This is a genomic window from Microbispora amethystogenes (genome assembly GCF_016863015.1).
Lineage (GTDB): Bacteria > Actinomycetota > Actinomycetes > Streptosporangiales > Streptosporangiaceae > Microbispora > Microbispora amethystogenes.
The window spans coordinates 1-98,790 of sequence record NZ_BOOB01000054.1; the positions used below are offsets into that span (position 1 = coordinate 1).

Annotated in this window: 87 protein-coding genes, 2 tRNA genes and 2 pseudogenes; 44 read left to right on the forward strand and 47 right to left on the reverse strand. The window is 71.9% G+C overall.

The genetic code is table 11. The annotated features are described in order from the left end of the window. Together Mam01_RS30870 and Mam01_RS30875 are read right to left on the reverse strand one after the other, a co-directional pair. Positions 1–1,445 (reverse strand): ABC-F family ATP-binding cassette domain-containing protein (locus Mam01_RS30870; RefSeq protein WP_204288716.1); only part of this gene is annotated, 1,445 nt, incomplete at its 3' end. A gap of 58 nt (positions 1,446–1,503) precedes the next feature. Further along, positions 1,504–2,430, reverse strand: a complete 927-nt coding sequence (locus tag Mam01_RS30875; RefSeq protein WP_204288717.1) for a 4-(cytidine 5'-diphospho)-2-C-methyl-D-erythritol kinase — start codon at positions 2,428–2,430, stop codon at positions 1,504–1,506. A gap of 301 nt (positions 2,431–2,731) precedes the next feature. Here Mam01_RS30875 and Mam01_RS30880 point away from each other — a divergent pair, with 301 nt between their 5' ends. Beyond that, positions 2,732–5,875: a serine/threonine-protein kinase gene (locus tag Mam01_RS30880; protein WP_204288718.1), complete on the forward strand. Its 3,144-nt coding sequence runs from the start codon at positions 2,732–2,734 to the stop codon at positions 5,873–5,875. A 35-nt stretch (positions 5,876–5,910) separates the two neighbouring features. Here the strand turns inward: Mam01_RS30880 and rsmA are convergent, their stop codons facing one another. The 4 genes from rsmA to Mam01_RS30900 form a co-directional block, all read right to left on the reverse strand. After that, positions 5,911–6,783 carry a 16S rRNA (adenine(1518)-N(6)/adenine(1519)-N(6))-dimethyltransferase RsmA gene (rsmA, locus tag Mam01_RS30885; protein WP_204288719.1) on the reverse strand — a complete coding sequence of 291 codons (873 nt, stop codon included), beginning with the start codon at positions 6,781–6,783 and terminating at the stop codon, positions 5,911–5,913. A gap of 77 nt (positions 6,784–6,860) precedes the next feature. Then, positions 6,861–7,718, reverse strand: coding sequence for a TatD family hydrolase (locus tag Mam01_RS30890; protein WP_204288720.1), 858 nt, complete (start codon positions 7,716–7,718; stop codon positions 6,861–6,863). Between the two features lie 2 nt (positions 7,719–7,720). Further along, positions 7,721–9,307, reverse strand: coding sequence for a methionine--tRNA ligase (metG, locus tag Mam01_RS30895; protein WP_204288721.1), 1,587 nt, complete (start codon positions 9,305–9,307; stop codon positions 7,721–7,723). A gap of 77 nt (positions 9,308–9,384) precedes the next feature. Next, positions 9,385–10,614 (reverse strand): glycosyltransferase family 2 protein, encoded by a 1,230-nt coding sequence (locus Mam01_RS30900; protein WP_204288722.1) that lies wholly within the window; start codon positions 10,612–10,614, stop codon positions 9,385–9,387. A 293-nt stretch (positions 10,615–10,907) separates the two neighbouring features. On the opposite strand from Mam01_RS30900, the gene Mam01_RS30905 reads away from it, so the two are divergent. After that, a complete protein-coding gene (locus Mam01_RS30905) occupies positions 10,908–12,416 on the forward strand; it encodes a hypothetical protein (protein ID WP_204288723.1) in 1,509 nt (502 codons plus the stop codon). On the opposite strand, the gene rsmI is transcribed toward Mam01_RS30905, so the two are convergent. Further along, on the reverse strand, positions 12,383–13,213 hold the full coding sequence (gene rsmI, locus Mam01_RS30910; protein ID WP_204288724.1) for a 16S rRNA (cytidine(1402)-2'-O)-methyltransferase: 831 nt from the start codon (positions 13,211–13,213) through the stop codon (positions 12,383–12,385). The two genes, Mam01_RS30905 and rsmI, sit on opposite strands and share 34 nt — an antisense overlap. Before the next feature lie 144 nt (positions 13,214–13,357). Between rsmI and Mam01_RS30915 the strand changes: the two genes are divergently transcribed. Together Mam01_RS30915 and Mam01_RS37030 are read left to right on the forward strand one after the other, a co-directional pair. Beyond that, positions 13,358–14,965 carry a dolichyl-phosphate-mannose--protein mannosyltransferase gene (locus tag Mam01_RS30915; RefSeq protein ID WP_307820168.1) on the forward strand — a complete coding sequence of 536 codons (1,608 nt, stop codon included), beginning with the start codon at positions 13,358–13,360 and terminating at the stop codon, positions 14,963–14,965. Positions 14,966–15,067: 102 nt separating this feature from the next. Then, positions 15,068–16,510: a hypothetical protein gene (locus Mam01_RS37030; protein ID WP_239101756.1), complete on the forward strand. Its 1,443-nt coding sequence runs from the start codon at positions 15,068–15,070 to the stop codon at positions 16,508–16,510. Between the two features lie 69 nt (positions 16,511–16,579). Here the strand turns inward: Mam01_RS37030 and Mam01_RS30925 are convergent, their stop codons facing one another. From Mam01_RS30925 to Mam01_RS30940, 4 genes are all read right to left on the reverse strand, one after another. Next, entirely contained in the window at positions 16,580–17,404 is an 825-nt protein-coding gene (locus Mam01_RS30925) for a cellulose binding domain-containing protein (RefSeq protein WP_204288725.1), read from the reverse strand. Positions 17,405–17,746: 342 nt separating this feature from the next. Then, positions 17,747–17,914, reverse strand: a complete 168-nt coding sequence (locus tag Mam01_RS30930; protein WP_204288726.1) for a hypothetical protein — start codon at positions 17,912–17,914, stop codon at positions 17,747–17,749. 220 nt (positions 17,915–18,134) lie between these two features. Further along, positions 18,135–18,788 (reverse strand): ATP-binding cassette domain-containing protein, encoded by a 654-nt coding sequence (locus Mam01_RS30935; protein WP_204288727.1) that lies wholly within the window; start codon positions 18,786–18,788, stop codon positions 18,135–18,137. A gap of 120 nt (positions 18,789–18,908) precedes the next feature. Further along, a complete protein-coding gene (locus Mam01_RS30940; RefSeq protein ID WP_204288728.1) occupies positions 18,909–19,760 on the reverse strand; it encodes a cellulose-binding domain-containing protein in 852 nt (283 codons plus the stop codon). 195 nt (positions 19,761–19,955) lie between these two features. Between Mam01_RS30940 and Mam01_RS30945 the strand changes: the two genes are divergently transcribed. Beyond that, a complete protein-coding gene (locus tag Mam01_RS30945) occupies positions 19,956–20,690 on the forward strand; it encodes a class I SAM-dependent methyltransferase (protein WP_239101757.1) in 735 nt (244 codons plus the stop codon). Here Mam01_RS30945 and Mam01_RS30950 read toward each other — a convergent pair. Together Mam01_RS30950 and Mam01_RS30955 are read right to left on the reverse strand one after the other, a co-directional pair. Next, the gene (locus Mam01_RS30950; protein ID WP_204288729.1) at positions 20,674–21,048 is read right to left on the reverse strand and encodes a VOC family protein; all 375 of its coding nucleotides are present in this window, start codon (positions 21,046–21,048) and stop codon (positions 20,674–20,676) included. The genes Mam01_RS30945 and Mam01_RS30950 overlap by 17 nt on opposite strands. Further along, positions 21,045–21,644: a TetR/AcrR family transcriptional regulator gene (locus tag Mam01_RS30955; RefSeq protein WP_204288730.1), complete on the reverse strand. Its 600-nt coding sequence runs from the start codon at positions 21,642–21,644 to the stop codon at positions 21,045–21,047. Before Mam01_RS30955 ends, Mam01_RS30950 begins: the two co-directional genes overlap by 4 nt. 49 nt (positions 21,645–21,693) lie before the next feature. Here Mam01_RS30955 and Mam01_RS30960 point away from each other — a divergent pair, with 49 nt between their 5' ends. The 4 genes from Mam01_RS30960 to Mam01_RS30975 all read left to right on the forward strand — a co-directional run bounded on the left by Mam01_RS30960 (position 21,694) and on the right by Mam01_RS30975 (position 24,661). Further along, positions 21,694–22,308, forward strand: coding sequence for a hypothetical protein (locus Mam01_RS30960; protein WP_204288731.1), 615 nt, complete (start codon positions 21,694–21,696; stop codon positions 22,306–22,308). Positions 22,309–22,464: 156 nt separating this feature from the next. Next, entirely contained in the window at positions 22,465–23,007 is a 543-nt protein-coding gene (locus Mam01_RS30965; protein WP_204288732.1) for a hypothetical protein, read from the forward strand. Between the two features lie 415 nt (positions 23,008–23,422). After that, the gene (locus Mam01_RS30970; protein ID WP_204288733.1) at positions 23,423–24,076 is read left to right on the forward strand and encodes an MIP/aquaporin family protein; all 654 of its coding nucleotides are present in this window, start codon (positions 23,423–23,425) and stop codon (positions 24,074–24,076) included. Positions 24,077–24,091: 15 nt separating this feature from the next. Then, on the forward strand, positions 24,092–24,661 hold the full coding sequence (locus tag Mam01_RS30975) for a ferritin-like domain-containing protein (protein ID WP_204288734.1): 570 nt from the start codon (positions 24,092–24,094) through the stop codon (positions 24,659–24,661). Positions 24,662–24,714: 53 nt separating this feature from the next. On the opposite strand, the gene Mam01_RS30980 is transcribed toward Mam01_RS30975, so the two are convergent. The 11 genes and pseudogenes from Mam01_RS30980 to galU form a co-directional block, all read right to left on the reverse strand. Next, positions 24,715–26,163, reverse strand: coding sequence for an alpha/beta hydrolase family protein (locus Mam01_RS30980; RefSeq protein WP_204288735.1), 1,449 nt, complete (start codon positions 26,161–26,163; stop codon positions 24,715–24,717). A 147-nt stretch (positions 26,164–26,310) separates the two neighbouring features. Continuing rightward, positions 26,311–26,515, reverse strand: a pseudogene (locus Mam01_RS37565) (IS630 family transposase); the annotation flags it as partial. Positions 26,516–26,643: 128 nt separating this feature from the next. Continuing rightward, positions 26,644–26,717 (reverse strand) — tRNA-Ala (locus Mam01_RS30985). 50 nt (positions 26,718–26,767) lie between these two features. After that, entirely contained in the window at positions 26,768–27,478 is a 711-nt protein-coding gene (sepX, locus tag Mam01_RS30990) for a divisome protein SepX/GlpR (protein WP_204288736.1), read from the reverse strand. 349 nt (positions 27,479–27,827) lie between these two features. After that, positions 27,828–28,394, reverse strand: a complete 567-nt coding sequence (locus Mam01_RS30995) for a hypothetical protein (RefSeq protein WP_204288737.1) — start codon at positions 28,392–28,394, stop codon at positions 27,828–27,830. 20 nt (positions 28,395–28,414) lie between these two features. Further along, complete coding sequence (locus tag Mam01_RS31000; RefSeq protein ID WP_204288738.1) at positions 28,415–28,984, reverse strand: hypothetical protein; 570 nt, start codon at positions 28,982–28,984, stop codon at positions 28,415–28,417. 111 nt (positions 28,985–29,095) lie between these two features. After that, the gene (locus tag Mam01_RS31005) at positions 29,096–29,737 is read right to left on the reverse strand and encodes a GNAT family N-acetyltransferase (RefSeq protein WP_111701422.1); all 642 of its coding nucleotides are present in this window, start codon (positions 29,735–29,737) and stop codon (positions 29,096–29,098) included. 61 nt (positions 29,738–29,798) lie between these two features. Continuing rightward, positions 29,799–30,275, reverse strand: a complete 477-nt coding sequence (locus Mam01_RS31010) for a MogA/MoaB family molybdenum cofactor biosynthesis protein (RefSeq protein WP_204288739.1) — start codon at positions 30,273–30,275, stop codon at positions 29,799–29,801. Positions 30,276–30,282: 7 nt separating this feature from the next. Beyond that, the gene (gene moaC, locus Mam01_RS31015) at positions 30,283–30,810 is read right to left on the reverse strand and encodes a cyclic pyranopterin monophosphate synthase MoaC (RefSeq protein WP_204288740.1); all 528 of its coding nucleotides are present in this window, start codon (positions 30,808–30,810) and stop codon (positions 30,283–30,285) included. Continuing rightward, entirely contained in the window at positions 30,807–31,991 is a 1,185-nt protein-coding gene (gene glp, locus Mam01_RS31020) for a molybdotransferase-like divisome protein Glp (RefSeq protein WP_204288741.1), read from the reverse strand. The genes moaC and glp overlap by 4 nt, the downstream gene beginning before the upstream one ends. Before the next feature lie 5 nt (positions 31,992–31,996). Next, positions 31,997–32,902 (reverse strand): UTP--glucose-1-phosphate uridylyltransferase GalU, encoded by a 906-nt coding sequence (gene galU / locus Mam01_RS31025; RefSeq protein WP_204288742.1) that lies wholly within the window; start codon positions 32,900–32,902, stop codon positions 31,997–31,999. A gap of 24 nt (positions 32,903–32,926) precedes the next feature. Here galU and Mam01_RS31030 point away from each other — a divergent pair, with 24 nt between their 5' ends. The 6 genes from Mam01_RS31030 to Mam01_RS31055 all read left to right on the forward strand — a co-directional run bounded on the left by Mam01_RS31030 (position 32,927) and on the right by Mam01_RS31055 (position 37,397). Beyond that, complete coding sequence (locus Mam01_RS31030; RefSeq protein ID WP_204288743.1) at positions 32,927–33,502, forward strand: 5-formyltetrahydrofolate cyclo-ligase; 576 nt, start codon at positions 32,927–32,929, stop codon at positions 33,500–33,502. 31 nt (positions 33,503–33,533) lie between these two features. Beyond that, the gene (locus tag Mam01_RS31035) at positions 33,534–35,039 is read left to right on the forward strand and encodes a potassium/proton antiporter (RefSeq protein ID WP_204288744.1); all 1,506 of its coding nucleotides are present in this window, start codon (positions 33,534–33,536) and stop codon (positions 35,037–35,039) included. A gap of 127 nt (positions 35,040–35,166) precedes the next feature. Continuing rightward, positions 35,167–35,511: an FmdB family zinc ribbon protein gene (locus Mam01_RS31040; protein ID WP_204288745.1), complete on the forward strand. Its 345-nt coding sequence runs from the start codon at positions 35,167–35,169 to the stop codon at positions 35,509–35,511. A gap of 71 nt (positions 35,512–35,582) precedes the next feature. After that, the gene (locus Mam01_RS31045; RefSeq protein WP_204288746.1) at positions 35,583–36,389 is read left to right on the forward strand and encodes an S-methyl-5'-thioadenosine phosphorylase; all 807 of its coding nucleotides are present in this window, start codon (positions 35,583–35,585) and stop codon (positions 36,387–36,389) included. Between the two features lie 13 nt (positions 36,390–36,402). After that, complete coding sequence (locus Mam01_RS31050; protein ID WP_204288747.1) at positions 36,403–36,996, forward strand: SAF domain-containing protein; 594 nt, start codon at positions 36,403–36,405, stop codon at positions 36,994–36,996. 50 nt (positions 36,997–37,046) lie between these two features. Next, positions 37,047–37,397, forward strand: a complete 351-nt coding sequence (locus Mam01_RS31055; RefSeq protein WP_204288748.1) for a DUF1801 domain-containing protein — start codon at positions 37,047–37,049, stop codon at positions 37,395–37,397. Here the strand turns inward: Mam01_RS31055 and Mam01_RS31060 are convergent. Both Mam01_RS31060 and Mam01_RS31065 read right to left on the reverse strand, forming a co-directional pair. Further along, positions 37,394–38,512 (reverse strand): D-alanyl-D-alanine carboxypeptidase family protein, encoded by a 1,119-nt coding sequence (locus tag Mam01_RS31060; RefSeq protein ID WP_239101758.1) that lies wholly within the window; start codon positions 38,510–38,512, stop codon positions 37,394–37,396. The genes Mam01_RS31055 and Mam01_RS31060 overlap by 4 nt on opposite strands. A 138-nt stretch (positions 38,513–38,650) precedes the next feature. Continuing rightward, complete coding sequence (locus Mam01_RS31065) at positions 38,651–39,127, reverse strand: hypothetical protein (protein WP_204288749.1); 477 nt, start codon at positions 39,125–39,127, stop codon at positions 38,651–38,653. A 195-nt stretch (positions 39,128–39,322) separates the two neighbouring features. Here Mam01_RS31065 and Mam01_RS31070 point away from each other — a divergent pair. Beyond that, positions 39,323–39,395: transfer RNA gene (locus tag Mam01_RS31070), tRNA-Arg, on the forward strand. A 273-nt stretch (positions 39,396–39,668) separates the two neighbouring features. Here the strand turns inward: Mam01_RS31070 and Mam01_RS31075 are convergent. The 3 genes from Mam01_RS31075 to Mam01_RS31085 form a co-directional block, all read right to left on the reverse strand. Then, positions 39,669–40,409: a DeoR/GlpR family DNA-binding transcription regulator gene (locus Mam01_RS31075; RefSeq protein WP_204288750.1), complete on the reverse strand. Its 741-nt coding sequence runs from the start codon at positions 40,407–40,409 to the stop codon at positions 39,669–39,671. A 180-nt stretch (positions 40,410–40,589) separates the two neighbouring features. Continuing rightward, positions 40,590–41,189 carry a sugar O-acetyltransferase gene (locus Mam01_RS31080; protein WP_204288751.1) on the reverse strand — a complete coding sequence of 200 codons (600 nt, stop codon included), beginning with the start codon at positions 41,187–41,189 and terminating at the stop codon, positions 40,590–40,592. 120 nt (positions 41,190–41,309) lie between these two features. After that, complete coding sequence (locus tag Mam01_RS31085) at positions 41,310–42,872, reverse strand: APC family permease (protein ID WP_204288752.1); 1,563 nt, start codon at positions 42,870–42,872, stop codon at positions 41,310–41,312. A 320-nt stretch (positions 42,873–43,192) separates the two neighbouring features. Here Mam01_RS31085 and Mam01_RS31090 point away from each other — a divergent pair, with 320 nt between their 5' ends. The 12 genes from Mam01_RS31090 to Mam01_RS31145 all read left to right on the forward strand — a co-directional run bounded on the left by Mam01_RS31090 (position 43,193) and on the right by Mam01_RS31145 (position 54,093). Continuing rightward, a complete protein-coding gene (locus Mam01_RS31090; RefSeq protein ID WP_204288753.1) occupies positions 43,193–44,605 on the forward strand; it encodes an NAD(P)/FAD-dependent oxidoreductase in 1,413 nt (470 codons plus the stop codon). Further along, complete coding sequence (locus Mam01_RS31095) at positions 44,602–45,393, forward strand: FAD-dependent oxidoreductase (RefSeq protein ID WP_204288754.1); 792 nt, start codon at positions 44,602–44,604, stop codon at positions 45,391–45,393. The genes Mam01_RS31090 and Mam01_RS31095 overlap by 4 nt, the downstream gene beginning before the upstream one ends. Continuing rightward, positions 45,390–45,620, forward strand: coding sequence for a hypothetical protein (locus tag Mam01_RS31100; RefSeq protein WP_150938263.1), 231 nt, complete (start codon positions 45,390–45,392; stop codon positions 45,618–45,620). The genes Mam01_RS31095 and Mam01_RS31100 overlap by 4 nt, the downstream gene beginning before the upstream one ends. Positions 45,621–45,728: 108 nt before the next feature. Continuing rightward, on the forward strand, positions 45,729–46,439 hold the full coding sequence (locus Mam01_RS31105) for a class II aldolase/adducin family protein (RefSeq protein WP_150938261.1): 711 nt from the start codon (positions 45,729–45,731) through the stop codon (positions 46,437–46,439). Next, positions 46,436–47,926, forward strand: coding sequence for a xylulokinase (locus tag Mam01_RS31110; protein WP_204288755.1), 1,491 nt, complete (start codon positions 46,436–46,438; stop codon positions 47,924–47,926). Before Mam01_RS31105 ends, Mam01_RS31110 begins: the two co-directional genes overlap by 4 nt. Positions 47,927–48,032: 106 nt before the next feature. Further along, on the forward strand, positions 48,033–49,508 hold the full coding sequence (locus Mam01_RS31115) for an aldehyde dehydrogenase (RefSeq protein ID WP_204288756.1): 1,476 nt from the start codon (positions 48,033–48,035) through the stop codon (positions 49,506–49,508). 20 nt (positions 49,509–49,528) lie between these two features. Beyond that, entirely contained in the window at positions 49,529–49,906 is a 378-nt protein-coding gene (locus Mam01_RS31120; RefSeq protein WP_204288757.1) for an endonuclease/exonuclease/phosphatase family protein, read from the forward strand. Positions 49,907–49,950: 44 nt separating this feature from the next. Then, entirely contained in the window at positions 49,951–50,877 is a 927-nt protein-coding gene (locus Mam01_RS31125) for an ABC transporter ATP-binding protein (protein WP_204288758.1), read from the forward strand. After that, positions 50,861–51,622, forward strand: a complete 762-nt coding sequence (locus Mam01_RS31130; RefSeq protein ID WP_204288759.1) for an ABC transporter permease — start codon at positions 50,861–50,863, stop codon at positions 51,620–51,622. Before Mam01_RS31125 ends, Mam01_RS31130 begins: the two co-directional genes overlap by 17 nt. After that, on the forward strand, positions 51,619–52,377 hold the full coding sequence (locus tag Mam01_RS31135; protein WP_204288760.1) for an ABC transporter permease: 759 nt from the start codon (positions 51,619–51,621) through the stop codon (positions 52,375–52,377). Before Mam01_RS31130 ends, Mam01_RS31135 begins: the two co-directional genes overlap by 4 nt. Before the next feature lie 10 nt (positions 52,378–52,387). After that, entirely contained in the window at positions 52,388–53,491 is a 1,104-nt protein-coding gene (locus Mam01_RS31140; RefSeq protein WP_204288761.1) for a sensor histidine kinase, read from the forward strand. Next, a complete protein-coding gene (locus Mam01_RS31145) occupies positions 53,488–54,093 on the forward strand; it encodes a response regulator transcription factor (protein WP_204288762.1) in 606 nt (201 codons plus the stop codon). The genes Mam01_RS31140 and Mam01_RS31145 overlap by 4 nt, the downstream gene beginning before the upstream one ends. Positions 54,094–54,168: 75 nt before the next feature. Here the strand turns inward: Mam01_RS31145 and Mam01_RS31150 are convergent, their stop codons facing one another. Further along, on the reverse strand, positions 54,169–54,990 hold the full coding sequence (locus Mam01_RS31150; RefSeq protein WP_204288763.1) for a hypothetical protein: 822 nt from the start codon (positions 54,988–54,990) through the stop codon (positions 54,169–54,171). A 263-nt stretch (positions 54,991–55,253) separates the two neighbouring features. On the opposite strand from Mam01_RS31150, the gene Mam01_RS31155 reads away from it, so the two are divergent. Further along, positions 55,254–58,097: a helix-turn-helix transcriptional regulator gene (locus Mam01_RS31155; RefSeq protein ID WP_204288764.1), complete on the forward strand. Its 2,844-nt coding sequence runs from the start codon at positions 55,254–55,256 to the stop codon at positions 58,095–58,097. A 1,326-nt stretch (positions 58,098–59,423) separates the two neighbouring features. Here Mam01_RS31155 and Mam01_RS37570 read toward each other — a convergent pair. Next, positions 59,424–59,744 (reverse strand): annotated as a pseudogene (locus Mam01_RS37570) (GntR family transcriptional regulator); the annotation flags it as partial. A 178-nt stretch (positions 59,745–59,922) separates the two neighbouring features. Here Mam01_RS37570 and Mam01_RS31160 point away from each other — a divergent pair. After that, positions 59,923–62,736, forward strand: a complete 2,814-nt coding sequence (locus tag Mam01_RS31160) for a helix-turn-helix transcriptional regulator (protein WP_204288765.1) — start codon at positions 59,923–59,925, stop codon at positions 62,734–62,736. Positions 62,737–62,760: 24 nt separating this feature from the next. On the opposite strand, the gene Mam01_RS31165 is transcribed toward Mam01_RS31160, so the two are convergent. Beyond that, positions 62,761–63,774 (reverse strand): aldo/keto reductase, encoded by a 1,014-nt coding sequence (locus tag Mam01_RS31165; RefSeq protein ID WP_150938238.1) that lies wholly within the window; start codon positions 63,772–63,774, stop codon positions 62,761–62,763. Between the two features lie 36 nt (positions 63,775–63,810). After that, entirely contained in the window at positions 63,811–64,461 is a 651-nt protein-coding gene (locus Mam01_RS31170; protein WP_191910373.1) for a ScbR family autoregulator-binding transcription factor, read from the reverse strand. Positions 64,462–64,664: 203 nt separating this feature from the next. On the opposite strand from Mam01_RS31170, the gene Mam01_RS31175 reads away from it, so the two are divergent. Next, the gene (locus tag Mam01_RS31175; RefSeq protein WP_204288766.1) at positions 64,665–65,714 is read left to right on the forward strand and encodes a ScbA/BarX family gamma-butyrolactone biosynthesis protein; all 1,050 of its coding nucleotides are present in this window, start codon (positions 64,665–64,667) and stop codon (positions 65,712–65,714) included. A gap of 35 nt (positions 65,715–65,749) precedes the next feature. Next, positions 65,750–66,823: an acyl-CoA dehydrogenase family protein gene (locus Mam01_RS31180; protein WP_204288767.1), complete on the forward strand. Its 1,074-nt coding sequence runs from the start codon at positions 65,750–65,752 to the stop codon at positions 66,821–66,823. A 16-nt stretch (positions 66,824–66,839) separates the two neighbouring features. Here the strand turns inward: Mam01_RS31180 and Mam01_RS31185 are convergent, their stop codons facing one another. Beyond that, on the reverse strand, positions 66,840–67,427 hold the full coding sequence (locus Mam01_RS31185) for a TetR family transcriptional regulator (protein ID WP_204288768.1): 588 nt from the start codon (positions 67,425–67,427) through the stop codon (positions 66,840–66,842). 65 nt (positions 67,428–67,492) lie between these two features. On the opposite strand from Mam01_RS31185, the gene Mam01_RS31190 reads away from it, so the two are divergent. Further along, positions 67,493–68,155 (forward strand): HAD family hydrolase, encoded by a 663-nt coding sequence (locus Mam01_RS31190; protein ID WP_204288769.1) that lies wholly within the window; start codon positions 67,493–67,495, stop codon positions 68,153–68,155. Between the two features lie 47 nt (positions 68,156–68,202). Here the strand turns inward: Mam01_RS31190 and car are convergent, their stop codons facing one another. Next, positions 68,203–71,712: a carboxylic acid reductase gene (gene car / locus Mam01_RS31195; RefSeq protein WP_204288770.1), complete on the reverse strand. Its 3,510-nt coding sequence runs from the start codon at positions 71,710–71,712 to the stop codon at positions 68,203–68,205. A gap of 259 nt (positions 71,713–71,971) precedes the next feature. Here car and Mam01_RS31200 point away from each other — a divergent pair, with 259 nt between their 5' ends. The 10 genes from Mam01_RS31200 (at position 71,972) to Mam01_RS31245 (ending at position 84,443) form a co-directional block, all read left to right on the forward strand. Continuing rightward, a complete protein-coding gene (locus Mam01_RS31200; RefSeq protein WP_204288771.1) occupies positions 71,972–73,066 on the forward strand; it encodes a ParB/RepB/Spo0J family partition protein in 1,095 nt (364 codons plus the stop codon). 29 nt (positions 73,067–73,095) lie between these two features. Next, the gene (locus tag Mam01_RS31205) at positions 73,096–73,932 is read left to right on the forward strand and encodes a 2-amino-3,7-dideoxy-D-threo-hept-6-ulosonate synthase (protein WP_150938226.1); all 837 of its coding nucleotides are present in this window, start codon (positions 73,096–73,098) and stop codon (positions 73,930–73,932) included. Positions 73,933–73,965: 33 nt separating this feature from the next. Next, a complete protein-coding gene (locus tag Mam01_RS31210; RefSeq protein WP_150938224.1) occupies positions 73,966–75,078 on the forward strand; it encodes a 3-dehydroquinate synthase II family protein in 1,113 nt (370 codons plus the stop codon). A gap of 41 nt (positions 75,079–75,119) precedes the next feature. Beyond that, on the forward strand, positions 75,120–76,469 hold the full coding sequence (locus Mam01_RS31215) for an aspartate kinase (protein WP_204288772.1): 1,350 nt from the start codon (positions 75,120–75,122) through the stop codon (positions 76,467–76,469). A gap of 122 nt (positions 76,470–76,591) precedes the next feature. Continuing rightward, positions 76,592–77,830: a cytochrome P450 gene (locus Mam01_RS31220; RefSeq protein WP_204288773.1), complete on the forward strand. Its 1,239-nt coding sequence runs from the start codon at positions 76,592–76,594 to the stop codon at positions 77,828–77,830. Between the two features lie 26 nt (positions 77,831–77,856). Next, positions 77,857–79,035, forward strand: coding sequence for an MFS transporter (locus tag Mam01_RS31225; RefSeq protein ID WP_150938218.1), 1,179 nt, complete (start codon positions 77,857–77,859; stop codon positions 79,033–79,035). A 24-nt stretch (positions 79,036–79,059) separates the two neighbouring features. Then, the gene (locus Mam01_RS31230; RefSeq protein WP_204288774.1) at positions 79,060–80,592 is read left to right on the forward strand and encodes a GMC family oxidoreductase; all 1,533 of its coding nucleotides are present in this window, start codon (positions 79,060–79,062) and stop codon (positions 80,590–80,592) included. Next, on the forward strand, positions 80,589–82,079 hold the full coding sequence (locus Mam01_RS31235; RefSeq protein ID WP_204288775.1) for an aldehyde dehydrogenase family protein: 1,491 nt from the start codon (positions 80,589–80,591) through the stop codon (positions 82,077–82,079). Before Mam01_RS31230 ends, Mam01_RS31235 begins: the two co-directional genes overlap by 4 nt. A gap of 6 nt (positions 82,080–82,085) precedes the next feature. After that, positions 82,086–83,087, forward strand: a complete 1,002-nt coding sequence (locus Mam01_RS31240; RefSeq protein WP_204288776.1) for a zinc-binding dehydrogenase — start codon at positions 82,086–82,088, stop codon at positions 83,085–83,087. A 39-nt stretch (positions 83,088–83,126) separates the two neighbouring features. After that, positions 83,127–84,443, forward strand: coding sequence for a flavin-containing monooxygenase (locus Mam01_RS31245; RefSeq protein WP_204288777.1), 1,317 nt, complete (start codon positions 83,127–83,129; stop codon positions 84,441–84,443). 684 nt (positions 84,444–85,127) lie between these two features. Here the strand turns inward: Mam01_RS31245 and Mam01_RS31250 are convergent. The 11 genes from Mam01_RS31250 to Mam01_RS31300 all read right to left on the reverse strand — a co-directional run bounded on the left by Mam01_RS31250 (position 85,128) and on the right by Mam01_RS31300 (position 96,633). Further along, the gene (locus Mam01_RS31250) at positions 85,128–86,360 is read right to left on the reverse strand and encodes a cytochrome P450 family protein (protein ID WP_204288778.1); all 1,233 of its coding nucleotides are present in this window, start codon (positions 86,358–86,360) and stop codon (positions 85,128–85,130) included. A gap of 81 nt (positions 86,361–86,441) precedes the next feature. Continuing rightward, positions 86,442–87,737: an MFS transporter gene (locus Mam01_RS31255; RefSeq protein ID WP_204288779.1), complete on the reverse strand. Its 1,296-nt coding sequence runs from the start codon at positions 87,735–87,737 to the stop codon at positions 86,442–86,444. Positions 87,738–87,931: 194 nt separating this feature from the next. Further along, positions 87,932–89,635, reverse strand: coding sequence for an AMP-binding protein (locus Mam01_RS31260; RefSeq protein WP_204288780.1), 1,704 nt, complete (start codon positions 89,633–89,635; stop codon positions 87,932–87,934). A gap of 5 nt (positions 89,636–89,640) precedes the next feature. Next, positions 89,641–90,441, reverse strand: a complete 801-nt coding sequence (locus tag Mam01_RS31265) for an enoyl-CoA hydratase/isomerase family protein (protein WP_204288781.1) — start codon at positions 90,439–90,441, stop codon at positions 89,641–89,643. Beyond that, positions 90,438–91,178 (reverse strand): SDR family NAD(P)-dependent oxidoreductase, encoded by a 741-nt coding sequence (locus tag Mam01_RS31270; RefSeq protein WP_204288782.1) that lies wholly within the window; start codon positions 91,176–91,178, stop codon positions 90,438–90,440. Before Mam01_RS31270 ends, Mam01_RS31265 begins: the two co-directional genes overlap by 4 nt. Further along, positions 91,175–91,714: an iron-sulfur cluster assembly protein gene (locus Mam01_RS31275; RefSeq protein ID WP_204288783.1), complete on the reverse strand. Its 540-nt coding sequence runs from the start codon at positions 91,712–91,714 to the stop codon at positions 91,175–91,177. Before Mam01_RS31275 ends, Mam01_RS31270 begins: the two co-directional genes overlap by 4 nt. Next, the gene (locus tag Mam01_RS31280) at positions 91,711–92,850 is read right to left on the reverse strand and encodes a Phenylacetic acid catabolic protein (RefSeq protein WP_204288784.1); all 1,140 of its coding nucleotides are present in this window, start codon (positions 92,848–92,850) and stop codon (positions 91,711–91,713) included. The genes Mam01_RS31275 and Mam01_RS31280 overlap by 4 nt, the downstream gene beginning before the upstream one ends. Next, positions 92,851–93,738 (reverse strand): Phenylacetic acid catabolic protein, encoded by an 888-nt coding sequence (locus Mam01_RS31285; RefSeq protein WP_204288785.1) that lies wholly within the window; start codon positions 93,736–93,738, stop codon positions 92,851–92,853. A 53-nt stretch (positions 93,739–93,791) separates the two neighbouring features. Further along, entirely contained in the window at positions 93,792–94,784 is a 993-nt protein-coding gene (locus Mam01_RS31290) for a 3-oxoacyl-ACP synthase III family protein (protein WP_204288786.1), read from the reverse strand. Continuing rightward, positions 94,784–95,851 (reverse strand): ketoacyl-ACP synthase III family protein, encoded by a 1,068-nt coding sequence (locus tag Mam01_RS31295; RefSeq protein ID WP_204288787.1) that lies wholly within the window; start codon positions 95,849–95,851, stop codon positions 94,784–94,786. The genes Mam01_RS31290 and Mam01_RS31295 overlap by 1 nt, the downstream gene beginning before the upstream one ends. Positions 95,852–96,258: 407 nt before the next feature. Continuing rightward, complete coding sequence (locus Mam01_RS31300; RefSeq protein ID WP_204288788.1) at positions 96,259–96,633, reverse strand: DUF488 domain-containing protein; 375 nt, start codon at positions 96,631–96,633, stop codon at positions 96,259–96,261. A gap of 162 nt (positions 96,634–96,795) precedes the next feature. On the opposite strand from Mam01_RS31300, the gene Mam01_RS31305 reads away from it, so the two are divergent. Continuing rightward, positions 96,796–98,550, forward strand: a complete 1,755-nt coding sequence (locus tag Mam01_RS31305) for a glycoside hydrolase family 15 protein (protein WP_204288789.1) — start codon at positions 96,796–96,798, stop codon at positions 98,548–98,550. Between the two features lie 127 nt (positions 98,551–98,677). Here the strand turns inward: Mam01_RS31305 and Mam01_RS37925 are convergent. Next, positions 98,678–98,790, reverse strand: a 113-nt coding sequence (locus Mam01_RS37925) for a non-reducing end alpha-L-arabinofuranosidase family hydrolase (RefSeq protein ID WP_507762937.1), incomplete at its 5' end; no start/stop codon positions are given.

Here is a 98,790-nt window from a genome sequence, read left to right on the forward strand (position 1 = left end):
AGCCTGCCGTCCCCGAGCAGGGCCACGCAGCGGTCGGCCACCCGTTCCAGGAAGTAGCGGTCGTGGCTCACCACGACCAGCGTGCCGGCCCAGCCGTCGAGCAGGTCCTCCAGCTCGGTGAGGGTCTCGATGTCGAGGTCGTTGGTCGGCTCGTCGAGCAGGAGCACGTTCGGCTCGTCCATGATCAGCCGAAGGAGCTGGAGCCGCCGCCGCTCACCGCCGGACAGGTCGCCGACGACCTTCCACTGCGCCTCGCCCCGGAAGCCGAGACGTTCGAGCAGCTGGGACGCCGACCATTCCTTCTTGCCGACCTGGACGTACTTGCGCACCTCCTCGACCGTCTCCAGCACCCGCCGCGACGGATCGAGATCGTGCAGCTCCTGCGACAGATGCGCGAGCCGTACGGTCCGGCCCCGCACGACCCGGCCGGCGTCCTGCGTGACCGTGCCCGACAGCAGGCGCAGCACCGACGACTTGCCCGAGCCGTTGACCCCGATGAGCCCGATCCGGTCACCCGGGCCGAACTGGTAGGTGCTGTGGTCGAGCACGAGCGGCCCGGCGCCGGGACCTCCCGCGTGGAGCGTCACGTCCTCCAGGTCGAAGACCGTCTTGCCCAGCCGCGCCGAGGCGAAGCCGAGCAGCTCGACCGTCTCCCGCGGCGGCGGCTCGTTCGCGATCAGCGCCTCGGCGGCGTTGATCCGGAACTTCGGCTTCGACGTACGCGCCGGCGGGCCGCGCCGCAGCCAGGCGATCTCCTTGCGCATGAGGTTCTGCCTGCGCTCCTCGGCCGCCTGGGCGAGGCGGGCGCGCTCGGCCTTGGCCAGGACGTAGGCGGCGTAGCCGCCCTCGTACCGCTCGACCGTGCCGTCCACGACCTCCCAGGTCCGGGTGGCCACCGCGTCGAGGAACCACCGGTCGTGCGTGACCACCAGCAGCGCCGACCTGCGCCGGGACAGGTGGCCGGCCAGCCAGGCGATGGCCTCGATGTCGAGGTGGTTCGTCGGCTCGTCGAGGACGATCAAGTCGTGCTCGCCGATCAGCAGCCTGGCCAGCGCCGTACGGCGGCGCTCACCGCCGGACAGGGCCCCGGCCGGGGACGCCAGGTCGACGTCACCGAGCAGCCGGGCGAGGATCTCCCTGATCGCCGCGTCGCCGGCCCACTCGTGCTCGGCCCGCCCGGCCAGGACGATGTCCTTCACCGGCATGTCCGGGTCGAACTCGTCGCGCTGGGAGAGCATGCCCACCCGCAGGTTGCGCGTGTGCGTCACGCGCCCGCTGTCGGGCCGCAGGGTGCCGGAGATGATCGAGATGAGCGTGGTCTTGCCGCCGCCGTTGCGGCCCACGACGCCGATCCGGTCGCCCTGCTCGATGCCGAGAGAGACATCGGCCAGCAGGGGCTTGAGGCCGAAGGCGTGGGAGACCGACTCCAGATTGACCAGGTTCATCGTCCGCCAAGCCTATCCGCCCTCGGTCCCCTGAGCGTATTCGGCGAGCACGCGGGTCTCAGCCGACGACCTCGGCTCCGGGGACCGGGCCGGTGGCCGTGACGGCGGCCCGGCAACCCTCGGCGTTCTTGAGCCCGGCGGCGATCTCCGCGGCGTGCGTCTCCGACGCGGCGAGGAACGCGCAGGTCGGGCCCGACCCGGAGACGAGCGAGCCCAGGGCGCCCAGCTCGTCGCCGGCGTGCAGCGTGTGCGCGAGCGACGGCCGCAGGGACAGCGCCGCGGGCTGCAGGTCGTTGGTCAGTGCCCGCCCGAGGGCGACGGCGTCCCCCTCGCGCAGCGCGGCCAGCAGGGGTTCGCTCGCCACCGGACGGCCGGGGTCCGTCCCGGCCTCCTCGCGTAGGCGGTCGCACTCGCCGTACACGCGGGGAGTGGACAGGCCGCCGTCGGCGAGCGCGAAGACCCAGTGGAAGGAGCCCGACGTCTCCAGACGCGACAGCCGCTCACCCCGGCCGGTGCCCACGGCCGTGCCGCCGAACAGGGCGAACGGCACGTCGCTGCCGACGTCGGCGGCGATCTCCATGAGGTCCTCCGGCGGCAGGCCGAGGCCCCACAGCTCGTTGCAGGCCACCAGGGCGGCGGCCGCGTCGGCGCTGCCCCCCGCCATGCCGCCCGCGACCGGGATCGACTTGCGGATCAGCAGGTCGGCCCGGTAGGAGCGACCGGCCCGGCCGGCCAGCGCACGGGCCGCCCGTACGGCCAGGTTGTCGTCGTTCGCGGGCACCTCGCCCGCCGACTCCCCCTCGATCCGCACGGTCAGCGGCGGCGTGGCCGCCGACACGTCGCCGGGCTCGGCGGCCGTGACCTCGTCGAAGATCGAGACGGCGTGGAAGACGTTCACGAGGTCGTGGTAACCGTCCTCGCGCAACGGCCCGACCGCGAGTTGCAGGTTGACCTTCGCGGGCACGCGTACGGTGATCGCGCTCATCGGGCCGCCGCCCGCGGGACGTCCTGGCGGCCGGCCCTGCGGGCGGCCTGCGGGTTCGCTCCAGACATGGGACCCGAGCCTAACGTGGTCCCGTTCCGCGCCCGGCCAAGAGAAGCCCATAAACAAGGGCGAAAGCCGTACACGTCCCGGTACGGTGACCTCAGATCCGCCCCCGTGCCGGCTTCCGTGACGTCTCCGTCATGACCGCCTCCGGCACCGCCCCCTGGGAGCCCTGATCGATTCCGACGCCACCACCCCCCTCGCCCCGAGCGACCCGGAGACGATCGGCGACTACCGGCTGGTGGGCCGGATCGGCTCGGGCGGCATGGGCACGGTCTACATGGGCGTCTCCCCGGAGGGGCGGCACGTCGCGGTCAAGGTGATCCGGGCCGGGCGCTCGGGCGACTCCGGCTTCACGGCGCGGTTCGCCTCGGAGGTCGAGCACGCCCGCGCCGTCGCGTCGTTCTGCACCGCCCAGGTGCTCGGTCACGGCGAGACGCCGGACGGACGGCCGTACATGGTCACCGAATACATTCCCGGCACACCGCTCGACCGGCACATCGCGACGGACGGACCGCTGGAGCCGGGCACCCTGCACGGCGTCGCGTTCGGCGTGGCGGCGGCACTGACCGCGATCCACGCCGCCGGGCTGGTCCACCGTGACCTCAAGCCGTCGAACGTGATCCTGTCGATGTCCGGCCCCCGCGTGATCGACTTCGGGATCTCGCGGGCCGTGGACGCCACCCACGGCCACACGGGGACCGACGAACTGGTCGGCACCCCCGGCTGGTGGGCGCCCGAACAGCTCCGGGGTCTCCCGGTCACCCCCGCCGCCGACGTCTTCACTTGGGGCTGCCTCGTGGCGTACGCCGCCACCGGGCGCCACCCCTTTGGGGAGGGCGACCCGATGGTCCTCGCCCACCGTCTGCTGGAGAGCGCACCCGATCTCGGTACGCTGCCCGCGCCGCTGGACCGCCTGGTCCGCCGGGCGCTCGACCGGGAGCCGCGCAACCGGCCCACGTCGCAGGAACTGCTGCTCGACCTCGTCGGCAGCCGGCCCGACCCGACCACCCAGGTGATCGAGGGCCCGTGGGACCCGCCCGTGCTTCCGTCCGGGCCGCGTCCGCCCGTGCCGCGCCCCCGGCGGCGGACCGGGAGGCTCCTCGCGCTGGTCGCCTCCGCCGTGGCTCTCGCCATCGTCGCGGGCCTCGTGGTCGGGCTGCTGACCTCCCGCTCCGGCGGCCCTCCGCCCGTCGGCCGGGCGAGCGACGTGGGCCGCCGCATCGAGATCGGTGACGTCCAGGTCGTCGTCCCGCCCCCCGCCTGCCACCCTCCGACCGGCGCCGCCCCGGCCGGCTCCGGCGCGGCAGACGGTGGCGCGGCAGACGGTGGCGCGGCGCGAGCCGCGGTGCTCAGCGCGAGCGCAGCAGACGGCGCCGAGGTCGAGGGTCGCGTGGTCGGCGCCGGCGAGGGTGACGGTCGCGTGGTCGGGCTGGGTGCCGCCGAGGATGGCGAAGCCGGCGACGGCCTGGTGTGCCGGATCGACTGGATCATGCTCAACATGGGCGGCGCCGACGCTGAGCCGGCCGGCCCGCCCGACCTTCTCGACGACCGGAGCGTGCCGCACCACCCCCGTGCCTCCCGCTCCGCGCCCGCCACGCTCGCGCCGGGGGCGATGGTCACGCTCAGCGCCGAGTACGCGCTGCCCTCCGGCCGTACGGCCGCCCGCCTCGACGGCTCGTTCGTCGCCCACGCGCCGGTCGTCCACGTGCGTCTCCCCCCGCCCGGGGACGCCTACGGGAAGGCGCCCGGGGAGGGGCCCCGGCGGGCCGCGCCGGAACCGGCCCCCGTGAGCCCTGCCGCTGGGACTGCTGCCTCTGTGAGTCCTGCCCAGGCGAGCCCGGCCCCCCGAAGCCCCGGCCGTGAAAGTCCCGGCCCCGTGAACCCTGCCTCCGTGAGTCCTGCCCCCGTGGGCCCTGTCTCCGGAGGGACGCCGGACGCCGCCCGGGAGGCGACCGGCGCGACGGCGGCGACGCCCGGAGCCGGAGCCGAGGGCGGCGACTGCGCACGGGCCGGCCCGGCCGACTTCGACGGAGACGGCTTCGACGACGCGGTGGTCACCGACCCGCTGGCCCCGAGCCCGGACAGCACGGCGGTGGGGTCGGGCCGTCTGTACCTCCTGCGCGGCGGGCCTCCATCGAGGTCGGCGCCCGTGGTCACCGCGTTCGACGCGGCGGCGCCCGGCTGGACGGCTCGCGCCGCGCACATCGACGGCGACCGGTGCCTGGATCTCGTGGTCTCGACCCCTTACGCGTACGGGGGCGCGGGTCAGGTGCAGGCGCACGGCGCGGGGGTGGCGTACGTCTACTGGGGCGGGCGCGACTTCGGCACGCCCGGCGCGCCCCGGACCGAGCTACGCGCCCCCGAGGCCAGGACCGACGCCCACTTCGGCTGGTCCCTCGCCGTGAGCGACCCGTCGCCCGATGTCGGCACCGGCGCCACCGGGAGCGGTGCGGGCGCGCAGGGGGTGGTCGTGGCCGGCGCGCCGCACGAGGACGCCGACGGCAAGGTCGACTCCGGAGCCGTCTACGTCTATCGGTTCACCGGCCGCGACCCCGGCACGCCTCAGCGCATCACCCAGGACTCGCCCGGCGTCCCGGGAGGGTCCCAGCCGGGCGACATGTTCGGCTGGTCGCTCGCCCTCGGGCGGCTCGGCGGCGCGGCCGGGCCGCTCGACCTCGCCGTGGGCGCGCCGTTCGAGGACCAGGAGGAGAACGGCCAGGCGGACACCGGAGCCGTCACGGTGATCTACGACGTGGCGACCCGGCCGTGGGCCTACCAGGGCGCCGGGTGGAGCATCTCCGGCCTCACCGGCGACCTGCCGTCCCATCCCGGCGACCGCCTCGGCTACTCCCTCGCGTACGGCGCGGGTCACCTGGCGGCAGGCGCCCCCGGAGCCGATCCGTACGACACCCGTGACGCGGGGGCCGTCCTGCTCTTCCAGGCGGCCGGTCCGGGGCCGCGGTTCGTCCGGCTGCTGGGCGCGCAGGCCGAGGCGGGCGAACGCGGCCGGTTCGGCTTCTCCCTCGCGATGGCCGGGTCGTCCCTGCTCGCCGGGGCTCCCGGACAGGCGCTGCCGGGCGTGCCCGAGGCGGGGGCGGTCCACGTGATCCCGCTCACCGGTCCGCCCGGCCGCGTCGTGCTCCGGGAGGACAGACCCGCGCCGTACGACCATCTGGGGTGGAGCGTCGGCGGCACGGCGGACGGCCGGGTGCTGGCCGGGGCTCCGGACGCCGGGGTGACGGGCGCGGCGATTTATACGAGGATCCCCCGCGCCGGGGCGTCTTCCGGCTCCGGACCTTCTCCCAGGCCCGGCGAGCGGACGGTGCTTCCCGGGCCGGACGGCGCGGACACCCTCGACTTCGGCGCCGCCGTCGCGGGCTGAACGCCGCGGGCGGCGCGAGGGTGGCGGTCAGGGGGTCAGGGAGTGGTCGCGGGGCGGGGGGTTCTGGCGGGGCGCTGCTCGGCGATGCGGGCGAAGTCCTCGATCCGCAGTTGCTCGCCCCGAGCCGAGGGGTCGACTCCAGCCCCGACCAGCGCCTCCTCGGCCGCGGCGGGCGTACCGGCCCAGGAGGCGAGCGCGGCGCGCAGCGTCTTGCGGCGCTGGGCGAAAGCCGCGTCGACGGCCGCGAAGACCTCCTCGCGGGTCGCCGTCGTCGACGGCGGCTCGCGCCGTACGAGGGAGACCAGGCCCGAGTCGACGTTCGGCGCGGGCCAGAAGACGTTGCGCCCGACCGGCCCGGCCCGGCGCACGTCGGCGTACCAGGCGGCCTTGACCGAGGGCACGCCGTAGACCCGCGAGCCCGGCGCGGCGGCCAGGCGGTCGGCGACCTCCGCCTGCACCATCACCAGCCCGCGCCGCAGCGACGGCAGCACCCGCAGCAGGTGCAGCACGACCGGCACCGACACGTTGTACGGCAGATTGGCCACGAGCACGGTCGGCTCGGCCGGGAGGTCGCCGGGGCCGACCTTGAGCGCGTCGGCGTGCACCACGGTCAGCCGGCCCGCCACCTCGGGAGCCCGCTGTTCGACCGTCAGCGGCAACTGACCGGCCAGCACCGGGTCGATCTCCACGGCGACGACCTCGGCGACCTGCGGCAGCAGCGCGAGGGTGAGCGAGCCGAGCCCGGGGCCGATCTCGATCGCCACGTCCTGCGGGGTGACCTCGGCGAGCCGGACGATCCGGCGGACCGTGCCGCCGTCGATCACGAAGTTCTGCCCCAGCTTCTTCGTCGGGCGGAGGTTCAGCTTCTCCGCCAGCACACGCACTTCGACCGGCCCGAGCAGACTCATGCCTCCAGTGTCGGGCATCCCCGCGCCGGTCCGGACCACGGCCAGGCGCAGCCTGCCTGAGCCACCGCGCGGGCGCCTCACCAGGCGCCGAACGCGGCCTCGCCGTTGACGGAGATCCGGGCCGCGAGATCGGCGACGTCCATGCCCTTGACCTCGGCGAGGCAGCGGAGCGTGAGCGGGACCAGGTAGGGCGCGTTCGGCTTGCCCCGGTGCGGCGTCGGCGGCAGGTAGGGCGCGTCGGTCTCGACCAGCACGAGCTCGGGCGGGGCCACCGCCGCCGCCTCACGGAGATATCCGGCGTTCTTGTACGTCACCGGGCCGGAGAACGACATGTAGTAGCCCGCGTCCACGCACCGCTTGGCCATCTCGGCGTCGCCGGAGAAGCTGTGGAAGACGACCACGTCCGGGGCGCCCTGGTCGGCGAGCACGGCGAGCACGTCGTCGTGCGCGTCCCGGTCGTGGATCACCAGGGCCTTCCCGGTCCGCTTCGCGATCTCGATGTGCGCGCGGAAGCTCGCGTGCTGGTCCTCCTTGGAGGCCCAGTCGCGGTAGTAGTCGAGCCCGGTCTCCCCGACCGCCCGCACGTCCGGCTGCCGCGCGAGGTCCTCGATCTCGGCGAGGACCTCGGGCGTGGACGCGTGGGCCTCGTTGGGGTGGATGGCCACCGCGGCGTACACGTCGCGGTGCCCGGCGGCCACGGCGGCGTTCCAGCGGGAGGACGGCAGGTCGTACCCGACGGTCACCAGGCGGGTCACGCCGACCGCCCTCGCCTCGGCCACGATCGACTCGACGCTCGCCCCGGCCGCCTGGGCGGCCAGCGCGACCGGGTCGCCGGACGACGCCTGCCGGTTGCCGACCATGATGTCGAGGTGGCAGTGGCTGTCGAACACCTCCGCGGGCAGCGCCTCGGGCGGCGCCGGACGCTCTCGCGACATGGTCAGGCGTTCTCCAGCCTCGGGAAGAGGATCTCTCCCTTGACGACCTGCGCCCCGGCGGGAAGCCGGCCCCAGGTGGCGACGTCGGCGATCCGCTGGTCCGCGAGCGCGCCGAGGTGCGGTTCCGCCCCGAGGGACGCCCAGAGCTTCTCAGCGGTGCCCGGCATCACCGGGTGCAGCAGCACCGCGATGGCGCGCAGCGACTCGGCCGCCGTGTAGAGGATCGTCGCGAGGCGCGCCTGCCCCTCGGGCGAGTCGTCCTTGGCGACCTTCCAGGGCGCCTGGTCGCTGAGGTAGCCGTTGACCTGCTTCACGAAATCGAAGATCGCGCCGATGCCGGCGGAGAAGTCCAGGTTGTCACCGATCAGGGTGTCCGCCTGGGCCGCCGCGGCGGCCAGGCCGTCCGCGATCGCCCGCTCGGCGGGACCGGCATCCGTCGCCTCGGGAAGCCTGCCGTCGAAGTACTTGCCGACCATCGCGGCCACCCGGGACGCCAGGTTGCCGAAGTCGTTGGCGAGTTCGGAGGTGTAGCGGGCGGAGAAGTCCTCCCACGAGAACGAGCCGTCCTGGCCGAAGGGGATCGCCCGCAGGAAGTAGTAGCGGTAGGCGTCCACGCCGAAGTGCTCGGTCAGCTCGCGCGGCGAGATGCCGGTCAGGTTCGACTTGCTCATCTTCTCGCCGCCGACCATCAGCCAGCCGTTGGCGAAGACCCCGCGCGGCAGCGGCAGGCCGTTCGCCATCAGCATGGCGGGCCAGATCACCGCGTGGAAGCGGAGGATGTCCTTGCCGACCAGGTGGATGTTCGCCGGCCAGGTGGCGTCGAACTTCTCCTGGTCCGAGCCGTATCCGACGGCCGTGGCGTAGTTGAGCAGGGCGTCGACCCACACGTAGATGACGTGCTTGGTGTCCCAGGGGATCGGGACGCCCCAGTCGAAGGTCGACCGCGAGATCGACAGGTCCTGCAGGCCCTGCTTCACGAACGACACGACCTCGTTGCGCGCCGAGGCGGGCCGGATGAAGTCGGGGTTGCTCTCGTAGAACTCCAGCAGCCGCTCGCCGTACGCGGAGGTCCGGAAGAAGTAGTTCTCCTCCTTCAGCCACTCCACCGGGCGCTTGTGGATCGGGCACAGGTCGCCCTCCAGCAGGTCGCCGGGCGACTTGTACTCCTCGCAGGCGACGCAGTAGGGCCCTTCGTAGCCGCCCTTGTAGATCTCGCCCTTCTCGTACAGGTCCTGCACGAACTCCTGCACGCGGTCGGTGTGGCGCGGCTCGGTCGTACGGATGAAGTCGTCGTTGGCGATCTGGAGGTGCTCCCAGAGCGGCTTCCAGGCGTCCTCGACGAGCTTGTCGCACCACTCCTGGGGCGTGACGCCGTTCGCCTCGGCCGTGCGCATGACCTTCTGACCGTGCTCGTCCGTGCCGGTGAGGTACCACACCTTCTCGCCGCGCTGGCGGTGCCAGCGGGTGAGCACGTCGCCCGCGACGGTCGTGTAGGCGTGGCCCAGGTGCGGGGCGTCGTTGACGTAGTAGATCGGCGTCGTCACGTAGTACGCCGACTCCCCGGATGCTGTCGTTCCTGTAGCCGCCATGTGCGAATCCTATCGGTCCGCGACCGGTGCCTCCCCTTGATAAAGGGGCGGCACACGGGGGCCCGGGGAACTCCGGATCAGGCCACGGACTCGCGGTTGACGTCCTGGTTGACGGCCTCGGCGGCCTCCTCGGCGGCGGACGCGGCGATGTCGGCCGGGGTCTCCCGCGAGCGGCGGATGCCGAGGATGCTGATGAACAGCGACGCGAAGATCGTCTGGAAGCTCATGACGAACGCGGTCGCCGACGGCACGACGAGACGCAGCGACTCGGCCGGGATCAGCTCGCCGAAGCCGCGGCCGCCCCAGTGGGACAGCGAGGCCACCAGGCCGGCGAGACCGGCCACCGCGAGCGCGCCGCCGGCCAGCAGGCCGCGCTCCAGCGTGACGATGTCGACCAGCTTCCTGACCCGCCGGTCCTCGGGGAGGAAGCCCTCCTCAGCCGCGTACACCTTGGTGAACAGCGCGAACAGCACGGCCTGGAAGCCGATCACCACCATCGCGGACGCGCCGACCAGCGTGTCGACGTCGAAGGCGAGCTTGCCGATGCGCACCTGGCCGAACGTGAGCGCGGCGCCGGCGACGAGACCGAGGGTCATCAGCACCAGGCCGGGGATGAAGAACAGCCAGCGCGGGCTGTAGAGCATCAGGAAGCGCAGGTGGCGCCAGCCGTCCCGCCAGGAGCGCAGGTGCGGCGGGCGGGAGCGGCCGTCGGGCGACAGGGTGGTCGGCACCTCGCGGACGTCGAGCCCCTGCAGGGTCGCCTTGACGACCATCTCGGAGGCGAACTCCATGCCGCCGGTCTGCAGCCCGAGCCGCAGGATCGATTCGCGGCGGAAGCCCCGCAGGCCGCAGTGGAAGTCGCCGATCTCGCTGGGGAAGAACAGCCGGCCGATGAAGGACAGGACCGGGTTGCCCAGGTAGCGGTGCAGCGGGGGCATGGCGCCCGGCGCGATCCCGCCGCGGAACCGGTTGCCCATGACCAGCTCGGCGCCGTCCCGGAGCTGCTCGACGAAGGGCATCAGGTTGGTGAAGTCGTAGGAGTCGTCGGCGTCGCCCATGATCACGTACCTGCCGCGGGCGGCGCGGATGCCGCCGATCAGGGCGTTGCCGTAGCCCTTCGCGTCGACGTGGACAACCCGGGCGCCCGCGTCGCGGGCCAGCTGTTGCGAGCCGTCCGTGCTGCCGTTGTCGGCGATGACCACCTCACCGTCGACTCCGTTCTCCCGCATGCAGTCAAGGGCCTTGCGGACACAGATCTCAACGGTCTCGGCCTCATTGAGGCATGGCATGACAACGGTAAGTTCCACGTCGCAACTCCTTGCATATGACGGCAGGACACCAATGATGCCTGCTTCCCGGTAGCGTCCGAGTCAAGTCGGCGAAACGGCTGGCATTCTGTAACCGTGACTCCACCCACCGCCGGAGCGGCGGGCGGCCCGCGTCACCGCCCGGACGGCGACGCAGAGGACGGGCCCGGCCCCGGGAATCGGAAGACATCACCGACGAGATCCGAGGGGAGGAAGCGCGGACCCGCCCGCCTGCCAAGGCAGCCGGTCGCCTCCGCGCGACGCTGATGGTCGCGGTCGCGGATCCACCCTCGGTGGACACGGCGCCGCTCGGCCGATGGGGCCGCGCGGTCGCCCTGGTGCGCCGGCACCGGATCTTCTCGGCCACCCTGGGCGTGGCCTTCGTGCTGCGGATCGTCACGATGCTCGGCTTCGGCCCGGCGATGTGGTTCAACGACTCCTACGACTACGTCTCCGTGGCGCTGCGCCCCCGGCCGCACCCGATCCGCCCCGACGGATACAGCTTCTGGCTGCTCCTGCTCAGGCCCTTCCACAGCTTCTCGCTCGTCATCCTGACCCAGCACCTGATGGGGCTGGCCGTGGCGGTCCTGATCTACGCGCTGCTGACCAGGAGGTTCGGGCTGCCGGGCTGGGGGGCCACGCTCGCGGCGGCCCCCGTGCTGTTCGACGCCTACCAGATCCAGCTCGAACAGCTGGTCATGTCGGACGCCATGTTCATCCTGCTCGTGGTGGGCGTGGTGACGCTCGTGCTGTGGCGGGAGAGGATGACCTGGCTCGGCGGGACCGCCGTCGGGCTGCTGCTCGCGGTGACGGCGCTGACCCGGAGCATCGGCCTGCCGATCCTCGCGCTCGTCGTCGCGTACCTGGTGATCAAGCGGGCCGGATGGCGGCCGATCGCCGCGATGGTCGTCGCCTGCGCGCTGCCCGTCCTGGCGTACATGGGCTGGTTCAAGGCGGTGAACGGGCAGTTCGCGATGACCAACAGCGACGGGGTCATCCTCTACATGCGGACGTCGCTGTTCGCCGACTGCCACAAGATGGACATCGACGAGCGGCGCGAGCTGGAGCTCGCCCTGCTGTGCATCAACACGCCGCCGGACGAGCGCGGCCTCTACTCCCAGGCGTACCTGTGGTGGGACGACCAGAACCAGCTCCACGTGTTCGGGTCGGGCATGAAGTTCACCCCGGAGATCAACGCGAACGCGAGCGCGTTCGCGAAGAAGGCGATCCTGTCGCAGCCCGGCGACTACCTCGCGGCGGTGGCCAAGGACTTCCTCCGCGCCTTCCACTGGGGCCGCCCGCGCTTCCCGGACGCCAAGACCTACATGCAGTACGAGTTCTCCAACGACTACACCCGCAAGCTGCCCAAGTGGAGCTCGTACCACAGCACCACCGACAAGGACGCCGAGGCGTACGAGAACGGGCCGGCCGCGACGCGGGTCGTCTCGCCCTGGTCGGACTTCATGATCGGTTACCAGAAGGTCGTCCGGCTGCCGGGCCTCGTGCTGGGCCTGCTGCTGCTGTTCGGCCTGTACGGCGTGGTGCGGCGCTGGCGCGAGCTCGGCGGGCCCGCGCTGCTGCCCTGGCTGGGGTCGGCCGGCCTGATCCTGGCGCCGGCGGCGACCGCCGAGTTCGACTACCGCTACCTGTTGCCGGCCGTCCCGCTCGCCTGCCTCGCCGCCGCGATCACCGCGCGCGACCTCGTACGGCGCCGGGCCGGAGCGCGGGCGGAGCAGCCAAGTGACCAGGCGGACCAGGGAAAGAGCGGTCAGGGGGAGACGGAGGTGTGGACGGCGTTGTAGAGGTCGCGCCTGGAGACGCCCGCGGCCTTGGCCACCTCGACGATGGCCTGCTTGCGGGGGACTCCCGCGGTCTCGCGCCGGGCCACCTCCTCGACCAGCTCGTCGATGCCGGGCGCGGCCTCCTCGGCCGTCCGGCCCGCCACGACGAGCGTGATCTCTCCCCTGACCTCGCCGGCCGCCCAGTCGGCCAGCTCGCCGAGGCCGCCGCGCCGCACCTCCTCGTACGTCTTGGTCAGCTCGCGGCAGACGGCGGCGGGCCGTCCGGGGCCGAAGGCCTCCGCCATCGCCTCCAGGGTCGCCCGCAGGCGGTGCGGCGCCTCGAAGAAGACCATCGTGCGCTCCTCGGCCGCCAGCGAGGCGAGCCGCCGGGCCCGCTCCCCCGGCTTGCGCGGCGGGAAGCCCTCGAAGCAGAACCGGTCGCTCGGCAGTCCCGACACGGCGAGCGCCGTCGTCACCGCCGACGGGCCGGGCAGCGCCGTCACCGGCAGGCCGGCCTCGACCGCGAGACGGGTGAGCCGGTAGCCGGGGTCGGACACCCCGGGCATGCCGGCGTCGGTGATCACCACGACGGTGCGCCCCTCGCGCAGCGCCTCCAGCAGTTCGGCGGCCCGCGCGCTCTCGTTCGCGTCGTAGTAGGACACCACCCGGCCCGTCGGGGTCACCTCCAGGTCGGCGGTGAGCCGTCGCAGCCGGCGGGTGTCCTCCGCCGCGATCACGTCGGCCGTCGCGAGCACCTCGCGAAGCCGGGGGGAGGCGTCTTTGGGCTGGCCGATGGGCGCCGCGGCGAGAACGAGCACCCGTCCACCCTATGACCGGCGCGCGGCCGCCCCGCGACGTTCCTCGTTCGCCCAAGGTGTGAAACATTCACGGTGAGAGGCGCGCAGAGCGCGATCACCGCGCGAATCGTGTCCTCCGAGGGGACTCACCAGTAATCTGTCCGGGTGGCCGTGACCGACTATTCCCACAAGGCGTTCGAGCAGCCGGAAGAGGAACCGGAGGGGGAAGCCCCCGCGGTGTCCCTTCGCGACCGGCTGGTGCCGCCCATGCCCGGCAGCGTCATGTGGGGCTGGGTCGGCCCCATCGTGATCGCGTTGTTCGGCGCGTTCCTGCGCTTCTTCCGGCTGGGCACGCCCCACGCGGTCGTCTTCGACGAGACGTACTACGCGAAGGACTCGTGGGCGACGGTCAGGTACGGCGCCGAGCGGCAGTTCGTGGACGGCGCGGACAAGCTCCTGCTCGCCGGGAACGACCACATCTTCAAGCAGTGCCCGAGCGTCAGCGAGTGCGCCTCGTACGTGGTGCACCCGCCCCTCGGCAAGTGGATGATCGGCCTCGGCGAGGTGATCTTCGGCCCGAACCCGTACGGCTGGCGGTTCGCCGCCGCGCTGCTCGGCTCGCTGTCGATCCTGATCCTCGCCCGCACGGCCCGCAGGATGACCCGTTCGACGCTGCTCGGCTGCGTCGCCGGTCTGCTGCTCTCTCTCGACGCCCTCCACTTCGTGCTGTCCCGCACGGCCCTGCTGGACATCTTCCTGATGTTCTGGGTGGTCGCCGCGTTCGCCTGCCTCGTCGCCGACCGCGACTGGTTCCGCTCCCGGCTGGTCGCCTGGAACGAGGCGGGGTCGCCCGACGACGGCCCGCGTACGGGCCTGCGGCCCTGGCTCCTCGGCGCCGGGCTCTGCCTGGGCGCGGCCCTGGCCACCAAGTGGACCGCCGCCTTCTACATCATCGCGTTCGGGGTCATGGTGCTGCTGTGGGACCTCGGCGCGCGGCGGACCACCGGGGTGCCGCGCCCCTTCCGCGCCGTCGTCGTGCGCGACCTGCCGCTCGCGGCGGCCTGGATGGCCGTCGTCCCGGCCCTCGCCTACCTCGTCTCGTTCACGGGGTGGTTCGTCACCGACAAGGGCTACGGGCGCAACTGGGAGCAGGCCACCGCCAACGGCCCGGTCTACTTCGTCTTCGACTCGCTCCGGTCGTGGTTCGACTACCAGCACCAGGTGCTGAGCTTCCACACGGGCCTCGAACAGACCCACCCGTACCAGTCGAGGCCCTGGCAGTGGCCGCTGCTGCTGCGCCCGGTGGCGTTCTTCTACGAGTCGCCCACGACGTGCGGCGCGCCCAGCTGCTCCTACTCGATCCTCGGCACCGGCACGCCGATCATCTGGTTCGCCGGGCTCCTCGCGCTGATCGGCATGATCGCCTGGTACGTCGCGACCCGCGACTGGCGCGCCGGCTCGGTGCTGCTCGGCTACGCCGCCGGGTGGCTGCCGTGGTTCTACTTCTCCATCTCCGACAACCGGACGATGTTCGCGTTCTACGCGATGCCGATGGTGCCGTTCATGATCCTGGCGATCGTGCTGGGCTGCGGGCTCATCATCGGGCGGGCCGATCCCGCCCGGCCGAACCGCCGGGTGGTCGGCACCGCCGTCGTCGGCGCGTTCGTCCTCCTGTCGTTGGTCAACTTCGGCTGGCTCTATCCGGTGATAGCGGCCGAGGTCATCCCGTACGACTCCTGGCACGCGAGGATGCTGTTCGACTCCTGGATCTGACACCCCCGTATGGTTGGGCCGTACCGTTGCGCCCAGAGGGGGTGGTCGTCAGTGATACCGGGTCGTCGTCAACGATGGGGTCGATACGGCAGACTGCGGGTCATGCCCGCACCTGACGTCGCCGCGCTCCTGGCCCAACTGGAGCGCTCCGAACCGGACATCGCCGAGCCCGCCCGCGTCGCGGTCGAATGGCTCGCCGGCGGCGAGGCGCTGGAGACGATCAGCCAGTTCGACGTGTGCGAGTTCCTCTGGTACACGTTGCCGATCAAGGTCCCGGGCGACCAGGCGACCATCGCGCGCGCGCTCGGCAAGCTGCTCCGCCTCGCCGGGATGGAGCGGTACGCCGCCCTGTGCGACTCCCCCGCCACGGCCCGGATCCTGCTCACGTACGCCCGGGAGGGCGAGGAGGCCGGCACCTCGGCCTATCACCGCGAGCTGGAGTCGACGGGGGTGCTGCCCCCGGACGTCGCCGAGCTGTCCTGGAGCTCGATCATGGGCCCGGAGGAGCTCGGGGCGCACGTCGCCTGCGCCGCCGCGCTGGAGCTCGCCATCGTCGCCGGCGAACCCGTGGACCGCGAGGAGCTGACCCGCCGCTGGCTCACCGCCCCGCGGACGGAGCTGGGCGGCGACTGCTGGCTCCACCGGGTGCACGGCGAGCGGCTGAACCGCTGGGTGCTCGGGCGCGGCACCGCCCGCCGCGAGCTCGCCCAGCCCTTCGAGGTGCGGCTGCACGCGCCCATCGAGGCGCCGGCCGAGCCCCACCTGGAGCCGCTGCGCTGGCTGCTCGACCTGGCCCGCACGGGCGTCCGCCTGACCGAACGGCTCAACGTCGGGCGGGCCGTGGCGGCGGAGGCGGCGGGCCGCTTCGGCTGGGCCGCCCGCACGGGCCTCCGTACGGGGGCGGCGGGCACGGGATCGGGCACGGGATCGGGCACGGGATCGGGCACGGGATCGGGCACGGAGCCGCGGGCGGTGCGCGGCGAGGCCGACGTGCCCGCCATGACCGAACTGCGGCGGATCGCCGTCCACGACCTCGGGGCGCTGCGGCGCAGCGGGCGGCGGCTGGTGCTCACGACCACCGGCCGGAACCTCCTGGACGATCCCGCCGCCCTGTGGGAGGCCGCCGCGGCCACCCTGCTCGTCCCCGCCCCCGGCGAACACGACTTCGAGATCTCCATCCGCGAGTCCGCGTTGATGATCCTGGTGGACGGCGATGCCGTACCGGACAGCGACCTGCGCGACCGGGTCGCCGAGGTGGTCAACGGCGAGGGCTGGCGTTCGGCCGACGGCGGCCGGGTCACCGGCGTGGACCTCTCCCATCCGCTGGCCCGGCTCCGGCACCGTCTCGACGCCCTCGGCCTCGCGGCTGACGGGGTGCGGGCGTCCGAGTCCCCAGCAGGGCCGTTCCTCGCGGGGGACCGGGAGCCTTCCGGGTCCGCCCGGGACGCGTACGTCTGGCGGCTCACCGGCACGGGCCGCCGCGCCGCACTGGCCGCGCTGCGCGCGCAGGCGCTGCGCCCCCGCCAGTACGCCGGCCTCGGGTGAGATCCACGCCGAAACCGGTGGGACACGCGGGCGACGCCGCCGGACAGACGGCGGTGTCAGGCGGCGCTGTCAGGAGGTGCAGCCGATGGTGTCGTTGAGCCTGAAGTCGTCCGGACTCGGGTTGGTCCCCGAGTGGGTGCCGTTGAACCCGATGTTCAGCGTCTGCCCGGGCGCGATGTCCTTGACAAAGGGCGGGGCCGTCGCGGTCACCTTCGTACCGGTCTGGGACCAGATGGCCACCCACCCGTACGTCACCTGCTGACCGGCGGTGAAGTTGAAATCGAGCTTCCAGTTGTAGATGGGGGTGGAACCCGTGTTGGTGAGCGCGATGTTCACCGCCATCCCGCCCGGCCAGGTGAACGGATAGTACTCCACGCGGCAGGTGAGCCGCGGACTCGCCGACGGCGAGGTGACGACGTCGTTGACGATCTTCACGGAGACGGTCCCCGACGCGGGCCCGGTCGCGCCCTTCGTGTCCACGGCCACGATGTACAACTCGTGTATCTGGGAGGGCACGCCGTAGGGCGGCCACGGCAGGTAGACGTCGCCCAGCGTGGCCGTGGACGAGAACGTCGCCACGGTGACCGCGACGCCGTCGCGGTTCTCCCGGACCTGGTAGCAGGCGATGCCGTCGTCGTCGGTGGCGGGGGCCCAGCGCAGCCGGGCCATGTTCATGTACACGCCGATCACCTCCGGGGTGCCCGGCGCGCTGGGCGGCGCGTTCGGCGACGTCGGCGTGGTGGGGCAGGTAGGCGCGGAGGGCGACACTGACGGGGACGGGGACGGCCGCGGGGTCGTGTACGCCATGGCCTGGCCCGTCGTCGGCAGGGTGAGCGCGGCGGCCGCCAGCAGCCCCGCGGTGATCCAACTAGCCGTTCTCGTCGTCTTCCGCATCCTCTTCACTCCTCGTCAACCAGCCGGTATCGTCTGCCCGGATCGTCGGCGTGGCGGTGAACAAGTTCAACCCTGCGAGGGGCGGGTGCGGCCACACGCTGCGATCATCCGTTCGCTGCTCTGTAAATTTCACTCCGGCCGCGGCGCTCCGCGAGCGTGGGCCGTCGGCGCGCGGGGTGTGCACGACCTCGGCCGGTGGTTCCGGCGCGGCGCGCCGCACGGCAAAAAGCCGGCGCTCGCCGTGCCCCGGCCCCGAGCGTCGTGGGCGGAAACGGAAGGGCCGGCCCCGCCTGAGCGGGACCGGCCTCCAGTTCTAGCGTGCGCCGTGGCGCCGTCGCCTGGTTACGGCAGGGCCTCGATGACGGCGTCGCGCCAGTCGTAGTGCATCCAGTCGTAGTTGGCGGGCAGCCCGCCGGTGACGGCGGCCAGTTCGCTGTCGTCCAGCGGGCGAGCGGTCGTGTCGAACTCGTTTATCTCTGATGAGACCTTTCCGGTAAGGAACGTGCTCACTCAAGGTCGCAGGTGCGCCTTGGAGGTTACTTGTCCGTCGCTGGGCGATCACTAGGCCGATGACCGGCCCGTCCTGGTTTGCGACTAGTGCCGCGTAGTGCCCTCCGCGCGCCAGCAGGTCCCGGTGCCGGCCGTGCTCCACGATCCGCCTTCCGTCGATCACCACGATCTGGCCGGCGTCCCGTACGGTGCTCAGGCGGTGCGCGATGACGATGCGGGTCTACGGCAGCATGGCGAGGTTCCACTCGATCCTGGCCTCGGTGACCGTGTCCAGGTGGCTGGTCGCCTCGTCCAGCAGCAGCGCCGTGGGACGGCCGAGCAGGGCCCGGGCGAGCGCCAGCCGCTGCCGCTGACCGCCCGACAGGCCCATGCCCTCCGACAGTCGCGTGTCGTAGCCGAGGGGCATCGCCTCGATCTCCTCGTGGAGGCAGGCCAGCCGGGCGGCCTCCACGACCTCCGCGAGCGACGCGTCGGGGCGGGCCAGCGCAATGTTGTCCCGGATGGTGCCGGTGAACAGATGCGGCTCCTGCGTGACCACCCCGAAGTGGCGGCGCAGCGCGCCCCGGTCCAGCGCGTCGAGCGGGACGCCGTCGAAGCCGACCGTGCCGGTGGTGGGCTGGTGGAGGCCGAGCATGAGGCGGGCCAGCGTGCTCTTGCCCGAGCCGGTACGGCCCACCAGCGCGACCTTCTCCCCCGGCCGGACGTCCAGGGTGATTCCGCGGAGGGTCCACGGCGCCTGCGGGTCGTGACGGTAGGAGACGTTCGTCAGCCGGATCCCGCCGCGCGGCCGGGACAGCCGGACCCCGCCCCGTGGCTCGGGGGCCGACTCCATGATGTCGGCCAGCCGCTCGACGTGGACGGCCGCCTCCTGCAACGTCCGCGCGGTCGCCTGCAGCGAGGTGATCGGTCCCAGCGCAGCGGCGGCCAGCGCGCAGAGCGTCAGCGTCTCGCCCAGCCCCGCCGTCCCTCGGCCGGGCGACGGGAACCGCAGCGGTCAGGAGGCGCAGGAGGCGCCGTTGAGGGTGTACCTCGTCGGCGACGGGTTCGAGCCGGTGTGGCTGCCGAGGAAGCCGATGGTCACGGACTTGCCCGGCGCGATGGTCTTGTTCCAGTCGAGGTTCGCCGCCGTCACCTCGGAGCCGGCCTGCGACCAGGTGGCCGACCAGCCCGTGGTCAGCTTCTGCCCGGGGTCGGGGAAGATGAACTTGAGGCGCCATCCGCTCACGGGCGTCTCGGTCGCGTTGGTGATCGTGATGCTCGTGCTCATCCCGCTCCACCAGTCGGAGGAGCTGACCGTCACCCGGCAGGTGACCACGGCCGGTGAGGCCGAGGGCGAGGGCGGGTAGACGATGTCGTTGTAGATGGTCACGGACACGGAGCCGGACGGCGGGCTGACCGCGCCCTTCGTGTCCACCGCCACGACGTAAAGCTGGTGGACCTGGGAGGGAGTCGTGCCGGGCGGCCAGGGCAGGTAGACGGAGCCCGAGGTGACCGTGCCCGCGAAGGTCCCAACGACCCTTTCGGCGCCGTTCCACACCTCGCGGACCTGGTAGCAGGCGATGCCGTCCGCGTCGCTGGCGGGCGCCCAGCGCAGGAGGACCTGCGTCAGGAAGACCTGGACGTCCTGCGGCGTTCCCGGGGCGGTCGGCGGCGTGTTCTGCTCCGACGGAGGCTGTATCGCCGGGCAGGGAGTGGGACTCGCCGTCGGCGACGGGCTCGGCGGAAACGTCGTATAGGCCACCGTGGTCCCGGCGGTCGCGCGGGCCGCCGCGGGCGCGACGATCGCGGCCCCCGCCAGCAGGGCCGCCGTGATCCAGGCGCCCGTCCCCGTTCTGCTCCGTGTCATCCCCACTCCTTGTGTCGGCCGGCCCCCTTGCCCCGGATCGTCCGGGAATCTGGACTCGTGGTCAATGAAACGCGGGCGCGTGAGACCGTACGCCTGGGACGGACGGCGCACGGCCCTGCAACTTTCATCCGGAGTCCCCCGTCCGGTCAGGCCCGGCACTGTACGGCCGGACGCCGACGGCGGTACAAACTGATCGTGAAGCCACGTGCGAACTATGGGGTGGACGCGCCGGGGGTGCTCGCCGGGCTGGCGGTGGGCGGGATCGCGGAGACCGGGCTCGCCGTGATCCTCTTCGGCGTCGACTGGGTCGCCCCGGCGGTGGTGCTCCTGGTCGGCGGGATCATGATGCTGACGGGCGCCGCCTTCTTCGCGCACACCACATTGCGCGGCAAGTTCCTGGTCTGGGACGAGGAACTGGACCGGCTCGGCCTCACCGGGAACGAACGTGTCCTCGATCTCGGCTGCGGGCGCGGGCTCGTCCTGCTCAGGGCCGCGGCGAGGGTCCCCGGCGGCCACGCGACCGGGCTGGACCTGTGGACCGCGGACCAGTCGGGCAACACGGCGGAGGCCACTTCGGCCAACGCCGCCGCCGAAGGAGTCACCGGCCGGGTCACCCTGGTCACCGCCGACATGCGCGACCTCCCCTTCGCCGACGCGGAGTTCGACGTGGTCGTGTCGAGCCTCGCCGTCCACAACATCCCCGACGACGAGGGGCGCGCGCTGGCCGTACGGGAGGCGTTCCGCGTGCTGAAGCCGGGCGGCAGGCTACGCCTGGCCGACTTCCGCAACGCCCGCCGGTACGCCGCCGTGCTCCGCGAGTGCGGGGCGGCCGACGTCGAGGTGTACGACCTCGGCTGGCGGTTCTGGTACGGCGGGCCACACGCCAGGACGACGATGGTCGCCGCCACCGCGGTCAGGCGGGAGACATGACCTCGTAGAGGTTGCGCGTGGCGTCGACGAAGAACAGCCCGCGCGGGCACAAAGGGTGGTCGATCCGGCCGTTGTCGGGATGGGCCGGATGGCTGCCGTAGGGCACCCCGGCCTCCCGCAGCCGGGCCAGGATCCGGTCGAACGTGTCCGGATCCACGTCGAAGGCCAGATGCACGCCGATGGGGTCGTCCACGGTCATGAAGTCCAGGGTCAGCGTGTCGTTCACCCGTACGGGCGCGAAGTGGCCCTCGCGGCCGGCGGGCGGCAGCTCCTCCAGACCCATGATCGAGGCGAAGAAGCGGGCCGCCTCGCGGTTGTCCGCGGCGGGGACGATGGTGTGGTTCAAGGTGATGGTCACGCCGGGCTCCCGGGGATGCCGCTCACGGGGGTGCCGAGGGTGCCGTGCAGGAGGACGTCGACGAGCTCCCCGGGAGATGAGCCCAGGTCGCCGGACGCGGGAAGGGGCCGGGTGAAGAGCATCCCCAGGAAGACCGACGCGACCTTTCCGGGCTCCAGGCGCAGCGCCGCCCGGTCGGGCTCGATCAGCTCGACGATCGCCTCGTGGGTCGCCTTCATCGACGCCTCCCTGCCACCGGTGGCCCGCCGGTCTCCGGAGCCGCGCTCGCGGCGGTGCCCGCTGCCGTGCAGGGCGCCGATCACGGTGCCCATGCGGCCCAGGTGGGCGCGCAGCGCCTCGGCCGCCTGCGTCAGCCGATCGGCCAGCGGTTCGTCGAGGGAGATCGAGGCCAGTTCGCGTAGCACGTGGCCGGGGTTCATCGCCTCGGCGAGACACGCGTCGAGGAGCTCGTCCTTGTCGGCGAAGACCCGGAAGATCGTGCCCTCCCCGATGCCGGCCGCACGGGCGATCTGGCTGGTGGTCACGGCCGCGCCGTGTTCGGCGACCAGCGGAAGCGCAGCGGCCACGATCATCTCTCTGCGTTGCTCGGTGCTCATCGCCGGCGCTCGCCGGCGTGGTGTCGTCGTTTCTGTCATGTGATCCATAGTGCGGAGTGAGCACTCACTCCGTCAAGGGAAATACGTCACCGCTCCCGACCCTGTCGTCGCCGCCGAGCTTCTGCTTGCGAGCCTTCTCTCGGGCCCACTGAAGTTGTCAGTCCCGTTCGCCATGATCGGCACGCGTACCGAGCACACACGAGGGAGTGCCATGGCTGAGATCATCAAGCGCCTTCTCGACCCCTGGAAGATAGAGCCGTACCTGCGGGGGGTCGCGGACGTCGAAGCGCCGTGGAGCGTCGCCGGAGGCACCTCCGGCGACGAATGGATCACCATCGGTCCCGACGGCATCGCGCTCGACGCCGCCCACTACGGTCACGCTCTCATCGAGTACGAACTCTGGGACGGCGAGCCGCCCGCCTCGGACTGGGAGGAAAGCCGGTCCGGGAGCATCTACCTGACCTCCGGAAAGATCTGCGCGATCACTTCGTACGTCGAAGAAATCGATGAAGACGGGGATTTCGATCTCGGCCGCCCAGGCCAGGAGTGGCGGTTCAGAGCCCACCGCAAGCCCCTCAGCCACGAGAACTTCACCGCGGACGTCATCCGCCTCTCGCTGTTCAAGCTGCAGTTCTGGGCACCCACGGAGGACAGCCGGATGTGATCGGGTTCACTGACTGCTCGCCGGCCCCGCGAGCCGCCGCGAACTCCGCCGCGAGCGCGCTGAGGTCGCGTCGCACGGCCAGGGCGGGCAAGCCACTGGGCGCCACGGCAAGCCTGTTCCAGGTCAGTCCCAAGTGCGCGACGCCATGCTGGCTTCATGGACCTGAGCGAGGCTTTCGAGGGACTCACCACGACCGTGACCCCGGGTCGCCGCATGCCGGGCAAGATCGGGATGGGCATCCTCCTGATCTGCTGGCTCACGCTCGGCGTGCTGCCCTTCGTGGTCGCGGTGCCGGACTTCCAGCTGGCGACCGGGAAGATCGGCACCCCCGGCACCCTCACCGTCGTCTCCTGCGTCTCCCTCGGTCAGGGACGCTACGACTGCAAGGGCCGGTTCGTCCCCGACAGTGGTGGAGACGCGGTCCCGGTGGCCGCCTCACCCGACTCGGAGGCGGGGGACGTGACGCGGGCCCAGCTCACCCCCGAGGGCGACCGGGCGCTGCCGTCCGGCACGAAGGGCGTCCTGCGGGCCATGACACTCCCCGCAACCGGCCTCGTGGTGCTGGCCTTCCTGCCGTACGTCCTGCTGTATGTCTTCAAGGTCAGGCGGGGCCGCAGAACCTCCGTGATCGCGGGATCGGTGGTCGCCACCCTGTCCCTGGTACTGATCGTGATCGGCCTGGTCGCCGCCACCTCCTGACCACCCTGCCGGCCAGCGCGGCCGTGAGACCTCTGGTTGTGCGTGAAGTCGATCTCGGGTTCTGGCGTGCGAGCCGCCTTTGGGAAATCGAAACCAAGACACTCTGTGCACAGGGGACCGACAATCTGATTACGGGGAGACAGTCGGCGGCTTCTCTCTTTGAACGCCTTTGTTCGGTCGCTTTCTGTTCCTCATTCGTGGGCCGGCCGCGCCTTTCGGCGGATGCCGTGGAGTTCCTGCGTGTGCGGATGCCGAGCATCTGACAAGAGCCCTCATCTATGGTTCGGCGATCCGTAAGGGTCCGTAAAGGGCCGTAAGAAGCCCGCAATCTCCTGAGCTGCGGATCATGGAACTATCTGGATGCGCTGCCGCGCTTGCGTGACCGGTCTCGGTTCACACGTAGAGAGGACAATCCATGCGCAGCTACATCACGGAATTCATCGGAACGTACTTCCTGGTTCTTACGGTCGGTGCCACGGTCTTGACGAAGACGCCCTTGGCGCCCGTGGCCATCGGCGCGATCCTGACGGTCATGGTGTACGCCGGAGGACATGTCTCCGGTGCCCACTACAACCCCGCCGTGACCTTGGCCATGCTCCTCCGCGGCCGGAGCAGTCCGGCGGACGCCGTTCCCTACTGGATCGCCCAGCTGGCGGGCGGTGTTCTCGCCGCGCTTACCGCTACCTATATCGTCAATCCCCGCAGCGTGCAGACGCTGTCGCCCTCTGGGCGCGAACTGGGGGTCGCGCTGCTGGCCGAGGCGCTGTTCACGTTCGCGCTCGCGTACGTGGTGCTGAACGCGGCCACCAGCAGGGACCACCCTGGCAACAGCTTCTACGGCCTGGCCATCGGATTCACCGTGACGGCCGGCGCGTTCGCGGTCGGTGGCATTTCCGGTGGCGCCTTCAACCCGGCCGTCGCCGTCGGCGCCGCCTCCATGGGGCTTCTCGCCTGGTCCAAGATCTGGGTCTGGCTCCTGGCCGACCTGGCCGGCGGCGCCCTGGCCGGGGTCGCCTTCCTCGCGCTCAACCCGAAGGAACGCGCCCCGCTGGAACTCTCCACAACCTGACCGCCTGGAGCCGACATGATCAGCGCACGCGAAGTCGTCGAGCAAGCCGGCATAGATGTGAATGAACTGATCGACCGGCTCACCTCCGCCGCCGCAGCGGAGCTGGACGCCTTCTACCGGTACACGATTCTGACCGCTTATCCGCTCGGTTTCGCCGATGAGGAAATACGCCAGATCCTCAAAGACATCCGCGATGAGGATCGCCACCACTTCGACGCACTCGTCAACCGCATCTACGAACTGGACGGAACGCTTCCCGGGGACATCCGGCAGTTCCTGGGAAGCGGACATGCGTCGCCGTGGGGATTCCCCGGCGATGCGCAGGATCCGGTCACGACACTCACCGAAGACGTACGACGCGCCGTCCACCCCTACGGAGGCCTGTGCGACCTCACCGAAGGCAGGGATCAACGCACCTTCGTGCTGGCCCAGGCGATCCGCAACGAGAAGACCGAACACATGGCGTGGCTGGAAGAGTTCCTCAGCACAGGACCGCCTGCGCGCTTCCGCCCCGGCTTCCGCGGCCGCTCCCCCTTCCTCTCCCGTCTGTCTGTCGCTTCCGAGAGGACCGACGCCTCGGCCTGATCGACGCTTCCGCTCCACTTCCTCGGCCCTGCTGAACGTCGGCGGACAGCGCATCAGTCACGGTCCCCGTCGTCCTTCGGCTCGGGCCGGTGGACGGCGAGGTCGCCGTACGGGCGCAGGAGCGTGGCCAGGTCGCCGGGTTTGTCACTCAGGGTGGCGTCGAGGAAGGCCCTGGTGGCCGCCGTGGTGACGGACAGGCCCCCGGTGCGGCCCAGGGAGCCGACAACGGACGGCACCGGCGGCAGGTAGAGCGGTGCGTCGGCGAAGGTGAGGTGCGCCGCGCCGGGGACCGTGATCCGGTAGCTCTCCGACGTGCTCAGCGCGATGATCCGGGTGAGACGAGGGATGTACGACGGGTTGTCGGCCGGGTCGACGGGATGGGTGAGCGCGAGCACCGGCTGATGGTAGGGCTGGGGCGCGGGGTCGTACGGGTAGCCGTCCAGGTCGATCACCGCCGCGAACCGGGAGTCCTGGCGGGCGGCCCGCAGGGCGGCGCCTCCGCCGATGGAGTGCCCGGTCGCCGCCGCCCGCGCGGTGTCGAGCCGTCCGGTCAGCGGGCCGCGGATCTCTCCCCTGTCGAGGCGGCCGAGCTGGGTGAGGACGAAGCTGAGATCGGCGGCCCTGACCGCCGTCCAGCCGGTCGCGAGCCGTCTGTCCTCCTCGTCGTCGCCGGTGGCCACGACCCGCGTGCGGATCGTCCGTCCATCGTCGAGCACGACGGCGGCGGAGTCGTACGGGTGGTCGAGGGCCGCGACGACGTAGCCGCGGCCGGCCAGTTCCTCCGCCCACGCGGTGTTCTGGGTGCGCACGCCTCCCAGCCCGGGAGAGAACAGCACGATCGGGAACCGCCCGGCCGCCGCAGGCACGTCGTACACGGCGCCGGTGCGGGCACGGACCGCGTCATCGAGCAGGAAGGCGGGCACGCCGATGTAGCCGGTCAGGCCGTCGGCGACCGTACGCGCCTCCCGCTCGGTGCGGCCGAGATACCGGGCACGGGGACCGGCCGTGCCCTTGGGCGCGGGGTACCACAACTGGACCACGACCGTGCGGTGGTCGCCGGGCTCATCGGTGGCGGGCTCCGGGCGAGAGGTGTCGGTCCACTGCATCACGGCTGTGCCCACCGCGTACGGACCGGACGGCCCGGGGAACACGGGCACGGGCACCGCCCAGGCGGCGGCCGCGCTCGCACAAACGAGGCCGAGGCAGACCACGACTCCCGGCAGGGTCAGCCACCGTCTCACCGGCCACGCCGGGCGTCCAGCGAGTACTGGCACGGCGAACGCGAGTGCGACCAGGACGCCGGCCAGCGCGGGCGCCAGCTGCCAGCGCAACCCGCGCACGGTCAGCACGCTCCCGGACAGGGCGACGACCGCCGCCGCGGCGAGCGCGACCGGCCGCCGGGCTGGGGGTGGGCACCACCGCGACGACAGCAGGGCGACGACGCCCAGCAGAAGCAGGATCTCCAGGGGTGACATGCCGATCCCCGCGATGGTCTCGATCACGCGACCAATCGTTGATCACGCAGGCCCCTCGCGCGTCCCCCTGGTGTCCCTGCTTTCGTGCGACCGCAGTCGCATCATCGCGCCGACAGTGATCCCGGAGTCTGATCACATCGGTCCAGGGGTGCCCACGAACGTTCGCCGGGTGGGTCAGGCGGCTTCGTTGGCGGGTCGCCCCCAGTCGCGTTGTTTCTCGCTGCGGATTCGGGCGCGTTCGCGTCGCTGGGCGGCGAGCACGTCGGGGTGGCGGGCGTTTGGCGTTGCGCCAGCGCAGGTAGGCCTGCAGCTTGCGAGCCGGCACGGTGCGGTTGGGAGGGTTGGAGTCGCCCATCACGAAGCCGCGTAGCGGCCCGAACTGGTCAAAGGAGTGGACTCCTCGTGAGTCGCGCCGCTCGTTCGTATCGATCATGAGCGACGACTCCGAGATCGGAAAAGGGGCCCCGGAGGAACCTCCGAGACCCCTTCTCACCTGCAAAATCGTTGTGGAGCTATGGGGATTTGAACCCCAGACCCCTTCGATGCGAACGAAGTGCGCTACCGGACTGCGCTATAGCCCCAACGACCTCGATTAGATTACCAAACTCTGCGGGGTGTTCGCGCCACCGAATCAGTCGCCGACCGCGCGCCGCCCGTCGGCGTACTGGTCGAAGACCTGCGAACGCTTGCGCGCCTCGAACTTGATGATCTCTGCCTCGCGGGCCAGGGCGGCCAGGGCGCGGCGGCGCTCCCGCTGCCGGCGCAGGTACGCCGCCCGTGCCCGCGCTGCCTTCTCCCGCTGCTCCCGGTCGGCGCGTACGGCCACGCGCAGCACGGCGAGGTAGCCGACGAGGAGCACGCCGGAGGGCGCGACCGCCCACCAGGGCATCACGCGGACGGCCGCGGTGACCACGGAGGCCAGGACGAGCAGAACGCTCCACAGGAGGCGCCTGCGGCGGCGCGCGAGGATCCGGGCGCGGCGATGGGCGGCCACCCTGCGTGCCCGCGTGTGTCTCTCCGCCGCGACCTGGTCGGCGGCCTGGTCCGCGGACGCCGGCGCGGCGGAATCCGGGGACGAGGTGGACCTTTCAGGGGCGGTGACGACCGTGTCGGCGTCGTTCTCCTCGGCACCGTCCTCAAGAGCGGAACCGTCTGCAGGGTCGGCTTCGGGGCCGGCTTCGAGGTCTGACGAGCCTGCGGCGGGCGGCTCGGACAGCGTGGTCGCCTCCGCCTGGTCCTCGAACAGGTCGTCGTCGATGTGGCGGTCGCGGCGCAGCCACATGGGCAGCAGGACGCTGAGCCACATCACCACGATGGCGAGGTAGAGCACGGCGCTACCCACGCGCCCACCTCCGGATCAGCCTCCGGAACGCCGTACGGGCGGGCTCGGGGGCATGGTGAACACGTCCCTGCACTCGTGTCGTCTGAGAGGTGTTCACGTCACGCACCGTAGGACCGCGTGTCGATGAATGACGAGCATTCGGTCCGGTGTGTCGCGAGATCGTCAAAGCTGTTCATGTAATTCGATCCCGCGGAAGCCGCGTGGTCCCACCCGTACCAGGCGGATCCAGAGCACGGCCGGCCGGGGCGCGGCGGCGTCCCCGGCCGGCCGTACCGGCGATGACATTCAGAAACCGACGATCAGTGCTTCAGCCGCGCCGACGATGGGCGGGCCGACGCCCTCCGGGAGGTCATTCCTCGAAATACACGCTGGCGGACCGGTACGTGGTCTTGCCGTTCTCGTCCCCGTAGTGCGTACGGCCGGTCATGACCTTGCCGGCCCTGGCCTGCCAGGTGTGGCTGCTCTCGGTGTACTGACCGCTCACTTCCCCGTCGACCAGCCTGATCTGCCGCGTGGACCAGTACAGCGCGGCGCTGCGGTACCTCGTGTAGCCGTTCTCGTCGCCCTCGTGCCACCTGCCGACGACCACCTGGTCGTTCGGGGCGCTGTAGTCGGACTTGCTCTCCCTCTGTGGGGAGGTCCAGTCTCCGGCGTGCACCTCGACCTGCAGGCCGTTGATCAGAATCCGGCTGCAGTAGTAGGTGGTCTTGGCGTTCTCGTCCCCGTAGTGCGAACGGCCGGTGAGCACCTGGTTCTGCGGGCAGGTGAACTGGTAGCCCGTCCACTCCCACACGGTCTGGCTGAAGACCTGTTCCACCTTGATCGTCACCGCCGCCGAGGCGGGCGAAGTCATGGTGGTGGCGGACAGGGCGGCGGCCACGGCGACGACGGACAGAGCCTTGCTGAACGTTCTCACAGTCTTCGGTGCCTTTCCTGTCAGCCCGCGACGGTTACGTTGGCGAATCGGTACCACGTGTTGCCGTTCTCGTCCCCGCTGTGCTTACGGCCGGTCATGACCCCGGTCCCCTGCGCCTGCCAGGTGTGGTTGCTCTCCCGGTAGGCACCGCTGATGTCCCCACTGGTCAGCAGCACCCGCTGGCCCCGCCAGTACACAGTGGCGGTGCGGTACCTCGTGTAGCCGTTCTCGTCGCCTTCGTGCCACCTGCCGACGACCGCCTGGTGGTCGGGGGCGCTGAAGTCGGACTTGCTCTCCTTCTGGCGGGCGGTCCAGTCGCCGATGTACACCCGGGCCTGCTCACCCTCGATGAGGATGAAGCCGCAGGAGTAGGTGGTGGGGGCGTTCTCGTCGCCGTAGTGCGCGCGGGCGGTGAGCACCATGTTCGTCGGGCAGGTGAACGGGTCGATCCACTCCCGCACGGTCTCGCTGTGGGCGGTCACAATCTCGATCCGCACCGGCGCGGCGGACGCGGGTGCCGGAGCCGCCGCGCTCATGGCCGCCATGGCGGTCAGAGCGGCCGCCGCGGTGGATAACGCCTTTTTCCTCATACGGATGTCTCCCCGTGATGCGGTTTCGCTTACGGCGACGAAGCATCACGGGGCCCACTGGTGATCCACTTGTGTCTCGGTTGCGATGGCGGGGCACACCCGCCGAAGCCGCTATCCGGGGCTGGGCTCGCTGCGGCGGGCGGCCGAGTTCATCGTGCGGCGCCACTGGACGAGCAGCCCGCGCGGCACGTCCTCCACGGTCAGCGCGTAGCAGATGTGGTCACGCCAGGCGCCGTCGATGTGCAGCTGACGCCGGCGGATGCCCTCCTCGCGGAAGCCGAGCTTCTCCACGACCCGGCGGCTGGCCTGGTTCTCCGGCCGGATGTTGGCCTCCAGACGGTGTAAACCGGTCGTGAAGAAGCAGTGGTCCACGGCCATGGCGAGCGCGGTCGGGATGATGCCCCGCCCGGCCAGCCTGCCGTCCACCCAGTAGCCCACCTGGGCGGAACGGGCCGATCCCCACACGATCGCCCCCACGGTGAGCTGCCCGGCGAACCGCCCCTCGTACGTGACGACCCAGGGCATGGCCATCCCCTGGCGGGCCTCGCGGCGCAGCGTGCCGACCATCGAGACGTACGGCCCGAGACCGGTGCGGAACAGCGGGGTCTCCGGGTTGCTCGGCTCCCACGGACGGAGCCACTCGGCGTTGCGCAGCCGGGTGTCGCGCCAGTCACGGACGTCACGCAGGCGCAGCGGCCGTAGCCCCACGGGCCCCTCGGTCAGGGACACCGGCCAGCCGCGAAGTCGATCCATTTGTCAATCATCCACCGGAGAACCGTCAACGCGCCACGTGGGTGCGCATGACATCGAGCGGTCAGCGGGCATGGTCGCCGCCGCGGATCTGGTCCACCACGTGGGCCAGGATCGGGGCCAGCACGGCCATGCCGTCCCGTACGCCGCCGGACGACCCCGGGAGGTTGACCACCAGCGTCCGGCCGGCCTGCCCGGCGAGCCCGCGGGACAGGATCGACGTCGGCACCTTCTCGCGGTTGACCTGCCGTACGGCCTCGGCGATGCCGGGAATCTCCCGGTCCAGGACGCGGCGGGTCATCTCGGGCGTGAGGTCCAGAGGTGTGACGCCGGTGCCGCCGGTGGTCACGATCACGTCGTATCCCGCGCCGACGCCCTCACGGAGCGCCGCCTCGACGGGCTCGCCGTCCGGGACCACCCGCGGCCCGTCCACCACATCGCAGCCCGCCTCCTTGAGGAGGGAGGCCAGCAGCGGGCCGGACCGGTCCTCGTACACGCCCGCGGACGCCCTGTTGGAGACGGTCACCACCAGCGCGCGCACGCCGCCCTCACTTCCGGTCGAGACGGTCACGGGCGTCGCGAGCGCCGGAAACGTCGCGGGCGTCGCCGGGGTCGCGGTCCCAGTGGCCGGTCTTGCCGCCGATCTTCTCCTCCACCCGGACGTCGCTGATCACCGCCGCCGGGTCCACCGCCTTGATCATGTCGACCAGGGCGAGCGCCGCGACGGTGACGGCCGTGAGGGCCTCCATCTCGACGCCCGTACGGTCCGCCGTACGGACCCGGGCGGTGATCTCGACGCCCTCGTCCACGACGGACAGGTCGACCTTCACGCCGGTCAGGGCGATCGGGTGGCAGAGCGGCACCAGGTCGGGCGTGCGCTTGGCCCCCATGATCCCGGCGATCCGCGCCACCCCGAGCGCGTCGCCCTTGGGCACGTCGCCCGCCCGCAGCACGGCCACCGCCTCCGGCGACAGCAGGACGCGCCCGGTCGCGACCGCCGTACGGGCGCTGACGTCCTTCTCCGAGACGTCGACCATCCGGGCGGCGCCGGTCTCGTCGACGTGAGTGAGTTTCATAGGGGAATCACCTCCACCTCGGCGCCCTCGGGCAGCGAGGTCGCGTCCTCCGGAACCACGATCAGCGCGTTCGCCGCGGCCAGCGCCGCCAACTGGTGCGAACCCTGGCCGGTGACCGGCGCGACGGTCCGCCCGGTCAGCACGGCCCGCAGGTAGGACCGCTTCCCGGCGGGCGAGCGCAGCGGCGCCGTCACGGTGGCCCGTACGGCCTCCGGCGGCCCCACCGGGAGCCCCTGCATGGCCCGCAGGGCCGGTCGGACGAAGAGCACGAACGACACGAACGACGACACCGGATTGCCCGGCAGCGTGAAGATCGGCACCCGGTCCGGCCCGACGACGCCGAAGCCCTGCGGCATCCCCGGCTGCATCGCGACCTTCTCGAAGGCCACCGTGCCCAGCGGCGAGAGGGCCTCCTTGACCGGCTCGTACGCCCCCATCGAGACGCCGCCGCTGGTGATCACGGCGTCGGCCCGCAGGAGCTGGGCGTCCAGAACGTCCAGGAACTCCTTGGGGTCGTCGGAGACCGAACCGGCCCGGAACGCATCCGCTCCGGCCTCCCGTACGGCGGCCGTCAGCATGAAACTGTTGGACTCCCAGATCTGGCCCGCGCCCAGCGGGGTGCCGGGCTCGGCGAGCTCGGCACCCGTGGAGATGACGACGACCCGCGGCCGGGGCCGCACCCGCACCCGCCGCCGGCCGGCTCCGGCGAGGATCCCGACCTGGGCGGCGCCGATCCGGGCGCCCTCGCGGAGCACCGTCTCCCCCGCCAGGACGTCCTCGCCCGCCCGCCGGATCGCGTTGCCCGGCGGGGCCGGCCGGTCGATCCGTACGCGGGCGGTGCCGCCGTCCGTCCACTCGACCGGGACGACGGCGTCGGCCCCGGCCGGCATCGGCGCGCCGGTCATGACGCGGGCGACCAGGCCGGGCCCGACGGCGTTCAGCCCGCCGTCGCCCGCCGCCACGTCCCCGATCACGGGCAGCGTGACGGGCGCCCCGGCGACGTCCTCGGCCCGTACGGCGTAGCCGTCCATCGCCGAGTTGTCGAACGGCGGCAGCGGCACGGGCGAGGCGACGTCCTCGGCCAGCACGGCGCCGAGAGCGGTGTCGATCTCGACCTCCAGCGGGGCGAGCGGGCGCACCACCGCGAGGATGTCGGCGAGATGGCGGTCGACGGGCTTCATGTCTCTCAGGACTCGATCTGGTCGAGGAACTGCCGGAGCCAGGGCAGGAAGTCGGGCGCGAGATCGCCCCGGTTCGCGGCGAACTGCACCACGGTCTGCAGATATTCGAGCTTGTTGCCGGTGTCGTAGCGGCGGCCCCGGAACAGCACGCCGTGCACCGGCCCGCCCTCGCCGGGGGCCGTCGCGGCCAGCGTACGCAGCGCGTCGGTGAGCTGGATCTCGCCGCCGCGCCCGGGCGGGGTCCGCTCCAGCACCTCGAACACGGCCGGGTCGATCACATACCGGCCGATGATCGCCCAATTGGAGGGGGCCTCGTCGGCCGGGGGCTTCTCCACGAGGTCGGTGACGCGGACGACGTCGTCCTCGTCGGTCGGCTCGATGGCGGCGGCGCCGTACAGGGAGACGTGCTCGCGCGGCACCTCCATCAGCGCGACGACGCTGCCGCCGTACGTCGCGCGCACCTCGATCATGCGCCTGAGCAGCGGGTCGCGGGGGTCGATGAGGTCGTCGCCGAGCAGGCAGGCGAACGGCTCGTGGCCGACGTGCTGCTTGGCGCACAGGACGGCGTGGCCGAGGCCCTTCGGCTCGCCCTGCCGCACGTAGTGCATGGTGGCGAGGTCCACCGGCTCCTTCACCTGGCTGAGCCGCTCCTCGTCGCCCTTGGCGCGCAACGCGTCCTCAAGCTCGTACGCTACGTCGAAGTGATCCTCGATCGAACGCTTGTTGCGGCCGGTCACCATCAGGACATCGAGCAGTCCGGCGGAGACGGCCTCCTCCACCACATACTGGATGGCCGGTTTGTCGACGATGGGCAGCATCTCCTTGGGGGTCGCCTTCGTCGCGGGAAGGAAGCGGGTGCCCAGACCCGCGGCGGGCACGACGGCTTTGGTCACGGGATCGAAGTCAGCCATGGTTGAACACTAACGGAGCGGGCTGTGGACAAGCTGAACCTGCGTCGCCGTATCCTCCGCGACCGGTCGGAGCTGGACGAACGCACGCAGCGCGCGTCCTCGGCCGCGATCCGTGAGACGCTCCTCGACCAGCCGTGGGTGCAGATGGCCGGGCTCGTCGCCTGCTACTGGTCGATCGGGACGGAACCGTCCACGCACGGGCTGATCCTCGCCCTGTGGAAGCACGGCGCGACCGTGATCCTGCCGGTGCAGCGGCCCGACGGCGAGCTCGACTGGGCGGTGTACGACGGCCCGGACTCGCTCGCCCCGGGGCCGTACGGGGTCATGGAGCCGGTCGACGTCCGGCGCGGGGTGGACGCGATCAGGACGGCCGCGCTGGTCCTCGTGCCCGCCCTCGCCGTCGACCGGGTGACGGGCGTACGGCTCGGCCGGGGCGGCGGCTTCTACGACCGGGCGCTGGCCCGCGTCGGGCCCAACGTGCCGACGGTCGCGCTGCTGCACGAGGGCGAGCTGATCGAGGGGGTCCCGGCGGAGCCGCATGATCAGCATGTACGGTTCGCTGCCCTTCCGAGTGGAATCGTCCGGTTGTTGCAGGTGTGACAAGATTGGCGCAGGCGCGGAGAAAGGAGCGGTGGGTCTGAACGTCTGGCTGCTGCTCTCCGCCGCCGTCGTCATCGCGGCCATCGCGTCCGTCCGGATCGCGCACCGCACCGGCCTGCCCACCCTGCTCATCTATCTGTGCCTCGGCCTACTGCTCGGCGAGCGCGGCCTCGGCGGCATCCACTTCGACAACGCGCACCTCGCCCAGGAACTCGGCCTGATCGCGCTCGCGGTGATCCTGGCCGAAGGCGGCCTGACCACCAACTGGAGTCACGTCCGCGACTCCGTGCCGAGCGCGCTCGTGCTCGCCACGGTGGGCATCGCGGTCAGCGTCACCGTGCTCGCCGCGAGCGTCGCGCCCCTGCTCGGCCTGGACTGGCGGTCGGCGTTCCTGCTCGGCGCCGTGCTCGCCTCCACCGACGCGGCTGCCGTGTTCTCCGTGCTGCGGCGGCTGCCGCTGCCACCCCGGCTCGCCGGGATCCTGGAGGCGGAGTCGGGCTTCAACGACGCCCCCACCGTCATCCTCGTGATGGCGCTGAGCGTGAGTTCGACGCTGACCCTCTCGCTTCCGGCCACCCTGCTGGACACCGTCGCCGAACTGGCCATCGGCGCGACCGTGGGCCTCGCGGTCGGCCCCGCCGGGGCGTACGCGCTGCGCCGGGTGGCCCTGCCCGCCTCCGGCCTCTACCCGATCGCGGTGCTGGCGCTGGCGTTCGTCGCCTACAGCGGGGCGGCGCTGCTGCACGGCAGCGGCTTCCTCGCGGTGTACGTCGCGACGCTGATCCTCGGCAACGCCCGCCTCCCCCACCGCGCCGCGACCCGCGGCTTCGCGGAGGGCGCGGCGTGGCTCGCCCAGATCGGGCTGTTCGTGATGCTCGGCATCCTGGCCGACCCGGCGGAGCTGCCCGTCGTGATCGTGCCCGCCCTGGTGACGGGGGTGTTGCTGGTCCTGGTCGCCCGGCCGGCGTCGGTCCTCGTGTCCAGCCTGTTCGTACGGCTCCTGCGTCTTGGGTCGATGCCGTGGCGGGAACAGATCTTCCTGTCGTGGGCCGGGCTGCGCGGCGCGGTGCCGATCGTGCTCGCCACGATCCCCTGGAGCGCGGGGGTGCCGGGGGCGAAGGGCCTGTTCAACGACGTCTTCATCATCGTGATCGTGTTCACGCTCCTGCAGGGGCCGACGCTGCCGTACCTCGCGCGGGTGCTCGGCCTGGCCGCCGAGGGCGAGGCGCGCGACCTCGACGTGGAGGCCGCGCCGCTGGAGGAGCTGAAGGCCGACCTGCTGCAGGTCCGCATCCCGCGCGGGTCGCTCATGCACGGCGTGGAGATCTTCGAGCTGCGGCTGCCCACCGACACCATGGTGACCCTCGTCGTACGGAACGGGCGGTCGTTCGTGCCCACGCCGACGACCCAGCTTCTGATCGGCGACCAGCTTCTCGTGGTCACCACGGCGGCGCAGCGGGAGACCGTCGAGCGCCGCCTGCGCGCGGTCAGCCGCAAGGGCAAGCTGGCCGGCTGGTACGGCGAACGCGGCGGCTGACGGTTCTTCTGGGGCTGCGCGAAGGGGACACCGGGGGGCAATAAACCGGGCTGGAGTGGCGTTTGCGCTTGTTGGTTGAATACCATTAGCAATCGACCCGGTCGAGTGCCAGTCTCAGGAGGAGCGAGTGCCCACCTACCAGTACGCCTGTACCGCTTGCGGGGAGCAGCTGGAGGCCGTTCAGAAGTTCTCTGACGACCCGCTCACGGAGTGCCCGGCCTGCCAGGGCAAGCTGCGCAAGGTGTTCTCCGCCGTCGGCATCGTGTTCAAGGGCTCCGGCTTCTACCGGACCGACAGCCGTTTGTCGAGCTCGTCGACGACCACGTCCAGCACGACGACGCCGTCGAAGTCCGCCGACTCCAACGGCTCGGGTGACTCGGGCGGTTCGGCCGCGCCCGCGAAGAAAGAGACCGCCTCGACCAGCACGTCGACGAGCACCTCCTCGTCGTCGGGATCGACCGCCGCCGCCTGAGATTCTGAGGTTGTCCACAGGGGCCGCCGGACCGCGCCGGAGGCACGGCGCCGTTCGCTAGGGTCGGCCCCATGGTCAATCGCGCAGACATCGGCGTCATCGGCGGATCCGGGCTCTACTCCCTGCTGGAGGACGCCCACGAGGTCGACGTGACGACGCCGTACGGCCCGCCCAGTGACACGATCTCCGTGGGCCGCATCGGCGGCAGGTCCGTCGCGTTCATCCCCCGGCACGGCCGCGGCCACACGTATCCTCCGCACCGCATCCCCTACCGGGCCAACATGTGGGCCCTGCGGTCACTTGGCGTCCGGCAGGTCCTCGCGCCCAGCGCGGTCGGGTCCCTGCGCCCCGAGATCGGCCCGGGCGCCCTCGTGATCCCCGACCAGCTCGTGGACCGCACCCAGAGCCGCGAGCAGACCTACTACGACGCGGGCGGCGCCGTCCACGTGTCGTTCTCCGACCCCTACTGCCCCACCGGCCGGGCCGCCGCCGCGGCCACGGCCCGCGACACCGGCTGGGACACGGTCGACGGTGGCACGCTGGTCGTGATCGAGGGTCCCCGCTTCTCCACCCGCGCCGAGTCGCAGTGGTACGCGGGCGCGGGCTGGTCGATCATCGGCATGACCGGGCACCCCGAGGCCGTTCTCGCCCGCGAGCTGGCCCTCTGCTACACGACGCTCGCCCTCGTCACCGACCACGACGCCGGAGTCGAGGCGGGCGAGGGGGTCACCCACGAGGAGGTGCTGGCCTTCTTCGCGGCCAACGTGGAGCGGATGCGCACACTGGTCTCCCAGGTCGTGGAGGCCCTGCCGGAGGAGCGCCCCTGCCCCTGCGGCAACGCCCTCGACGGCATCAAGCTCCCGATCGATCTCCCCTGATGGTCGGGTCGTCATGCGCGCCCTGAAACGGCTCCCGGTGCGCCGTCGCCGTGCCCTCGCCGCGCTCCTCGCCGGGCTCGCGGCGGCGTGCGCGCTGTCGGCCGTACGGGCGCCGCGGGGCGTGGAGGTGCTCGCCGCCGCCCGCGACCTCGCCGGGGGCAGGCTCGCCGCCTCCGACGTGATGGTCGTACGGCTGCCGCCCGACGCCGTACCGGCCGGGGCGTACGCGGCCGGCTCCCCGGTGACCGGCAGGGTGGTCGCGGGCCCGCTCCGCCGGGGCGAGCCGCTCACCGACGCGCGCCTCCTCGGGCCGGGCCTGTTCCGGTTCTCCGGATCACCGGACTCGGTCGCGACGCCGGTCCGGATCGCGGACCCGGGCGCCGCCCGGCTGCTGTCGCCGGGGGACGTGATCGACGTCCTGGCGGCGTACGAGGACGGCCCCTTCGAGGCCCGGACGGTCGCCCAGCAGGTCCAGGTGATCGCCCGGCCGCCCGGTTCCACGGACGGCGGAGGGCTGCTCGTGCTGGCCACCACTCCCGCCCAGGCAGCCGGGCTCGCCCAGGCCCAGGCACAGGGCAGGCTCTCGGTGACCATCCACCCCCGCTGAGCGGCTTCTCCGATGGACTGCACCGCCGGGCGGTGACAAGATACGCGACCATGAGCAGCGCCGAGATCGACGACTACGTCGAGACCAAGCTCGACCCGAAATACCGGGAACTCGTTGCGGCCCTGCGGGCCCTCATGGCCGAAGAGGCCCCCGAGGCGACCGAAGGCCTCACCTACGGCTCGCCCGCCTGGCGCGGCAAGAAGATGCTCGCGGTCATCAGCCAGAGCAAGACCCACCTCACCTTCGCCTTCGAGCGCGGCGCGGAGATGACGGACGCGCACGGCCTGCTCGAAGGAGTCGGCAAGAAGACCCGCCACGTCAAGATCAAGATAGTGGACGGAATCAACGAGGCGGCGCTGCGCGACTACATCGGCCAGGCCGTCCGGCTCGACGCGAGTTAGGGCAGCAGCGAGCCGAGCTTGGGGTCGTACTCCCAGTGCCACGGCTCGAAGGGGCTGTGATAGGCCCAGTCGGGGTGGAACCAGCCGTACTTCTTGCCGTTGGCCTCAAGCCAGTTGAACTGGGCGGACCGGAAGCTCTGCACGCCGCCGCAGAGGTCGACGGCGAGCCCCAGCCCGTGGTTGCTCTTGCCCGGCGTGGCCGCGAACCCGGGCCGCCGGTAGTAGACGGCCTGCTGCTCGCCGAGGCTGCGGTAGCTGTCGGAGATGCACATCGGCGTGCCGAAGCGTTTCTTGTAGGCGAGGTTCAGGTCGGCGAAGGCGATCGCCGCGTCCGCCCGCAGGGTCTCCCCGCCCTGTGGGAGGGGGCACAGGATGTTCTTGGGGAGAAGGCCGTTCGGATACTGCTCCGCCTGCGCGATCCGGGTGGGATCGCAGCCGCCCGCGCCCTCTGTCCCCTGGCCGATCTTCACGCCAAGTTTGACCAGCGCCCTGGTCAGCGACCGGACCAGCGTCGTGGAGCGCTTACGCATGAGGGTGACCTGCGCGCTGAGCTGCGCCTCCTGGAGAAGGCTGGCCGCCCGTAGCTCCTGCGCCTCCTGCGCGAGCCGCTGCTGACCTTCGAGCAGCTTCGACGCCTCGCTGAGAACGGTGTTGTGCCCGGCGACCAGATGCTGCATGTCGCTCATCCTGCGCAGGATGGCCGTGCCGTCCCCACCGGCGATGAACGGGCTGAGGCCCCCGACCGAGGGATCCTGGTAGAGCGACGCCGCCAGGTCGGACAACGGCTTGCGCAGTCTGTTGAGCTCGGCCGTGGCCTGCTGGAGACGGGTGAGCTTGCCCGCAAGCTCCTTCTCCACGCCGGCGAACTTCTTCTGCCGCGCCACCAAAGCCCGGTTCGCGTCCTCGATCGACTTGTAGGCCTTCTGGGCCTCACGCCGCAGCTCAGTCAAGGAGGTGGGCTCCTTGCCGAGCTCGCCGGCCCACACGGCGGCGTCCGTACGGGCGCTCGCGTCGACGGTCGTACGCGCCGATGCCGCCGCGGCCGTGGAGGCACCGGTGAGCGAGGTCATCACCGTGACGACCGCGATCAGCCCGGCCGACCGAGGAGATGACACGCTCCGACTCCCCCGTTTGCGAACTCGTGACCTGGGTCAGGGACGCACGTTACTACAGCGTCCGGTGGGCCGGTGCCCTGGTTCGCTCAAGCGCTATCGACCGATCACGTCGCGTTTGCGCCTTTCCCGCTCATGCGCCTACTGCCCGCCACCCTCCCGGCAGGCATCCCAGAGCCACGTGCCCTCCCATTCCGGAGCACACGCCGGGCGTTCCTTCCGGGGTTCCGGCTGTTTGATTGGCTGCCTTTTCTCCGGCACGCTCCGGGGGACCGCCTTCCAGACCCGCCCGACGACCGGCACGGGAACAGCGGGAAGCCGCACCAGCCCCTCATAGCGACGCGCCGGCCCGTACGGCTCCGGCACCGGCGTCGGTTCCAGCAGCGCCTTTGCCGTCCGCGCGGCCCGGTCGGGGTCCGGTAGCGGCCGCGCCCCCGACGCCGCCTCGGCGGCCAGCCCCGGCCCGGCACCTCGTACGCCGCCGACAGGCTCGGTGAGCACGCGCCGGGCCTCATCCGCCAGGCCGCTCCGCGTGCGTTCCCCGTAGCCCGCGAGATCGGCCACGAGCAAGCCTGAAGCCAGGATCCCCGGCGCGATCATCGCCGCGACGAGCGTCATCGATCGCCGCCGCAGGGATCCGCGTCGTGTTACGGTCACAGCCAGCGACGGTAAGGGGCCTCCCTGGTGCGAGCGGCGGCGAGTTGCCATGCCTTTACCGCAGGTCGGCCGACCGATGACCACCGACTTCTCCACCGCACCCCGGGTGGAGGCGCAAGCGCCCCAACCTTTCGCTAGGCTTAGCACCGCACACTTGCCTCCGTAGCTCAGGGGATAGAGCACCGCTCTCCTAAAGCGGGTGCCGCAGGTTCGAATCCTGCCGGGGGCACATATCCCATCAAAGTGTGGGGATGAGCGGACAATTTCCAACGTGTCGGCGCACAGATGACAGCGATCCAGCCGCCGCCTACCGTCCCTCGCCTCACCTCTACCGCCCAGCACATCACCTGCCCCCAGGCTGCCTGGCGACGACGTACGTCCGCTTGCAGGTCCAGACGGAGCTCCGGGGCCGGCGACTCCCCCGGCGCGACGTCATGGCTGATGGAGAGGAGCGCGCGGCCGGTCGAGGCCTGCAAGCCGGAGCGCCTCGGTGGTGACGTCGTCAGACGACGATCACTTCGAGGCCGGTGTCGCTCAACCGGGCGACTTCCGTGGGGTCGGCGCCGTCGTCGGTCACGAGCACGTCGATGTCCTCAATAGGGGCGATGGGAGTGAAGCCGCGGCGCCCGACCTTGCTGGAGTCGGCGACGACGACCTTTCGGGTGGCCCGTCGCACGATTGTCGCGCCGACCTCGGCCACGAGCTGGTGCGGTGTGGTCAGGCCCCCGTCGGCGCTCAGGCCGTCGCACCCGAGGACCGCGACGTCGGCGCTGACCCCCTCGAACGCGGCCACCGCCTGGGGGCCGACGAAGGCCATGTAGGCGGGCAGGTACAGGCCGCCGACGGCCACCAGGTGAGGATCACCCCAGGCGCTGACGTCGTCGATGATCGGCAGGGAGTTGGTGACCACGGTCAGGGACGTCTGCGCGGATGCGTCCAGGCTTGCGGCGACCCGGGCAACCGTGGACCCGGAGTAGAAGAAGACCACCGAGGCGTGGTCGAGGAGGGTGGCGGCTCGACGGGCGATCTTGAACTTGGCCTCGGCGTTGCGCTGAGCGGCCTCGGCGTACTGCCGGGAGGTCGGGGTGTGCGCGGGGCGGCCGGCGCCGCCGCGAACCCTGGTGATCAGCCCCTCGGCGACCATGGCGTTCAGGTCGCGCCGCACCGACATCTCGGTGAGGCCGAACTCGTCGGCGAGCTCCTTTACGCTGACGAACTCCTTGCCGTCGAGGAGCTCGAGCACGCGCGCACGGCGTTCGCGCGTACGCAGTCGGGGAGGGCTGAGCTCGGACTCACGTACGGAAGAGGACTGGGTCACCACACCGCCCATGTTCGCATCCTGTTCGGTTCATGCACAACACAACACCGAGGTGTGCGTTCGCACAGTTGGGCTCGACGTACGCCATGGAACTGTCGAGCGTGCCTAAAGGACGTCGGAGCGCCAGCCGGTGGCGTCCTGCTCGGTGATCTCGCGCAGGATCCGGGCGGGGTTACCGGCGGCGATGACGCGTGCGGGGACGTCCCGGGTCACGACGGCCCCGGAGCCGACGATCGCGCCGTCGCCGATGGTCACGCCGGGGTTGACGGTGACCCCGCCTCCTATCCACACGCCGTCGCCGATCGTCACGGGCTTGGCGTAGCAGGCTCCGGCGACGCGCTCGGCGGGATCGACGGCGTGGTTGGAGGTGTAGATGCTCACGCGCGGTCCGAGCAGGACGTTGTCGCCGATCGTGATTCGTGCGCCGTCGAGCATGACGGCGTCGAAGTTGGCGTAGAAGCCGGCGCCGACGCTGATGTTGTAGCCGAACTCGCACCGGAAGGTGGGCTCGAAGTGGGCGCCGGGACCGACGTTGTCGAGCAGGTCACGCAGGAGGGCCTCACGGTGGGCCTGGGGAGCGCCGAAGCTGTCGTTGTAGGCGTTGGTGAGCAGCACGGCCCGCTGGCGGGCGGCGACCAGTTCGTCGGTCAGGTCGTTGTACATCCGCCCGGTGAGGATGTGGGCGCGTTGTGCCTCGAGGCTCACGGTTGTCTCCTGCGGCGTTCGGTTTTCGTGTCGGTGCACGATGTGGGGTGGTGCGCGGGTGCCTGCGCGACCGGCTTCGAGCCGGGCCGCGCAGGCGCAGGGCGCGGTGCTCGTTGAGGATCAAGTGTTGCGGACGTCGGCCACCGACGCTGACGGGGCCTCTCCCGCGGTGAGCATGACCTGCATGCGGTCGTAGCGTTCGCGCGAGCTTCGGCGAAGCCACAGTGCGTACCCACTCCCGAGCAAGCCGAAGAGGATCAGCAGGCCGATCAGGATCCAGGTGAGAACCTGGGAGGCACCCAGCAGGAGGTCGAGGCTGGACAACGCCAAGACGAGGATGCTCCCGAGACCCGCGATGGCGAGCAGCGGAGCGATGACGGTGTGCCAGCGCCGCTTGTCGACGTCGTTGCGGCGGAAGAAGACGAAGATGGCCACGCCGGCCAGGATCTGCGCCGTGACGATGCCGATGGTCCCGATGCCGGCGAGCCAGGTGAACAGGGTCGTGTAGGGGTCCAGGCCCGCGATGGCGAAGCCGGCGACCACGGCCGCGGCGCTGATGGTCTGAACCGTAGCGGCGACGTGAGGGGTCTTCTGGACCTTGCGGGTGTGGCCGAGACGGTTCCAGACCAGGCCCTGGCGGCCCAGCGCGTACAGGTAGCGCGAGAGGTTGTTGTGGAAGGTGACGATCGCGGCGAACAAGGCGGTGATGATCAGGACCTGGAAGGTGTGCGCGATCCAGCCACCGAGCACGGTGTCCGCGACGAAGAAGATCAGGTTGCCGGACTCCTTCTGGGCCACGGCCTGGGCGTCGTCGACGCCGATGGCGTTGATGACCAGGTAGGAGGTCAGTGCGTAGACGCAGGCCATGAAGACGACGGCGAAGTAGGTGGCGCGGGGGATCGTGCGCCGGGGGTTCTTGGCCTCCTCGGCATAGATGGCCGATCCTTCGAACCCGATGAACGTCGTGTGGGCGAGCATGACGGACACCCCGACACCGGCGGCGAAGACGGTGGGAATGGAGAACGGGGTGAGGCTGAAGCCCTCACTCGCGGCGGCGGTGTCGGAGCTGAACACGATCCCGGCGCCCAGGGTCAGGAGCATGGTGCACTCGAGGGTGATGAGCACGCCCAGAATGACGCCGCCGGCGTGGACGCCCTGTAGTCCCAGTGCGAGGCAGGCGAGCATCGCGACGATCGCGCACACCCACCAGGGCACGTCGACGCCTGCCGCGTCGTGCAGCAGTGAGGACAGGTAGTAGCCGAAGCCGCCGTACAGGGAGAACTGGATGCAGCTGTAGGCGAAGACGGTCACCGCGGCCGACCCGAGTCCGACGACGCGGCCCAGGCCGAGGGTGGTGTAGGCGTACAGGGCGCCGGCGTTGGTCACGTGCCGGCTCATGGCCAGGTAGCCCACCGCGAACAGCAGCAGGATGCCCGCGGCGATGATGAACGCGCCGGGGGTTCCGGCGCCGTTGCCGAGGCCGATCATGATCGGCACGAGGCCGACCACGCCGGTCAGGGGCGAGGCCGCGGCGATGATGTAGAAGGCGATCGCCGGCGCGCCGAGCGAGTTGGGCTTGAGCCCGTGATCGCCCGAGTGCGTCTTGCCTCCATCGGTGAGGGCGGATGAGGAGCCGGGGCCCGGTGCGGCCTGGGGTGAGTCCTGATGGGGCTGCGTCTGCATCGATGTGCCCACTTTCTTCTTGCGGCACGGCACGTGGGGCGTGCGGGCCGCCGAACGGTCCGAGGCACCCAGATCTCAAGGGCAGGGCAGGCCCCGCTGCCCGGCCCTTGACGCCTCGTTGTATTGCGGAGCATCGAACATCGTTCTGGTTCACATGTCAACACTTGCCTGTTTTTTGCGATAGTGAGTAATGTTCGAAACGAACTTCAGATCCACCGCTTCGAACAGAATTTGATCGTAGGTGGTGGTTCCGGCCGCGGGTCGCGGATCCAGCGGCGATGACGCCGCCCGGCGTCGTTCTCGAGACGGAGGTGAGGCCGATGACCACTACGCGCTACGACGTGGTGGTGGTCGGTGGCGGCGTCCTCGGCACAGCCGTGGCCGAGCGGCTGGCGCGCACCAGCGCAAGCGTATGTCTGCTTGAGGCCGAGGGTGACGTCGGGGAGCACGCGAGCAAGGGCAACGCGGGCGTGGCGGTGTCTTACTACGGTGGGCCGGGCACGCTCGAGACTGACCTGATCAACGCCTCCAACCCCTTCTGGGAGGAGCTGTGCGAGCGCCTGGACGTGCCCTACCGGCGCATCGGCGGCCTGATGGTGGCCCTGAGCGACCGCGAGGCCGAGCGGCTGGAGCACACCAGGGCTGAGGCGGCTGCGTGCGGTGTGCGGGTGCGGATCCTCAGCGCCGGCGAGGTACGCGAGGCGGAGCCGTTGGTGACCCCCGACGCGGTCGCCGGCCTGTCCCTGCCGGACGAGGGCATCATCGACCCGATGCGCCTGACGGCGGCGTTCGCCAGTCTGGCCGCCGTCAACGGTGCGGTGATCCGGCTACGCGAGCGGGTCGAGGCGATCGAGCACGAGGACGACGGCACCAGCACGGTGATCACCGGCGCCGGACGCTACCGCGCACGGTTCGTCGTCAACGCCGCGGGCGTCGGCGCGGGCGCCGTGTCGCGGATGGCCGGTGGTGACCCGCTGGTGACCTGGCCGCGCAAGGGGCAGTATGTCGTGGTCGACAGGGCCTTCGCCGGCGCCCTGCGCCAGATCGTGTTCTGCACCCACCTTCCCGACACCAAGGGCATCAACGTCGTGCCGACCACGCACGGTTCGGCGCTGCTGGGCCCGACGGCCACCGACGTCACCGATCCGGACGACCGGGCCACCGATGCCGAGACGATCGCCCGGGTCGTCGCCGAGGCGGCTCGGCTGGTGCCCGCTGTGGCCGAGGCGTACGCGATCAAGACCTTCGCCGCCAACCGCCCGGCCGGCGACGAGCCGTACCGCCTGCGTGTGGACGCGCACGTGCCGAACCTGGTGCACGTCACCGACCGCTCGGCAGGGGTGAGCATCTCCCCGGCCGCGGCGCAGTACACCCTCGATCTGCTCCAGGCCGCCGGGCTGGACGCGGTCGAGCGGCCCGGCGCGCACACCGCGCTACCGCGAGTCCCACGCCTGCGCACCGCGCCCGAGCCCGAGCGGCTCACGGAGGTCGACCCGCTGTACGGGCAGGTCGTCTGCGCGTGCGAGCACGTCAGCGCCGCCGAGATCGAGGCGGCGCTGAGCGCGCCGGTCCCGGCGACGTCCATCGACGGTGTGCGCAAGCGCACCGGCGCCGGCTACGGGCGTTGCCAGGGCTCGTTGTGCCTGGCCGGCATCTCGTTCCTCACGGCGATGGCGACCGGGTGCGGGCCGGATGCCGTGCGCCACACCGTGCGCGGGACGGTGGGGTCGTGAGCCGCCTGCTGGTCGTCGGCGCCGGCCCGAGCGGCCTGGGCTGCGCCACCGAGCTCGCTCGAAGCGGTGGACACGACGTACTGCTGATCGACCGGGTCCCGGTCGCCGGGGGCGAGTCCGGGTGGGACAAGCCCGAGGTGCGCGATCTGGTCCGCGCCGCGACCGGCGCCGGTGTCGAATTCCGGCTCGGGGCCGCGGCCGCCGTCTGGACCGACCGGCGTCTGCTGCTGACCGCACCGGGCGCGATCCGGTGGGTCGAGGCCGACCACCTGTTCTACGCGGGAGGACTCCGCCCCGCCACCGCTTCCGACCTGAACATCGTCGGTGAACGGCCCGCGGGAGTGCTGCCCGCGACCGTGGCCGACCACCTGCTGAGCACCGGCGTGCGACTGTGGAAGCGCGCCGTGGTCGTGGGCGACGGGCCGTGGGCGCCGCACATCGCGGAGCGGATCCGTGGGGCCGGCGGCCACGTGACCGCGGTCGGCGCCGGATCGCCCACGTGGGCCGACCAGGTGGTCGCGGGAGGAACGGGACTGGAGGTCCTCGGGAGCGACCGCGTGCACACACTTCGCGTCGTCGACGGGACCCGGGTGAGGGACCTGGTGTGTGACGTGGTCATCCTCGCCTCCGGGCCCTTACCGAACCGCAACGTCGACGGCGCGCTGGCCGAAGGGGCCCCGCATGTCACGTTCGTCCAGCCCCTCGACGCCCGGGGAATCGCACCTCGCGCCCAGGCCGGGCGCGCCATCGCCGCCCACTGGGCCCGTACGAACGGAGGAAACCCGTGAAAGTCAGCTCCCCGATCGGCGAGCTGCCCTTCGAGCCGCGCAGCCTGCGCGTGCGGGACGGCGGCATTCAGATGGAAGGCGTCATGGGTGCCTGGCCCGCCAAGGTGGAGATCGACGCCGACGACATCCCCGGCCTGCTGCGGCTCGTCCTGCGCCCGGGTGTCCTGGGCGTTCTGATCCGGATCGCGTTCGCCCAGGCCCGGCGCGCCCTCTTCCGCCGTCGCTGATCACCCCGCCTCGCGGAGCTTCGCGTTCTCGGACGCGCGCCCCGGCCGTTCGCGAGTCCGCTCCCTGCAGTTCCCGACCCATGACTCGACTACGAGAAAGAAGACCCGATGAGCACCAAGTGGCTCGACACCCGTCAGAAGGTCGTCGCCTACGCCCGCAAACTCCAGGCCGAGCGCCTGGTCTACTCCACCGCGGGCAACATCAGTCTCCGCGTCCCAGGGGAGCCCGGGCTGCTCGCGGTGACGCCGACCTCCACCCAGTACGACTTCCTGGAGCCGGAGGACATCGCCATCATCGACCTTGACGGCAACGTCGTCGACGGCCGGCGCGCCCCCACGTCCGAGACGCCGATGCACACCCTCATCTGCAAGCGCCGCCCCGAAGTCGGTGCGATCGTGCACACCCACGGCAAGGCCGTCATGACGATGGCGAACCTGGGCTGGACCCTCCCGCCGATCCTCACCGGCCTGGTCGAGGCCACCGGTGGCCCGGTCTACACCTCCCCCTACTCCCAGCCCGAGACCGACCAGATGGCCGACTTCACCGCTGAGGCGCTGGAGGACCGCGGCGCGACGTTCATGCGCTTCCACGGGCTCATCGCCATCGGTGCGGACCTCGAGCACGCGTTCCACACCGCCTCGGTCGTGGAGGGCGCGTGCGAGGTGTTCCTGACCATCAAGCAGCTGGGCGTCGACGTCGAGGAGCTGCCGCAGGAGCAGGTCGACTGGATCGCCTCGTACTGGCGCGCCCAGTTCCCCGGCGCGCCCGAGCCGCTGCCGGCTCCCGAGCCCAAGCCCTATCCGGGTCTCGTGCGATGACGTACCTCATCGGCGCGGACGTCGGGTCGTCCGCGCTCAAGGCAGCCCTCGTGCACCCCGAGCAGGGCGTCGTGGCGATCTCCGAGCAGACCTACCCGATGCACCGCCCTCACCCTGACTGGGCGGAGAACGACGCCGACGACTGGTACCGGGCGCTGGCTCGCGCGATCCCCGAGGTCCTGTCGTCCGCCGGTGTCAGCGCGCGGGAAGTGAGCGCGCTGTGCCTGGTGGGGCAGCGTGACATCGCCGTCCTCCTGGACGAGGCCGGGCGGGTGCTGGCTCCGGTGATCCACTGGACCGACCGCCGCGACCCCGAGGAGACCTCGGCGCTGTACGACGGCCTGGGACGCGAAGCCCTGATCGAGCGTTCGGGCACTCTGCCGATTCCCGGACTGGTGCTGGCGAACCTGACGTGGACCCGGCGGCACCAGCCGGAGGTCTGGCACCGGGTCCGTCACGCGTTGCAGCCGAAGGACTACCTGGCCTACCGGCTCACCGGCGACGTCGGGACCGACCCGACGGGTCCGACCCGGTCGGTCCTCAACGACTGGCGGACGGGGACGTGGAGTCCTGAGTTGTGCGCCGCCGCCGGGATCCCGCGCGAGATCCTGCCCGACGTGCGCTACGCGCCGTGGGAGCCGCGCGGCGAGCTGGGCGGCACCGCACACGAGATCGGGCTCCTACCCGGAACGGTGCTCGTCGCCGGTGGGGGTGACGACCCGGCGGCCGCGCTCGGGTCCGGTGTGATCGACCCGGGCGACGTGTCGATCGGCACCGGCAGCTCGATGAGCTGGCGTGCCGTGGACTCCCGGCCGCGATTCGACCCGACGGGCATCGTGGGGCTCATGCCGCACGTGGTGCCGGACCGGTACCTGCACGAGATGGTCGCCGTCGGCTCGGGCACCACCCTGCGGTGGCTGCGCTCGACCTTCGGCGGAGCGCTGGACTACGCCGAGCTCATCGCCGGCGCCCGCGAGATCGCGCGGGGCAGCGACGGACTGCTGTGCTTCCCCTACGTGGAGGGAGCCACCGTCCCCGTCCAGGACGACCAGGTGCGCGCCGCCTACCACGGCATCTCCGGTCACCACCGGCTGCCGCACTTCGTACGGGCGACGCTCGAGGGCATCGCCTATCAATACCCGGCGCTGCTGGACGTGCTGCGCGAGCGTGGCCTGCGGGTGGACACCATGACCATCTCCGACGGCGAAGCGCGGTCGAGCGAGTGGAACCAGATCAAGGCCGACGTGCTGGATCAGCCGCTGGTCCCCGCGCTGCGGGTCGAGGCGCCGTCGATCGGCGCCGCGATCCTGGCCGGCCTGGGAACCGGTGCCTTCTCCTCGGCGCGCCAGGGTGTGGACCAGGTGGTCGAGGTCGCCCCCCGGGTCGAGCCCGGCGTGCAGGGCACGGATCGGTACCGGGAGCTGCGCCGCCAGTGGGAGGAGGTTCGGGCCGACGTGTTCCCCCGTTTCAGGCTCCTGGTCTCCTGAGCCGGTCACCTCCCGGTGCGGCGGCGAGCCCTCGTGTACGCCACAGCGTCGCCCGCGTCCTCCTGCCCACCTCCCACGTCATCTTCTCCCCCAGAAAGGCAGTGTCGTGACACTCTCCCTGCCCGCCACTGTGCGGACCCAGGCGTACATCGACGGCGCGTTCGTCGACGCCGGCGACGGTGGCACCTTCGTCTCCGTCGCGCCCTCGACCGGCCGGCCCCTGATCACGGTCGCCTCCTGCACGCCTGACGACGTCGACAAGGCCGTCGCGGCCGCACGCGCCGCGTTCGACGCCGGCACCTGGAGCCAGGCGGCGCCCGAGCAGCGCAAGCAGGTCCTGACCCGGCTTGCCGAGCTGATCGAGGCCAACGCGGAAGAACTCGCACAGATCGAGTCGGCCGACGCGGGCAAGCCGATCAGCGAGTGCCGGCAGTTCGACATCCCGGACGTGGTGACGACGCTGCGGTTCTACGCCGAGGCGGTGGACAAGGTCTTCGGCAAGGTGTCCGCCACCGGGCCCGAGCACCTGGGCCTTGTCGTGCGCGAGCCGATCGGCGTCGTGGGCGCGGTCCTCCCCTGGAACTTCCCCGCCGCGATGCTCGCGTGGAAGATCGCCCCAGCCCTCGCCGCGGGAAACTCGGTGGTCGTCAAGCCACCGGAGCTGGCGTCCCTGACGACGCTGCGCATCGCCGAACTTGCCACCGAGGCCGGTCTGCCGAACGGCGTGTTCAATGTCGTCCCCGGCATGGGGCCCGTGGCGGGCAGGGCCATCGGCCTGCACCCCGACGTCGACATGGTGACGTTCACCGGGTCCACCGCGGTCGGCCGGCAGTTCCTGCGCTACTCGGCCGACTCCAACCTCAAGGAGATCGTGCTCGAGTGCGGCGGCAAGAGCCCGCAGATCGTCACGGCCGACAACGCTGACCGCATCGAGGAAGTGGCTGCGGATCTGGCCGACGCCGCCTTCTGGAACTCCGGGCAGAACTGCTCGGCCGGCTCCCGGATCCTGGTCGACAACGCCATCAAGGACCGGTTCGTCGCCGCACTCGCCCGTGAGGCGCAGTCGCGTGTCGTCGGGGATCCGACCGACGAGTCCACCCAGCTCGGCCCTCTCATCGAGGAGGCCGCACTCGAACGGGTCCTGCGCTACATCGAGGGCGCGAAGGCCGACGGGGCGACAGTCGTGACCGGCGGCACGCGGCTGCTGACCGAGACGGGCGGCTGGTACGTCGCGCCCACGGTGGTGGACGACGTACGCCCCGACATGGCGGTGGCTCGCGAGGAGATCTTCGGGCCGGTCGTCGCCGTCCTCGGGTTCGACACTGTCGAAGAGGCGATCTCCCTGGCCAACGACTCCGATTACGGGCTTGCCGCCACCGTGTGGTCGCGCGACGTGGACACCGCGATCCGCATCGCCAGGGGCGTGCGGGCCGGCACCGTCGCGGTCAACGGCTACTCCGAGGGGAACATCACCACACCCTTCGGCGGATACCGTACGTCCGGTTTCGGCGGCCGCGACAACGGCATCGAGGCCTTCGAGCAGTACACCGAGCTCAAGACGATCTGGTTCACCCTCCGCTGAGCACCGCGCGTGGGCTCCCATTGAGGGGCGCGCTGGCCGCGCTGCTGCCGGTCGCCCCTTGGCTCGCCCAGTTCGGCGGATACCTACTACCCCGAGTGAAACAGCCACATCATCTGGTCGCCCTACAGCACAACGCCAGTGACGAGAACACCGACCCGGCCGGCACGGCGCGCACGCTGATCGCGGCCCGGCCGGATGTGATCGGCCTGGAGGAACTCCTGCCGGCGGCCCTGCCTTCCTGGGAGGCCGCGCCGCACGCCGAGTACCCGTATCGGACGGTGCACAGCACGGTCGGCCTCTGGTCCCGCTTCCCTCTTCTCACCGAGACGGCCCCGGTGGACATCCGCGCGCACGACGTTGGCCCGGACTGGAACCGCGGGCTGCGCGCGAAGTTGTGAATTGCTCACTGTTTCCGCCGCCGCGCCTGGCCAAGGATCGAGGCGTGGCAGCGATTCAGGTGAACCACCTCAGCAAGAGCTACGGCAGTTTCCAGGCGGTCGACGACATCTCGTTCGAGGTCGAGGCGGGCGCGGTCTTCGCCCTGCTCGGCCGCAACGGCGCGGGCAAGACCACGACGATCGAGCTGCTCACCGGGTTCCGGAGGCCGGACGCCGGTACGGTCAGGGTGCTGGGCCTCGACCCGATCAGGGACCGCGCCCAGGTGCGCGGCAACGTCGGCATCATGCTGCAGGAGGCCGGATTCTTCCCCGACCTGACGGCCGGGCAGACGGTCGAGATCTGGCGTGACTTCACTCCCGCCGCGCGCCCCGCGAGTGAGGCGCTGGAGCTGGCTGGCCTGACGGCGAAGGCGAAGACGAAGGTGCGGCAGCTGTCCGGCGGCGAGAAACGCCGCCTCGACCTGGCGCTGGCCCTGCTGGGCCGGCCCGACGTGCTGTTCCTCGACGAGCCGACGACCGGCATGGACCCCGAGGCCCGCCGCGACGTCTGGGAGGTCGTCCGCGACCTCGCCGCCCGGGGGACGACCGTGCTGCTGACCACCCACTATCTGGAGGAGGCCCAGCAACTGGCGACGAACCTGGCCATCATGGACCGGGGTGAGATCGTCGTCGGCGGCGACATGGCCGAGACGCTGGCCGCGCGGGTGGGGCGGGTCTCGTTCGAGCTGCCGTCCGTGGTCCAGCCCGGGGAGCTGCCGCTGCCCGCGACCGTGCGGGGCAAGGTCGCCGTGGTCCAGGCCGCCGATCCCGACCTGGCCGCCCAGACGCTGCTGAGCTGGGCGAGCGAACGCGGCCTGCGCCTGCGCGGCCTGGAGGTCCGTACGGCCTCCCTGGAAGACCTGTTCCTGGAACTGGCCCACAACGGCGAAACAGCCCAGAACAGCACGACCACCCGTGACGCCCGTGCGTGACGTGCTGGCCGTGGCGCGGCTGGGCGGGCGGCTGTTCTGGCGCGACGGGCGGGCCGTGGGCGGCGTCGCGGTGCTCGGCGTCTGCCTGGGCGCGGGCCTGCCGTTGCTGGTCACCGCCTCGCTCAGGAGCCCCGACGTGGAGGTGGTGCTCGGCATGCATCTCGGCCTGCTCGCCACGCTCCTGACCATCGCCGCGACCACCCAGACGGCCGTGACGCTGTCGGCGAGGCGAGAGTCGCTGGTTCTCAAGCGGCTGCGCGCCTCGGGCCTAAGCGGCCGGGCCATCGTCGGCGGTGAGCTGGTCAACATCGTGACGCAGGCCGCTCTCCTGTCGGCCCTCGTTTCGGTGATCCTCTACACCTTCACCTCCCTGCCGCCCCCCGAGTTGCCGCTGCTGTTCGCGGCGTGCGTCGTCACGGTGGCCGGAGTGCTGGCACTGATCGGCGTCGTCTTCTCGATCGTGACCCGCCGTCCCGACCTGAACGCCCCCGCCACGATCCCGTTCATGCTGGCCAGCGCGCTCGGGGCCGGAGCGTACGGCCCGTTCGTCGCCGGCCTCCTCCCCGGCTGGGTCCGATGGGCACTCGACCTGCTGCCGACCGGGGCGATGGTCGAGATCGCCGGGCTCGCCTACGGGGGCGGCGAGCCCGCGACGCTGACCGGGCCCGTCCTCAACCTGACCGTCTGGGCCCTGCTCGCCCTGGTCGCCGTCCGCTTCCTCTTCCGATGGGACCCACGCCGATGAGCCTCACGGCCACCTACAAGCTGAGCGCCCGGCTGTTCTGGCGCGACAAGGGGATGCTGCCCGCCTCGGTGATCACCCCGCTGGGCCTCGCGATCGGGATGCCGACGCTGATGCGCAATGTCACGGCCGGCGGCGTCACGGCCGCGGCGCAGATGTTCGTGGGGACGCTCGCGCTCATCCTGTCGGGCACCGCGTTCCTGAACATCACCGTCGCCCTGACCATGCGCCGCGACCAGCTCCTGCTCAAACGGCTGCGCGCCACCCGGCTCACCGACCGGCAGATCCTCCTCGGCGAGGTCGCGAGCACCGCCACGCAGACGGTCATCGTCATGGTCATCTCAGCCGTGGCCGTACACCTCCTGGCCGACGTGCCGCTGCCGCGCGATCCGGTGCTGTTCGCGGTGTTCGCGGTCGCGGGTGCTGCGGTGATGGCGACGCTGGGGGTGGCGTGGACGGCCGCGATCCCGCGCGGGGAGCTCGCCGCGCCCATGACGCTCCCGTTCTTCTTCCTGGCCGGCCTCGCGTCCGGGGCGATGGGCCCGATCGTGGACCTGCTGCCCTCCTGGCTGCACCCGTTCTTCGCCGCCCTGCCCACCAGCGCGGTGGTGGACGTGGTCCGCGCCTCCTACGGGCCGGGCACACTCGGCTCCGACCTGGCGGCGGCGGCCGTACCGGCTCTGGTTCTGGCGGTGTGGGCGGGGGTCGCGCTGCTCTCGATCAGGAGGTGGTTCCGGTGGGAGACCAGAAAGTCATAATTGGCCGACCATGACCTCCATCTCCGCACGACGGCTCGGCATCGCGCTGATCGTCCTCGTCTCCGTCGGCTACACGATCATCCCTCTCGCGGCCTCCCTCGCGACCGCCCCCGCGTCGCTCAACGCCCGGCTGCTCGCGGTGCTGGCCGCTTTCTACCTGCCGCACTTCCTCCACGTACGGCAGGCCTTCGCGGGCGCCCGATCCCGGTGGCTGCCCGCGACGCTGGCGGTGCAGGGGGTCGCCACCTACCTGCCGGAGGTCCTCGGGTTCACCGGCTGGTCGGCCGGGACCGCGCCGCTCCTGGCCGGGCCGGTGCTCCTGCTGCTCCCGCTGCGCTGGGGCGGGGTCCTGGTGACGACGATGGCGGCGGCGGAGTACTGGTGGCTTCAGGGCATCTTCCACAACGTGACCGGCTCGTACTTCTACGCCCTCACCATCGTCATCACCGGCGCCATGATCTACGTCGTCGTACGGCTGGTCCGGGTCACCGCCGAGCTGGAGCAGGCGCGGGCCGACCTGGCGGAGGCGGCGGTGCTGAAGGAGCGGTTGCGGATCTCCCGCGACCTGCACGACGGGCTCGGCCACAGCCTCACCTCGATCGTGTTGAAGGGCGACCTGGCCGCCCGGCTCATGGACCGCGATCTTCCCGCCGCGAAGGCCGAGGTCGGCGCCCTCGTCCAGGTGGCGAGGGAGGCCGCGCAGGAGGTGCGTCAGGTGGCTCGCGGCTACCGGCGGATGACGCTCACCGACGAGGTGCACCGGGCCGCGGCCCTGCTGGAGTCAACCGGGATCGGCGGCCAGGTCAACCTCGCCGAGATCACCCCGTCCCGCGAGCAGGACGAGGCGCTCGCCTGGGCCGTACGCGAGGGGGTCACGAACATCCTGCGGCACAGCCGCGCCACCACCTGTTCGATCACCACCTCGAACCGCGCCGGACGCATCCACCTGGAGATCGTCAACAACGGCCTCCCACCCGACGACGCGCGGACCGCCGGGCCTTCCGGCGGCGGGCTGGTCGGGCTGGTGGAGCGGGCCGCGCAGATTGGCGGCACGGTCGAGGCCGGGCCCACGTCCGAGGGCGGATTCCGGCTGACGATGGAGGTGCCCACGTGATCCGCGTCCTCCTGGCCGAGGACATGCACATGATCCGGGCCGCACTCACCGCCCTGCTGCGCCTGGAGCCCGACCTGGAGGTGGCGGCCGAGGTGACGCGCGGGGACGAGATCGTCCCCGCCGCGCTGCGGGTGCGGCCGGACGTGGCGATCGTCGACATCGACCTCCCCGTGCTGGACGGCATCACCGCCGCCGCGCGGCTGCGGGAGGTGCTGCCCTCCTGCCGCGTCCTGGTGCTGACCGCGATGGGCCGGCCGGGTCAGGTACGCCGGGCCCTGTCGGCGGGCATCGAGGCGTTCCTGGTCAAGGACGCCCCCGGCGACCGCCTGGCCGACGCGATCAGGCGTACGGCGGCCGGGCTGCGGGTGCTGGACGCGGAGCTGGTGGCCTCGGCGATGGAGTACGGAGAGAGCCCCCTCACCCCACGCGAGGCCACGGTCCTGCGCGACGCCGCCCGAGGCGCCTCGGCCGAGGAGATCGCCGCCCGGCTGCACCTGTCGGTGGGCACCGTGCGCAACTATCTCACCGGCGCGATCACCAAGACCGGCGCCCGCAACAAGATCGACGCTGTCCGCATCGCCGAGGACGCGGGCTGGCTGTGACCCCGGTGGCGACACCGCGCGAAGCCCGCCCGTGCAACCGCGCCCTCGCCGGTCCTCACCGCGACCGGCCGGGACTCACGCGGGCTTCGGCACGTAGGTCGACAGGCACGCTTCGGCCGCGCTCGTCGGCTTGTAGCAGGCCTTCACGTTGAGGCCGCCGTCGAGATCCCAGCGAGCGAAATACCCCGCGGTGCTGGTGCAGGTCGACCCGCTCGTGCTCACGTCCCCGGCCTTGACGGTGGCCGAGGCGCAGCCGGAGCCGGTCGCGGTCTTCTCCACGGTGTTGATCGTCGACCGGCTGCTCCCGTCGGAGCCGTAGCCGGTGAGCCGCACGCCGGGACGCACGAGCGAGTACGTGTAGTCCGTCGCCGTGTAGTAGGACCAGCTCGCTCCGGTGCCCGTGGTGCGCAGCCCGGCGTCGGACACCGAACTCGGGACGGCGACGAAGAGGGACTTGTCGGCGTTCGTGGTACCGGGAATGGTCCGGTAGACCAGCACCAGAAGTCCATTGTCGAAGATGCCGGATCCGGTGTTGAACGTCTTGTAGGTGCCGTTGCCGCAGGTCGTCTCGTCGACGAGATCGGAACCGTTCGCCCGGATCACCACCCGGGAGCACCGGCCGTCGTTGGCGGTGTGCTCGATCGATCCGTAGAGGTTGCGCGAGCCGTTCTGGTCGCTGCCGAACGACGTCAGCTTGACTCCCGGCAGCGTCGCGGCGACCTGGAACGCGTCCGACTGGTAGTAGTTCCACGAGGCCGACATGCCGGCTCCGTCGGCGGCCTGGGCCGGTGAGGCGGTGAGCAGCGCGCCGGTCACCGCCGCGACCAGCGTCGCGCCGACGGGCGCGAGGCTCCGAGACGTGGAACGGAAGCGGGTGGGACGGGAAATCGTCGACATTATGCCCCTTTTGCGTTGCGTGGGTGCTTTCGGGCGTCCGATGTGCGCCCTTCGCGTTCCATGTCAGGATCTCTGCATCGGGGTGCCCGTAATGGGCCACTTCGCCGCCGCATTCCATGGACCAGTAATCACCGCGCCCGATGATTTGGTGCGCAATAACCACCAATTTTGTTAGGCTGTGAGAAGTGAATCCCGGTCCGTCACCGCGGTGAAACGCCGGCGCAGCACGCGCCCGCACTCCACCGCCCTACCACGAACGCAGGATGGTCCCGAGATCGGCGCACCCGCCCCTACAGGAGCGGGACGAGGGCGTCTCCATCCTGGTCGACGCGGCGCGTGCCGCCACCCCCGACGTGGGCGGGCGGATATTCGTCGTCGAGGGTCCTCCCGGAATCGGCAAGACGCGACTGCTGACCGTGGTACGAGAACGGCTGCGTCACGGCGGCCATTCCGTGGCCCGAGCCCTGGGGTCACCGCTGGAACGCGAGTTCGCCTACGGCGTGACGCGGCAATTGTTCGAGCCGATGCTGACCGCGGAAGCCGAGTTCGGCCGGGGTCCGCTGTTCGCCGGCGCCGCCGCGCAGGCCGCCTCGGTATTCACCGTGGAGGCGATCCGGCCCGTCGGCGACCTCCCGGTTTTGCACGGCCTGTACTGGCTGGTGGTGAACGCGTGTACGGCGGAACCGCTGACTCTCGTCGTCGACGACGTCCAGTACGCCGACCCGCCCTCTCTGCGCCTGCTGGCCTACCTGCTGCCCCGGCTGGACGGCCTGCCGCTGACCATGATGCTGGCGATGACGTCCGGCGCGCCGGTCCCCGACCTGCTGGCCGAGATCCTGCGCACGCCCAGCACCGAGTTCGTACGGCTGCGGCCGCTCGGGCTGCCCGGCACCGCCGCCGTGCTCGCGACGATGTTCGGCGCCCGGCCTGACGACGCCTTCGTCGCCGCCTGTCACGACTCCAGCGGCGGCAACCCGCTCCTGCTGACCGAGCTGGCCCGGGGCTGCGTCGAACAGGGCATCACCCCCACGAGCGGCAACACCGCCCGGCTGGCCACGGTGCTCCTTCCGTCCCGGGTGAGGCCCCACCTGGGGGGCCTGCCGCAGGACGCCGTCGATGTGGCGCATGCCGTCGCCCTTCTGGGCAACGAGGCGGACCTGCCCGCGATCTCGGCGGTCTCCGGCCTCGGCGTCGAGGCCACCGCCGCCGCCGTCGACCGGCTGATCCGGAGTCATGTGCTGGTCCGCGCGCCCGCCGGCCGGTTCGGCTACCCGCACCAGCTGTTGCAACGGTCGGCCTACGAGCACCTGGACACCACCCGCCGGTTACGGGGACACCGGGCGGCGGCGCTGCACCTGGCCGCCACGGGCGCGGAGCCGGAGCGGATCGCCGCGCACATCCTGCAGGTGCCCCCGGGCGTGGTGCCGGACGCGGCCGGATACCTGCGGCGCGCCGCCGAGACCGCGCTGTTCCGCGGTTCCCCCGACAGCGCGTACACCTATCTGCGGCGGGCGTTGCCCGACGTGACCGGCGACCGGGACCGCCAGGTCCTGGTCGACCAGCTCGCCGACGTCGCGCTGCACAGCGATGTCGAGGCCGCCGCGCGCTACGGCGAGCAGGCCCTGGCGTCGGCCGTCGAGCCCGCCGCCCGGGCGGCGGCCGGTCTACGGCTCGGGGAGGCGTTGCTGTTCGGCGGCGACACGGAGGCCGCCGTACGAGCCTGGCGTGACGCGCGGCAGGCGCTGGACAGGACGTCTGACCCGGGGCTGCGCTGGCATCTGGACGCGTACCTGGTCAACGTGACCGTGCTGGAACCCGGCCGGCTGCACCTGCTCGACGAGGTGGGGCAGGCCGCGGGCGACGACGAGCCGCCGAGCGCCGGCGGGCGGGCGCTCGACTGCGTGCTCGCCCTGCGGGCCGCGTTCGAGGCCCGCCCGCAGGCCGCGCAGGCCGCCCGCCGCGGCCTCTCCGACGGGCTGCTGGTGCGCCACGGCACCGGGGACAGCCCGCTCGTGTGCGGCTGGCTGGCGCTCCTGGCCGCCGAGGACGACCTGGCCGGCACGAGCATCGACCATGCCCGGCGGGAGGCGTACCGCCGCGGCAGCGTCCGGGCGCACGGGCCCGCGCACGCCCTGGCGGCGCTCCACGAACTGTGGCGCGGCAATCTCGCCGAGGCGGAGCGGGAGGCGCGCACGGCGGTGGAGGCCGTCGAGCGTTCGGGCGTACGGCTCGGCCGGCCGTTCGTCGCCCCGTTCCTGGCCGACATCCTGGCCGAACGCGGCGACCTGGCCGGCGCGCGGTCCGCGCTGGCGTGGGCCGGTCTGCCGGAGGAGCCACCGCCGGCCGGGCCCATGTACTTCTACGCCGACACACGGGCGCGGCTGCTCCGCCGTACGGTGGGCGGCGAGCGGGCGGTGGCCGCGGCGCTGGACGCCGGTCGCCTCTTCGCCCGCTTCGGCGGCGACAACCCCGCGTTCGTTCCCTGGCGCACCGAGGCGGCCCGCACCCTGCACCGGATGGGTCACGGCGACCAGGCGGCGGAGCTCGCGCTGGCCGAGGTGGCCCTGGCCCGCCGCTGGGGCGCGCCCCGGCCGCTGGGCCGCGCGTTGCGGGTCGCCGGCGTCGTGCTCGGCGCACAGGACGGCTTCCCGCTGCTGGCCGAGGCGGTCGACGTGCTGGCCGGATCGCTCGCCCGGCTGGAGTACGCCAAGGCGCTGGTGGACCTGGCCGCCGCGGCCGACCGGCGGGGCCGGCGCGGCTGGGCGCGCGAACTGCTGGACGACGCCGCCGAGCTGGCGGCCCAGTGCGACTGTCCCCCGTTGCGTGAGCGCGTGGACGCCATGTCGGGGGCGGCCGGATCCCGGACCGCGCCGGCCGGCCCCGGCACCACCGCGCTGACCTCAACAGAGCGCCGGGTCGCCGAGCTGGCCGCCACCGGCATGTCCAACCGCGAGATCGCCGAAACCCTGTTCGTCACTCCCAAGACCGTCGAGCTGCATCTGACCAACACCTACCGCAAGCTGCACATCGGCGGCCGGGTCGAGCTGGTCCACGCGCTGGACCGCGTTACGGCGGGGACCGCCAGACCGCCGCGGACCCGCGGATGACCGGGCGGGAGGCCGCGGCACGCCGGGCACGAGATCGGTCTTGTCGCCGGCGTGCGGGCGGCGGCCGGACGCGGGCCGTGCCGAACACGGGGCCGGACACGGGTGCGTAGGCCCACCGTCGACGCCCCGGCCGGCCCGCGCTCGGGTCAGACCGGCCAGCACGGTGCGGACGGCCTGAAGGCCGTGGTGCAGTTCCTCGTCGGTCAGGTGGCCGAAACCGAGGACGATTCCGTCAGGGGCGTCGCCCGCCCGCACCTGGTACAGGTCCGACAGACGGCCCACGGTCACACCGCGGCCGGCGAGTTCGGTCGCCACGGAATCGACGATCTGGCGGGGTAACAGCAGTGCCGCGCTGGAACCGCGGGGGCCGAGAACCAGCCGGGCGGGCCGCCCGACATGTGCCAGCGCGGCACGCACCTCCTCGCGCCGCCGAGCGTGCAGCCGCGACGCGCGCCTGACGTGCTGGGCGACCGCCCGGTCACCGAGCAGGCGGGTGAACGCCGCCTGCGCCGTCCCGCCGAGCCGCCCGTCGTCACCCCCCGCGACCTGCGCGACCACCGGCACCAGTGGGCGCGGCAGCACCAGGTACGCCAGCCCGGGCGGGGCGAGACCGTCGCCCAGCGTCCCCGCGAGGATCACTCGCCCGCCCGCCAGGTCGAGCAGCGAAGGAAGCGGCCTGTCACCCGCCCCGGTCTGCTCGGTGCAGATGTCCACCAGATATCCGCCCGTCCGCCGGGCCCACTCCGCGAGCATCCGCCGGCGGGCCGGCGACAGCACCGCGCCGAACGGATGGTTGCCCTCGGCGAACACGACGGCGGCGCGCACCCCGTCCATCCCGCCCAGCAGGTCCACCCGCGCGCCCTCCGTGTCGGCCGGCAGCGGGTGGGTCGTCCATCCGGCCTGCCGCGCGGCCTGCACGGGATATCCCGGCGCCGGCTGCTCGACGGCCACCGTCGCCGCTCCGGCCTCCCGCTGTCCGATCTGCTGTCCGGTCGGCTGTCCGCTCAGCCGTCCGATCGCCTCGAACAGGAACCAGCAGGCCTGCCGCAGCCCGACGGCCACCACCACGTCACGGGCCTCGACACCGAGCCCGCGGGTCCGGTGCAGGTGCTCGGCGACGGCCTCGCGGAGGGCGGCCGATCCCAGCGGAGCCGCCTCGCCGTCCGGCGGCAGATAGCTGGCCTGGCGCCAGGCGGACCGCCATGCGGCCAGCGGGAAGCCGCCGGCCGTGGCGGCGCGGGGAGTGAAGTCCGCCACGACCGGCCGGACGGGCGGCGAAGGGATGCTCCGGCGATGTGGTGACGGCTCGCCCGTGACGTACGTGCCCGAGCGTGCCCGTCCCTCGACGAAGCCACGGGCCAGCAGCAGCTCGTAGGCCGACACCACCACCCCGCGGGACACTCCGAGCAACTGGGCCATCGCGCGAGTGGACGGAAGCCGCGCCCCGGCGGGCAGGAGGCCACCGCGGATCGCTTCGGCCAGTTGCTCCATGAGCTGCTGCGGCAGGTGTCCGCGCGAATCGCGACGGATGTCGAGGTAAGCGGCGAGCCCTTCTGCCGTGACCATGCGCCCTCCTTCTTCTGTCGGACGCCCGCCCCGAGTGGGCGCCACCATCAGAAGATCGGCCAACCGGCGGCCCCGGGGCATCGGGGTCCCCCCCAATGTCACCCCCTGTCTCCGCCGGCGGCGCGTCACCGCAGCTCAGAGGGGCCTGCCGAGCATCGTGGCCGCGGGACGCCGGGCGGATTTGAAACCATTTCTAGGGAAATCCCCGAGGCGGTCCGTACGAGATCGCTCTATCATCCGCGGCTGGCAGACTTGGCGGGTGGATCACGGACCGTCCTTGCTGGAGCGCGACGCCGAGGTGGGGCGGATGCGGGGGCTCTTCGCCGCGGCGGCGCGCGGACAGGGCGGTGTGATGCTGATCGAGGGCCCGGCCGGCATCGGCAAGAGCGCGCTGGCCGGCGCCGCCCGCCGGCTCGGCAGGACGGCCGGCTGCCGGGTGCTCGGCGCCCGCGGCAGCCGGCTGGAGCAGCGGTTCGGCTACGGCGTGCTGCGTCAGCTGGTCGAACCGGTGGTGCTCGGCGCCGACACCGCACAGCGGGTGCGGCTGCTGCGTGGTCCCGCCCATCGGGCGCTCACGCTGCTCGACTCACATCTCGTTTCGCGCCTCGGCGGACCCGTGCCCGGTGACCTGGGGGCGTTCCACGTGCTGGCCCGGCTGCTGGTGAACCTCGCCAAGGCCGGTCCGGTGGCGCTGGTCGTCGACGACGTGCACTGGGCCGACGACCTCTCGCTGCGCGTGTTCCTGCACATGCTCCCCGGCCTGGCCGAGTCGCCGATGGCGGTGGTGCTGGCCGGTCGGCCGTCCGCCGCGCCTGGGCCGTTCGCGGAGCTCGCCGCCGATCCGGCCGTGACGGTGCTGCGGCCGGCTCCGCTGACGCCGGCCGGCACGGCCGCCCTGGTGCGCGCCGTCGGCGGCGAGGCGGCGGGCACCCGGCTGTGCGCGGCCTGTCACCGCCTGACCGGCGGCAACCCGCTGTTCGTACGGGAGCTGGCGGCGGCCGCGGGTGCCGCCGGCGGCACGGCGGCCGAGGGTGACGAGGAGGCGTTGCGTGCGCTCGGCGGGCCGGCGCTGAGCCGGTGGATGGACGCCGTGCTCGCGCACCTCACCCCCGAGGCCGTGCGGGTCGCTCAGGTATGCGCCGTACTGGGCGAGGAGGCCGGCCCGGGGCTCGTCGCCGAACTCGCGGGCGGCCCGGAGACACTCGCGCGGGGCCACGACGAACTGGTGGCGGCGGGCGTCCTGCGCGGCGGCGGGCGGCTCGAGTTCGTCCACGACCTGACCCGGCACGCCGTGCACTCCGGCATCGCCGTGGTGGAGCGCAGCCGCCTGCATCGGCGAGCGGCCGAGCTGCTCGCCGCCGGGCATCCGGCACCGCTGGTCGCCGCCCACCTGCTCGAGACCCTGCCCTCAGGCGACGGCTGGGTGGTGGACACGCTGGTGGCCGCCGCCGACCACGCGTCGAGCCGGGGGGCGCCACGGTCCGCGCTGGCATTCCTGGAGCGGGCCCTGCAGGAGCCGCCCACCCCGGAGGCGACCGCCGGCCTGGTGCGGATGGCCGGCGAGATCGCGTACTGGTTCGACTGGCCGGCCGCGATCGGCTACCTGCGACGCGCGGCCGCGCTGGCCCCGGACGCGGCCGGGCGGGCCGAGGCCACCGAGCTGCTCGGTCGTGCGGTGGTCCTCAACGGCCGCAACGCCGACGCGATCACCCTCATGGAGAACGCCCTCACCGAGCTGGGCGACGGGCACGCGGAGCTGGACCACCGGCTGCGGACGCAGATCATCGCGGCGGCGGCGGCCGAGCTGGACCTGCGGCACACCGGTGCGCGGCACCTGGCGGTGCTTTCGGCCGCGCCGAGGCTGAGCGACGAGGTGCGGTGCCAGCTCCACGGGTTCACCGCGTTCTGGACCGCCGTCGTCGAGCTCGACCGGGACGCGGCCGTTTCCACGGCGCTGCGGGTGCTGCGGCTGCGTTCGTCCGGCATGGCCGACCAGGAGGCGTCGTCGTCGCTTTCCTACCTGGTCCTGATCGACGCCGACCATGACGACGTGCTGCGGCAGCTCGACGGCGACTGGTCCGCGGCGCGTGAAACGGGCTCGCCATACACGGCCGCGCTGATCGGCTACCTCCGGGTGCACGCACTGCTGGCGCGCGGTCACCTCGCCGAGGCCGAGGCCGGCATCCGGCAGGTGGTACGACTCATCGGCAGGGTGCCGGTCCCGCTGACCCCGGTCTTCGCCGGAGAGATCCTGGCAGAGGTGCACCTCGCACAGGGGCGGCTGACAGCCGCTGCCGAGGCGCTCGCCGGAGCGTCCGCCGATGTCTCACCCTACAAGGCATTGCAATGCCGCCTGGACCTGATGTCTGCCCAGTTGGACCTCGCCCATGGGCGGGCCGAGCAGGCGGTCCGGCGGGCGGAGCAGGTGGGCCGCCGGTTGCTCGCGGACGGCTGGCTGAACCCGGCCTCGTATCCGTGGCGGATGGTGGCCGCACTGGGCAAGCACGTGCTCGGGGCCCGCGACGCGGCCCTGGCGCTGGCCGCCGAGGACCTCGACCTGGCCCGCCGATGGGGCGCCCCACGCGCCCTCGGCCGAGCGCTGCGGGTGGCGGCGACGGTGACCGGAGGCCGGGCCGAGCCGGAGTTGCTGGAGGAGGCGGTGCGGGTGCTGCGGACGGGCCCGGCCAGGCTGGAGCTCGCCACGGCCCTGCACGCCTTCGGCCGCCGCACGTGGCGGCAGCACCCCCAGGCCGGGCGGGCCGCCCTGACCGAGGCGCTCCGGCTGGCGGAGGAGTGCGGAGCCGCGGAGCTCGCGCGGCGAGCGCGGAGCGCACTGACCGAGGCCGGTACGCGGCCGCCGGAACCGCACGCGGCTCGGCTGACCCCCGGAGAGTGGCGGGTGGCCCGGTTGGCGGCCCGAGGCAGGACCAACCGCCAGATCGCCCAGGAGCTGAACGTCACGCCCAAGACGGTCGAGACGCACCTCGGAAACATCTACCGCAAGCTTGGCGTCCGCAACCGCACCGCGATGGCCCGGGCGCTGGCCGCCACCGACCTCGACCATCCGGACTGAACCGCGCCGCCGGGTGCGCCCGGGTCACTCGCGGGCGGTGGCGGTGGAGCTCATGTCGGGGTAGCGCGCGCCGGCCACCTTCGCGGCCAGCGGCTCCAGCGCGGCGAGCTCGTCGTCCGACAGGGCCAGCGTCGCGGCCGCGACGTTCTGCCGGAGCCGATCGGGAGAACGCGTGCCGGGAATGGGTAGAACCGTAAGGCCGTGGACCCGGGAACGCTGGTGGACCCAGGCGAGCGCGACCTGCGCGGGAGTGACCTCGCGCCGCGCGGCGATGTCGCGGACGGGTTCGAGGAGCGCGGCGTTCGCGTCGGCGTGGTCGCCGGTGAACCGCGGCATCTTCAACCGGACGTCACCCGTGCTCAGCCCCTGGGCGCCGGTGAACGCTCCGGTGAGGAAGCCCCGGCCGAGGGGCGAGTAGGCGACGACCGCCACGCCGAGCTCCGCCGCCGCCGGGACCACCGAATCCTCGATGTCGCGGGTGAACAGCGACCATTCGGACTGCAGCGCCGCGATCGGGTGCACGCCGTGCGCCGCGCGCAGTTCGGCCCCGGTCACCTCCGACAGGCCGAGGTGCCGCACCTTGCCCTCGCGCACCAGCTCGGCCATGGCGCCGGCCGTCTCCTCGATGGGGACGGACGTGTCGCGGCGATGCGCGTAATAGAGGTCGATCTCGTCGATGCCGAGGCGCTTCAGGCTCGCGTCGACGCTCTGGCGCACGTACGCCCGGTCGCCGCGGACCTCGCTCCAGGACTTCTCGCCCGGCCGCCGGACGATGCCGAACTTGGTGGCGAGGAAGACCCGGTCGCGGTGCGCGCGGACGAAGGGGCCGAGGAACCTCTCGTTGTCGCCGTCTCCGTAAAGATCGGCGGTGTCGAACATGGTGACGCCCAGGTCGAGGGCGATCCGCAGGGTCTCCCGGGCCTCGTCCGGCGCCGTCGGCCCGTAGAACTCGCTGAAGCCCATGCAGCCGAGGCCCTGCGCGCCGACCGGCGGGCCGCCGGCGCCGAGGGGAACTGCCGGGAGGATCGAAGCAGACATGCGAAGGTCTCCTTTGGTGTGCTCCCGGCGGCTGTCCTACTCCGGGGAGGCGGCGATGGAGGCGAAGAGCAGGCCGCTCATCTCCGCCCAGCGGCGGGGCAGGTCGGCGCGCTGGTTGAGGACGTCGCAGACGTGCTGCAGGCCGAAGAACGCCGACACGAGCATGTACGCGGCGGACTCGGGGTCCATGCCGTCGCGGAGCTGGCCGGCGCCGCTCGCCTTCGCCAGCAGTGTCGAGATCGTGGCGATCCACTCGACGTACGGCTCGGGCAGGGTCGTGTCGGACAGCGAACGCTCGGCCTGGATCCTGGCTCCGGCCTTCACGATGTCGTCCTCGAAGAACTTGTTGGCGGCGTTGTTCAGCAACGCCTGGACGGTCTCCATCGGCGGCAGGCCCATGGCCTGTGCCTCGTCCAGGCGCACGCGCCACCGGTTGTACAGCTCGCGCACGATCTCCGCGGCGATGTCCTTCTTGTCGCGGAAGTGGAAGTACACCGCGCCCTTGGTCATGCCGACCTGCTTGGCGATGTGGTCGATGGAGGTGTGCGGATATCCACGGTCGGCGAACAGCTCGGCCGCCGAGGCGAGCACCTGGGCCCGGGTCTGCGCGGCCCGTGCCTGCTGCGGCGCGTTGCGGGGCTGCCCCCGCTGCGCGATCGTGGTTCTGGGAGTGGCGATCTTACTCACACGCGTGATCCGTTCTGTCCGGGTCCGACTCAGCGTACCGCCTTCCCGGTATGTTTCGCCTCTGTTCACTAGTCCCCTCGTCGGCTCACGAGTCAATCGTCGAAGCCGTTCCAAAATATACCTTCGCGGACGTATATTTCTCTCGTGTGACCTAGGACACCCTCGTACGCGATCGCGCAAGTCCTGATCAGAAGGGATTAGAGATGAGTGCTCAACTCTCGGCGGAAGACGTCACCCTGCCGGCTCCCCGGCAGTCGTCGTCCCCGTTCGGCTGGGGCTGGGATGCGATGCCACAACCCGCCCGCGGCGCGCGGTTACCCGGCCCGCGCTTCGTGTCCCGCGAACTGGTCCACAAGTCCGCGGCCGAGCGCGTGCTGCTCACCGACGGGGTCCGGCAGACGCCGGACAGTTTCATCATCGCGGCCATGCTGCCGCGCGACCACTGCCTCTACCAGCAGGACGACTCCGGCTGGACCGACCCGATGCTGCCGACGGAGGCGCTCCGGCAGGCCGGCTACTACATCCAGCACCGCTTCTACGGGGTGCCCGAGACGCACAAGTTCATCCTCGGCGGGGTCACGCTCGGCATCGACGGTACCGCACCACCCTCCCCAGCGCCGTGGCTCCCGGTCAACCTGCGGGTCACCTGCACTCCCACCGCCAAGTGGACCAGCCGCCGGCTGTGCATGCGGCTGGAGGTCGAGGTCAGCGTGGCCGGGGTGGTCTGCGGGCACGGCAGCCTCCTTTCGCAGGCGGTGGACCCACGCGTGTACCAGGCGATCCGCGGCCGGAAGGCGGCGTCCGCGCCGCACGAGTCCGTGCCCTTCTTCGGCTGCCCCCTCTCCCCCGGCGAGGTCGGCCGCCGCCGCAAGGAGGACGTGCTGCTGGCCGACGACGGGAACGCCGACGGGTGGCTGCTGCGACTCGACGACAGCAACACCGAGATGGTCGACCACCACGTGGACCACGTGCCGGGCATGGTGGTGCTGGAGGCGTTCCGGCAGGCCGCGCTCGCCGCGGCCCGGCCGCCCGCCGGTCTCCGGGCCTCGGTCGTCGGCCTGCGGAGCGAGTTCGCGGCGTTCTGCGAGCTCGGCACCCCGGTCCGGATCACCGCCAGCCCGCAGCGCGGGTGTCTCGCGGCGGACCGGATGATGGTCCACGTGGTCGCCGAGCAGGACGGCGACGAGGTCGCCGCGGGCACGGTGGAGCTCAGGCTGTGCCCCGACACGAGTGGTGGGCAGGACCGCCGATGACACTGACCTCGATATCTCCGGACCACCGTCTGGACGTGACCGGACTCGTGGACTGCGCGGCCCGGTACGCCGCCGAGGTGGACGCCGCGCGCCGGCTCCGCCGGGAGTCGGTGGCCGCGCTGGTGGAGGCGGGCTTCCCCCGGCACTTCGTCCCCAGCCAGTGGGGTGGGGCGGCCGGCGGCTTCGCGCCACTGGTGGAGGCGGCGATCACGGTGGGCGAGAGCTGCCCGGCGACCGCGTGGTGCGCGACCCTTTTCGCCGCGCACGGACGGCTCGCCGCCTACCTGCCCGAGCGGGCGCGGGAGGAGATCTGGGGCCAGGGCCCCGACACTCTGATCGCCGCGTCCGTCATGCCGCCGTCGGGCCAGGCCACCCCCGTGCCGGGCGGCTGGCTGCTCCGGGGCGAGTGGGGCCGGGCCAGCGGGGTGGACTTCGCCGACTGGGTGCTGCTCGCCAGCACGGTGCCGGACGGCGACGGGGAGACGGTGCGGATCTTCGCCGTTCCGGCCGGGGACTTCCTGGTCAAGGACACCTGGCGGGCCGACGGCATGCGGGGGACGGGCACCAACACGGTGACGCTGCACGACACGCTCGTCCCCGAGCACCGCACGGTCGCGTTGCCCGAGCTGCTCGGCACCCGGCGCGCCGGCCACGCACGCTGCCACAACGTGCCCTACACGCTGGTCGCGGCGGTGATGTTCGCCGCTCCCCTGGTCGGAGCCGCCCTGGGCGCGGTGGCGGACTGCGGGTCCACCGGAGCCGGGCGCCCGTCGCCGGATCCGGACGTCCTGCGGGCGCTCGCCCGGTCGTCGCCGGAGGCGTACGCCGCCCGTCTGCTGCTCAAGGAGGCCGCCGGCCGGGCCGACCAGGGCCTGGTCGACGCGCGGACGATCGCGCGGAACCGGTGCGACGCGGCGGTCGCCGCGGAGCTCTGCGTCAGCGCCGTCGACCGGCTGTTCACCGCGTACGGCGGCCAGTACGGCGGGCACGGGCCGGCCGAGGGCGATCCGGTGCACCGGCGGTGGCGCGACGTCCACACCGGCGCCGGTCACGGCGCCCTGCGGTTCGCCCCCGCGGCGGACGCGTACGTGAAGGCCTTCCTCGGCTGACGGTGCCGCGACCGGCCTAGTCCGTGTCCGAGCCGCCGTCCCGGGGTCCGGACACGGCCGTCCACAGGTCGTCGAACCGTTGCGCGGCGTCCGCGTCGTCGCGGGGGGCGGGATGCGGGATCTCGAAGAACAGCGATATCAGGAGCCGGGCGACGGTGTCGGGGGGGTGCCTGCCCATCACCCGGCTCTCCGCGTGCGCCCGGGCCACGGCCCGGGCCAGCGACCGGGAGATCCGTTCGACCAGTCCGAGAGCGCGCCGGTCCAGCTGGGGGGCCTCCACGGCGAGCCGCAACGCGGACCTGGCGAGCGGGTCCCGGCGCAGGTGCCGGGTGAGATCGAGCATCGTCTCCCGCAGTGCCAGCAGTGCCGCCGCGTCCTCGGCGCGCCGTTCCGCGCGTGCGACCAGCTCGTCTCCGGCCTCCTCGATCAAGGTGGCCGCGAGCTCTTCCTTGGAGGAGAAATGTCCGTACAACGCACCTTTGGTCATGCTGGTGCGTTCCACCACGTTGAGCAGCTTCGTGCCGTCGTAGCCGTGCGCGGCGAATTCCTCCGCCGCCGCGGCGAGCACCAGCGCCCGGGTCTGAACCGCACGGTCCTGAGCCACTCTGCCCTCGCTTGGGTGAATCCTAGGAAAAAACCTTTGCGAAGGTATGTTACTGGGATCTTGCTGTGAAAAGGCCGAGTGCGCCCCTTCGGGTGGCCTTCTTCGACGTGGACGAGACGCTGCTGGCCGGAAAGAGCATGATCGAGTTCCTACGTTACTGGCTGGATCCCGACGACGCGGCGTTCCGCGACGCCCTGGCCGAGCTGGGTGCGGTGGCGGAGCGGGAGGGCAGGGCCGCCGCGAACCGCGCCTACTACCGGCTCTTCGCCGGCGTCCCGAGCGCGGCGCTGGCGGAGGCGGGTGGCCGCTGGTACGCGCGGCATCGCCGGAGGCCGGATGCCTTCGTGAGCTCCACCGTGGCGGCGCTCGCCGGACACCGCGCGGCCGGAGACCTGGTGGTGCTGGTCTCCGGCTCGTGCCGGGCGGTGCTCGATCCGCTGGCCGCGGACGTGGGCGGCGACGAGGTGCTGTGCACGGAGCTCGTCGCCGGCGCCGACGGACGGCTGACCGGCGAGGTCGCGAGATCGATGATCGGCCCGGCCAAGTCCGAGGCCGCGGCGGAGCTGCTCCGGAGTCTCGGAGTCAGCCCCGCCGTCTGCTTCGCGTACGGCGATCACTCCAGCGACCTGGACCTGCTGACGGCCGTCGGCAGCCCGCGGGTCGTCGGCGGCGACCCGGTGCTGGCCTCGTGGGCGGCACGGCACGGCTGGCCCGTGTTGCCCGCATAGAGCCCGTGTTACCCGCATAGAGCCCGTGCCGCCCGGTTGGAACAGGCTCAGACGAGGTTCAGGTGGCGTAGGTCCGACACGTACTTCTCGATCAGCGTCCGGGACAGATGGGGAACGTCCCGTACGGCTTCCTGGAACCGGCCGGCGGGGAACGCCGACCCGGCCCGGGGCGTCGCGGGCTCCCGCCAGGCGCGCATCAGCGGGAGGAGCGAGTGCTGCCGCTGCTTCTCCGGCAGCTCGCGCAGCGCGGCCTCGAACCGCTCGCACCACTCCTGGTAGTCGTCGACGCGGCGGAGGGCGATCCCGGAGCCGGCCAGCCAGTCGACGACGGTGTCCAGCGAGACGCCGTCGTCGTGCGGGTTGACCACGTTGAACGTGCGATACCCGGCCGCCCCGGAGCCCTCACCGGATCCCAGTCCGGATCCCAGGGCGGCCACCGAGGCGGCGACGAAGTCGCCGGGCAGGCCGTCGTAGTGGGCCCGGCCCGCGTCGCCGCCGCGGTAGAACGACCCGGGCGCGATTCCGGTGGCGATCAGGCTCAGCACCAGGCGGGTGAACGCGTCCGGCACGTTGAGCTGCCCGGTGTAGCGGCTGTGCGCGAGGATCATGCCCGAACGGAACACGGTCACCGGCAGCCCGCACCGGTCGTGCGCCTCCCGGAGCAGCACCTCGCCCGCCCACTTGCTGGTGGCGTAGCCGTTGGCGTGGCTCTCGTCGATCGGCCGGACCGGACTGGCCACGCGGATGTCGGCGTCCTCGGGCACGCCGGTTCCGTACATGCCGGTTCCGTGTGACGCGACGGCCACGGAGGACAGGAAGCTGACCGGCTTCAGCCGGGTGGTGACGGCCAGCCGGACGACCTCGGCCGTGCCGGCGACGTTGGGGCCGAACAGCTGCCGGTAGGGCAGCACGTGGTTCACCAGCGCGGCCGCGTGCACGACGGCGTCCACCGTCGCGGCCAGCCGCTGCCAGGTCTGCTCGGGCAGGCCCAGGTTCGGCGCGCCGACGTCGCCGGCCAGCACCTGCAACGCGCCGTCGCCGGCCAGCTCGGCGAACCGCCGCTTGAGCTCGACGTCCCCGCTGTCCAGCGACTCCTCCAGCCGCACGCGGGCGGCCGCGTCGTCGGCGCCGCGCACGAGGCAGATCAGTGTGCCGCCGCTGCCGGCCAGCGACCGCAGCAGCTCCAGGCACAGGAAGCGGCCGAGATAGCCGTTGGCTCCGGTGAGCAGCACCGTGGCGGGAGCGCCGGCCGGCCGGGGAAGCGCCGTGGCCGCGGTCAGCGTCGCCTCGTCGACGAACCTGTCCAGCGTGAGCTCCCCGGCCCGCGCCTCGGTGGCCCGGTCGCCGTGCACATCGGCGAACGTGGCCCGTCGCGCGGACGGGTCACGCAGCCGCTCGATCTGGCCGGCGATCTCGCCGAGGCTGTTGGCCGGGCCGAGCAGCGTGCCGACCGGGACCTCGGTGCCGAAGATCTCCTTGAGCAGGTTCGAGAGCGACAGCGCGGTCAGCGAGTCTCCCCCCGTGTCGGTGAAGCGCGTCTCCGGGCCCGGCTCGCCGGCGGACGCGCCGAGCAGCGCCCGTACGGCGCGGCCGACCGTCTCCACGACCGGGCGGCCCTCGTCGTGCCGCAGGCCGCGCAGGCCGTCGATCTGCTCCTCGGCCAGCTCGGCGTAACGCCGCTCCAGCCGTTCGCCGTAGTGCTCCTTGAGCCGCGGCCGCAGTTGCTTGGTCGAGTCGGAGAGCAGCCCGTTCTCCTGGCTGAACGGCACCGTCTCGACGAGCAGGTCGCGCGGGATCTCGTACGGCTTTAGGTCGGCGCGCTTCGCGATGCGCTGCAGCGACTCGTGGATCTCCGCCTTCAGCGCCGCCTCGCCGGACGCCCGGCCGAGCGCCTCCGCGGTCGGCACCACCACGGCGAGCAGGTACGGGCGGGAGCTGTTGCCGTACAGGAAGATCTGCTGCACCAGCGGGCTGGCGACGTAGGCCGCCTCCAGCTTCGACAGCGCCACGAACTCGCCCTGGGAGAGCTTGAGCACGTTCTTGCGGCGATCGACGTAGTAGAGCCGGTCGGGCTCGACCTTGGCCATGATGTCGCCGGTGCGGTAGTAGCCGTCGTCGTCGAAGGCCTCGGCGGTGACGTCCGGGCGCCGGTAGTAGCCGGGGGTGATCAGCTTGGTCCGCACCAGCAGCTCACCCCGCGGATGCGGCGTGTCGGTGGTGAAGTAGCCGAGTTCGGGCACGTCGACGAGCTTGTAGTCGAGCACGAACGCCCGCTGCACGCGGTGGTCCAGCATGACGAGCCCGGTCTCGGTGGTGCCGTAGCTGTCGAATAACGGGACGTCCAGGCAGGACTCGACGAAGGCGGCCAGCTCCGGCGCGAGCGGGGCGGAGCCGCAGGGCGTGTGGATGACCCGGCCGCCGAGGACCACGTCGCGGAAGTGCCGCCGCAGTTCCTCGGCCTGCTCGGCGCTCCCCTGGTCCAGCCGGCTCAGATAGCTCTGGTGGAGCAGCTCGCAGACGCGCGGCACCATGGCGAACTCCGTCGGCCGGATCAGCGCGAGATCCTCCAGCAGCGTGGAGAGGTTGCTGTCGGCCACGAAGTACGCGGTGCCGCCCAGCGCGAGCGTCTTGACCACGAGCCGCCTGGCGACGAGATGGCTCTGCGGCAGGAAGTTGGCCGTGATCATCGGATGGTTCTGCTCGGGCGGCCGCCACATCAGGGACACGGTCGACTCCGGGAAGATGACGCCCTTCGGAGTGCCCGTGCTGCCGGAGGTGTAGATCAGTGCGGACAGCACGTCCCGCGCGTCTTCGACCGGCGGCAGATCCGGCGCGGGCGGCAGCGCGCTCCCGCGCTCGACGACGTCGGACAGCAGCTCCAGCGAGATCGGCGAGGCGGCCTCGGCCAGCCGACGGCGCGCGTCCGCCACGCTCTCCCGGTGCTCGGCGAGCTCGGGACAGTGGTCGAACACGATCAGCCGGACGACGGAGGTGTCCCCCTCCAGCGCTTCGAGCACCGTGCCCAGCCGCTCCGCGCTCGTGGCGAAGACGCGTGGGGCGGCCTCGCCGACCAGGTGGCGGATGTGGGCGACCGTGGCGGTGTTGTGCAGTGGCACGGCGACCGCGCCGACCTGACCGCACGCCAGGTCCACGGTCGTGTAGTCGACGCCGGCGAAGCCCAGGATCGCGACGAGGTCGCCGGCGCGCAGCGGGTGTTCCGCGTGGTGGTGCAAGTCGGCGGCGACGGCGCTCAGCCGGGACCACAGCTCGCCGTACGAGACCGTGTCGAACCTGGACAGCCGCCGCAGTTCGGTGCGGCCGGCCACGGAGACGAACTCCTTGGCGCGCTCGGCGAGCGCGGGCCGGTCGGCGTATCCCGTCAGGGTCCGCTTGACGATCTCCGGCAGCCGCAGGCCGGGTTCGGCGGTGCTCTCAAGGACCTCGTGCAGCGGCATCCGGTCCGCGAGTTCGGGCGCGGTCCGCAGCATCTCGATGCGCCGGTTGCGATTCTCCTCAAGCCGGGCGCGGGTGGTGTCGGCTCGTGAGTCGTTTCCCATGGTTTTCCCCCTTCGGGCGGCCGGGACCTCTTCCGTGTACGGCCGGCCGGTGTGCCTCCGGCGGCCTTGTGCAACCGGGGACAATCCTCGCTTGCACAGCCGAAAACATACCGTGGTAAAGGTATGATCAAGAAGTAGAGACGCATATAAGCCCAGGTCAAAGTGCGTTTATAGAAAAATACCTTGTGTAAGGTATGATTTTGCGAAAGAGTGCTCTTCAAGACACGACAGGCTCCGCTGAAGACGAGGGGTGAGTCACGTGGCAGGCGGCGAAGCGATCAGTAGCGAGCGGGAGACGGGCGTCGGCTCCGACGTCGAGTTGGTCCCGATCGCCGAGCTCGTCCTGAAGGGCTCACCCCGATCCGCCGGGGAGGACGCCGAGCACGCGCGTGCTCTCGCGGAGCTGGATTCGGAGGCTGAACTGCCGCCGATCGTCGTACAGCGGGGCACGAACCGGGTGATCGACGGGATCCACCGGGTGCGCGCCGCGCGGTTGCGCGGAGAGTGGGCGATCCGGGCCCGTTACTTCGACGGCGACGACGCCGGCGCCTTCGTGCTGGCGGTGGAGTCGAACGTGCGGCACGGCCTGCCGCTTTCGCTCGCCGACCGGAAGTCGGCCGCCCGGCGCATCCTGCGGGAGCACCCGGGCTGGTCGAACCGGGCGGTGGCCTCGGTCGTGGGGCTCTCCCCCAAGACCGTCGGCGCGCTGCGCGAGCAGCACGGAGCGCAGGTGACCGAGGTCAGGATCGGCCGGGACGGCCGGGTGCGCCCGGTGAGCGCGGCCTCCGGGCGCGAACGCGCCAGGGAGATCCTGCTGCGCGATCCCACCTCCTCGCTGCGCACGGTGAGCGCCGCGGCCGGGGTGTCCCCCGGCACCGTGCGGTCCGTCCGGATGCAGCTGACCGGGCAGGCCACGGCCGTCGTCCCGGAACAGCGGGCCGGGGAACAGCGGGCCGGAGAACAGCGGGCCGGAGAACAGCGGGCCACGGCGCAGCGAGCCACGGCGCAGCGGGCAGCCGAGCAGCGGGCCGGGGCCGCGTCGCCCAAGCAGAACCCCGATCCACGACGCGCCCGGGGCCCGGCTCCGCGGCCCGCCGGGCCGGACCGGACGGGCGCGATGCTGCGCGCGCTCCGATCCGACCCGTCGCTGCGGTTCAACGAGTCCGGCCGGCTGCTGCTGAGCGTTCTGGCGGTGGCCGCGATGGACGCGAACACGCGGGAACGCCTCGTCGGCGACCTGCCGGACCACTGCGTCGACTTCGTCGCGGAACTCGCCGAGGCGAGCGGACAGGCCTGGCAGGAACTCGCACGACGCCTGGCGGAGCGACGGTCCGCGACCGCCGATCCCAACTGAATTCCCGATTGGAAATGGGGTGTGAAGAGATGGCTGAAGCGTACGGCTGGTCCGGGAAGACCCTACGGACCCAGCGGATCATGCACTCGGCTTCCGGGACGACGTTCCTGGTCCCGCTCGATCATTCGCTGGCGGACGGCCCGGTGTCGGCCGCCGCCGACTTCGCCGGGCTGGTCACGGCGATGGCCGCGAACGACGTGGACGGCATCATCGTCCACAAGGGCCGGGTCCGTTTCCTTCCCACCGAGCTGCTCGGGCGGCTGGCGCTCGTCGTGCACCTGAGCGGCAGCACCAGGCACGCACCGGACGCCGACGCGAAGACCCTGGTCGGCGCCGTGACCGAGGCGGTGGCGCTGGGCGCGGACGGCGTCAGCCTGCACATCAACCTCGGATCGAGCAACGAGGCCCAGCAGCTGGCCGACTTCGGCCTCGTCGCGGACCGGTGCGCGCGCTGGGGCGTCCCGCTGCTCGCGATGGTCTACCCGCGCGGCCCGCGCATCGCGGACCCGGCCGATCCCGCGCTGCTGGCGCACGCGGCGAACGTCGCGGCGGACCTCGGCGCCGACATCGTGAAGCTCCCGTTCACCGGCTCGTCCGTCACGATGCGCGAGGTCGTCGAGGCGAGCCCGATCCCGGTGGTGACCGCCGGCGGCGGCGTCATCGACGACACCGGCACATTCCTCAACCTGATCGACTCCGTGATGGCGTCCGGCGTGCGCGGAGTCGCGGTCGGGCGCAACATCTTCCGCGCCCCCGACCCCGGGAAGCTGGCCCGGTCGGTCGCCCAGCGAGTCCACGCCGGACTCGGTTCCCGCAAGCCCCTTACCCCCCTGGACCTGGCCCTGGCCGGAGCGACAGTCGCCTGACGAACACACTCACCCACGACCGAAGGTGCGAACATGAAATCCGCTTGGATCGACCTGCGCGGCCTCGCCGCCGAACTCGCCACCGCCGTCATCGAGGAGAGCACCCACCTCGGCATCGGCGCCGTCGTGCTGGACGACCCCGATCTGGCCGCGAAGGTCCCGCCGACCCTGGAGAAGGCCGCCGTCGTCACCGGCGAGACCCCCACGGTCCTGATCGACCAGCTCGTCGACGTGGTCGACATCCTGATCGCCGACCACAGCATCGCCGAGAAGTTCGAGGGCGTACGGCCCGGCCTGCGCACCGGCGTCCTGGTCAAGGTGCTGGGCGAGGAGACGCTGCAGCTCGCCTGCAAGATAGCGAACGAGGCGGACCTGACCCTGGTCGAGTTCCGCCAGGACCCGAGCAAGATCCCGCTGGAGATCCTGCTGGCGGCCGCCGACAAGGCCAAGGGCTCGATCGTCACCGTCGTCGAGGACGTCGAGGACGCGATGGTCACCATCGGCGTCCTGGAGCGCGGCTCCGACGCGGTGATGCTCGCCCCGCGGCGGGTCGGCGACGCCTCCGAGCTGGTGCGCGTGTGCCAGGGCGAGGCCGAGACGCTGGAGCTGGAGCCGCTGGAGATCGTCAAGCTCACGCACCTGGGGCTCGGCGACCGGGTGTGCGTGGACACGTGCTCCCACATGCAGCCCAACGAGGGCATCCTGGTCGGCTCGTACTCGACCGGCCTGATGCTGGTCAGCAGCGAGACCCACCCGCTGCCGTACATGCCGACCCGCCCGTTCCGGGTGAACGCGGCCGCGCTCAGCTCGTACACCCTGACGCCCGGGAACCGCACGCGTTACCTGTCGGAGCTGCGCTGCGGCTCGGAGATCCTGGCCGTCAACACGAACGGCGGCGTACGCCGGGTGATCGTGTGCCGGATCAAGATGGAGACCCGCCCGATGCTGCAGATCGAGGCCCGCACGGCGGGCGGCGACATCGTGAACATGGTCGGCCAGGACGACTGGCACGTGCGCGCCCTCGGCGAAGGCGGCAGCGTGCACAACTTCACCGAGCTGCGGCCCGGCGACCACATCCTCGGGCACACCATGACCGACCAGCGTCACGTCGGATACGCGATCCGTGAGTTCCTGCACGAGCAGTGAGACACGAGCCGGCTCCGCTCTGAAGGAAGAGAGTGCGTGACATGGCGCTCATTGTCCAAAAGTACGGCGGAACCTCGGTCGCCACGCCCGAGAAGGTCATCGAGGCGGCGCGGCAGATCCTCGCGGCGCGGGCGGACGGGCACGAGGTCGTCGCGGTCGTGTCCGCCATGGGCGGAACCACCGACAGGCTGCTTCAACTGGCCTCGTCGGTGTCCGACCAGCCGGATCCCGCCCAGCTCGACGCCCTGCTCACCACGGGCGAGGCCGTGTCCGCCGCGCTGCTGTCGATGGCGCTGAACCGCCAGGGCGCCGCCAGCAGGTCGTTCAGCGGCGCCGAGGCGGGGATCCGGACGGACGACCGCCACGGCCGGGCGACGATCCAGCAGGTGGACCCGCGGAGGCTCAAGGAGGACCTCTGCCGGGGAGCGATCCCGGTCGTCGCGGGCTTCCAGGGTGAGGCGGGCGCCGGAGGGCCCTGCACCACCCTGGGCCGCGGCGGCTCGGACACCACCGGCGTCGCCCTGGCCGCGGCGCTCGGCGCGGACCACTGCGAGATCGTCACCGATGTCGCGGGGGTCTACACCGCCGACCCCAGGAAGGTCGCCGGCGCCCGGCGTCACACCGCCCTGCTCTACGAGGAGATGGCCGAGCTCGCGGTGAGCGGAGCCAAGGTGCTCGCCGCGGACTCCGTGGACTACGCACGGACCCACGGCGTCGACCTGAAGGTGCGGGCCAACCACACCGCCCGCGGCCCGGAGACCTGGGTCGGATATCGCCGCCGCGCCGCCGCGATGGCGGTGCCCGGCGACTCCTGGACTCCGGCCGGGCTCGACGAGATCCCCGCGATCGCCGGGGTGGCCACCAGGACCGGTCTCGTGCGGTGCGTGCTGCGCCGGATCACCGCGGACCACGCGGTCCGGATCCTGCGCGGGCTCGCCGAACGCGAGATCGAGGTCGAGCTGCGCCGCTACGGCAATCTCGGGACGGAGGACGCCAGTGACGTCGCGATCACCCTGCCCGCGGAGAGCGTGGAGGAGGCGCGGACGCTGCTGGCCGAGGCCGACGGGGAGACCCGCCTGGGCGAGGTGCACTGGACCTCGAACCTGGCGCGGCTCTCAGTGGTCGGACTCGGGATAGGCCTGCTGCCCGGTTCGCCGCCACGGCTGCTCGACGCGCTGCGGTCGGTCGGCGCCGCGCGCACCGATCTGCTCGTCACGTCCAACCGGCTCAGCGTGCTGACCGGGGAGAGCGGCCTGACCGAGGCCACCCAGAGCGTGCACGACGCCTTCGTCCACGAACCCGCGGCGCCCCGGATCGACACCACCCCCCTGTGGGCCGCCGATCGCAGGCAGCTGAGTGCCGGCGTGCCCGCGCTGGCCGCGGCCGACTGAACCGCGACCCACGACCGGGCCGGCTGGTTCCTCCAGGCCAGTCGGCCCGGTACCCCCGACGAGCGGTGCTCCGTGCGAGCAGCGCCCGCCGGACGAGAAGCCACCCAAGCGGAGCGACCCCGATGACTATGCCGACATTCGATCCCACATCCGACGGCCAGCTGGCCGACCCCTATCCGGCGTACGCGCGGATGCGCGATCGGTGCCCCGTGTTCCACGACGAGAACATGAACGTCTTCGTCGTCACGCGGCACGAGGACGTCGTACGCGTGACCCACGATCCGGAGACGTACTCCTCGGAGAGCGCGGTGAAGGCGACCGCGGGCCCGGAGGCCGACGAGGTCAAGCAGATCCTGGCCGAAGGCTGGTCGCTGACGCCCAATCTCACCGAGAGCGACGGCGGCGAGCACACCCGGCTGCGCCTCGCGGTGAACCGGGTCTTCACGCCCCGGCGGGTGGCCGAGCTCGAACCCTTCATCAGGGCGACCGGCGAAGAGCTGATCACACGGTTCGCCGCCGCCGGCTCGACCGACATCATCGAGAACTACGCGTGGCCGCTGCCGCTGGCCGTCATGGCACGGATCCTCGGCATGCCGGCCGGTGACGTGCCGCTGCTGCGGCGGTGGAGCCACAGCTGGCTGAAGCTGTCCGTCGGCGGCGGCGACGTGGCGGAGCGGGCCGCCTGCGCCCGCGAGGTCATCGCCATGCAGAACTACGTGATGGCGATGCTGCTGGATCCGGCGCGGGCCGGCGACGGGCTCGTCGCGTCGCTCGCGGCCGACCACGGCGAGAACGGCCTCGACAACGTCGAGCTGATGCGCATCGTGATGAACCTGATCATCGCGGGACACGTCACGGTCACCCGTTCCATCGGCAACGGCCTGGTGAGCCTGCTGGAGAACCCGGCCCAGCTCGCGGCGCTGCGCTCGGGCGAGGTGTCGCCCGCGGCGATGGTCGAGGAGATCCTGCGGTTCGAGTCTCCGGTCCAGGGGCTCTTCCGCACCGTCACGACGGAGACCGAGCTCGCCGGCCGCTGTCTGCGGCCCGGCGACCGCGTGATGGTGCACTTCGGCGCCGCGAACCGGGACGAGCGTGTGCTCGCCGACCCGGACACGTTCGACATCAGGCCGCGGGCCGGCCGCAACATGCTGGCCTTCGGCCGCGGCATCCACACCTGCCTCGGCGCCGGGCTGGCCCGGCTGCAACTGCAGGTCGCCATTCCGCTGCTGTTCGACCGCCTGCCCGGGCTGCGTCTGGGACCCGCGGACTCGCGCAGCCGGGAGCGGCTGGTGATCGCGCGGGGATTCGACGAGCTCCACCTGCAATGGGACGTTTCGCAAGTACAGGAGGCAACACAGTGACCACGCAGGAACAAGAAGTCGCACCGGTGGCGGTCGAGAGGAACGCCGCCATGGTTGGGACGCCACTACTGATGGTGGGCGTCGCCCTGGCGGCGGCGAACCTGCGTCCCGCCATCACCACCGTCGGCCCGCTGCTCGACGAGGTGCGCCGGTCGCTCGGCGCCTCCCTGCTCTGGGCGAGCGTGCTGACCGCCGTGCCCACCCTCTGCTTCGGCATCGCCGCCGCGGCGGCGCCGCTGGCGGCCCGCAAGCTCGGCCTGGCCCGGGCGGTCGGCGCCGGTCTGGTCGTGCTCACCGCCGGGCTGCTGCTGCGGGTCGTGGGCGGCCCGTGGGTGATGCTCGCCGGCACGTTCGTCGCGGCGTCCGGCATCGCCCTCGGCAACGTGCTCATCCCGGTCGTGGTCAAGCAGGCGTTCCCAACGCGGATCCCGTTGCTGACCACGGTCTACACCGTCGCCCTGATGGTCGGCGGCGGGGTGGGCGCCGCGGCGACCCCGTGGCTGCAGGAACAGATCGGCGGCTGGCGGGTCACCCTGGCCGCGTGGTCGCTGCTGTCCATCGGCGCGCTGCTGGTCTGGGTCGCCGGGACGCGCCGCACCGGCCTGCTCGGCGCGAGCCCGGCCGCGCCGGCGGAGCGCACGCTGCTGCTGCGCAGCCCGCTCGCGTGGCTGATCACCGGGTTCTTCGGGCTGCAGGCTGCGGGCTCGTACGTCCTGATGGGCTGGGCCGCGAACGTCTTCACCGGCGCGGGCATCAGCAAGCAGGAGTCGGGGCTGCTGCTCGCCCTGCTGGTCGCGGCCGCCCTGCCCGTCACGATGGTGGTCGTGCCGGCCGCGATGCGCAGCCGCAGCCAGTCGTGGTGGATCGCCGGGCTCGTGGGCCTGGAGATCGTCGGCACGATCGGCATGCTCGTCTCGCCGACGTCGGTGCCGTGGCTGTGGTCGCTCCTGTGGGGAGCGGGCATGGGCGTGTTCCCGATCGCGCTCGGCCTGTTCGCGCTGCGCACCCGCACCGCGGCCGAGACCGCCGGGATCTCGGCCATGTCGCAGGGCTTCGGCTACCTGATCGCCATCGGCGGGCCGTTCCTGTTCGGCGTGTTGCACGGCTCCACGGGCGGCTGGGCCGTCCCGATGGTCATGCTTACCGTGGTCTTCGCCGTCGACCTGGTCCTCGGGTTCGTCGTCGGCCGCCCCCGGTACGTGTAGGACCGCGTCGAGGGAGGAGTGACCATGACCTACGACGTCATCGTGATCGGCGGCGGATCCGCAGGCTGCGTCCTCGCCAACCGGTTGAGCGCGAACCCGCGGCTGTCCGTCCTGCTCCTGGAGGCCGGACCCGACTTCGCGACCGTCGAGGAGCTGCCGGCGGAGGTCGCCGACGCCCACTACGCGCCGTACTCCTACGACTGGGGTTACCGATCGGTCCCGGACGCGTTCGGCAACGAGGTGCCGGTCCCCCGCGGCCGGATCATCGGCGGGTCCTCCTCCGTCAACGTCTGCGTGGCGATGCGCGCCCGGCCGTCCGACCACGACGCGTGGGCGGACCTGGCCGGGCCCGCATGGGGCTACCCGGAGATGCTCCCCTTCTACAAGGAGATGGAGCACTACCCGTACGGCGAGGAGAAGTTTCACGGCCTCGGCGGGCCTTACCGCATCACGCTGAGCACGGCGGCGGACCTGGGCCCGCACGTCGCGGCGATGGCGGAGGCGAGCGCACGGCTCGGCTATCCGATGGTCGACGACTTCAACGCGCCGGGCGCGCCGGGCTTCGCGCACACCCCGCTCAGCGCGGCCGACGGCCTGCGGCTGAGCACGGCGGTCGGCTACCTCAACCCGGTCCGCCACCGGCCCAACCTGCGGGTGCGCGGCGACGCGCCGGTCGACCGGGTGCTGTTCCGGGGCACCCGGGCCCGCGGGGTCCGGCTCGTCTCGGGTGAGGAGATCGACGCCAGGCACGTCGTGCTCAGCGCCGGCGCCTACGGCACCCCGGTCATCGCCATGCGGTCCGGCGTCGGAGACCGCGCCGGGCTCGCGGCGCACGGCATCGACGTGCTGGCCGATCTCCCGGGTGTGGGTCGCAACCTCACCGAGCACCCCGCCTTCTGGAACATCCACGTCGCGAAGCCGCCGGAGGGCGGCGCGCGGCAGATGTTCGGCAGCGTGCTCAGTGTCGCCACGGGACCGGGCGAGCCGGACTTCGACGTGCAGATCCTGCCGTCGGCGGCGGTGCCGACCGCAAGCCTGCCCGCCATGATCGTTCCGCCGGTCGAGAACCACCCGACCGGCTGGGACATGGTCTTCTTCGTCTCCTGCGTCCAGCCCCGTTCGCGGGGCAGCGTGCGGCTCGCCTCGCGCGACCCGGAGGACGCGCCGATCATCGACCTCGGGCTCTACACGGCCGCCGACGACGCCGAACGGGTCGCCGACGCGGTGCGCATCGCCCGCGGGATCGCGCGCACCCAGCCGCTCGCCGACCTCCTGGTGGACGAGCGGGTGCCGGGTCCGGGCGTGAGCGACGAGGAGCTCGCGGACGCGATCCGGCGTGCTCCGGCGCACTACAACCACGGCAGCTCCACGATGCGGATGGGTCCGCGCCGTGATCCGGACGCCGTGGTCGACACCGACGGCGCCGTGTACGGCGTCGAGGGACTCACCGTCGCGGACGCCTCCGTCTTCCCGGCGATGCCGCGCGTGGCCACCAACGTTCCGACCATTGTGATCGCCGAGCGGATCGCCTCGGTGCTGAAAGAGAGGCTGTCGTGACCACGACCTTCGATACCGCTCAGATCGTGCGGACGCGCTGGTCCTCGCAGGACGAGGCGGACCGGTTCACCGTGCACAACCCGGCGACCGGCAGGCCGCTGGTGGTCGTCCAGGGCGCGGGCGCGGAGCAGGTGGACCAGGCGGTCCGCGCCGCGCACGAGGCGCACTTCGCGTGGAAGGCCCGTACGCCGCGGGAGCGCGGCAAGTGGCTGTGGAAGGTCGCCCAGGCGATCCGCGAGCACGCCGACGAGATCGCGGCGCTCGAGTCCAGCGACAACGGCAAGCCCTTCACCCAGGCGCGCAACTTCGACCTCGAAGGCGCGCCCACCATCTTCGAGATGTTCGCCGGCCTCTGCGAGGCGATCCCGAGCCAGGCGCGCGACTCGGGCAGCATGATCGACATCACGCTGCGCGAGCCCTTCGGCGTCATCGGCGCGATCATCCCGTTCAACTGGCCCCCGCTGCACACCGCCGGCAAGATCGCCCCCGCGCTCGCGGCCGGCAACGCCGTGGTGATCAAGCCGCCGGAGCAGGCGCCGCTGTCGGTGATGCGGGTCGCCGAGATCGCCCAGGAGATCCTCCCCGACGACGTCGTGCACATCGTGCCCGGCACCGGCGCGGTCGGGGCGCAGCTCGCGGGGCACAAGCTCGTGGGCAAGGTCTCCTTCACCGGCGCGCCCACCACGGGCCAGGCCGTGATCCGTACGGCCGCGGAGAACCTGACGCCGACCCTGCTGGAGCTCGGCGGCAAGAACGCCCTGGTCATCTTCGAGGACGCCGACCTCGACTCGGCCGTGCCGTGGGCGGTGGAAGGCGGCTACTTCAACCAGGGCGAGGCCTGCACCGCCGCCTCGCGCGTGCTGGTCCACGTGGACCGCTACGAGGAGGTCGTCCGGCGGCTCACGGACGCCGTCAACCGGCTGAAGGTCGGCGACGGCGCGGACGCGGGCACGCACGTCGGACCGCTGGTGACCCCCGAGCAGCGGCGGCGCGTGCTCGACTACATCGACCTCGGCGTCCGCGAAGGCGCCACGATCGCGGCCCAGGCGGCGCTGCCCGCCGACCCGGAGCTGGCGGACGGCTACTACGTCCCGCCCACGTTGTTCACCGGCGTCACCCCGGACATGCGCATCGCCACGGAGGAGATCTTCGGGCCCGTCGTCTGCGTGATCCCGTTCCGCGACGAGGCCGAGGCGGTCCGCATCGCCAACGGCACCGAGTTCGGCCTGGTCGCCGGGGTGTTCACCCGCGAGACCGAGCGCGCCATGCGGTTCAGCCGGGAGCTGCGCGTGGGCATCGTGTTCGTCAACCACTACAACCGCTCGTTCACCGGCACCCCGTTCGGCGGTGTGGGCGCCAGCGGGTACGGCCGCGAGCACGCCGTCGAGACGCTGCAGGAGTACAGCTACGCCCGCAGCCTGCGGCTGCCCTCCGGCCGCGGTGAGATTCCGCGCTGGGCGCCGTCGCTCGAGGTCACCGGAGGCTGAACCGAGATGAGCGCGACGATGCGCGCCGCCGTCTGTGTCCGGGCGGGCGGCCCGGAGGTGCTCGAGATCCACGAGCTGCCCGTGCCCTCGGTCTACGAGGGCTGGAGCCTCGTCCGGGTGGAGGGCGCCGGCCTGAACCGGTCGGAGCTGAGGACCCGTCAGGGGCACTCGCCGAACGTGAAGTTCCCCCGGGTGCTCGGGATCGAGTGCGTGGGAACGGTGGCGGTCTCGACCGACGCCGCGCTGCCGGTCGGCCAGACCGTCGCGGCCGTGATGGGCGAGATGGGCCGCGAGTTCGACGGTGGGTACGCGGAGTACGCGCTGCTGCCGAACTCGCTGCTCATGCCGGTCTCCACCACGTTGCCCTGGGACCTCCTGGCCGCGCTGCCGGAGACGTACCTGACCGCGCAGGGCTCGCTGGACGCGCTGGGCATCGTGCCCGGCGCGCCCGGCCGCCTGCTGATCCGCGGCGGCACCTCGTCGGTCGGCATGGCGGCGGCGTCGATCGCCTCCGCCCACGGCCTGCGGACCGCCGCCACGACCCGGCGCCCGGACAAGGCCGACACCCTGAGCGCGGTCGGAGTCGACCACGTGCTCCTGGACGACGGCGGGTCACTGGCGGACGCCGTGCGCGAGGTCTGGCCCGAGGGCCCGGACTACATTCTCGACCTGATCGGGACGGCCACGGTGCCGGACTCGCTGAAGCTCGTGCGCCGCGGCGGGACGGTGTGCGTGTCCGGCTCCCTCAGCGGCTGGCTGATCAGGGAGTTCGAGCCGATCGCGATGATCCCGCCCGGCACGAAGCTCACGGCCTTCCACAGCGACAGCCTCAAGGGCGCCGCCGGTGCGCCGGTGCTGCAGCGGGTCGTCGACGAGGTCCAGGCCGGCGTCTACCGGCCCAACGTCGACCGGGTCTTCGACCTCGGCGACATCGCCGAGGCGCACCGGTACATGGAGAACGACCAGGCCACCGGGAAGGTCGTCGTGCTGCCCCGGACCCAGTTCTGATTTCGCTGTTCTGATTTCGCTGCGGAGAGGAATGAACGGATGGGAACGGAGTTCGCCGAGACGGTGGTGATAGGTGGCGGCCAGCAGGGATGCTCGGTCGCGGGCGCGCTCTCCCGGCTGGGCTACCAGGCGTTGGTGATCGAGCGTGGCGAGATCGGCCAGGCGTGGGCCAACGAACGCTGGGACAGCCTGCGCGTCAACACGCCGAACAGGACGGTCGCCTTTCCGGACTGGCCGTACGACGGGGACGACCCCGAGGGGTACATGCCGGCCCGTGAGGTGGCCGGACGTCTCCGGAGCTACGTGGCCGCGATGGGCATCCAGGTCCGTGAGCGCACCGGCGTCCGGATGGTCGAGTTCCCGATCGGCGAGGCGCTCCACGAGGGCGCGCGCTTCCGCGTCCACCTGGACGACGGCGGGACCGTCGAGGCCCGCAACGTCGTCGCGGCGCTGGGCGGGTACTCCTCGCCGCGCGTGCCGGAGGTGGCCGCGGGCGTGGACCTCTCGGTCACGCAACTGCACGCGCGGTACTACCGCAACCCGGAGTCCCTGCCGAGCGGCGCGGTTCTCGTCGTGGGTGCGGGGAACAGCGGCCAGCAGATCGCGGACGACCTCCGCGACGCCGGCCGGGAGGTGTACCTCGCGGTCGGAGGACACAAGACCGCGCCCCGGCGTTACCGCGGCGCGCAGATCCTCGACTGGCTGCAGTTGCTGTTGCCCGAGGGCAACCTCGAGACCGCGTCGGGCGGACAGCCGGGGGGACACGGTGACTCCCCCGTGCTGCCCGGCGTGTCGGTGCTCAGCGGGAAGGACGGCGGCCAGGACCTGAGCCTGCCGATCCTGGCGGCGAAGGGCGTCACGCTCGTCGGCTCCGTCCGCGGCGCGCATGGCGGCGTCCTGCGCCTGGAGGACAACGTCCGTGCCGTGGCGCAGGCGGCCGCCCACAAGGAGAGCGAGTTGCTCAAGGCCATCGACGCGGCGATCGAGCAGCAAGGGCTGGTCGTCCCCGAGGCGGACCCCGCCCCCGAGCATGACCCCTCGCTCATCAAGGACTACGGCAGCACGCTGGACCTGGTCGCCTGCGGCATCACGACGATCATCTGGGCCACGGGCTTCGTGCCCGACTACGGGATCCTGCCCGCCGAGGCGCTCGACCAGGACGGCCTGCCGGTGCACCGCAGGGGAATGGGCACGCTGCCGGGCCTGTACTACGCGGGCCTGCCCGAGGCCGGGTCGGTGATGCCGCTGCTCATCGCCGCCACCCGCAACCAGGCCGAGCGCGTCGCCCGGCACGTCCAGATGGACAACACTCTTCGCCACCGCTCCCCCATGGCGATCGGCGGGCTGTGGACCTGACCAAATCGGCACAGCGCGAGGGGTGAACGAGGCGGCGATCAGCCAGATCGCCGCCTCGTTCGCATTCCCGCCGAAGCCTCGCATTCCCGCCGAAGCCTCGTATTCCTGCCGAAGCCTCGTATTCCTGCCGAAGCCTCGTATTCCTGCCGAAGCCTCACGTTACTGCCGAATCCTCGCGCCGAATCCCCGCGCGTTCGCTGGCCGAAGCCTCGCGGTACCGCCGACGCCCCACGCTCCCGCCGACGCCTCTCGTCCCCGGCCGGAAGCGTCTGGCCTCCCGGCGCCGGTCCGCCGCCGCGCTCTCCGCAGGGGCCGCGCCTACGCCGGTCGGCCGCCCGGTCCGGGTCCGGGACCGGGACCGGGACCGGGTCCACGCTCCACTGCAACTGCGCGGGTGCCACTGTGCCGGCCCCGCTTCCCCGCGGCTTCGGCGCACGTTCCCCCGCGCGCCTCCGGCAGGAGCTCCCACGCGGCCTCCGGCACGAACTTTCATGCGCGCCTCCGGCACGAACTTTCATGCGCGCCTCCGGCACGACGTATGACAAGGTCGGGCGGCCCAGGCGGTGGGCCGGCGGTGAGGCCGGGGACGTCCTCGGACCGGGCGGCCGGCGGCATGACAGTGCCGCCGGAGGCGCGGTGCGCCTCCGGCGGCCGGGTTCCGTACGGTCATGCCGGTCCGTACGGTCATGCGGGGTGGGGGACGACCTCCAGGCCCACGGGGCCGTTGATCATGAACGAGGTCAGGCGGGCGGGCACGTCTCCGGGGTGGGCGAGGGCGAGATCGGGCAGCTCTCGGAACAGCGTGGTCAGGGCGATCTCCGCCTCCAGGCGGGCGAGGTGCGCGCCGAGGCAGAAGTGCGGGCCGTGGCCGAACGCGAGGTGCTCCTTGCCGGCCCGGGTGGGGTCGAAGCGTTCCGGGCAGTGCGGGTGGAGCTCCGGGTCGCGGCCGGCGGCGGCGAAGCCGATGGTGATCGCGTCGCCCTTGCGGATGACCACGCCCTCCCCGAGGTCGATGTCCTCCAGCGCGGAGCGCATGGGCATGTGCATGACCGGCCCCTCGATGCGCAGCGTCTCCTCGATGACGTCCTGCCAGGTGATGGCGCCCTCGTGGATCCGGGCGAGGTACTCGGGATGGGTGAGCAGGCCCTGGACGGCGCTGGTGATGAGGTTGACGGTGGTCTCGTGACCCGCGCCGATCATGAGGAAGAGGGTGCCGAGCAGCTCGGACTCGGACATCGGCTCCGCACCGGGCTCGGCCGGCAGGAGCAGGTCGCTGGTCAGGTCATCGGCCGGATGCTCCCGCTTGTACCGCAGCAGCTCGCCGAGCCGGTCGTACAGCGCGGTGTGGGCGGCGACCGCCTCTTCCGCGTCGAGCGAGGAGTCCAGTGCCCCGTCGATTCCGCTGCCGATCCCCGCGCGCATGTGTTCGGGGACGCCGAACAGGTCGCAGATGACGGTGATGGTCAGCGGCAGCGCCAGGGCGTGGCGCACGTCGGCGGTGGCCCCGGGGGGCAGGGCGGCCAGCGCCTTGACCAGGCGGTCCGCGGTCGCCTGGACCCGCGGGCGCATCCGTTCGACCTGTCGCGGCGAGAACGAGGGGGCGACGCGGCGCCGGGACCTGCGGTGTTCCTCTCCGTAGAAGTTGAAGAAGCTCTCCTGCATGGTGAGCGCGGCGAGCGACCAGCCCTCGGGCACGTCGGCCAGGCCGGGCCAGTGCCGGCGGGAGTCACGCGAGACGCGCGGGTCGTTCGTGAGCGCCTGGATGACGCTGTGCCGGGTGATCGCCCAGGCGCGTACGGGCCCGGGAAGCTCCACCAGCACCGCCGGCCCCTCGGCGCGCAGCGCGGCGGCCTCGGCGTGGACCGAAGCGCCTGTGGGATCGAGAACAGGACATCTGGGAGCGGACAGGGACGACATGCGGTACTCCCTCACTGGGGATTGCACGGGCTCACTGGGGATTGCACGGGGACCTCCACCGGTTCCGCCTGAGGCTTGGAATCAGCTTCTGGCGGTCGTGAGGCCGGGGGACGTGGCGGTCGCCGACGGTACGGCGGCACGCCGTACGGCCGTGCTGTCGGAGCGTTCCCGCAGGAACGCCGAAGCGGCCAGAGCGATCACGCCGGCGGCTGCCATGTAGACGGCGATCGGCGTCCAGCTGTGGAACCTGTCGAGCAGCGCCGCGGCGATGATCGGGCTGACGGCGCCGCCGAGCAGCCCACTCACGTTGTAGCTGACGGACATGCCGGAATACCGCACGACCGTGGGGAACAGCCGTGCGCAGAACGCCCCCTGCACGCCGTAGCTCGCGGCGAACCCGGCGAACAGCAGCAGGAAACCGAGAGCCATCAGAGGGAGGGACCTGGTGTCCAGCAACGGGAACCAGGCGAACGGCGCCACCGTCATGGCGACGACGCCGCCGACGAAGACCGCCTTGCGGTTGAAGAGATCACTCAGCCATCCGAAGAACGGCATGGCGACGATCAGGAAGACGCACGACGCGACGAGCAGCACCAGCATGACGGGCCGGCCCACGCCGATGGCCGCGCCGTATTTGAGCGAGAACACCGACCCGAGGTAGAACACCAGGAACATGGGAAGCATCGCCAGCGACGCGCCCAGGGTGATCAGGCCGTACCGTGACAGAACGTCGATCGCCGGCCGGTTCCTGACGGCGCCCTCGGCCTTCGACCGCTCGAACTCGGGGGTTTCCGCGAGCCGCGTCCGGACGTGGAGGGCGACGCCCACGAGCACGGCGCTGAAGATGAACGGCAGTCGCCATCCCCACGACAGCACCTGCCGGTCCGGCAACGCGGTGACGAGGAGGAGCGCGCCGTTGGCCAGCAGCAGTCCCCAGGCGTTGCCGGTGCCGACGACGGCGGTGAGGAAGCCCCGCCTGTTCGGCTGGGCGCTCTCCAGCGCCATCAGGAACCCACCGCTCGTCTCTCCGCCGAGGGAGCATCCCTGGATGAACCGGAGGACGCTCAGCAATATGGGGGCGGCGACGCCGATGGTGGCGTAGGTGGGCATCAGGCCGATCAGGACCGTCGCGCCGCCCATCATGACAAGAGTGGTGACCAGCGTCGCCTTGCGGCCGATCCGGTCTCCGAAGTGCCCGAACACGAAGGCACCGAGCGGCCGTCCCGCGAAGGCGACCGCGAACGTCGACAGGGACAGCAGGGTGCCGGTGGCGGGGTCGAACGAAGGGAAGAACAGCTTGTTGAAGTAGAGCGTCGAGAACGTGCCGTAGACGAGGAACTCATAGCATTCGATGCTGTTCCCGATGAGGCTGCTCAACACGGCTCGTCTGCGTTGACCCCTGCTTATGATGACGGCATTCATTTCGTCTCCGGGGAGTAGTCGGCCCGGGCGGGCGAGCTGTGCGGGGGAACGCGCGCCCGTCGCACAGCCCGCTCACGTCGCCGGGGGGCCAGGGAGTGTCTGATAAAGGCTGTCCGCCGCGCGGCAGAACATGATCCGTCAGACACGACCTAGTTCTGGAAGTCCTCCTCCCACCACTCCTGCGCCGACCGCGAGCTCCGCTGCTCCTCCCGCCGCCGCAGCTCGGTGCGCTGGACCTTGCCGGTGACGGTCTTGGGCAGCTCGGCGAACTCGATGCGGCGGATCCGCTTGTAGGGCGCGAGCTGGTCGCGGGCGTGGGCGAGGATGAGCTGTGCGGTCTCGGCCTCCGGCGGGTAGCCGGCGGCGAGCGCCACGTACGCCTTGGGCACGGCCAGTCGCAGCGGTTCGGGTGACGGCACCACGGCGGCGTCGGCGACGGCCGGATGCCGCAGCAGCACGCTCTCCAGCTCGAAGGGGGAGATCCGGTAGTCGGACGCCTTGAAGAGGTCGTCGCCCCGCCCGGTGTAGCGGAAGAGGCCGTCGGCGTCCCGGGTGGCGATGTCGCCGGTGTGGTAGTAACCACCGCGCATGCAGTGGGCGGTCGCCTCGGAGTTGCCCAGATATCCGCTCATCAGACCGAGTGGGCGACTGTCCAGCGGCAGGCAGATTTCGCCCTCCCCGGCGCCGTCCGGGATGGGGACGCCGGTGTTCGGGTCCAGCAGCGCCACCTCGTAGCCCGGCAGCGCCCAGCCCAGCCCCTCGTCGACGGTCGGCATGCCCGGCGGAGTCCCGATCTGGGCGGTGGTCTCGGTCTGCCCGTAGCCGTCCCGTACCGTCACCCCCCACGCCTCGCGGACGCGGCGCACCACCTCCCCGTTCAGCGGTTCCCCGGCGGCCACCGCCTCGCGCAGCGAGACCGGCCACTGCGTGAGGTCCTCCTGGAGCAGGCTTCGCCAGACGGTGGGCGGCGCGCAGAAGGTGGTCACGGCGTAGCGCGACATCATTTCGAGCAGCGGACGCGCGGCGAACCTCGGCTGGTTGACGACCATGACCGTCGCCTGCGCGTTCCAGGGGGCGTACAGGTTGCTCCAGGCGTGCTTTCCCCACCCGGGCGAGGAGATGTTGAGGTGCACGTCGCCCGGCCGGATGCCGATCCAGTACATGGTCGACAGGTGGCCGATCGGATAGCTCACGCTCGTGTGCCCGACCAGCTTGGGACGGTTGGTCGAACCCGAGGTGAAGTAGATGAGCGACGGCTCGTCGGGCCGGGTCCGCACCGCCTCCCGGAGCGGCTCGGCGGCATAGGCCCCCTGGTAGTCCAGCCAGCCCGGCACCGCGCCGCCGACGGCGATGCACGTGCGTCCGCCGCTCAGTCGTGCCAGCTTGGGGGTGAGGCCGGCCTCGGCGACGACGTGCCCCACGCCGCCGCGTTCCAGCCGGTCGGCCAGGTCGTCGGGCGTGAGCTGGACGGACGCGGGGATCACGGCGCAGCCCAGCCGGAACGCGGCCAGCAGGCACTCCCACAGTTCCACCCGGTTGGGGAGCATCAGCAGCATTCGGTCCCCGCGCCGTACGCCGGCCGCCCGCAGCCACCGGGCGACCCGCTGGGAGCGCTCGGCCAGCTCGGCGAAGCTCAGCGCGGTGTCGGCGACGACCTCGCCCCGCTGGTCGAGGTCGACCACGCGCAGCGCTATGGCGTCGTTCCCCTGGGCGATCACATCGAACCAGTCCGCGACCCAGCTGAAGTCCTGTCCGACCGCGGGCCTGGGGAAGGCCCGGGCGCGCGGCAGGTCCCCGTAGGAGGACAGCAGGTGGTCGCGGGCGCGTTGGAACTCGACGGTCGCTGGATTCATGGTGACTACCTCCCGGTGAAGCGTGCGCGGCCGGGGCCCTCAGTGATGAACCCCTGCATGCCGCTCGTACGGTCATGGGTGCCGAACAGTCCGGCGAACACCGACCGTTCGATGGCGAGCCCGGCGGCCAGATCGGTCGCCAGGCCCGCGTCTATGGCGGTCTTCGCCGCGTGGAGGGCCAGCGCCGGGCCTGTCTCGAAGCGCCGCGCCCAGCGCAGTGCGCTGTCCAGTACCTGGTCGGTCGGCACGACCTGGTCCACCAGACCGATCTCCAGTGCCTCCTTCGCGCCCACCTGGCGCCCGCTGAAGATCAGCTCCTTGGCCCTCGCCGGACCGATCAGCCGGGGCAGCCGCTGGGTGCCGCCCGCTCCGGGGATGACGCCGAGCAGGACCTCGGGGAGCCCGAGCCGCGCCTCGCTGCCGCAGATGCGCGCGTCGGCGGTCAGCGCCAGCTCGCAGCCGCCGCCGAGAGCGGGCCCGTTGATCGCGGCCACCACCGGCTTGGGGATGGCGGCGACCGCGTCGAAGGCCGCCTGGAGCACCGCCGCGTGGCCGACCATCTCGGCGTGCGTCATCGCGGCCATCTCCTTGATGTCGGCCCCCGCCGAGAAGACCGTGGGCCCGCCGTACACGACCACCGCGCGGACCCGCTCGTCGGTCGCGGCCCGTTCGGCGGCGAGGCGCAACGCGGCCTGTGCCGCGCGGTCGAGCACGTTGAGCGGCGGCCGGTCGAGGCGGAGGACGCCCACCGCGCCGTCGACGTCCAGCCACGCGGCCGGGTGATCCACCTCGGGGACGGGTGTCATGACCACAGCAGGCCTCCGTTCACTTCCAGCACGTGGCCGTTGACGTAGCAGGACTCGGGACCGGCCAGGAAGACCGCCGCGTCGGCGGCTTCGTCCGCGTGGCCGGGCCGGCCGAGCGCCAGCCTGGTCTTGTAGCGCGACCAGATCCGGTCGTTGCCGGTGAGCTGCCGGCCCATCCCCTCGTCGAGGATCCCCGGGGCCAGAGAGTTGACGAGGATGCCGCGTGGGGCGAGCTCGATCGCGCTGACCTTGGTGAACATCTCCACCGCGGCTTTGGTGGCGCAGTAGCCGGCGGCGCCGATGGCGACCCGGGTCGCCATGCTGGACGAGACGTTGACGATCCGGCCGGCGCCGCTGCGCTCCAGGTGGGGGACGGCGGCCCTGGTGCAGAGGAAGACCCCGGTCAGGTTGGTGGTCACCATGTCCTGCCAGTCGGCGACCGGCAGCCGGTCCACCCGCCCGTCCCGGCTCACGCCGGCGTTGGCCACCAGGATGTCGATGCCGCCGAAGCGCTCGACGGCCTCGTCCATCAGCGCGGTGACCGACTCGTCACTGGTGACGTCGACCGGGACGTAGGCGCAGCGGCCGGGGGCGAGGTCGAGAACCTCCTTGATGTCGTACGGGTTGCGGGCGGCGCAGACCACCCGCGCCCCCTCCTGCAGGTAGCGTTCCGCGATCGCCCGGCCGAGGCCCCGGGAGCCCCCGGTGATCACGGCGGTCTTTCCGCTGAGTCTCATCGTGATCCTCCTCGCACGGGCTCGGGTGTGGGGAGCATGGCGGTGCAGCCGGCCGTGCCGATCACGTCGAAGGTCGAGCCGCAGCCGCGGCAGTCGTACGGGACCTTGCACACCGCTCCGCCGAAGCGGCCGGCCTGCTCGACGTCCTCGCTGCCGCAGTAGGGGCAGCTGGAGGCGGTGCCCGCCACGCGATAGCCGCCCCTGCTCAGCGCGTCCCGGCCGGCGACGGTCACCGCCGCGGGCTGCCACGCGCCGCGCTCCCACACGATCTCGATCCCGTATCCCGGTGCCGCCTCGGCGAGCGCGGACCGCACTCGCCGGGCGATCTCACCGACGGCGGGGCAGCTGATCCGCGTAGGGGTCAGGTGGACGCGGATCCGGCCGTCGGTCAGCGACACCGAGCGCAGCACTCCGAGGTCGCGCAGGCCCACGTCGATCTCCGGATCGCTCACGCCGGCGACCACATCCGCGAGCCGGTCGGTGAACCGGCCGTTGAGCTGATCGGTGACCTCGTCACCGAGCTGGTCGGCGTTCAACTGAACACCCCCGGGGCGTACTCGTCACGGACCGTGCGGCCGCGGGAGAGGGAGTCGGCCAGTGCGCTCCCGCCCACCCCCCAGGTCCGCGTCCCCGGGCCGTCCGGCAGGCGCGATCCGGGTCCGCCGTTCTCGCCGACCAGCGCGGCGAGACGCTCGTGCAGTGTCACGGCCAGAGCCGGACCCGCGGGCGCCGCGCCCGCCGGGACTCCCTGTGCCGGTGACTGCGGCCGGGCACCGAACATGTCGCCGGCGCGCTCGGTCACTTCGGCGTAGGCACGCGCGAACTCCGTCCGGGTCTCGGGCCAGGCGGCCAGCGCCCGCGCCCACCGCCGCCAGTGGTCCAGGTGGACCAGCTGCTCGTCGCGGATGGCGGTGATCGCGGGCAGCCACGCCGCGCCGGGCTCGGCCCCCGCGGTCTGCTCGGCCCCTGCGGTCTGCGCGGCTTCCGCGGTCTGCTCGGCGAGTACGGCGACGGCCGCGGCGATCACGAGGCCGCCGGCCACGAGGGACGGCCAGTCGGTGAGCCGCTCGACGACGCGCGACACCTGCCACTGCGCCTGCGCCCGGTCGAAGAAGCGGGCGTCCGCAGCGGGCTGGTCGAAGCCGCACAGCACCAGGATCGTCCCGGCGTGCGCCAGCGCCTCCTGCCCGATGGAGCCGACCGCCAGCGCCTCCTCCAGGTCGATGTAGTCGACGATGTGTTCGCCCAGCCGGTTGCCCAGGACGAACAGGTCGTCGGCGAGCGCCAGCCACAGGTCGGTGAGCCCGGGCTCGCGCGCGTCGTCGCGGCGCTCGGTCAGGCCGCTGTCGCGGCCTTCCCGCGGGGCGGCGACGGCAGGCGGGGAGGCGGAGCGGTCGCGGCGGCGTGCGGTGGGGAAGCCGGGCTGGCGGTACGGCATCCGGGTCTTCGCGGCGAGGAGGCCGCGGTCGTCCGCGCTGGAGACGATCATGTCGGTGCGGCGGACCACCCAGAGTTTGACGAGGTCGTCGCGGCGCCCGTAGGTCTCCTTGGCCAGGTGCCAGGCGGCGTCCGGGCGCGGCGAGACGATGGAACCGACATGGTTGAGAGCCGTGCCGTGGCCGCTCTGCGCGAACACCTCGTAGACGTCGGAGTCGGTCGGGATGTGCGGCATTCACGCCACCCCCTGCAGCGCGCGCCGGTACGGCGCGTTGCGGTCCAGGGCGCGGCGCACCCAGTCCAGCCGCCGCTGCGACGACGGCCCGCCGTTCGCGATGACCTTCTTCACCTGGGCCCAGTCGGGCATCTCGAACTCCCACTCGCCCGAGGGCGCCTGACGCACCAACGCGGGGTCCACGTGCAGACCGAGCTTCCGGACCACCGGGATGATCTTGTTGAGCCAGGCCTGGCGCACCTCGTCGTTGCCGTCCGGCTTCAGGCCGACCTGCCACATGCGGTTGGTGTGCAGGGTGTCGGTGTCGGGCGGCCCGAGGTAGGCCAGGATTCGCGGCAGCCACAGCTCGAACCCCTCCTGCACCCGGCGGCGCTGCTCGGCGTCACCGTGCGTCAGGATCTCGTGGGTCAGGTCCAGGGCGTGCTGGTAGTGGAAGGACTCCTCGCGTTCGACCTTGCGCAGCGCCCGGGCGTACGGCAGGTACACGCCCTTCGCCAGGGACTGGAACTGCGTGATCGCGGCCGAGTTGGTCAGGAGCAGTCCGGGGCCGACCTCCTCCCAGGTCGCGAAGGAGTAGTGGAAGATGTTGTGGATCTTCGTACGGCCCTCCAGGTAGTCGAGGAGGATCCGTTCGCGCGGCATGCCCAGGTCTTCGGCGACACGCGCGACCACATGCCCGTGGCCGACCTCGTCCTGGATCTTGGCCATGAGCATCTGCCGCCTGGTGTGGCTGGGCGCGCGGTCCAGCCACTCGACGTACTGCAGCACGCCCACCAGCTCGTTGAGCGCCTGTACGGCGGCGAACCGCCTGGCGCCCTCCCGCACCTCGTCGGGCATCGGATCCCACAGCTCGTAGCAGCGGTGTCCCGCCGCCGTAGCCATCGGCATTTTTGTCTCCTTTCACGGCACTTGCGCGATTTATCAGCAGGTGTCCGGTGGGCTCAGAACCAGCGGACGACGACGGCCCCCGCTGTCATGCCGCCGCCCACGCCGGCCAGCACGAGGAGCTCGCCGCGCCGGAAGGGACGGCGTTCGTGCTCCGTACGGAGGGTGAGCGGGATGGAGGCCGCGGCGGTGTTGCCGAATCGCGGTGCGGTGAGCGGCACCTTGGCGGGGTCGACGCCCAGTTCGCGGTAGCACTCCTCGACCATGCGGGTGTTGGCCTGGTGCAGGATGAGGCGATCCACCTCCTCCAGCCGGAGCCCGGCCGAGTCGAGCGCCTCGCCGATCACCTTGGGGAGGGTGCGCATCGCGTACTCGCGTACGGGACGGCCCTTCATGCGGAACAGGTGCTCCCCCGCCTCCCGGGCCTCGGCGTCCAGCGGCCGGCGGGTGCCGCCGCCGGTCACCTCGACCAGATCGCGGTGCTCCCCGTTGGTGACCAGCCGCCAGTCCAGGACGCCGTACCCCTCGGGCACCGGACCGAGCAGCACCGCCCCGGCCCCGTCGCCGAACAGGCTGACGGTGCGCCGGTCGGCGGGGTCCATCAGCGAGGAGTAGACGTCCGCGCCGACCACCAGGGCGTACTCGCCGCCCTGCCCGGACAGCCGCGCCGACATCATCGAGTCGGCGACCCCCAGCGCGTAGAGGAAGCCGGAGCACACCGCGTTGACGTCGAACGCCGGGAAACCGGACAGCCCGAGCTTGTCCTGGAGGATCGCTCCGGTGGAGGGCTGCGGCTGGTCGGGCGTCGAGGTGCCCACGATGATCAGCCCCAGCCGGCTCGCCGCGTCGGGCCGTGCGGCCAGCGCCTCACGCGCGGCGTGCAGCGCGAGGTCGGAGGTGACGGTCCCGGGCTCGCGGTATCTGCGTTCCAGAATGCCGGTCCGCTCGACGATCCAGTTCTCGTCCACGCCGGCCCACTCGGCGACCCGCGCGTTGTCGATGACGACCGGCGGCACGTGGCCGCCCAGGCCGAGGAGTCCGAGGCCCATCAGACGCCCCTTTCCGGCACCTGCACGACGGCGCAGGCCCAGGTCCAGGCCGCCCCGCCGCTGATCACCAGCGCGAAGTCGCCCGGCTCAAGCGGCATCTGGTCCCGCAGGTCGGCCAGGTTCGCGAGGAAGTCCCCGCAGCCCATGTGGCCGGTGACCGCGCCGAACCACAGCGCCTCGGCCTTCAGCACCTCGTTCAGCACCGGCATGTAGATGCCGTCCAGCAGGCCCGTTCCGAGCCGCGGCAGCGCGATGTACTTGATCCGCGGGTCGTCGAGCCGCAGCCCCGCGTCGTGCACGCTGTCCACGATCACGTTGCGGATCGACCGGCTGGCGATCTGACTGAACTTCTCCTTGCCGTGCACCGCCATGTAGGACTTCTTCGGACGGCGCAGGTCGATGTACTCGTTGTGCCACAGGGGCGTGGGGCTGAAGTCGTCGCCGTGCCGGAGCATCAGCTCGAGCTCGGCGGCGGTCTCGGTGGCCATGGACACGAGGGCGTAGTCGTCCGGCCCCGCGTCGCCCTCCGAGTCGTCGTGGTGGTCGTTGTGGTGCAGCAGCACCGCGGACCCCGCGTCGCCGAAGCCCAGGCCGTAGTCGCAGGCCCAGCGGTCGAAACCGGGCGGCAGGAAGCGGTCGCCGGTGGTGATGAGCGCGGCGCCGAGCCCGGGGTCGGCGGCCAGGTGCATGGCGGCCACCTGGAGGGCCATCGCGCCCCCGTTGCAGCCCTGCTGGACGGCGTACGACAGGGCGTCGGGGGTGCCCACCTCGTTCGCCACGTAGTGCGGCGGCGACCACATGTCATGTCCCTGGTGATAGATCCAGGTGTGCAGCACGAGGCCCACCTTGGAGGGGCTCCAGCCCGCCCGGCTGATCGCGTCGCGGGCGGCGGCCACCGCCATCTCGGGACCGGACCACCCGGACGAGACCGGCAGCTGGGTGAGTCCGAGCCGCTCGACGTCCGAGGCGGCCAGCTTGCCCGCCGCGACGGCGTCCTCGACGGTCTCGCAGTCCGGCGGAAGCCATGAGGTGGCGGTCTTGATCCGCAGATTGTTTCCGAATTTCATCAGGTTCCTTCGAAAGCTCGGGATCCGTGGGGTGATCGGGGAGTGCGGACTTTCCGGCAGACGGACGCCGGAGTGGCCGGCCGGCGGCCCGTCTGGCCGGGGAATATGGCGCGCCGAACCCGGCGGAGCGCGGTGCGCGGTCGTTCACCACTAGGGAGCTGACACTGGTGCCCTGAGTCACCGGTGGTTTCTCGCCCACTATCGCATACCTTCGCGTAGGTATGTAACTTTGCGGACGGCGCCACCCGGGAGCGACAGGCGGCCTACACAGGCCCGACCAGCGGCACTGACCTCAGCACTGTGTAACTGGGTGACATCCTCACTTGCACAACAAGGAGGCTTGCCGTCTTAGGAGGAGAAACCTGTCCGATGGTATTTTTCAGGCAGAACGGGAGGGCGTCGGCGGCTCACGTCCTGGGCTTCCCGGCACCGGTCAGCCACTCGGCGAGGACGGCGGCCTGGCTGTGTTCGACGTCGCGGGTGGCGGTCAGCAGAGTCAGCCGGTCGTGGCCGGCGATGTCCCGCAGATGGTCCACGGCCTGCCGCCGCGCGGGCTCGCGCAGCTCGGTGAGGTAGCGCCGGCGGAACTCGGCGAACCGGCCGGGCTCGTGGCCGTACCAGCGGCGCAGTTCGGTGGAGGGGGCGACGTCACGCAGCCACTCGTCGATCCGCGCGTCCGCCTTGCGCATCCCCCGTGGCCAGACGCGATCGACGAGCACCCGCCTGCCGTCCTCGGGGGAGGACTCCTCGTAGATCCTGCGGTACGTGACGTCCTTGGTCATGGCATGCTCCCCCACTGGCTGCACCCATATGCCAGTTGACGCCGCGACGGGACCGTCACGCAACCAGGCCGCGGACCGGTCCTGTTCACGAATCCATGGCGTCCCGGGCTCGGGGACACGCCCGGACGGTGCCGCGCCACCTCCGCGAGTAGCGTGGTCCACATGCGGATCGAGGACTACGCCCTCATCGGGGACACGCAGTCTGCCGCCCTCGTCGGTCGCGACGGATCGATCGACTGGCTCTGCCTTCCCCGGTTCGACTCCCCCGCATGCTTCGCCAAGCTCCTCGGTGACGAGTCCAACGGGTTCTGGCGGCTCGCCCCCGCCGGGCACGAGATGGCCACGCGGCGCGCGTACGTCGACGACACGCTGATCCTCGAGACGATCTGGGAGACCTCCACGGGGACCGTCAAGGTCATCGACTTCATGCCTCCCCGGCACGCCAACCCCGCCCTGGTCCGGATCGTGGAGGGCGTGTCCGGGATCGTGCGCATGACCACGGAGATCAGCATCCGGTTCGACTACGGCAGCATCGTCCCCTGGGCCCGCCGCCTGGGCGGCCGCCTCCACGCCATCGGCGGGCCCGACTCGGTCTGGATCGACACCGCCGTCAACCTGAAGGGCAGCGGCGGCCGGCACACCGGCGTCTTCGCGATCGCCGCGGGGCAACGCCGGTCCTTCGTGTTCACCTGGCACCCCTCGCACCAGCCGGAACCCGGCATCATCGATCCCGGCGAGCAGTTCACCGAGACCAGCCGGTTCTGGACGGAGTGGGCTTCCCGCTGCTGGCTCCCGGGCCGCTGCCGCGCCACCGTGATCCGCTCCCTCATCACGCTCAAGGCGCTCACCTACAGCCCGACCGGCGGCGTCGTGGCGGCTCCCACCACGTCACTGCCCGAGCATCTCGGCGGGGTGCGCAACTGGGACTACCGATACTGCTGGCTGCGCGACGCCGCGATGACACTCGACGCCCTGACCGAGTCCGGCTACGTCACCGAGGCCGGCGCCTGGCTCGACTGGCTGCTCCGCGCCGTCGCGGGCCGCCCGGAGGACCTCCAGATCATGTACGGCGTGGCGGGCGAAAGGCGCCTGCCGGAGCTGACGCTCGACTGGCTCGCCGGGTTCGAGGGCTCCCGGCCGGTGCGGATCGGCAACGGTGCGGCCGGCCAGCTCCAGCTCGACGTCTACGGCGAGGTGCTCAACTGCTTCTACCGGGCCCGCAAGCTGGGGATGCCGCCCCACGACTACGCCTGGACCATCGTCAGCCGGCTGATGGACTTCCTGGAGCGCAGCTGGACCCAGCCCGACGAGGGCCTGTGGGAGGTGCGCGGCCCGCGGCGGCACTTCGTCCACTCCAAGGTCATGGCGTGGGTGGCGGCCGACCGTCAGGTGCGCGCGATCGAGGAGCTCGGCCACACCGGTCCCCTCCGGCGCTGGCGGGCCATGCGGGCCCGGATACACGCCGAGGTCTGCGACAGGGGCTTCGACCGCGAACGCGGCACGTTCACCCAGTCGTACGGCTCCCGCGAACTCGACGCGGCGCTGCTCCTCATCCCGATCGTCGGCTTCCTACCCCCTGAGGACCCCCGGGTCATCGGCACGATCGAGGCGATCGAACGCGAGCTGATGACCGACTGTTTCGTGCTGCGCTATCCGATCTCCGAGAGCAACGACGTCGACGGCCTGCCCGGATCCGAGGGCGCCTTCCTCGCCTGCAGCTTCTGGCTGGCCGAGGCGCTCGACCTCGTGGGCCGCAAGGACGAGGCCAGGGACCTGTTCGAGCGGCTGCTGACTCTCAGCAACGACGTCGGCCTGCTCCCCGAGGAGTACGACCCCGTCCAGAGACGCCATCTGGGCAACTTCCCGCAGGCCTTCACCCACCTGCACCTGATCCACACGGCCCTCGCGCTCTGCTGACGCCGCTCTTCGGACCGGCCCCGGGAACCCCGGACATGACGGGGGCGGGCCCGGCGCTGTGCCGAGCCCGCCCGTTTCAGGTCCACCCTCACACGTCAGGACGTACGGGCGGGACCTGTGTCATGCCTTAGCGCTGCAGGGTGAGCAGGCCCGGGCGGTAGGGCAGGAGACCGTAGTCGACGTTGCCGCTGTTGGGGCTGCGGCCCTGGTAGAGCAGCTGCAGGTTGCAGGGGTCGACGG

Excerpts from the sequence above, each read along its gene's own strand:
- Mam01_RS31135 (WP_204288760.1), top strand. The coding sequence starts at position 51,619 with ATGAGCCTCACGGCCACCTACAAGCTGAGCGCCCGGCTGTTCTGGCGC.
- Mam01_RS31260 (WP_204288780.1), bottom strand. The coding sequence starts at position 89,635 with ATGAATCCAGCGACCGTCGAGTTCCAACGCGCCCGCGACCACCTGCTG.
- Mam01_RS31110 (WP_204288755.1), top strand. The coding sequence starts at position 46,436 with ATGACGTACCTCATCGGCGCGGACGTCGGGTCGTCCGCGCTCAAGGCA.
- Mam01_RS31220 (WP_204288773.1), top strand. The coding sequence starts at position 76,592 with ATGACTATGCCGACATTCGATCCCACATCCGACGGCCAGCTGGCCGAC.
- metG (WP_204288721.1), bottom strand. The coding sequence starts at position 9,307 with ATGGCGGCTACAGGAACGACAGCATCCGGGGAGTCGGCGTACTACGTG.
- Mam01_RS30965 (WP_204288732.1), top strand. The coding sequence starts at position 22,465 with ATGGACCTGAGCGAGGCTTTCGAGGGACTCACCACGACCGTGACCCCG.
- Mam01_RS31230 (WP_204288774.1), top strand. The coding sequence starts at position 79,060 with ATGACCTACGACGTCATCGTGATCGGCGGCGGATCCGCAGGCTGCGTC.
- galU (WP_204288742.1), bottom strand. The coding sequence starts at position 32,902 with ATGGCTGACTTCGATCCCGTGACCAAAGCCGTCGTGCCCGCCGCGGGT.
- Mam01_RS31280 (WP_204288784.1), bottom strand. The coding sequence starts at position 92,850 with ATGCCGCACATCCCGACCGACTCCGACGTCTACGAGGTGTTCGCGCAG.
- Mam01_RS31085 (WP_204288752.1), bottom strand. The coding sequence starts at position 42,872 with ATGCAGACGCAGCCCCATCAGGACTCACCCCAGGCCGCACCGGGCCCC.
- Mam01_RS30925 (WP_204288725.1), bottom strand. The coding sequence starts at position 17,404 with ATGCGGAAGACGACGAGAACGGCTAGTTGGATCACCGCGGGGCTGCTG.
- Mam01_RS31045 (WP_204288746.1), top strand. The coding sequence starts at position 35,583 with ATGGTCAATCGCGCAGACATCGGCGTCATCGGCGGATCCGGGCTCTAC.
- Mam01_RS31250 (WP_204288778.1), bottom strand. The coding sequence starts at position 86,360 with ATGTCGTCCCTGTCCGCTCCCAGATGTCCTGTTCTCGATCCCACAGGC.
- Mam01_RS31295 (WP_204288787.1), bottom strand. The coding sequence starts at position 95,851 with ATGAAATTCGGAAACAATCTGCGGATCAAGACCGCCACCTCATGGCTT.
- Mam01_RS37030 (WP_239101756.1), top strand. The coding sequence starts at position 15,068 with ATGCCCGCACCTGACGTCGCCGCGCTCCTGGCCCAACTGGAGCGCTCC.
- Mam01_RS31155 (WP_204288764.1), top strand. The coding sequence starts at position 55,254 with ATGGTCCCGAGATCGGCGCACCCGCCCCTACAGGAGCGGGACGAGGGC.
- glp (WP_204288741.1), bottom strand. The coding sequence starts at position 31,991 with ATGAAGCCCGTCGACCGCCATCTCGCCGACATCCTCGCGGTGGTGCGC.
- Mam01_RS31270 (WP_204288782.1), bottom strand. The coding sequence starts at position 91,178 with ATGAGACTCAGCGGAAAGACCGCCGTGATCACCGGGGGCTCCCGGGGC.
- Mam01_RS31305 (WP_204288789.1), top strand. The coding sequence starts at position 96,796 with ATGCGGATCGAGGACTACGCCCTCATCGGGGACACGCAGTCTGCCGCC.
- Mam01_RS31265 (WP_204288781.1), bottom strand. The coding sequence starts at position 90,441 with ATGACACCCGTCCCCGAGGTGGATCACCCGGCCGCGTGGCTGGACGTC.
- car (WP_204288770.1), bottom strand. The coding sequence starts at position 71,712 with ATGGGAAACGACTCACGAGCCGACACCACCCGCGCCCGGCTTGAGGAG.
- Mam01_RS30875 (WP_204288717.1), bottom strand. The coding sequence starts at position 2,430 with ATGAGCGCGATCACCGTACGCGTGCCCGCGAAGGTCAACCTGCAACTC.
- Mam01_RS30940 (WP_204288728.1), bottom strand. The coding sequence starts at position 19,760 with ATGACACGGAGCAGAACGGGGACGGGCGCCTGGATCACGGCGGCCCTG.
- Mam01_RS31055 (WP_204288748.1), top strand. The coding sequence starts at position 37,047 with ATGAGCAGCGCCGAGATCGACGACTACGTCGAGACCAAGCTCGACCCG.
- Mam01_RS31050 (WP_204288747.1), top strand. The coding sequence starts at position 36,403 with ATGCGCGCCCTGAAACGGCTCCCGGTGCGCCGTCGCCGTGCCCTCGCC.
- Mam01_RS31285 (WP_204288785.1), bottom strand. The coding sequence starts at position 93,738 with ATGCCGATGGCTACGGCGGCGGGACACCGCTGCTACGAGCTGTGGGAT.
- Mam01_RS31005 (WP_111701422.1), bottom strand. The coding sequence starts at position 29,737 with ATGGATCGACTTCGCGGCTGGCCGGTGTCCCTGACCGAGGGGCCCGTG.
- Mam01_RS30890 (WP_204288720.1), bottom strand. The coding sequence starts at position 7,718 with ATGTCGCGAGAGCGTCCGGCGCCGCCCGAGGCGCTGCCCGCGGAGGTG.
- Mam01_RS31210 (WP_150938224.1), top strand. The coding sequence starts at position 73,966 with ATGAAATCCGCTTGGATCGACCTGCGCGGCCTCGCCGCCGAACTCGCC.
- Mam01_RS31165 (WP_150938238.1), bottom strand. The coding sequence starts at position 63,774 with ATGTCTGCTTCGATCCTCCCGGCAGTTCCCCTCGGCGCCGGCGGCCCG.
- Mam01_RS31215 (WP_204288772.1), top strand. The coding sequence starts at position 75,120 with ATGGCGCTCATTGTCCAAAAGTACGGCGGAACCTCGGTCGCCACGCCC.
- Mam01_RS31300 (WP_204288788.1), bottom strand. The coding sequence starts at position 96,633 with ATGACCAAGGACGTCACGTACCGCAGGATCTACGAGGAGTCCTCCCCC.
- Mam01_RS31140 (WP_204288761.1), top strand. The coding sequence starts at position 52,388 with ATGACCTCCATCTCCGCACGACGGCTCGGCATCGCGCTGATCGTCCTC.
- Mam01_RS31290 (WP_204288786.1), bottom strand. The coding sequence starts at position 94,784 with ATGGGCCTCGGACTCCTCGGCCTGGGCGGCCACGTGCCGCCGGTCGTC.
- Mam01_RS31240 (WP_204288776.1), top strand. The coding sequence starts at position 82,086 with ATGAGCGCGACGATGCGCGCCGCCGTCTGTGTCCGGGCGGGCGGCCCG.
- Mam01_RS31000 (WP_204288738.1), bottom strand. The coding sequence starts at position 28,984 with ATGAGGAAAAAGGCGTTATCCACCGCGGCGGCCGCTCTGACCGCCATG.
- Mam01_RS30955 (WP_204288730.1), bottom strand. The coding sequence starts at position 21,644 with ATGAGCACCGAGCAACGCAGAGAGATGATCGTGGCCGCTGCGCTTCCG.
- Mam01_RS31105 (WP_150938261.1), top strand. The coding sequence starts at position 45,729 with ATGAGCACCAAGTGGCTCGACACCCGTCAGAAGGTCGTCGCCTACGCC.
- moaC (WP_204288740.1), bottom strand. The coding sequence starts at position 30,810 with ATGAAACTCACTCACGTCGACGAGACCGGCGCCGCCCGGATGGTCGAC.
- rsmA (WP_204288719.1), bottom strand. The coding sequence starts at position 6,783 with ATGAGTCTGCTCGGGCCGGTCGAAGTGCGTGTGCTGGCGGAGAAGCTG.
- Mam01_RS31245 (WP_204288777.1), top strand. The coding sequence starts at position 83,127 with ATGGGAACGGAGTTCGCCGAGACGGTGGTGATAGGTGGCGGCCAGCAG.
- Mam01_RS31205 (WP_150938226.1), top strand. The coding sequence starts at position 73,096 with ATGGCTGAAGCGTACGGCTGGTCCGGGAAGACCCTACGGACCCAGCGG.
- Mam01_RS31175 (WP_204288766.1), top strand. The coding sequence starts at position 64,665 with ATGAGTGCTCAACTCTCGGCGGAAGACGTCACCCTGCCGGCTCCCCGG.
- Mam01_RS30975 (WP_204288734.1), top strand. The coding sequence starts at position 24,092 with ATGATCAGCGCACGCGAAGTCGTCGAGCAAGCCGGCATAGATGTGAAT.
- Mam01_RS31150 (WP_204288763.1), bottom strand. The coding sequence starts at position 54,990 with ATGTCGACGATTTCCCGTCCCACCCGCTTCCGTTCCACGTCTCGGAGC.
- Mam01_RS31090 (WP_204288753.1), top strand. The coding sequence starts at position 43,193 with ATGACCACTACGCGCTACGACGTGGTGGTGGTCGGTGGCGGCGTCCTC.
- Mam01_RS31065 (WP_204288749.1), bottom strand. The coding sequence starts at position 39,127 with ATGACGCTCGTCGCGGCGATGATCGCGCCGGGGATCCTGGCTTCAGGC.
- Mam01_RS30970 (WP_204288733.1), top strand. The coding sequence starts at position 23,423 with ATGCGCAGCTACATCACGGAATTCATCGGAACGTACTTCCTGGTTCTT.